The organism is Pyxidicoccus caerfyrddinensis (assembly GCF_010894405.1).
GTDB lineage: Bacteria > Myxococcota > Myxococcia > Myxococcales > Myxococcaceae > Myxococcus > Myxococcus caerfyrddinensis.
The window spans coordinates 227,829-342,631 of sequence record NZ_JAAIYA010000011.1; the positions used below are offsets into that span (position 1 = coordinate 227,829).

Genomic DNA, 114,803 nt, shown 5'->3' on the forward strand with positions numbered 1-114,803 from the left:
GGCGCGTCCATGCTGCTGCCGCTGCTGGAGGAGGCCCGTACGCGCGGAGATACGCGCATGGTGCTGGAGGTCATCGAACAGAACGCCCCCGCAGTGAAGCTCTACGAGCGCCTGGGCTTCCAGCGCGTGCGCCGGCTGGTGGGCTTCGTGGGGATGCCATCACCGGAGCCGGCCGCCCTGGAGGAGGTGGAGCCCCTGGCCTGCGCGCGACTGCTTCCCGACGACCTGCCCTGGCAGATGGCTCCGTCCACGGTGGCGGGGCTCGCGCTTCCCGCGCGGGCGTTCCGGCTCGGGCCGGCGGTGGCGGTGCTCGGGGATGTCTCCGCGCCCACGCTCGCGCTGCGTGCCATCGCCGTGGAGCCGGAAGCGCGGGGGAAGGGCTTCGGACGCAGGCTGCTCCGCGCGCTGGCGGCGGCGTGGCCGGGCAAGCCCATCGCGGCGAGCGCCATCGTCCCGGAAGGACTGTGCGACCGCTTCTTCCTCGGCGCGGGGTTCTCGCATCCGGCGCTCTCGCAGCTGGAGCTCGTCCATCGCCTCACGCCGTAGCGCGGGCACGACATCGTCCTGTTACGGTGCGCGGCCATGAACCTCATCGAACGACTGCAGGAGTCGATGCGCCAGGCCGCGAGGGAGCGCTACACCTGCGTCCCCGTCCCGCCCTTCACCGCCTACTTCCATCCGTTCGACGCGATGGTCTACCTGAACTACGTCATCCCCGACGGGCCGGTGACGGGAGACACGCGCGAAGCCCTGCGGAAGCTCCGCTCGGAGTTCGGGGCGCGTCAGCGCGTGCCCCGCTTCGAATACGTCGACGCACTCGCCCCCGAATTGGCCGGCATGCTGCGCGACGCCGGCTACCGCCAGGAGGCCGAGGCCCGGTTGATGGTCTGCACGCGCGACACCTATGTCCCGTTCAAGGGGCCGGAGGGGCTCTCGCTCACGGTGCTCTCGCCGGACTCGCCTCGCGAGGACGTCCGCGACTTCTGCGTCACCACGCGCCTGGGCTTCAACCCGGAGGAGACGGTGACGGTGAGCGACGAGGAGGTCTCGAAGACGCTCGCGGACCTGAAGGATGGCCGTGCGGTCCTCGCGAGGATGGACGGGCGCCCGGTGGCGGGCGGGCTGTTCTCCTCACCCCATGAGGGCACTTCCGAGCTCGCGGGCGTCGCGACGCTCCAGGAGTGGCGGGGGCGCGGCATCGGCGCGGCGCTCGTGTCGCGCGCGACCGAAGAGGCCTTCTCGCGAGGCGTGGAGGTGCTGTTCCTGAGCACCATCACCGAGGAGGCCGGCCGCCTCTACGAGCGCGTCGGCTTCCGGTTCCTCACGCGGATGCTGTTCTACGTCGACGCCGCGGCGCCCGCCCACGGCTGAGCCCCGCCCGAACGCCACCGCGTCCGTCCATGCCGCGGCGGCGTGCGCCCCTGGTCGCTCCGCACCCAGGGGGGCCTCCCTTCCGCCGCACGGCACGGTGCTGTCATTGTTCGCTCCAGTCCGGCGACACGGGAGAGCAACGACAATGGCGGGTTCGAGCTTCAAGGTGACGAGCAAGGTGCGCCTACGGCACATCCAGGCGCTGCGGGCCGCGGGTGCGGACGTCGAGGTCCACTTCGACGGCTCCCACCTGGCGGCGGTGAAGCCGCCGCACTTCGAGGTGGGCGTCATCATCGCCCGTGAGAGACTGGAGGACGTGGACTCGGGCATCGCCCAGATGTTCGGCTTCTTCACCCGGGAGGTGAACCTCACCAACCGCGTGAAGTATGAGGTCGCCAACTACGACGAAGACCTCATCGACCGCTCGAACTACGGCTATGCGATTCGGGCCGACCTCGACACGCTGGCCAATGGCGGCGTCGGCAACTTCATCCAGAACGTCCTCTGAGAAGTCCGGGAAGTCTCTCTTCCCGAGCAGGGCAGACAGGCGAGCGTTGAAAGGACCTGGGCGGCGGGCTCGTAAAGGAGCATGAAAGCCACCCGCCCGGTCGTTCTACAATCCGCTCCCGAATGCCCCCCCGTCCCCCCGGCCGCACCCTCCGCGTGTACCCCGATGCCGGCCGGCGCCAGGCAGCGCTGCGCGCCGGGGGGGATGCGAGCGGGCTGTCGGTGGGCGCCAACCTGCTCACCTGGGACGAGCTGCTGCACGCCCTGGGCGGCGCACGGGAGCTGAACCGGCGCCCCTGTCCGGCGATGGCCGCGCGCACCGTGGTGGCTTCACTGGGGCCCGCCCTGGGGCCCACGCCGTTCGGCGAGTACGTGCGCGAGCCCGCCTTCGCCCGCGCCGCGCTGGACGTGGTGCTGGACTTGAAGGCCGGCCGCCTCACCGCGCGCGAGCTGCAGGACGCGGTGGAGGTGCTGCCGCCGGACCGGCAGAAGCGGGGCCGGGTGCTCGCCCGCCTGTACCACCTGTACGAGCAGAAGATGGCGGAGCTGGGGCTGGCGGACCGCGAGGACGTGATGCGCGGTGCTCGCGAGGCCCTGGCCAGCGGAGCCTGGCCGGTGGGCTGGGAGGGCGTGGGCGCGCTCGTGCTGCACGGCATCTACGACGTACGCCCGTCCGGGCTGGAGCTGCTGCTGGCACTGGTGGCGGCGTGCGAGTCGCGGCGGGTGACGCTGCGGGTGGAGACGCCGGTGGGAGGCTCGCCCGCGGCGGACGCGGCGCTGGCGGCCCTCTTCCGCGCCTTCGAGAACCGCGGCGAGACGCTGCCGCACGTGGACCTCTTCAAGGCGGACGTCACCTTCGAGGGCCGGCCATTCATCGACCTGGGTCGGCACCTGTTCTCGCCGCGCTCCCCGCGCGACGTGTTGAAGGACACCGTGCCCGCCCTGCGCGTGTGGAGCGCGGCCACGGCCCGCGAGGAGGCGCGCCTCGTCGCCCGCGACGTGCGGCGGCTCATCGCGGAAGGGGCCTCGCCCGGGGACATCGCGATTGCCTGGCGCGAGCCGGGGCCGGAGGCCGGGTGGCTCGCGGAGTCGCTGGGCGAACTGGGTGTGCCGGTGCGCCTGCCCTGGGGCGAGCCGCTGGCCCTGGCCGGTCCGGTGCGGCTCGCGTTGGATTTGCCGATGCTGGTGGAGGACGGCTTCCCCGCCGAGCGCGTCGCGGAGTTGGTGGGCAGCCGCTACGCGCCCACGCTGTCGCGCGGAGGCCCGGACGCGCCCGCGAGCCTCTTCGCCCTCGCCGCCGTGCGTGACGACAAGCTGGGCGCGCTGCGCAACCGCGGTGCCTATGACGTGCGCCTGGAGGGGCTCGCCCGGCGGCTGCTCGCGCTCTACGGCGCGCAGAAGAAGGAGGCCGGCAGCCGCGTCCACACCGTGCAGGTGCTGCGCGAGCGCTGCATGTTGCTGATGGACTTCTGCCGCCGCATCCCCGAGGAGGGCACCGCCGGGGAGCTGCTCACCGCGTGGTGGCACGCAGTGGAGCGGCTGGGGCTGGTGGACACGGAAGGGCCGCTGGAGTCGCGCGAGGAAGGCGGCCTGGGCGCCCGGGCCGTGGACGCGCGGGCGCGGGACGAGGCCGCGCGCGAGGCACTGCGCCAGCGTGTGCAGGGGCTGTCGCGGATGATGAAGGCCGTGGGCGGCGGGCCGAAGCTGCGGCGGCGCACCTTCGGCCGGTGGCTGCGCGACGCCATGGCGGACGCGCACCTGCCGCCGCGAGGTCCACGGAGCGGCGCGGTGGAGGTGCTCGACGTGGCCGAGCTGCCGGGCCGCACCTTCCGTCACCTCTTCCTCGCGGGCATGACGGAGGGCCGCTTCCCCGGACGGGACGCGCCTTCTCCTCTGCTGGGGGACGCGGAGCGCTCGGCGCTCAATCAGCACCTGGGCCGCGACGTGTTCCGCCTCACCGGCGGCGAGTTCGAGGACCGCGCGGCATGGCGCCTCACCGAGGACCGGCTGCTGTTCGCCAGCGCGCTGGCCGTCGCGGAGGAGACGATGAGCCTGTCCTTCGCCATGGAGGCCGCGGGCGGGCAGGAACAGGTGCCGTCCGCGTTCCTGGAGGAGGTGCGCCGGCTCACCGCGCTGAAGTGGACGCCGCGCTCGTTGCCGCCCATTCCTCCGCTGGACGAGGTGCTCACCGAGGCCGAGCTGCGCCGCTGCGTCGCGCTGGAGGCGCTGGCCCAGCCGAAGCTGCGCGTCACCGAGCCGGACCCGGCGGCCCCGCTGCTCAAGCGCCAGTTCGAGAAGGAGCCCTGGTACACGGGCGCGCGCGAGCTGTCGCTGGTGGAGGTGGAGCGCCTGTTCTTCTTCGGCGACCCGAACCGGCAGCCGGGGCCGTACTCCGGCTCGGTGGATGTCAACACGATGCGCGAGTCACTGCGGGAGACGTTCCGCTTCGACCTCACGCGCCCGCTGTCCGCGTCCGCGCTGGCGCGCTTCGGCAACTGCGGCTTCCAGGGCTTCCTCACGTACGGGCTGAAGGTGTCGGAGCCCGACGCGCCGGGCGAGGAGTTCGACGCGCGCGGCCGCGGCACCTTCTGGCACCGCGTGGTGGAAGAGGTGTTCAAGTCGCTCAAGGAGCACGAACTGCTGGGCAAGGCGCCCGAGGACGTGCCGGAAGAGGTGCTGGACGCGGCGCTCAAGTCCGCCATCAAGCACTTCGAGAAGTTCCACCACGTGGGCCACCCCGCGCTCTGGAAGCTGGCGCACGAGCGCGCCCGCGCCATGGCCCGCCGCATCCTCGTGGACGAGCGGCGCGGGCTGCCCTTCGACAAGATGGTGCCGCAGGGCTTCGAGCTGCAGTTCGGCCCCGCCGCCGTGGACGACAAGTGGCGCAACGTCATCCTCCCGATTGGCGGCGACGCCATCGTCTTCGAGGGGAAGATAGACAGGCTCGACATGGCGGGCGGTGACGTGGGCGTCATCGACTACAAGTCCGGCCGGCTGGACAAGCGCGCGCTGAAGGAGAAGCTGCTCACGTCGGACTTCCAGCTCCCGCTGTACCTCTACGCGGCGCGGGAGAGCGGCCACAAGGAAGCGAAGCAGGCGGCGTGGTTCTCGCTGCGCACCGGCGCCACCATCCACCTCTCCGAGGTCGTCTCCGCGCAGGAGATGGACGAGCTGCTGTCCACGGACCCGGAGGTGCGCGCGCAGGTGGCGGAGAAGCAGGGCCTCAACCTGCCCAACGCGGTGGAGTCGCTCGTGAATACGCTGCGCGAGGGGCGCTTCGCCGCGCGGCCCCAGGACTGCGGCACGTGTGGCTTCCGCGCCGTGTGCCGGATTACCGAGCGCCGCATGACGGAGGAGGGCGGATGAGCGACACGCCGTCCCTCTTCGCGCTGGAGCGCAACCTGGCCCTGATGGCCGGCGCGGGCGCGGGCAAGACGTACAGCCTGGTGACGATGACGCTGCACCTGCTCGCGGGCGCGCGCGAGGTCGGCGCGGCGGTGCGCCCGTCGCGGCTGTGCATGCTCACGTTCACGGACAAGGCCGCCGCGGAGATGCGCTCGCGCGTGCGGCAGCGGCTGGACGGGCTGGCGCAGGGTGACACGCGGCAGGACCAGGAGACGGAGCTGCGCGCCTCGCTGGCACGGGTGGACAAGCCCTTCCCGCTGCCGGACGTGTGGCGGCAATTGCGTGAGGAGCTGGGCGGGGCCACGGTGGGCACCTTCCACTCGCTCTGCGGACAGTTGCTGCGCCGCGCGCCCCCGGCGGTGGGCATCGACCCGAACTTCGAGGTGCTGGACGAACTGGAGGCCACGGGCCTGGTGCAGGACGTGTGCGAGCGCGTGGTGCTGGATGCGCTGGAAAAGGGCGACGCGCAGGTGCGCGAGCTGTGCCAGGAGCAGGGCTTCTCCGGCTCGGGCTTCTCCGACGGACTGGTGGCCGCGCTGGTGTCCGTCTACCGCAAGCTGCGCGAGGAGGGACTGCGCGCCGCCACCGCCGCCGTGGGTGATGCGGCCGAGGCTCGCGTGGAGCTGGAGGAGTCCATCAAGAAGTGCCTGCAGCTCTGCTCCGAGGCGCAGGGGCTGGACGTGAAGGGCGAGTGGAGCCGGCTGCTCGGCGGGCTGGAGCGCGCGCTCAACGGGATGACGGTGGAGAACTTCGGCACGGGCGAGCGCTTCCCGTGGATGCGGGCCTGCTTCAAGGCGGACGGGCGCAATCACGCACGGCTGAGCAAGGGCGCCGCGGGCCCCATCCGCGAGGTGTACTGGCGCGTCTTCGGCAAGAGCGATGGCTCCGTGCCGCGCATCGACGACGCCTGGGCCGCGTGGCGCACCGCCCCCTTCGAGGCCACCTTCCGAGATTTGCTGACGCAGGTGGAAGAGCGCCACGACACGGAATTGTCCCGGCGCAACGTGTTCGACTTCACGTCGCTGCTCGTGAAGTCCCGTGACTTGCTGCGAGACTTCCCGGAGTTCCGCCGCCAGGTGCAGGAGCGCATCGGCGCGCTGCTGGTGGACGAGTTCCAGGACACCAACCGCCTCCAGTTGGAATTGGTGCTGCTGCTCGCGGAGCAGCGCGAGGGCGGGCCGCGCGAGCTGCCGAAGGACGCGAACCTGGCGACGGCGCTGCCGCTGGAGCCCGCCTTCCTCTGCGCGGTGGGAGACCGCAAGCAGTCCATCTACGAGTTCCGCGGCGCGGACGTCTCCGTCTTCTCCGTGTTGGCGAAGAAGATTGAAGACGAGGGCGGCACGCGCGGCTTCCTCCAGCAGAACCGCCGCTCGGTGCCGGGGCTCCTGTCCTTCTTCAACCGGACGTTCGCCGGCGTGCTCGTCGCCGCCGACGCGCAGGCGCCTCGCCCCTTCGAGGTGGTCTACGTCCCCGGGGAGGACGACCTGTCCCCGTTTCGTCCGTCCCTCACCGAGGCGCCGGTGGTGGAGCGGCTGCAACTGGAAGAGGCGGACACGGCGGGAGACTTGCGCTGGCTGGACGCGGACTCGGTGGCCCGGCGGCTGCGGTGCCTGCTGGCGCCCGGGGCTCCACCTACCGTGAAGAACGAGGACGGCGAGGGACTGCGACCGGCGCGGGGTGGCGACGTGGCCATGCTCTTCCGGACCTTCACGCACCTGGAGGTGTACCGGCAGGCGCTCATCCGCCACGGGGTGCCGCACCGGGTGCTGCGCGGGCGGGGCTTCTACGGCGCGCAGGAGGTGCTGGACCTGGCCTCGCTGCTGGCGCTGCTGGCGGACGCGGAGGACTCGCTTGGCTTCGCCGCGGTGCTGCGCTCGCCGCTGGTGGGCCTGTCGGACGCGTCGCTGTTTCTCATCGCGGGGGACCAGCCCCTGTCGCTGGCGTCACCACGACTGACGGATGCCAAGGTATTGGAATCCATTCCAGAGCGTGAGCGGCTGCGGCTGGAGCGCTTCCTGGGCGCGCTGCCCTCGCTGCGGCGCGAGCGGGACAGGCTGGGCGTGCGGGAGTTGCTGCTGTCCGCGCTGGACGTGACGGGCTACCGCGAGGCGCTGGCGGGCTCGCCCTACGCGGAGCAGGCGAGCGCCAACGTGGAGAAGCTGCTGGCGCTGGCCTCGCGGCGCGACGAGCGCGGCACGGGCGGGTGCGTGGCCTTCGCGCGCGAGCTGCGCATGCTGGCGGAGAACGACCCCACCGAGGCGCAGGCGGACCTGCTGGACGCGGGAGACCCGCGCGCGGTGCAGTTGCTCACCATCCACCGCGCCAAGGGCCTGGAGTGGCCCATCGTCGTGGTGCCGGCCCTCGGCGGGCGGCGGCGTACCTCCAGCGGCCGCGCGCACTTCGAGCGCTCGCACGGCATCTCCCTGCGCCCGTGGGTGCCGGACTCGCTGGACGATGACTACACGTCCACGCGCTTCGACGCGGTGAGGGCGGAGCTGAAGGCGCGCGAGGACGCCGAGTACCGCCGCCTCCTCTACGTGGCCCTCACCCGCGCCCGGGACATGCTGGTGCTGTCGGGCGGCGCGGAGCCGCGCGGGGGCAAGGACTCGTGGTGGCACCTCATCGACGCGCGCCTGGACGTCGACTCGGAGCTGCGCGGGCTGGTGGACGACTTGAACGTGGACTCGCTCCCGCCGCCCGCGGACCCCGAGCCGCCGGGCCCGGAGGCGATGGCGCTCGCCGGGGCCCGCGTGGAGGCCGCGCTGCTGCGGGTGCGCGGTGGGCTCGCGGAGGACGGCGAGGAGCCCGGAACCGCGGTGGCTTCCGTGGGCGCGGTGCAGGACTTCCTGGCCTGTCCCCGGCGCTTCCACTACCTGCACCGGCTGGGGCTTCGCGGCGCGGCATGGCCCTGGGAAGTCGCTCCCCGGGGCACTCCGCCGCTGGTGGAGCCCGACGGGTGGTTGCCCGCCGAGAGCCCGGAGGGGCTGACACTGCGCCTGCTGCGAAGCGTGGACCTGCGGCTCGCCGCGGCCCCCGACGTGGAGCCCGCCGAGCGGCGTGCCCACCTGGAGGCGCTGCTGCGGGACGCGGGCGCGCTCCCGGACGAGGAGGGCATGGAGGGCGTGCTGGGCGCGGTGGAGCGCTTCCTCGGCACGGACCTGGCCCGTCGCATGGCGACGTCGCCCGCGCAGTCCGTCCACCGGGGCCTGCCCTTCCACCTCGCGCTGGAAGGTGGGGCTGCCCTGGAGGGCGAGCTGGACATCCTCTGGGAGTCACCCGAGGGCGAGGCGGTGGTGCTGGCCCTCAAGTCCGGCGGACGACATCCGGTGGGCGCGGCGGCCTACACGCATGAGCTGGCGGCGCTGGACCTGGTCGCCCGGCGGATGGTGCGTGAAGGGGTGCCGGTGCGGGTGGGAGTGGTCTTCCTGGGGGAGCCTCGCCCGGAGCCGGAGTGGCTGTCCGGCGCGAAGGGGCTGGAGGCGGCCGCCAGGCGGCTGGCGGGGGCCGTCCAGGCGCTGGCCCGGGGGGAGGTCCAGGGCGACTGGCCCGGGCGGGAGAGGGCGGCCTGCCAGGCTCTTCATTGTGGCTTCTCGGAACACTGTCACCCGGGCCCCGGCGCGTGCTAAGCGGCGGGCACCATGCCGAACGTCGTCGTCATCGGAGCGCAGTGGGGAGATGAGGGTAAGGGCAAGGTCGTCGACCTGCTTACCGAGCACGCCCAGTTGGTCGTCCGTTTCCAGGGCGGCAACAACGCGGGCCATACGCTCGTGGTGGGTGGGCAGAAGACGGTGCTGCACCTGATTCCCTCGGGCATCCTCCACCCGGGCAAGACGTGTGTCATTGGCAACGGGGTGGTGGTGGACCCCGCGGTCCTCGTCGGGGAAATCGACGCGCTCAAGGCGCGCGGCTTCCTCAAGGAGGACTCGCAGCTCATCATCTCCGACAATGCCCACGTCATCTTCCCGTGGCACAAGCTGCTGGACAGCTTCCGCGAGAAGGCGCGCGGCGGCAGCGCCATCGGCACCACGGGCCGGGGCATCGGTCCGTCCTACGAGGACAAGGTCGCCCGCCGCGGCATCCGCGTGCGTGACTTGCTCAACGCGGAGCGGCTGAAGAAGCGGATTGAAGAGCGCCTCCCGCAGGCACTGGAAGAGCTGAGGGAGCTGTGCGCGAAGGCCGGAGACCCGGTGCCGCAGCTCGAGGTGCCGCAGGTGCTGGCGGAGTTCTCCGCCCTGGGCGAGCGGCTCAAGCCCTACGTGCACGACGCCTCGCTCTTCCTCTCCGAGCAGGTGCGCCGCGGCGCGCGCATCCTCTTCGAGGGCGCGCAGGGCACGCTGCTGGACGTGGACCACGGCACCTATCCCTTCGTCACCTCGTCCAACTGCGTGGCGGGCAACGCCGCGGTGGGCTCGGGCCTGGGGCCCACGGCCATCGACAAGGTGATGGGCATCAGTAAGGCGTACACCACCCGCGTGGGGGGCGGCCCGTTCCCCACCGAGCTGAACGACGCGCTGGGTGAGCAGCTGCGCAAGGTGGGTGACGAGTACGGCGCCACCACCGGCCGTCCCCGCCGCTGCGGCTGGCTGGACGGCGTGGTGCTCCGGTACGCCGCGCGCGTCAACGGTCTGTGGGGCATGGCCCTCACCAAGCTGGACGTGCTCAGCGGCCTCAAGACGCTGTGCATCTGCACCGCGTACGAGCTGGACGGCCAGAAGATCACCGAGCTGCCCGGCGACTACGAGGACCTCGCCCGCGTCAAGCCCATCTACGAGTCGCTGCCGGGCTGGGACGAGAAGATTGCCGGCGTGCGGACGTTTGATGAGCTGCCGGAGAACGCCAAGCGCTACGTGCGCCGGGTGGAAGAGGTCAGCGGCGTCCCCGTGGTGTGCGTCTCCGTGGGCGCCGACCGCGGCGAGACGGTGCTCCTCCAGAACCCGTTCCGGAGCTGACCTGGGGCGGGGTCCTGACGGGCCCCGCCCAAGGTGGGCTGACACGGGCCCGTCCGAGGTGGGCTGACAGGGGCCCGGGGTTTCTGCTACGGCATCCGGGTCGTCACCCCAGGGGGCCGTCATGGTTGTCGTGCGCAGGTTCGTCATCGCCATGTCCGCGATGTTGCTGCTGGGCGCCGCGGAGCCCTCCGCCCCGGCGCGCGCCGCCTTCGAGCGGGGCGAGGCGGCGCTGTCGGCCGGAAGGATGGACGAGGCGGGCGCGGCCTACCGCGAGGCGCTGGTCGCCACGCCCGGGTACGCCGCGGCGCTCAACGGGCTGGGCAGCGTGCTCTTCCGCAAGGGCCAGGTGGCCGAAGCCATCACCCGCTTCCGCGAGGCCACGCAGGCGGACCCCGACTTCAAGATGGCGTTCTTCAACCTGGGCTATGCCGCGCGCAAGGCGGGCGATGCCGCCACCGCGGCCCAGGCGTACGAGCGCTACACGCAGCTCGAGCCGAGCGACGCGGACGGCTACTACGGGCTCGGAGAGAGCTACCGGCAGCTCGGCCAGAAGGACAAGGCGGTTCCCGCGTACCAGGCGTACATCGCGCGGGAGAAGCGCCCCGGCGAGCAGGTCTGGGTGCGCAAGGCCCGTGAGTACCTCGCGGCCATGGGCGCGGAGCCGCTGCCGGCCAATGCGACGGTGCCGGCCGCTGCTGCCGCCTCCACGCAGTCCGCCGCGGCGACTCCGGCGGTGGACCTGCCGGCGCCATTTCCTGAGTCCCGGCCCGCGAGTGCCGCCCCGGTGGCCGAGCTGGAGCGCACGCCGAACCCGGCGCTCGCGGCGGCGCGCATCCGGGACGGGGATGCGCTGATGAAGGAGCGCCGCTACCGCGAGGCGGCCTTCGCCTTCCTGGACGCGACGCACGCGGACGCCGGCCATGTGGAGGCCCTCTTCAAGCTGGGCAATGCGATGGCGGTGCTCGGCTACTACGGGCAGGCGGTGGAGAAGTGGGAGCGCGCGGCGAAGCTCACCCAGGACGCCGCCATCCGCCAGAGCGCGCAGGACAACGTGGCCCGGGCGCGCGCGAAGATGGCGCAGGCGGGGGCTTCACCCCAGGCGGCCGGCCTGCCCCCGGGCTCCGGGCCCGTCGCGGACACGACGCGGGCGCAGGCCCGCCGCGCGTACGAGCAGGGCGTGCAGCGCATCGGCACCCGCGACTACAGCGGCGCGCTGACCAGCCTCACGCAGGCCATCCAGCTGGAGCCGATGCTGGCAGTCGCCTACACCGCGCGCGGCAGCGCGAACATCGGACTGCGGCGCTATGCGGAGGCCGCGGCGGACTACCAGTACGCGCTGGACCTGGAGCCCGGCGCGGCCTCACCGCTGTACGGACTGGCCGAGTCCTACCGGGCGCTGGGGCGCAACGCGGAGGCGCGGGCCCTCTATGAACGGTATGCGGCTTCGTCCGCAACCGACGTGCGGTCGCAGCTCCAGGAGGAATCCCGACAGAAGGCCGCGAAGCTGCGTTGACCGCTCGCCAGGGGGGCAAGGGGGCAGGTGGACCGTGTCAGCTCCAAGCATTATTTTGGAGGTATGACCGGGCGCGACGCGGATGTGGACCGAGGGCAGGTCTTCAGGCCCCGCAGGGTGCTGGCGGCCTCGATGGCCGTGGCGGGGCTACTCTGGGTGGGGGTGCTGCTGTACCTCTTCCGCTTCGACGAGGTACCGCTGAAGACCTTCCTCTCAGCGGGGTTCTTCGTCCTCTTCTTCGGCGTCTCGCTCACCTACTACGCGCGCACACGCATCGTCGTGGACTCGGGGGGCATCACCTACCGGGGCATGGTCCGAACGCGGCATTTCTCGTTCGCGGACATCCGCAAGCTGGACGTGCTGCCCGGCCCCGTGACGGTCTACGCCATCCGCGGCCAGTGGGGCTTCGTCCACTTCACCAGCTTCTTCCAGCACCACCAGCGGCTCGCCCGGATTCTCGTGGAGCGCGCCGGCCTGGCGCCGACCTGAGCGCTCAGCCGCTCCCCGCCAGCGCGTAGGTGACGACGAGTCCCGCGAGCGCCGCGAGCGCGCCGAGCCCGATGAGCCACCACTCGCCCCGCGCCTTCCTTGGCGGTGGATTCTGCGCCGCCGCGTCCGTGCCGGGGAGCGCCTGCGCCTCGGACTCCGCCGCGGTTGCTGGAGCAGGGGCTCCAGGCGCCTGCTCCACATTTGCCACGGGGGAGGGGACAGTTTCGGGCGGTGGTGCCGATGGAGGCGGCGGCTCCTCCACGGGCGCCTGGAAGCGCAGCAGCGAGCGTCCCAGCTCGATGACGTCTCCATCCGCCAGCGGGGCGCGTCCCTGGACGCGCTGGCCGTTGATGAAGACCCCGTTGGGGCTGTCCAGGTCCTCCAGCGTGAAGCCCCCCTCCCCGTGAAGGATGCGCGCATGGGTCCGGGACACGGCCCTGTCACGCAGGCGGAGGGCCACCTCGCTGCCCCGGCCCAGCTCCGTGCACGCCTCCGCGAGCGCATGCGTGCGGCCCACGTCCAGGCCCGTGAGGCAGGTGAGGGTGGCCGCGCGGGATGGGCCCGGTTCCTCCGCGCCGGTGAGCAGGCCCTTGAGCACGGCCACGGTGCCCACGCCGCGCTCCGCCGCTGCCTCCCGCAGCACCCGCAGGCACATCTCCTCCGGAAGGCCGAGCACCTCTCCGGGCATCACCAGCCGGGAGACGCCGGGAGGGACGAGGACGCCATTCACGGAGAACGTACGCGCCGCCTCCGCCATGAGCCGCTGCGCTTCGATGCGCAGGGTCAGCAGCCTCGGGGGCAGTCCGTCCAGCCGGATGTGGTCCTCGGAGCCGCCGCCCAGCAGGTGCTGCCCGTCGGACAGCTCGAACGGCGTGGTGGTGCCCAGGTGCTCGAATTCGAAGCGCATGGCCTGGCGCTGGAGCAACGGCCGGGCCGGGGTAACGCCCTCAGGTTCCGCACGGTTGCCCGACGGGGGCGTCCACGCCCGGCGAAGGCCGTCCATGCCCCGGGATGGCAGTCACCCGGGAGGGCAGGGCTCACGCCGCGTGGTCGATACCGGGAGCCGCTGCTTCCGCTACCGCGGCGGGCAGCCGCGTGCCCGGGTACACGGACACCTGCGAGCCATCCGCGACGAACGCCGAGCTGGGCTTCCCGCGCAGGAATGGCTCGAACCGCGCGCCGTAGAGCCCGCGCACGTCGCAGTCCAGCTCCGTGCTGTCCGCCTGCCACACGGACCAGCGCGGATGCTCCACGCGGTACTCCGCGCAACCCCCGTCCCGCTGCGGCGTGTAGCCCCAGTAGTGCTCGGTGATGAACTCCTCTTCCGAGCCCGGTGCGCTGGCCTGGGGCATGCCGCGCGTCCGCGCCGACAGGTGCTGCCAGCGTCCACCGGCCTTCCACGCGTATTCCAGCCGGCCCTGCGTGCCCTGCTCCGCGTCCCGCATCTCCACCGTGTGCCGCATGGGCAGCGCGACGTACGGCTCGTTGTAGAGGACGCGCGCCACCGTGGCGATGGCGAGCCGTGGGACGATTTCCTTCACGAACGCCACGCCGCGCCGCCAGCCCTCGGGGCCCCGGTGGCGCACGTAGAAGCGCAGGTTGACCTCGTCGAAGTTCTGGTGGAACGGCACGACCAGGCCGCGCACGCGCGTGTCCAGGAAGCGGAAGCCCACCATGCTGGCGAACGCCTTGCCCTGCCACGTGTCCAGCTCCGTCCCACGCGGCACGAGAGGCCGGAGCACGTCCGGGTCCACCTCGTAGTTGAGCATGACGAGATACCGCCACGTGGCCGTCAGGAAGGGGCGCATGGGCCATTCGTAACGCGCGCCGCGCTCGCCCGTCCAACCCGCCCGGAGGCGCTTGCGCCCGGGGCTGATGGGATGCAAAGCCCGGGCTGTTCCTTCCGCGTGGCCCCTACACCGGAGGCCTCCCACGTCAGCAGTCCGACCCAACCTCCGCGAAGCCCGCTAGGATGCCTGCCCTCGATGCGCTTCCCGTCCCGTGTCCTCGTCCCGCTCCTGACGCTCACGTGCCTCGCCGCCTGCCGCGACGAGCAGGCCGGCCCGCCCCAGCGCGCGCAGCGCCTGCCCGCGCCCACGCAGGCACGCGCCCTGGACGCCGCGCCCTCGGACCTCACCTTCCGCAGCGGCGCGACGTTCGCCGGCGGCACGGTGGTGTACCTGGGCTCGAAGGTGACGCCGCAGAACGCCGCGCCCGGCGAGCAGGTGCGCCTCGCCCACTACTTCCAGGCCACGCGACCGCCGCCGAAGGGCTTCGGCTTCTTCGTCCACGTGGTGGACACCGCCAGCGGGGGCATGCTCTTCAACGCCGACCACGAGGTGCAGGGCGGTGCCGCGCCGCTCGCGTCGTGGCCGGTGGGCAAGGTCATCGAGGACGTCCACTCCATTCCCATGCCCAACGTGCCCGCGCGCGTGATGCTCGGCTTCTGGCGCGACGACGAGCGTCTGCCCGTGGACGATGCGAGCGCCCAGGACGGCTCCCAGCGGATGCTGGGTCCGCAACTCGGCGGCGCCGCTCCCGAGCTGCCCGAGTACACCGTCGGCCGCGTGACGAAGGCGCCCACCATCGACGGGGTGCTCGACGACGCCGCGTGGAAGAACGCCCGGCCCGTGGTGCTGCGCGGCAGCTTCGACGGGCGTCCCGCGCAGCTGCGCACCGAGGCCCGCCTCGCCTACGACGACACCCACCTGTACGTGGCCTTCGACAGCGAGGACCCGGACATCTGGGGCACGCTGCGCAACCGCGATGACTCCATCTACGAGGAGGAGGTGGTGGAAATCTTCCTCGACGCCAACGCGGACGGGCGCACGTACAACGAGCTGCAGGTGTCCCCGCACAACGTCATCTTCGACGCCTACTTCCCCGCGCGCCGGCAGGGCATGGACCGCACCTGGGACTCGGGCATGAAGACGGCGGTGAAGGTGCGCGGCACGCTGGATGACCCGTCCGACAAGGACCAGGGCTGGTCGGTGGAGATGCAGATTCCCTTCGCGCGCCTGGCCGAGGTCCCCCATGTGCCGCCGCGGAAGGGCGACCGCTGGCGCTTCAACCTCTACCGGCTGGAGCATCACGGACGCCGCGCGGTGGAAGGGCAGGCCTTCTCACCGCTCTACATCGGTGACTTCCACGCGCTGCCGCGCTTCGGCTGGCTGACCTTCCAGTAGCGAAGGTGCCCGCGCTCAGGCGTGCGGGGTGATGTCCCAGTGGGCGTCCGCCACCGAACGCTCGGACGGGTCGCCCAGGAAGCGCAGGAAGCCGCGAAGCTCCAACGTGTCGACGAGCTCCTCGGCCTCGAGCTCCGAGAAGCTCTTCATGTGTACGAGCACGTCCCGCATGAGCGCCTTGCCGCGCAGATAGCCGACGGGCTCACCGGGGCCGAGCGTCTGCTTCAGCTCGGCGGTCAACTGCTGGAGATCGAGGTCCTCTGAAATCATCGCTCGAAGGGTGTTGATGCTCCTCCCCGACGGCAACCCTGTCCTCCTCTGGCGGAGGCTCGCGCGGCAGGAAGGAGACCAGCCGGACGTCCTGCCCATCGCTCTCCACGGTGACGGCGCCGTCCAGGTCTGTCCGCCAGCACTCACTGCCCATGGCCCGGTAGCGCGCCTCCACCTCCGGGTGCGGGAAGCCATAGCGGTTGCGCCGTCCCACGCAGAAGACGACATGCCGGGGCCGGGCCTTCGCGAGCAGGGCCTGCGTGGACGAGGTCCGCGAGCCATGGTGCGGCGCCTTCATCACCGTCACCGCGCCGACCTGCTCGAGCAGCGCGGCCTCTCCGTCCTCCTCCACGTCGCCCGCGAGCAGCACGGTGACGGCGCCATGCCGCACCCGCAGCACCACGCTCCGGTCATTCACGCCCTCCAGCAGCTCACGCTCCAGGGCCCCCGGAGGCCCGAGTACCTCCAGCGTCGCCTCGCCCAGGGGTAGCGAAGGGTGGCCGGCCTCCACCTCCTCCACGCGTGCGTCGCGCGCCACGGCCACCACCTGCCGTGACAGCGGACCGTCTCCATCTCCCGCGGGCATCCACAGCCGCTCGGTGGGCACCTGCGTCAACGCCGAGGCCAGGCCCAGCGCATGGTCCGGGTGCGGATGGGACAGCACCGCCAGGTCCAACCGGGAGATGCCCGCCTGTTTGAGGTAGGGCACGACGAAGCGCGCGCCGGTGTCCATGCCCCCGGGCACGCCGCCGCCGTCCACCAGCGCATGGTGTCCCCGGGAGCTGAGCACCACCGCGTCACCCTGGCCCACCGAGAGGAAGGTGACGCGCAGGCCCGGCTCCGGCAGGAGCTTCGGTGTCAGCACCGTCCCCACGAGCGCCACGGGCGCCAGCCACCCGCCCAGCCGCCACCGCCCCGTGCCGAGCGCCCACGTCAGCAGCCCCACCGCGTACAGCGTCGCCGCGAGCCCGCCCAGCGCGGGCACCTCCACCGCGGCCAGGGGCGCCGCGGCGAAGAGGCGGGTGATGGCCAGCAGCAGCTCGGACGCCCACGCGCCGGCCCACAGCACCGGCGTGGCGAGCACGGGCGCCACCACGAAGAGCGCGGCCCCGCCCGCGGCCAGTCCCGTGAGCAGTCCGCAAAGGGGAAGGGCGACGATGTTGGACACGAGCCCGGCCAGGCTCACGCGCCCGAAGGCCGCGGCCACCACGGGCAGCCCCGCCAGCGTGGCGGCGGCGCTCGCGCTCAAGGTCTGCGCCACCGCCTCGCGCGCCTGTCCCCACCATCGCCGCACCCGGCGGGGCTCACGCGGGTCCGGCGGGGCCAGGGGGAGGGCCTCGCGCAGCGGAGGTGACAGCAGCACCAGTCCCAGCACCGCGAGGAACGAGAGTCGCAGCGACAAATCCATCACGCTGGAGGGCGCCCACGCCACCAGCACCACCGCCGCGGCGGCCAGCCCATTGAGCCCATCCGCGCGCCGCCACAGGGCCAGCCCCAGCAGCACCACCGTGGCCATCACCGCCGAGCGCACCGCGGGCGGCTGGTTGCCGGTGAAGAGCACATAGGCCCAGACGAAGGGCACCGCCGCGGGCGCCGCCAATCGCCGCGCGTCCAGCTTCCGCCACCGGGCCCCGGCGCGCACCAGCCCGCGCCGCAATAGCGCGAGTGTCATCAGCGCCAGCGCCGCCACGTGCAGCCCGCTGACGCTCAACACATGCGCCAGTCCCGCGCGGGAGAACGCCTCCTCCCACGCGTCATCCAGTTCCGCGCGCTGTCCCGCCGCCAGCGTGAGGAACAGCGCCGCCGCGTCCTTCGACGGCGCCACCGCATGCACCGCCACCGCCAGCCGCGCGCGAGTCTCCTCCAGCGCGCTCCGCCAGCCCGGGGCAGGGGAAAGCACCAGCACGCGCCCCGCGTCCGCCCCCCCGGTGAAGGCCACGCCCTGCCGCCGCCGCGCGACGCCGAAGTCCTTCTCCCCCGGGTTGCCGGGCGGCGCATCCGGCGCGAGCCGCGTCTCCACCCGCACGCGCTGCCCCGGCAGCAGGGCCACGGGCGCACCGCGCAGCGACAGACTCACCCGGAAGCGCGCTGGCTCCAGCGGCCCGTCGGGAGCTCCAGCGCGAGCCACCGCCAGGCGCACCCGGCTGGCCCCGTCGAAGCGCTCCACGCGCTCCGCTTCGCCCTCCAGCACCACCGGGCTTCCGGGCGCGAGGCCCGCTGGCACGTCGACCCGCGCCTCCCAGCAGGCGAGGCCCGCTCCCGCGGCCCACAGTGCCCCGAGCACCGCGAGATGGGCACCAGGCAGGCGAGCGAGCGCCAGTCCGAGCGCTCCCAGCAAAACCGCGCAAACCAGAAATGGCAGCGGCTCCAGCGGTGTTGCTGGTGCGCAGAGGGCGCCAAGCGTGAGGCTTAGCGCGGGAAAGAAGAGAGGACGCGTTCCCAGGTCGCGCCACGCATGACGATCCAACGCCCGACCCCCACCCGCCACCGCCGTCACGTGGGCTCGCACACCTGGCGACACCGCGTACGAAAACCGACAACCTAGTCGGACGCGTAAGGGGTGGTCAAGGCGTTATCGTTGCCCGTGGATGTGGTTTGTGGTAGTAGTGCCCGGCTGAAAGGCCGGCATCGAGTCTTTCAAGGAGGCAGTTAGTGCAGACCAGCTTCAAGACTGGTGACAAGGCGGTTTATCCGGGCCAGGGCGTCGGTGAGGTCATGGGTATCGAGCACACCGAGGTGGCCGGTCAGCGCCAGTCCTTCTACGTGCTGCGCATCCTTGAGAACGGGATGCGGATCATGATCCCGATCAACAAGGTCGGATCTGTCGGCCTCCGGGAGATCATCAGCGAGGAGGACGTCAAGCAGGTCTACTCCATCCTCAAGGAGAAGGACATCTCGGTCGACTCCACGACGTGGAATCGTCGCTACCGGGAGTACATGGAGAAGATCAAGACGGGCTCCGTCTTCGAGATCGCCGAAGTACTGCGCGACCTCTACCTCCTGAAGGGTGACAAGGACCTCTCCTTCGGCGAGCGGAAGATGCTCGACACGGCGCGCTCGCTGCTCATCAAGGAGCTGTCGCTGGCCAAGGACTGCTCCGAGGAAGAGATCGAGTCGGACCTGAAGAAGATCTTCAACCTCGCCTGAGTCGCCGGGCCCGCGCCCGAGACTCCCCGCCCCGGGTTCCCTTGATGGGAGCTCGGGGCTTCGTCTTTCCATGACACGCCATGCCCACGCCATGAGCGAGCCGCTGTCCACATCGACGGAGCAGGACGAGAGAGACCGCCGCATCGCCGAGCTGGAGGCGAGGCTGTCGCGCCGCCGCGTGGGCGTGAAGCCGCTGGCGGCGGTGCTGGCCATCATCGTGGCCGGGGTGCTGCTGGCCATGCAGCGCCGGGACCTGGCGTACTTCTTCTCGCCGAGGGCGCCGCTGACGCTGGGCACGGAGGGCGCGTACCGGTACGAGGCGCTCGTCTCCAACCGCTACGCGCAGGTGCACGGCATCCCCACGGCGCGCGGCGCCTATGAGCGCGCCGACGGCGGCCTCTACGTGCTGGTGGGGCTGCGCGAGTCGCCCCTCGTCGTGCGCCGGGGCGCGCTGGACGGGGAGCAGTGGACGCAGGGACGGCCGCCGCCGCAGCCGGACCAGCGGCCCTTCGCCGTGCGAGGACGACTGCTGTCGGAAGAGGAGGCTCCGCGCTACCGCGAGGCGCTCGCCCTGCTGCGGAGCATGGGCGAGGTACAACCCCACGAAGGCCGGCTGTGGCTGCTCATCGAAGGGGAGCAGCCAGGGGCGGACCGGGGACTCGTGCTGGTGTCCCTGGCGCTCGTCGCCTTCATCGCCCTCAACGCGGTGCTGCTGGTCAAGGGACTGCGGCGGAGCTGAGCCGCGCGAGCAACTCGCGGGCCTCGCGGTGGTTGGCGTCGTACTTCAGCGCCTGCTCGAAGGCGGCGCGCGCCTCGTCCACCCGGCCCGCCTTCCCATGCGCGGTGCCCGCCTGCACGTGGAGGTCCGCCAGTCGCTTGCGCAGCTGCGGGCCATGCCGGCTCCGGCCCGACGCGAGCGCCTCGTCCACCGTCACCGCGGTGGTGAGGTGGGTGATGGCGGCCGGCAGGTCCCGCTTCGACAGCGCCTTGCGGGACTCGGCCTCGGCGTACTCGAAGCGCGCGAGCTGCGAATACAGGGCGTTGAGCTTCGCCGCCTTGGCCCGCTCGCGCGCCGCGGACACCTCTCCCGCTTCGTAGCGCTTCAGCACGGCCGCCTCCGCTGGTGAGCCCGTGCCAGCACGTCCCTTCGCACCTCCCGCTGCAACATCGTGGGCGGAAGGGCCTGTCGCCACCCCGCGCGCCACGTCCATGGCGCTGGGACCGGGGGACACCTCGATGTGCACCGCGGGCGTCCGGGCCTCGTCGCTGGCCGGACTGTCGGAATCCACGGGATGCGCTGCCGTTCCCTCCGCACCGGAGGCAGCGCTTCGAGGTGCCTCGCCAGTCGCCGCGGCCTGGGTCCCGGCTGCGGCGCTTCCCGGTGCCTCGCCGGCCGCCACCAGGGCCTCGGGCGTGCCGTTTCGCGGTGCCTCGCCGGACGCTGGAGCCTGCGCTCCGGACGCCTGCACGACGGGGCCCGCCGCCGGGGCTCCGGAGTGGGCGTCTGAGCCGCGCTTCGCCTGGAACTCCGTGCCCGTGGCCTCCGGCCGCCCCTCCATGGAGGCCAATTGCGTGACGGGCGTCGAGGGATTCGCGCCACCCCCGGCCGCGGGAGGAAGGTCCGCGTCGCTGCCTCCGAAGTTCACCGCGATGACGGTGACGAGCGCCGCCACGGCCGAGCCCACTGCCGCCGCGATGAGCGCGATGCCGAGGGTGCCGATGCCCTTCTTCTTGCCTCCGTCCGGGAGGGTGTTGGTGGCGGTGACGATGGGAACGCCCAGGGCGGGCGTGCCGCCCGGGCCGCGCAGCCGCAGCAGCGCGTTGCCCATGGAAATCTCGTCACCCGGCATCACTTCCACCTCGGAGGTGACTCGGTTCCTGTTGAGGAAGGTGCCGTTCTGGCTGCTGAGGTCTTTCAGGAAGAAGCGGTCCGCGCGCCGCGTGAGCTGCGCATGGCGCCGGCTGATGGACGGGTGCTGCAGGCGCAGCTCCGACGAGGACGAGCGCCCCATCACCAGCGGGCCCTGCTTCACGGGCACGAGCTGGCCGATGCCGGGCCCTCGCTCGACGTACAGGAAGGCGGGCGGATGGCCGGGGTCCGAGTACTCGTGCGCCCAGTCGAACCGTGGGGCCAGCTCCCGGTCATGGCTCTCGCGCCCGCTGCCCTGGCGGCGGCTGCGGCGCGAGCCGGCGGGATACTGGGGCACGCGCTGCGGGCGCGGGTCGTCAGCCCTCAGGGGGTCGACTTCGTCATCATCGAAGGGCAGCTCCACGTCGGAGTCCTTCGGCGCCTGCGTACCCGGCGGGCGGGGAGGGCGGGGCGGGCGCTTGGGATTGGGTGGAGCCATACGGCCATTCTCCCTGATTGGGGGCGGCGTGAAGCGTTGTCCGTTCCAAGCATCCGAAGTTTCCCGGCAGCAGTGAACGCTACTGCTCTCCGCTGCCCAAAACCCGCGAATCCCCGGTGAATGCTGGCCTGTGTGGGGACCGCGATCCTAGAGTGACGGCCACACCCACGACTACGGACACAGGAGGATTGCCGCACGTGACCCCGCCAGCCATCCGGCTCTTCAACACGATGACCATGCAGAAGGAGCTGCTGGAGCCCGCCACCCCTGGCGAGGTTGGGGTCTATGTGTGTGGTCCTACGACCTATAGTTACATCCACATCGGCAACGCGCGCACCTTCACCTCCTTCGACGTGGTGGTGCGGTACCTCCGCCACCGGGGGTTCAAGGTGCGCTACGTCCGCAACTACACCGACGTGGACGACAAGATCATCAAGGCCGCCGCGGAGACGGGCGAGACGGCGGTGGAACTGTCGAACCGCTACGTGGAGATCTTCCGCGAGGACGCGCGGGGCCTGCACCTGCTGGAGCCGGACGTCTCGCCGAAGGTGAGCGAGCACATCCCCGAAATCATCGGCATCATCCAGAAGCTCGTCGACAACGGCCACGCGTACGCGTCCCAGGGCGACGTGTACTTCTCGGTGAAGAGCGACCCGGACTACGCGAAGCTCTCCAAGCGTAACCTGGACGAGCTGTGCGTGGGCGAGCGCGTCCAGCCGGGCGAGCAGAAGCACGAGCCGCTGGACTTCGCGCTGTGGAAGGGCGACAAGCCGGGCGAGCCCGCGTGGGACAGTCCCTGGGGACCGGGCCGGCCGGGCTGGCACATCGAGTGCTCGGCGATGAGCGCGAAGTACCTGGGCGAGACGTTCGACATCCATGGCGGGGCGCTGGACCTCATCTTCCCCCACCACGAGAACGAGATTGCCCAGAGCGAGTCCGCCAACCGCAAGCCGTTCGCCAAGTACTGGATGCACTGCGGCTTCCTGGACCTCGAAGGCGCGAAGATGTCCAAGTCGCTGGGCAACGTGGTGCGCCTGCGCGACGCCCTGGCCAAGGTGGACGCGGAGGCCCTGCGCTTCTTCTTCCTCTCCACGCACTACCGCCACCCGCTGAACTTCGCCGACAAGGCGCTGGCGGATGCGGAAGCGCGCCTGGAGTACTTCTACGAGACGCTGCGCAAGGTGGACGACCGGGTGGCGGGCAAGGACTTCGGCAAGGGGCCGCTCCACGGCGAGCCGCACCGTTACTTCGCCGAGTTCGAGTCCGCCATGGACGACGACTTCAACAGCGCGGGGGCGCTCGGTGCGCTGTCCGGCCTCTTCGTGCTGATGAACGAACTGGTCGACAAGCCGCCGGTCAAGGACAAGGCGCTGATGGGGCGCACGCTCCAGGCCCTGCGCGAGGACGTGCGCCGGGTGTCCGGCATCCTCGGCATCTTCGAGGATGACGCGGGCCCGTGGCTGTTGCGCCGTCGCGACAGGGCCGTGCGCGAGCGCGGCATCGACGTGGCGGAAGTCGAGCGCCTGCTCGGCGAGCGGACCGCCGCCCGTGCCGCGAAGGACTTCGCGGCGGCGGACCGGGTGCGCGGCGCGCTGAAGGAGAAGGGCGTGGAAATCATGGACACGCCTGCTGGGACGACGTGGAAGGTGGCCCCGGCGCAGGGGTGACGCGGCTGCTGCATGGTCCCGGAGCTTCGTGTTAGGGCTCCGGGCACCATGAAGCACCTGGTGTCCCTGCTCCTCGCCCTCTGTGCCGTCCCCGCGCTCGCGCAGCGCATGCCGCTCGTCACTCCCGCGGAGAAGGCCGCTTCGGCGGTCATCGTCCCGGACGTGCTGCGCGCGCACGTGCGCTTCCTCTCCCACGACTTGCTCGAGGGCCGGGGCCCCGGCACCCGGGGCGACGCGCTGGCGCAGGCGTACATCGCCGCGCAGTTCGAGGCGTTGGGCCTTCAGCCGGCGGGCACGGATGGCTCGTACTTCCAGCAGTTCGACCTGGTGGGCATCACCAGCCACCCGAAGGGCCTGACGTTCCGCGCGCCGCAGGGCACGGCGGAGCTCGAGTTCCACGAGGACTTCATCGCCGTCTCCGGCGTGCAGGCGCCCGAGGCGAAGCTGGAGGACTCCGAGCTCGTCTTCGTGGGCTACGGCATCCAGGCCCCCGAGTACGAGTGGGACGACTTCAAGGGGATGGACCTGCGCGGCAAGACGCTGCTCATCCTCAACAACGACCCCGAGGACGACCCCAAGCTCTTCGCCGGTCGCACGCGGCTCTGGTACGGCCGCTGGGATTACAAGTACGAGCAGGCCGCCAAGGTGGGCGCGGCGGGCGCCATCATCATCCACACCACGCCCAGCGCGGGCTACCCGTGGCAGGTGGTGCAGTCGTCGTGGACGGGCGAGCAGTTCGAGTTGCCCGCCACCGCAGGCCCGCGCACGCAGATCAAGGCGTGGACCACCGAGGCCGCCACGCGCCGCGTGCTCCAGCTCGCCGGAAAGGACCTGGATGCGCTCCGGGCCGCCGCGCAGAAGCGGGACTTCCAGCCGGTGCCGCTGGGCATGCAGGTGTCCGCGCGCTTCACCAGCGAGGTGCGCCGCCGGCCCACCGCCAACGTGCTGGCGATGCTGCCCGGCAGCGACGCGAAGCTGGCCCGGGAGGTGGTGCTCTACAGCGCGCACCATGACCACCTGGGCATGAAGGAGGGCGGGAAGGCGGGCGAGGACACCATCTACAACGGCGCGCTCGACAACGCGGCCGGCGTGGCGGCGATGCTGTCGGTGGCGAAGGCCTTCCGCGAGCTGCCGCAGCCTCCGCGCCGCTCCATCCTCTTCGCCGCCGTGGCCGCGGAGGAGCAGGGCCTGCTGGGCTCGCAGTACCTCGCCGAGCATCCGCCCGTGCCGGCCGGCCGCGTCGCCGCCAACATCAACATCGACGGTGCCAACATCCACGGCCGCACCAAGGACCTCACCGTCATCGGCCTGGGCAAGTCCAGCCTGGACGCCACCATCACCGGTCTGGCGAAGACGCAGGGCCGGGTGGTGAAGGCGGACCAGTTGTCCGACCGCGGCTTCTTCTACCGCTCGGACCAGTTCAACTTCGCGAAGCAGGGCATCCCCGCCGCGTACTTCGGCAGCGGCATGGACTTCGTGGGGCGGCCGGAGGGCTGGGGCAAGCAGCAGCGCGAGGCGTGGGAGGCGAAGCACTACCACCAGCCCTCCGACGAGCTGCGCCCGGAGTGGGACCTCACCGGCGCGGTGGAGGACGTGCGCCTCTTCTTCCTCCTGGGCGCCAATGTGGCCCGGGCTCCGGACATGCCGCGCTGGAACAAGGGTGACGAGTTCGAGGCCGCCCGCCTGGAGTCCCTGGAGGCGTTGAAGGCGGGCGCCTTGAAGTAGGCACGCGCTCCGTCGTCCGACCGACGGGCAGGCACGAACCAGCGGCCTTCCCCTCCGTGGGGTGTTAAACCTCACGGCCATGCCGGACTTCCAGCTCGTCAGTGACCACAAGCCCGAGGGCGACCAGCCGCGGGCCATTGGAGAACTCACGGAGGGCGTCCTACGGGGCGACCGCTACCAGACCCTCCTGGGCGTCACGGGTTCGGGCAAGACCTTCACCATGGCGAACGTCATCGCCAACGTGAAGCGCCCGTCGCTGGTCATCGCGCACAACAAGACCCTGGCCGCCCAGCTCTACGGCGAGTTCAAGACGCTCTTCCCGAACAACGCCGTCGAGTACTTCGTCTCGTACTACGACTACTACCAGCCCGAGGCCTACGTCCCGTCGACGGACACCTTCATCGAGAAGGACTCGTCCATCAACGACAACATCGAGCGGATGCGCCACTCGGCCACCCACTCGCTGCGCACGCGCGACGACGTCATCATCGTCGCCTCCGTGTCCTGCATCTACGGCCTCGGCGCGGCCCGCAGCTACGTGGACCTGGCGGTGCGCGCCGGCGTCGGCGAGGAGATGGGCCGCGACACCTTCATGCGCCGGCTGGTGGAAGCCCAGTACGAGCGCAATGACCTCGACTTCCACCGCGGCACCTTCCGCGCGCGCGGCGACACCGTCGAGGTGTTCCCCGCATACGAGGAGGAGCGCGCCGTGCGCATCTCCTTCTTCGGCGACGAGGTGGAGAAGATCACCGAGTTCGACCCGCTGCGCGGCGTGACGATTGGCGCGCTGGACAAAATCGTCATCTTCCCCGCGAGCCACTACGTGGCCGGGGAGGAGGTGCGCAAGCGCGCCCTGACGACCATCCGCGACGAGCTGTCCGAGCAGCTCCAGGCCTTCAAGCGCGACGGCAAGCTGCTGGAGGCGCAGCGGCTGGAGCAGCGCACCATGTTCGACCTCGAGATGATCGAACAGGTCGGCTACTGCAGCGGCATCGAGAACTACTCGCGCCACTTCTCCGGCCGCGCCCCGGGTGAGCCGCCCCCGTGCCTCATCGACTACTTCCCGCGCAACCTGATGGTCTTCATCGACGAGAGCCACCAGACGGTGCCGCAGATTGGCGCCATGTACCGGGGAGACCGCGCGCGCAAGGAGACGCTGGTCAGCTTCGGCTTCCGCATGCCCAGCGCCCTCGACAACCGCCCGCTGAAGTTCGGCGAGTTCGAGGAGCTGGTGCCCCAGGTCCTCTTCGTCTCCGCGACGCCGTCCGAGTACGAGCTGCAGAAGTCCCACGGCGTGGTGGTGGAGCAGATCATCCGCCCCACCGGCCTGACGGACCCCGAGGTGGAGACGCGTCCCGTGGGCAACCAGGTGGACGACCTGCTGGAAGAGGTGCGCCTGCGCGTGGCCCGCAAGGAGCGCGTCCTGGTGACGACGCTCACCAAGCGCATGGCGGAGGACCTCACCGAGTACTACGCCGACGTGGGCGTGCGCGTGCGCTACCTGCACTCGGACATCGACGCGATTGAACGCATGGCCATCATCCGGGACTTGCGCAAAGGCGAGTTCGACGTGCTGGTGGGCATCAACCTGCTGCGCGAGGGCCTGGACATCCCCGAGGTGTCGCTGGTGGCCATCCTCGACGCGGACAAGGAGGGCTTCCTGCGCAGCCACGTGTCGCTCATCCAGACCATCGGCCGCGCGGCCCGTAACCTCCACGGCCGCGTCATCATGTATTCGGACAGCATCACCGACTCCATGAAGAAGGCGCTCGACGAGACGACGCGCCGCCGCGACATCCAGAGGAAGCATAACCAGGAGCACGGCATCACCCCGCGCTCCGTGAAGAGCAACATCACCGACCTGTCCGAGCACGGTGCCTACGACGCGGGGGACGCGGGCGCCCTGCCCATGGCCGCCGAGGGCGAGGACGACCTGCTCCAGCCCAAGGAGATCAAGCGGCTCATCGCGGAGTTCACCAAGGACATGCTCGCCGCCGCGGACGAGATGCAGTTCGAGAAGGCCGCCGAGTACCGCGACAGGGTGCAGCTCCTCAAGGACATGGACCTGGGGCTCAAGCCCGCCTCGCGCTCGCTGCTGAAGGCTCCCGCGAAGAAGGCGGAGGACGAGCCTGGGCGGGGCCGCGGCAAGGGCCGGGGGCGCGGAGGCGGTGGTTCGGGGGCGCGGGCACGGGGCCGTCGGTAGTCTTCGGGAGACCGCGCGAACATGGACGTGAAGCTTCAAGAGAAGCTGGACGCCCTTCCCACCGAGCCCGGCGTGTACCTGATGAAGGACCGCCGGGGGCAGATCATCTACGTGGGCAAGGCGGTGAACCTGCGCAGCCGCGTGCGCTCGTACTTCACGCGCACCGGGGACACGCGCGTCTTCGTGTCGCTGTTGGATCAGCTGCTGGGCGACCTGGAGACGGTGCTCGTCAACAACGAGAAGGAGGCGCTGCTCCTCGAGAACGAGCTGATCAAGAAGCACAAGCCGCGCTTCAACGTGCTGCTCAAGGACGACAAGCAGTTCATCTCCTTGAGGCTCGACAGGACGCAGGCGTACCCACGCCTGGAGGTGGTGCGCAAGTACGAGAAGGACGGCGCGCGCTACTTCGGCCCGTACTCCAGCGCGGGCGCCATCCGCGAGACGCTGCGCATCATCAACCGCTACTTCCGGCTGCGCACCTGCACGGACCACGTGCTGGCCAATCGCAAACGGCCCTGCCTGCTGTTTCAGATTGGCCGCTGCCCCGCGCCGTGCGTGCACCCCGTCCCCGAGGAGGACTACCGCCGCAGCGTGGACGAGGTGACGATGTTCCTCGAGGGCAAGGCCAGCGAGCTGGTGGAGGGCCTGCGCCTGCGCATGAAGCGCGCCTCCCAGGAGCTGAAGTTCGAGGAGGCCGCGCGCCTGAGAGACCAGCTGAACGCGATTGAGCGCAGCCTGGAGCGGCAGAAGGTGGCCACCACCGACTTCAAGGACCAGGACGTGTTCGCCCTCCACCGCGAGGGGGACCGCATCCTGTTCTACGTCCTCTGGGTGCGGCAGGGCCGCCTCAACGGCGGTCAGGCCTTCCCCTTCGGCAGCCAGGAGTTCCCCGACGCGGAGCTGCTCTCCTCGTTCGTCAACCTCTACTACGACCACGGCAGCTTCGTGCCGGAGGAGGTGCTGCTGCCGCTGGAGCCCGACGACGGCACCGAAGGGCTCGAGGCGCTGCTCACCGAGCGCAAGGGCGAGCGCGTCCGGCTGGTGGTGCCCAAGCGCGGCGAGAAGCACGACCTGGTGCTGATGGCGGTGAAGAACGCCGAGCAGGCCTTCCTCGAGCGCCGCCGCACCAAGGACGAGACGGACGGCGTGCTCTCCCGCCTCCAGCAGCGGCTGGGCCTGCGCAACTTCCCGCGCCGCATGGAGTGCTTCGACATCTCGCACTTCCAGGGCTCGGCGATTGTCGCCTCACAGGTGGCGGTGACGGACGGCGAGACGGACAAGTCGCGCTACCGCAAATACAAGATCAAGACGCTGGACAAGCAGGACGACTTCGCCAGCATGTACGAAGTGGTGACGCGCCGGCTCAAGCGGGGGCAGGAGGACAACGATCTGCCGGATCTGCTCGTCATCGACGGTGGCAAGGGCCAGCTCGCCAGCGCCCACGCGGCCATGAAGGACCTGGGCGTGGACACGGTGGACGTGGTGGGCCTCGCCAAGAGCCGCGATCTGGAGGTCTTCGACCGGGACGCGGAGAGCGCGAAGAGCCCCGAGCGCGTCTTCGTGGTGGGGCGTAAAGACCCCATCGTCCTCCAGCAGAACTCCGCGGAGATGTTCATGCTCACGCGAATGCGGGACGAGGCGCACCGCTTTGCAATCACCTTCCAGAAGCAGGTGCTGCGAAAGAGCCGGGTGCGCTCGGCGCTGGAGGACATTCCCGGGGTGGGGGAGGCGCGGCGGAAGATGTTGCTGCGCCACTTCGGTTCGCTCAAACGGGTGGGTGACGCCACCATCGAGGAATTGGCGGAGGTGGTGGGGCCCGCCGTGGCCGAGCGCGTCCACGCCGGCCTCCACGGGCATCCAGAGGAGGATGAGGAGGACCCGGTACGTCAGGCGTCCCTGGACGACGCCAGCGAACCGGTGAACGAAAAATCGCAGGGAGGGTCGCCACCCGGTGCGGCGTGATTAATTTCCGCTGCAGAACCGAGGGGGAAGCGCGCTGGAACCGCGAAGTTCCCGGGGTTTTTCATTGCGACTGGGCTCGGCGCTGATTTATAGCGGTTCACGATTCCGAGCATGTTTTAGAGAGGGCGAGGGACCGACATGAGGCTGTATCCGAAGGTGATCCCGATCATCTCGCGCGAGGGAATTCAGCAGCTCATGCAGGACGGGGACATCGAGGTGGAGCCGATGCGCGTGGCTGACGCCGAGATGGACCTGTCGGCCATCATGCGCGAGTACCTCGCCAACGAGGAACGTGTGAACCAGGCGACGCGTGAGGCGCTGGAGCGTCGCGGATATGACTACTCGAAGTTCAACCAGGTGAAGCGCGAGATGGCGGACGTTCGCGGCTTCAAGATGGGCGACGAGGGCATCGAGTACGTCATCAACCAGATGATTGAGTTCCTGCTCATCAGCCGGAACGTCGAAGAGGTATACGCCGCCGACAACGTGCTGCGTCAGAAGATCTTCGCGGTGATGAAGCGGCACCTGGACGTGGACGACGAAATCGACAAGGAGGCCCGCTCCCGGCTGAAGCACCTGCAGGAGGGCACCAGCGCCTTCGACATCGAGTACAACAAGACGGTCGAGCAGATCCGCCGCGCCCGGGGTCTCATCTAGCCTTCAGGAGAGGGGACTGTCGTTCCCCGCTCCGCTGCCTACCTTGTGAGACAAGGAGGCAGCGTCGATGGCGGGACCCTTCTTCTCCACGTTTCTACTGTCCGGTTTCCTGGCTGCCACGCCAGGCGGGTTCACGTTCGAGGGCCGAGAGGCCAGCGCGAGGACCGAGCAGCCGGACGGCTTCTTCATCCAAGGCCCACTGCCCTTCACCGACCTGGCCGAGAGCGGCACGGGTAGCGCCTCCCTGTCCGTGGAAGACAGGGTGTCCCTGCCCGGTGCCACGTACGGCGACAAGGGGCAGCTGTCGGCCACCTTCCGGCTGGGCGGGGTGGAGTACCGGGTGGAGCTGACCCGGCCCGGCTTCCCGCCTCCCCAGGTGAGGGGGCAGGCCGCCTCGGGCCCGCTTCCCCGCCCGCCGCCGCACGCCATTGGCGGCGGGGTGCTGCTGGACGTGCCGCTCTACGGCGACAGCGGGCTGGGCTGGGCGGCGATGACGCGCACGCATGCGGCGGCGGCCGTGTGGGGCGTGGGCAGCGTGTGGCGCAACGGGCAGCTCCTCACCGACGCGGCCTTCGTGCACGCGGCGGCGCTGGACGCGGGCACGTACGCGGATGACGACACGCACCGGCTGCTGCGGCAGGCGCGCTTCGGGGACTCGGAGCTGGTGGTGCTGGTGTGGAACCTGCCCGCGTCGCTGGAGCCGCGCGGCTTCATCCAGTTCGTACTCGAGGACGTGGCCATCTCCGTGGACGGCGCGTCCGTGCCCTCGCAGGCGGTGGTGGAGACCACGGGGAACCCGCCGGCGGACTGGGGCATGCTGACGCCCACGCCGCCCACCACCATTCTCGGCGCGCCGCTCACCGGCTCGCCCGAGCCTGCTCCCGCGCCCACGACGGGCGTGGGCGGGAGCGGCACCTCTTCGACGGACTTCGCCACGGCGCGCGGTGGCAGCCCGGAGACGACGCCCGGGGCCGCGACGGACGTAGGCGTGGCGGGTGGCGGCCGGGACATCGTCGCCACCGAGGGCGGCGGCATCGTGACGGTGGGCGGGGCCACCACCGGTACCGGGGGCTCGGGGACGGGCACCGAGGGCACCGGGTCGACGCTGGAAGGCGGCGCCATGGGCACGGGGACGGGCCTGGGGACGAGCGTGGCCGGTGGCGGGACGACGACGACGGGGGCGCCCCTGCCCAATGCGGAAAGCGGGGTGGTGGGCGGGCCGGTGACGGCGACGACTCCGGCGCCCGCGGAGGGCTCCGGCGCGCTGGGCGGGACGGGGCAGCCGTCGGTGGCGGGCGTGGCGGGTGGCGCGCTGGTGACGCCGCCCGGCTCCACGGTGGGGCCGTCGCTGCCGGGCTCTGAAGTCCCCGGGCTTCCGGTGACGCCGGACGTGACGAGCGGCACGTTCCCCGTTACGGGAGCGCCGAATCCGCCGGTGAACATCTCGGGCTCCCTGCCGGGCACGCCCGCGCCGGGCTCGCAGCCGGCCGCGGAAGGCGCGGTGGTGCCAGGGACGGCGCCGCCGGGGTCGGCGTCGGGCTTCGGCCCGGCGACGAGCGCCTTCACCACCGCACCGGGCGGGGTGTCCACGCTGGGCTTCTTCTCGGTGCAGTCGGTGACGCCCGGCACCTTCGACGCGTTCCTCGGGACGGCCCAGTCGAGCACGGGCATCATCGCGACGCCGCCGCCGCTGAACTCGGACACGGCGACGCCTCCGTCCGCGCTGCTGGGCTCACCCGCGCCGCTCACCGCCGGCCAGGCGCCGCCGCTGCTCGGGACGCCCGCGCCGCTCACCGCCGCCCCGGCCACGCCGCTTCCGGCCACGCCTGCGCCGGGCAACGTGACACCCGGTGCGAGCACCAGCACCGCGGCCCCGGCGGCACCCGCGGCGCCGGCGACCTCGCCCGGCGGGACGGGGGTTCCGCCCAGCATCTGACGGAAGGAGGGCCCGTGCCCTCGCGCGTGGCGGCCTCAGCGCAGGCGCGTGGGCACGTAGCCCTGGCGCTGCATGGCCGCGGCCTGGGACAGGCGCTTGCGGAGCTGGACGATGACGTGGTGCAGGTACTCCACCCGCTGGAGGACGCGGAGGTCCTCGCCCGCATCCAGCAGCGTCACCGGGGACAATTCCTCGGTGCGCAGCGTGTCCAACAGCTCGGTGAAGTGGGTGCCCACGTCCCCGAGCGCATCGAGCCCCTCGCGCAGGTCGTCCTCCAGCAGGTCCACGAGGACCTTCGCGTCCGTGCGGGCGGGGAGGGAATGGGCCAGGCGCTCCATGGCCGCGCGGACCGGGTCGGCGCGGCGCGGTTGCGCGGAGGCGGCGAGGGCGAGGGCCGGAGGGGGCATGCCCATGACGCTACAGGCCGGTAGCACCCCGTCAATTTTCCGGCCGCCCCCGCGCGCGTTCGTCAGAGCGAGCGGAGGAACGCCACCAGCGCCGCGCGGTCCACGGCGGACCGCACGCGGAAGCCCTCGCGCGACGTCTCCGCCTCGCCGCCGTGCCAGAGGATGGCCTCCTCCAGCGTGCGAGCCCGGCCGTCGTGCAGGAACGCCGCGTAGGGCAACACGGTTTGTGTCAGTCCCAGTCCCCACAGCGCGGGCGTGCGCCACTCCGCGCCCGAGGCCGCGCCGTCCGGCCGTCCATCCGCGAGCGCCGGGCCCAAATCGTGGAGCAGCAGGTCCGTGTACGGGTGGATGCGCTGGTGCTCCAATTCGGTCACCGCGTGCGTGCCCGTCTCCAGCATCTCGCGGTGGCACTGCTCGCAGCCCAGCGTCTTGAAGAGCCCCTCGCCGCGCCGCACCTCCGCGTCGTCCAGCGCCGTGCGTGCCGGCACACCCAGCGACTGGGCGTAGAAGACGGCCGCGTCCAGCGTGTCGCGCGAAATCTCGTGCGTGCCGTCCGGCTCGGGGAAGAGGGGATTGGTCACCCCCATGTCGTTGACGTACGCCTCGGCGGACTGCTGCGCGAGGTGCGGGCTGTTCGCCTTCCAACCGAAGCGTCCGGGCGCCAGCGCACGGGCCGCCACGTCCCAGACCTCGTTCAGCCGGCCGGAGACGCCGTCCCCGTTCCGGTCATCCGGGTCGGCGAGCGCCCGCAGCGTGGACACGTCCACCGCCTCCAGCAGGCCCAGTCCGAACACGGGCGGGGGCAGCCGCAGCGACGTCAGCAGGCGCTCGGGGAGGGTGGAGCCGTCCCTCGGGGAGATGCTCACCCGCGGCGCGCGCAGCGAGTACGCAGTTCCATCCGCGTAGTGCCCCTGCGTCTCCACCCATGCGAGCGCGACGGCGGCCTCGGGCTGCACACCGTAGTTGGCCTGGTCCTGCACCTGGAAGCCGAAGCCCGGCACCGGCACCGCGCCGTTGGGGTGGTCCGGCGTGCCGTCCGGGAGGCTCACGCGCACGAGCAGCTGCGTGCGCTGCGGGCCCGAGCCCATCACCGGCATGCCGCGCCCGTTGCGCAGGTGGCAGCCGTTGCAGGACGTGTTGTTGTAGGTGGGCCCCAACCCCGGATTGATGGGCGCGGGGCCTGGCACGAACACCGCCTCGAAGGCCGCGTCGCCCAACCGGTGCCGCTCCTGGTCCTCGGGCAGCAGGTTGGGCGCGGGCTGGGCGAAGGCCAGCGACGTGCGGTCATCGATGGTGGTCGCTCCTCCCGCGCGCGGCGGCTCGGACGGCGCTCCCGGCGCCTCCTCCCCGCAGCCCGTGGTCCACAGCAGCAGCGCTCCCAGCATCAATGGACGTCGCATGGCTTCCCCCCTTTACTCCCAACGGCCCTGCTTCAGCGAGTCACCAGCGGCAGCACTTCCGACTCGAAGGTGGCCTGGAGCTTGCGGATGGCGGCCTGCGCGGCCTCGATTTCGTCCGCGGACGCCGGGTTGGAAATGGAGTCGCGGAAGGGCTCGGGAACCCGGGCGAGCGCATCCTGGGCCGCGTCCAGCTCGGCGATGATGCGCTTGTCCAGCGCCGAGTCCGTCCCGACGACGGTCCGCAGCGAGTGCTGCGCCGTCGTCACCGAGTTCGCGAAGCCGCGGTACGCGTGCCGCACGCTGTCGAGGTTGTTGCTGAAGTCGCTCAGCGAGTTGTACGCGAACTGGCTCTCCACCAGGTTCGGGTCCTTCGCGTCGTACGGGTCGGCAATCTTCCCGTTGGCGACCTCGTCCAGGATGTTGATGATGCCGCCCACCATCTCCTGGGCCGCCGCCTGCGTGGACGGATACGCCGTGTTGCCGGACTGCCCCGCGTTGGCCAGCGTGTCCCGGTACGGCGGGCGGCCGTCGTAGCCCTTCGTCCACGCGTCCGACAGCGACGAGGAGATGGACTTCATCTCCGCGGTGATGGCGGTGAGGTACTCGAACTGGCGCGCGTTGAACTCGCTGGCCTTCTTCGCGCCGCCCTCGCCGAAGAGCAGGTACTCCACCGTGTGGAAGCCCTTCTGCGTCTCCTGCAGGTTGCGGACGTACTCGGGCGTCAGCGCGTCACCGCTGGCGAGCACCGCGTCCAGGTCCGTCCGGTTCACCGGCCAGCTGTCCAGCGCCGGGTCGAAGCCGTAGCTGTCCACCGGGCCGAAGAGGAACGCCTCGCTCTCCTCCCACGGCGCGCGCGCCGCGAACCACGCGTTCTTCGCCGTCTCCAGGCGCGCCTCGCTGGGGTCGGCCTGCAGGGCCCGGGCGGCCGCGTCCAGCGTGGCCAGGCGGGTGGCGAGGTCCTGGTAGGTGGGCACCACCACCTGGTCCACGAAGGTGCTGATGACCGCCGAGTCCACCGTCTCCGGCGTGGGGTTGGAGCAGCAGTCGTCGGTGTTGCAGGCGCCGAGCAGCAGCGCGCCGGACGCGAGCACGGGGGCCAGCGCGAGACGGAGGGTGAGGTGGAAGCGGGTCATGGGGTTCTTCCTTGCGGGGAGTGTCAGTAGGAGAAGCCGGTGGAGAAGCGCAGCGTGTTCTCCGGCCGGAACGTGGCGGCGCCGAGGCGGCGGTGGGCGAAGTCGAGCTTCGCGAAGGCAATGCCCGCGAGCGTGTAGGCCGTGCCCACCGTGTAGACGGTGCGGCGGAAGCGCGGGTTGTCGAACAGCTCGGAGCGCGGGTGGAACTCGGTGTCCGCGTAGTCCACGCGGACGAAGGGGAAGAGCTGGTGCGCGTCGTCCAGGCCCAGCGACGGCGCCACGTCGAAGCCCAGCTCGCCCCAGACGGCCAGCGCGTTGTCGGACACCGGGGTGCGCAGCACGCCCAGCAGGTTGGACAGGCGCGCGTTGCGCTGGGACACCTGCTCCGCGTTGTCCAGGTGGCCCCACAGCACCAGCGCCTTCGCGCGCCAGCGGCCCTTCTGCACGGACAGGTGCGCGTCGAGGATGAGCAGCGGCGCGGACACGTAGCCGCACGGCGCCACCGTGTTCTCGTCCGCGCCCTCGCACTGCTGGATGAGGTCCGGCTTGGGGCGGTTGCGCGTGGTGTTGCCGTAGTAACCGGATGCGCCGAAGCTGAAGCCCTCGAAACGCACGACGTCCGCGCGGCCCACCAGCGCCAGGTCCGACGCCCGTGCCACCTCGAAGCGGCGCTGGTGCCCGGCCACCACCCACAGCTGCGAGCTGAAGCCCGTGGAGTCCAGCCCGTTCACCAACTGCCCGGTGAGGCGCAGGCCCCAGGGCGCCTTCCACTGGAGCTGCACGCCCATCTCGTCCCAGGTGTTGGGGATGATGAGCGTCTCGGCCTCGTCACGCACCGTGGCCAGGTAGTCCGTGGGGCGGTAGTACTCACTCAGCGTGCCCACCGCGACGTAGAAGCGGCCCACGGTGAGCGACGCGTGGCGGCCCAGCTTCTTGGAGAGGTACAGCTCTTCGATGAGCACCTCGCCGCCCTTGTCCACCTCCAGCTCGTACTCGCCGAACTCCTCGTACTCCAACTCCACCGCGGCGCCGGTGCCCGCGTGCTCGAACTCCACCTCCGCCTCGGCCTCCAGCCCGTACTCGGGCAGGCCCGCCTCCATTGCCAGCACCAGCCGCGTGGTGTCGAACGCCAGCCGCGAGTCGCGCTGCGAGCCGCGCGCCCGGTTCTGGTTCTCACCGTAGTTGAAGTACGCGAACTGCAGATCCGCGTAGCCGCCCAGCTCCATGTCGAGCTTGGGGCGTTCTTCCTCTTCCTTCTCCTTCTCGGGGACGTCCTCGTCGGCCCGGGCGGGCACGGCGCAGAGGAGGAGGGGCGCGCACAGCAGCAGCGACAGCGAACGGGATGTACGAGCAGTCATCGGAGCGGCGCGCACCGTACGCCCACGATTTTGATTTTGCAAACCGTTATCATCTTCCGGAAAATGAAGAAGCCCGGGGCGTGGGGGCCCCGGGCTTCGGATGCGGCGGGAAGTCAGCCGGGATGCGTCAGCGGCTCACCACTTCATGTTCTCCTCGCCGCCGGCCTCCTGGCGCTTCTCGCCGGGGCGGGACACGGAGGTGAGGGTGGCGCGCACGGCGCCCAGGTCCAGGGTGCCCACGGCGGCCAGGGGCAGGCGGCGGGCGTCGTCGGAAATCCACACGTGCACCTCGCGCTTCTGCGAGGGCCTGTCGAGGCGGATGGCCATGCCCTGCATGTGCCAGGCGTAGAACTGGCCCAGCGGCGTCGTCACCTGCTCGCGCTTCACCACCGCGCCCTGCATGCGCCACAGCCGGCGCACGCCGTACACGTCGAAGCACACCTGGAGGTTCTCCTGCAGCGGCAGCTGGCGCAGCAGGTAGATGGAGCCGGCCACGTCCAGGCCGTCCTTGTCGTAGGTGTAGTTGAGCTGGCCCTTGGGGCGCTGTCCGACCTGGTAGTCCACCTTCACGGAGCGGTCCTTCGCGCCGAACGCCACCTCCACCTTGCGGCGCTGCTCGTTCTCCGTGGTGTCCTCGACGTAGCGCTTGGGGCGCAGCGTGCGCGGGTGGAGGTACGTGATGGCATTGCCGTGGACCCGGCGCACCTTGGAGAAGAAGGAGTTCGTCTGGGCCTCCACCTCCACCGGCAGGTGCCCGTCCTTCTGCTTCTGGACGCGCATCGTCATCTTCCCGGCCTGGGCGCCCATGGCGTCCAGGTCGAACTCGAGCACCTCGCCGGGCATGAAGGCCATGGGCGTGCGCAGCGCGGGCAGCGCCTGCGCGCAGGGCGCCACGGTGAGGGGGACCTTCTTGTCCTTGTCCGCCACTTCGGCCTTCTCGGCCTCGGGCTTGTCCGCGTCCGCGTCCGGCAGCTGGGCCCAGGCGGTGGCGGTGGACAGCGACAGCCAGGCCGCGAGGAGGGTGCGCATGGAGCTCATCCTTATCCTTCCACAGGGACTACGGGGTGCTGTCGGGCGTCTGACGGCCCGAGCGCTTCGCATATTCGGAATCCGCCCACCGCTTTCGCAGCCGGGCCGTGACTTCCTGACGGACCGCTTCCCATTCTCCCGCATCCCGGGTGATGTCCCAACCCGAGCGGGCCAGCCTCCGCGCGGCCGCTTGCGCGAAGTCACCATCCCCGAGCGCCGTCAGCAGCCGGAGGTACTCGTAGTCCTCCAGCCCGTCTCGCAGATGCTTGAGGCGCAAACTGATGACGGGCTGGTGGCCCGGTGTGCCGAGCCGGGCCGGTGTGCCCGGGTAGAAGAGGGTGCCGTCGCCGTTGCCGCCGAACTCGAAGACGTCCGTCCACACGTCTTTCTTCGTGTTGTAGGCAAACACGGTGTCGAAATAGAGCTCGCCGTCCACGCCGGAGGAGAAGGCCAGCACGCCCATGGCCCGGTTGAGCGGGGCGGGGTGGTCCACCATGTAGGAGGCCCAGCCGCTGTAGGCGGCGTCCACCGCCGCGTCCTCGGGCGGGCCGCCGTTGCAGCCGTGCGAGTTGCAGCTCTGGTACCACCACACCTTCGCGCTTTTGGGCAGGCGGCCTCGGAGCGTGCGGGCCTCCACCACGTTGCGGCACGTCTGCGGGCCGGGGCGCGGGTAGAAGCAGTTGAGGGTGGGCGTGAGGATGTCCGTCGCGCCGCGCAGCGCGTCATCCAGCGGGCTGGTGACGAGCACGGGGATGCCTCCGGCGGTGCGCACGCGCTTCGCCTGGGCGTGCACCAGCGGCACGTCCTCCGGCTTCGGCTCGTCCTTGGCGTAGAAGAAGAGCTGCGCCGGCCAGCCCTTCTTCCGGAAGTGATCGACGAAGGTGCGGTAGTACGCCGCCTTCTCCGCGTCCGTGCTGGCCTGCTTGTTGTCGCGCACCTCGGCGGTGGTGAAGCGCGCCCCCGAGGGCAGCAGGCTGCCGTCGAGGAACGGCCCCATCTCCGCGTCGTACGCGCGCCAGTCCACCACCGGCTTGCCACCGTCGAAGCGCACCGGCGGCGGCGACATGCTCATGCCGTGCGCGCTCACCCGGTGCTCCAGCAGGGCGCGGCCGTAGGCGCGCAAGAGCTCCCGTGCCTCGGGGGACTCCGGCGACACGCCGTGCCCGCGGGCGATGCTGTACAGCGACACACCGAAGCTGGTGGGCAGGGACGGCGTGGCCGGCAGCGCGAAGGGCTGCACCTCCACCGTGAAGGGCACTGGCGCGGGAGACTCGCCCTCCGTCTTCACGCGCAGCTCGCCCTTGTACGTGCCCGGCGCCTGCTTCTCCGGCGCGCACACCTCCACGTAGAGGACGGTGGGCAGCTTCGCGTCGGCCGCTTGAATCGGCGCCTCCACGGGCACCAGCGCGTCCGGCCACGGGCCCGTCTTGCCCTCTCCGTTGGACGGCGTCTTCACGTCCACGAAGACCTGGCGCCACACGGCGGCCTTCAGCGCGGCGCCGGGCCCCGTGAGCGACAGCGCCGCCACCTTCGGGCGCGCCGCGTGCGCGGGCAGCACCACCTGCGTGGCCTCGCACTCGCCGCGGGCCACGCTGAGCCGGGCGTCGCGGCGTCCCTGCACCGCTTCACCCGGACGAACCTTCACCAGGGGCGACACCACCCGCGCCCCCGAAGCGGCCCCTGCCGCCACGTCCGCAGACGCGGCCATCGCCGCCATCACTGCCCACGCCCATGCCCCGCCCATCCGTCCCCTTCGCCTCTCCCGTCGGGCGCTACCCGTCGTTCCCGGCCCGGGCCAGCTCCATGATGCGGCCCGGCTTGTAGTCGGTGATTTCCGCCACCATCGTCCCCAGCGCGAACTCCGCCTCCACGCGCACCGGCACGTGGTTGGGGTCGGTGGTGAGGTACACGAACATGTCCCGCTTCGACGTCAGGCTGCCGCCGAACTCCGCCTGCACGCGCAGCTTGAAGACCTCCCTGGGTCCCAGCTCGGTGTTCATCATCTCGCGCGCTTCCACCTTCGCGCGCATCGTGAAGGTCTTGCTGCCCGTGAAGACGGGGTAGGCGTAGTCCCTGCCCACCTCCAGCTCGCGGTTGCGCAGCGCGAAGGTGGCACCCGTGACGTCCATCGTGCCCAGCTCCAGCTCCCGCGTGGACTCGCGCGGCTGCTCGCCCTCCTTCTGCTTCACCACCAGGGCGCCCTTGCCGTCCGCCTGCATCTTGATGCGCTGGCGGCGGCGCTTGCCGTTCTCGTCCGCGTGCAAGTCACTGCCCAGTACGCGCTGAACGCCGGCCTGCCAGTACGAGACGAACTTGTCCTTGATGGGCCACACGCCGATGACGTCCTGCGAGCGCGCCAGGGCGATGATGGGCCACACTTCCTCGCCGAACTGCTTCATGGGCGCGCCCACCGTCACCTGCGCGGTGCCCGCCGTCACGCCGAGGTACTTCACGCGATACTGGGATTGCTCACCGGGGCCGAAGGCCGGATTGGCGGAAGTGTCCTGGGCCATGGCCGTCACCGACCACACCAGGCCCGCCAGCACCGCCGCGAAACCCCAATTGGACTGCGCACGCATCGAGTGAGCTCCCTCGCTTGGAAGTTAAGTAGCCTGGACCCTGTCCGCCAGACCCGCCCCCAACCGTCCCCGCCGTGCCGCATTTCCACTGACGTGCCTGCAGACCAGGCATTCAACGGGTGCTTGCCCGCTCCACAGGGGGTCTGCGGAAACCTCACGGGGGGCACACTCTCTCATGCCCGGCCCACGGGGCGCCTCTTCCGCCCCCGAGCCCGGTCGCCCTCCATGCGGCTTACGGTGTCCACCCGCCGACACCGCTCTGGTAGCCTTGGCGCAAGACGGCGCCCCTCGCGGCGCCCGAGCGCCAGGAGGCACCATGGCCAACACCTACGACTTCGACGATGACGACAAGGACCTGAAGGCGACCGCCGGCGGCAAGTTCAAGGAGTTCGACTGTCCGGACTGCAACGCCAACAACCCCGTGCACGACACGTTCGGCGATCAGGACGAGGTGCGCTGCAACTACTGCGGCACCGAGTACCGCGTCACCGTCAGCGGCGAGGGCCGGGTGAAGTTCAAGGAGGTGTGACGCCGGGCGCCCTCCGGCGTCAGGACCGCTCGCCGAAGATGGCGGTGCCCACGCGGACCACGCTGGCCCCCTCCTGGATGGCCAGCTCGAAGTCGTGCGTGGTGCCCATGGACAGGCCGGGCAGGCCATGCGTCCGCGCCAGCTCGCGCAGCGCCTGGAAGTAGCCACGCGCCCGCGCCTCGTCGTCCGTGGGAGGCGGCAGCGACATCAGCCCCACCAGCTGGAGTCCGGGCAGGGCGCGCGCCTCCGCGAGGAACGTGCCCAGTGCCGCGGGCTCGAGGCCGCTCTTGGTGGCCTCGCCGCCCACGTTGACCTCCACGTAGCAGGGCAGGGGCGGCGCACCCTCGCGCCGCTTGGACAGCTCGCGCGCCACCTCCAGCCGGTCCAACGCATGGAAGGAGCTGGCCACGCGCGCCACGTACTTCACCTTGTTGGTCTGCAAGGGGCCAATGGCGTGCCACCGCAGGCCCTCCAGGTCCGCCAGCTCCGCGGCCTTGTCCCGCAGCTCCTGCGCGTAGTTCTCCCCGAAGTCGCGCTGGCCCGCCGCGTACGCCTCGCGGATGAGCGCCGCCGGCTTCAGCTTGGACACGGCCACCAGCGTCACCGACTCCACCGGCCGTCCGGCGCGCGCGCAGGCCGCCGCCACCCGCTCGCGCACCGCCGCCAGCCGCTGCGCCACGCTGTCGCTCACGGCGCGGCCCTCCACGGCAGCGGCACCCCGGCGCGCTCCAGCAGCGCCAGGGTCTCGCCCAGCGGCAGGCCGATGACGTTGGTGGGGCTGCCGTCCACCGCCGCCACGAGGAAGCCGCCCTTGCCCTGGACGGCGTAGGCGCCCGCCTTGTCCAGCGGCTCGCCGGTGCCCGCGTACCAGGCAATCTCCCCCGGGGTGAGGGCCCGGAAGGTCACGCGGGTGCGCACGACGAGCCCCTCCGCATGCCGGCCGGCCAGCGCCACGCCGGTGTGCACCTCGTGGGTGCGGCCGGAGAGGCGGCCGAGCATGGCCTTCGCCTCCTCGGCGTCCCGGGGCTTGCCCAGCAGCTCGGGGCCCAGCACCACGGTGGTGTCCGCGGCCAGCACCCAGGCGCCGGGGTGGCGGGCGGCCACCGCCCCGGCCTTCTCCCGGGCCAGACGCAGCACGTAGGGCTCGGGGGCCTCCCCCGGGCGGGGGGTCTCGTCGATGTCCGCCGCTGACACGGTGAAACTGAGCCCCAGTTGTGACAGCAGCTCGCGGCGCCGGGGCGAGGCAGAGGCCAGGATCAGCAACGTTTGCTCCGCGTTCGAGTGCATGTTACGGCTCGGGTCGGCCTTACCAGACTTGCGCCTCGGAGTGGACTCTACGGATGAAGCCCGCAGACCTCCTGTCGGCCATGAAGCGGACGGTGGAGCAACTGGCCGCTTTCAACGAGATGGCCAAGGCGCTGACCTCCACGCTGGAGCTGCGCGAGGTGCTCGCGCTCGTCATGCAGAAGGTCAGCAGCCTGCTGCTGCCCCGCAACTGGTCCCTCATCCTCCAGGACGAGCGCAGCGGGAAGCTCTACTTCGAAATCGCGGTGGGCGACGGCGCCGAGGTCCTCAAGGGCCTCCAGCTCAACCCCGGCGAGGGCATCGCCGGCGCCGTCTTCAGCTCCGGCGTCGCCCGGCTCGTCCATGACGTGGGGGGAGACCCCAGCTTCGCCCCCCGCTTCGACGAGGCCTCGGCCTTCCACACCCGCTCCATCCTCGCGGTGCCGCTGCTCGCCCGCGGCCGGGTGCTGGGCATCATCGAGCTCGTCAACGGCCCCACGGACCCGCCCTTCACCAACGAGGACCTCACCACCCTCACCGCCATCGCGGACTACGCCGCCATCGCGATTGAGAACGCGCGCAACTTCCGCCGGGTGCAGGAGCTGACGATTACCGACGAGCACACCGGCTGCTACAACGCCCGGCACCTGCGCGCGCTGCTGGACCACGAGGTGAAGCGCGCCGCGCGCTTCCGTCATCCGCTGTCGCTCGTCTTCCTGGACCTGGACCACTTCAAGAGCATCAACGACAGCCACGGCCACCTGATGGGCAGCGCCGCCCTCAAGGAGGTGGGCGACATGCTCATCTCCCTGGGCCGGCAGAACGTGGACTCCGTCTTCCGCTACGGCGGCGACGAGTTCGCCATGCTGCTGGTGGAGACGGATCTGGACGGCGCCACCCTCATCGGCCAGCGCATCTGCGAGGCCTTCCGCGGGCGCCCCTTCCTCCAGGAGCACGGCCTGGACGCGCGCCTCACCGCCAGCGTCGGCGTGGCCAGCTTCCCGGACCACGCCATGTCCGCCCTGGACCTCATCCGCGCCGCGGACTTCGCCATGTACGCGGCCAAGGCCCGCGGCCGCGACGGCATCTGCATCGCCGTGCCCACCACCCCGGACACCGGCTCCTCGGACTTCCCCGCGCGCTGAAAAAGGCAGAGGGCCGGGGAGGGGAGCACCCTCCGGCCGGCCCTCGTGTGGGCTTCGACGTGTGACGGGGACGAGCGCTAGCCCGCGCCCACCACGGAGTCGATGGCCTCGGTGTTCGTCACCACCGTGCCCGTCTTCTTCAGGGACTTGAGGAAGGACTCGGTCAGCTCGATCTGCTTGGCCTGCTGGGCCTGGGTGCGCAGCTCGTCCTTGCGCTTGTCGAAGCCGGCGGTGTCCGGCTTCTGGCGCTCCACCACCTGCGTCACCACGAAGCCCTCGCCCACCGGGAAGACCTGGTCCAGCGGCTGCGGGGCGCTGACCGCGAACACGGCCTTCACCAGCTCGGGCGCGGGGCCCAGGTGCGGCACGGCCTCACCCTCGGCCGTGAAGCTGTCCGTCTCCACCGCCTCCGGACGCGTCTCCGTCTCGAAGCGCAGCAGGGCCGGCTGCTCCTTCTCCGAAGGGAAGAGCTCCTTCAGCGTCTTGCCGCCCTTGACGGAGGCCAGCGCCTTCTCCGCCTCGGCGCGGGCCTGCTCCTTCGCGCGGTCCTGCTTGTAGAGCGTGGTGGCAATCTCGTCCGAGACGTCCTCCAGCTTCTTGTCCTGGGCCGCCTGCTTCTCCTCCACCTTCACCAGGTGCACGCCGAACTTCGTCTCCACCGGCTGCGTCACCTCGCCCGCCTTCAGCGCGAAGGCCGCGTCGGCCAGCGCCGGCTCCCAGCTGCCGCGCTCCACCCAGCCGAGGTCTCCACCGCGCGCCTTGCTGCCCGGGTCCTCGCTGCTCTCCTTCGCCACGGCGGCGAAGTCCTTGCCGCCTTCAATCTCCTTGCGCAGCGCCTCGGCCTTCGCCTTGGCCTGGGCCTTCTGCTCGGCGGTGGCGTCCGGGGCCAGCTTCACCAGCACCTGGCGGGCGTGGATGCGCTCGGGCTGCTGGTACACGAAGCGGTTGGCCTCGAAGTAGTCCTTGATCTCCTTCTCGTGCGCCTTCTTCCACTCCGCCAGCTGGGCGGGCGTGGGGGCGGGCACCTTCTCCGCGAACATGGTGGGCAGGAAGCGCGCGAAGACGACCTTGGCCTGGTTGCCCTGCTTCTCGTAGCGGGCGCGGACCTCGTCGTCCGACACCACCGCGTTGGCGCGCACCACGTCCAGCATCTTCTGGGCGCCCAGCTGGCGGCGCAGCTCGGTCTCGAAGTCCGGCGCCGTCTTCCGGTAGAAGTCGCGCAGCACCTGCTTGTAGCGCTCCATGTCGAACACGCCGTCCTTCTGGAAGTCCGGGTTCTGATGGATGAGCTTGCGCAGCTCGTCGTCGGAGGCGGTGATGCCGTGGCGCTCGGCCGCCTGGGCGAGCAGCTCGGTGTTCACCAGGCGGTCGAGCACCTGGGTGTGCATGCCGAACTGGCGGGCAACCGATTCCGGGATGGGGCTGCCCTGCGAGCGCAGGAAGTTCATCTGCCGGGCCCATGCGGTCGCGAAGTCGCGCATGGGGATTTCCTTGCCGTTCACCGTGGCCACCGAGCCGGGGGCCGTCGTCGCCGCGCCGGTGCCACCGAAGCCGCTACTGCCCGGCCCGAACGACAGCGTGAACACCACCGCGATGCCGATGATGAACACCAGGGAGAAGACCTTCCGGGGATTCAGACCGTCCATTGTCGTCACTTCAGGGGCAAACGCGCCGAGAAAAGCCGTGCGGAAGGACTCGCGACGCGGTGTTGTTGGTAGCCCGGCCGGTGGGTGGTGGAGCTTCAATCACCCCCGACGCAAGGCCTTGACTGCCTAGGACAACGCACCGGAAAATGCAAGCGATTTAGAGAGTTTAGCCCACCCCCGACCCCGCCAGTTCCACCCTCCCACCCAGGGATTACTGCCCCTTGCTGTCGCTCCTCAAGCGGTACCGCCGCCCCCTCACCGTGGGCGTCCTGCTGCTCTACCCGCTGCTCGCCTTCCTGCTGGGCGGGCGGAAGGGCAGGGACCCCAATCCCATCGACAGGGCGGTCATCGCCGTGTCCTCACCCGTGCAGCAGGTGCTCACCACCTCCATCGAGGGTTCGGTGGCGGCGGTGCGCGGGTACCTGGACCTGCGCGGGGTGCGGCAGGAGAATGACGCGCTGCGGTTGGAGAACCTCCAGTTGCGCGCGGCCGTGCAGTCGCTCGGTGAGTCCCGCGCGGAGAACGAGCGGCTGCGCAAGCTGCTCGGCTACGCGGAGGCGGAGTCCGGGCCGGAGATTCCGGCGCGGGTGGTGGGGGTCAATCCGGTGGCGAAGCTCCTGTCGGTGCGCATCAGCAGCGGTGAGAAGGACGGCGTGTTCCGCGGCATGTCCGTGGTGACGCCGGACGGAATCGTGGGGCAGGTCATCCGCGCCACGGGCGGCTATGCGGACGTGGCGCTGGTGACGGACCCGCAGAGCCGGGTGGCGGTGCGGGTGCAGCGCTCGCGGGCGCGGGGCACGGCGTCGGGCACGGGCGCGGGTCCGCTCAAGCTGGAGAACATGCTGCGCACCGAGGACGTCGAAGACGGCGACCTCATCATCACCGCGGGCACGGACGGCATCTATCCTCCGGGCGTGGTGGTGGGCAAGGTGACGAACCTGGAGAAGAAGGAGCACGGCATGTTCCAGGGCGCGGACATCGTCCCGGCGGTGGATACGAGCAAGCTGGAAGAGGTGTTGGTGGTGGGCAGTCCCTACAGCGCCATGGCGCCGGGCAGCACCGCGGAGGGCGCGTCGAAATGAAGTTCCTGGTGACGGTGGGCCTCGCGCTGGCGTTGCTCACGTTGGAGTCGGTGGTGGTGAAGCAGGCGGGCCTGGTGCTCGGCCGCATTGACGTCACCGTGGTGCTGGTGGCGTTCCTGGCCCTGCGCGCCACGCTGCTGGAGGGGGCCTTCTCCGCGTTCGCGGTGGGCTACCTGTTGGACCTCATGAGCGGCCAGCCCACGGGCCTGTTCACGTTCCTCGCCGTGTTCACCTTCCTGGTGGGCCGGCTGGTCGCCACGTTCGTGGACGTGCGCGGCGCCATGTCCTTCGCCCTGTTCGCCATGGGCGCGGACGTGGGGCACTCGCTGTTGTCCACCTTCTTCACGTGGCTGACGGTAAAGGACGGCGGCACGTCCTCGCTGTCGGGGCTGCCGCTCCAGGTGGTGCTGACGGGGGCCGCGGCGCTGGCGCTCTTTCCCCTGCTGCGCCGCTTCGAGGCGAGCCAGGAACGTCAGACGGGGTTGCTGCGGTGACACCTCCCACGCTGGGCAATACGACACCGGGCCGCGAGCTGAAGCGGCGCTTCCTGTGGCTGGGCCTCGCCATGTCCGTGGGCCTGGCCATGTTGTCCATCCAGCTCTACCGGCTGCAGATCATCCGGGGCGAGGAGTACTCCGCCAAGAGCGTGGCCAACTTCGTGAAGGAGGTGCGGCTGCGCGCCGACCGCGGCGTCATCAAGGACGCGCGCGGCACCATCCTCGTGGACAGCCGTCCGTCCTTCGACGCCTTCGTCACGCCCGCCTTCTGCCCGGACTGCTTCGAGCAGGTGATTCCGCGCCTCGCGGAGCTGCTCCAGTGGGACGCCGACCAGCGCAAGAAGGTGGAGGACACGGTGCGCATGGGGCGCCGCAATGCGCCCTTCCAGCCGGTGCCGGTGCGCGTGGACCTCACGCGTGACGAGTACGACCGGCTCGCCGCCCGCCGCGACATCCTCGACGGTGTCGAAGTGGCGCCCGTCCCGCACCGCTTCTACCGGACCAACACGGTGCTGTCGCACGTGCTGGGCTACATGAATGAAATCACCCAGGAGGAGCTGGAGCGGCTCGGCGCCGACGGCGCGAAGTACGCCCTGGGGGACTACATCGGCCGGCGCGGGCTGGAGCGCTACTTCGAGCAGCGGCTGCGCGGCACGGACGGCGTGCGCAAGGAAGTGGTGAACGCGCGCGGCCAGACGATTGAAGAGCTCAACATCAAGCTGGGCGACAACGCCGTGGTGCCGCCCCTCGCGGGCAGCAACCTGGTGCTCTCCATCGACATGCGCCTCCAAGAAGAGGCGGAGCGGGCCTTCCCGGGCGTGACGGGCGCGGTGGTGGCCATCGACGTCAACACCGGCTTCATCAAGGCGCTGGTGTCCCGGCCGGGCTTCGACCCCAACCTGCTCACCGGCCGCGTGACGCCGGCGCAGATGGCGCTGCTGTCCAGGGACCCCCTGGAGCCGATGATCAACCGCGTGGCGGCCGAGCACTACAGCCCGGGCTCCACGTTCAAGGTCGTCACCCAGCTGGCCGCGTACAAGTCGGGCGTCTTCCGCCCGGAGACGTCGGTGATGTGCCCCGGCGGCTACCGGCTGGGCGCGCGCGTGTGGCGCTGCCACAAGGACAGCGGCCACGGGCACATGGACGGCTACAACGCGATGAAGACGTCCTGCGACACCTGGTTCTACAAGGTGGCGGACACCATCGGCCTGGACCCGATTGGAGAGATGGGCAAGTCGCTGGGCCTGGGCTCCCCCACGGGCATCGACGTGGTGGCCGAGGTGCCGGGCATCATGCCGACCAGCGCGTACCACGACAAGGCGTCACCCGGCGGCTACACCAAGGGCATGGCGCTCAACAGCGCCATCGGCCAGGGCGACGACAACGTGACGCCGCTGCAGCTCGCGCTCGTGTACGCGGCCATCGCCAACGGCGGCACGCTGTTCAAGCCGCAGCTGGTGCAGCGGCTGGAGAACCTGGACGGCGAAGTCGTGGAGGAGTTCAAGCCCGAGGTGGTTCGCCGGGTGGACATCCCGGCCGCGCACCGGAAGGCCGTGATTGAGGGTCTGGTGAAGGTGGCCCAGGAGGCGGGCGGTACCGCGTACCGCGCGCGCATGGCGGGCATCCGGGACAAGGACATGCAGGTGGCGGCCAAGACGGGCACCGCACAGGTGGCCCGGCTGGGAACGGTGCGCGTGAAGACGCAGCAGATGAGCTTCTTCGAGCGAGACCACGCCTGGTTCGCGGGCTTCGCCCCGGCGGACAAGCCCGAGCTGGCGATTGTCGTGCTCAACGAGCACGGCGGCCACGGCGGCGCGGACGCGGCGCCCACGGCCATGGCCGTCATCCAGAAGTACTTCGATTTGAAGAAGCAGGACGCGACGGCGCCGCCGCCGCGTCCCAACCAGCCCTACACGCCGTCCCTGTCGCGCGCGCCGAGTTCCGACGAGGCGGCGCTGACGCGGGGCGTACTGCCACCGGCGAACCTGCCGGGTGACGACGAGGACGTGACACGTGCAACTCCGGATTGAGCGGCGGATGGTGCCCCACATCCCCTGGGGCCTCATCATCTGCGTGCTGGGGGTGTGCCTGCTGGGCATCTGGAACCTGGCCTCGGCCTCGCGCCCGCCGCTCGCGCCCGTCTGGTCCAGCCAGGCGCTGTACCTGGGACTGGGCATGCTGGCGGTGCTGGTGGTGTGCCTGGTGGACTACCGCTGGATTCAGCGCATGGCGCTGCCCATCTACGTCGCCAACATCGTGGCGCTGCTCGCCCTGCGCGTCATCGGCCACACCGCCAAGGGCGCCGAGAGCTGGTTCGTCATCGGTCCGTTCCGCCTGCAGCCGGCGGAGTTCATGAAGATTGGCGTGGTGCTGATGCTGGCCAAGGTCTACCACGACGACTTCCGGCCCAACGAGCCGTCCTATGGACTGGTGCGGCTGTGGAAGCCGCTCGTCGTGGTGGGCGTGCCCTTCGTGCTGGTGCTGGTGCAGCCGGACCTGGGCACCGCGCTGATGATTGGCCTGTCCTCGCTCACCGTCATCCTGTTCGGGAAGGTGCGCTGGTACCTGGTGGCCACGCTGATGGCGGGCATCCTCGCGGGCGCCATCATCATCTGGAACGACTACATCCGCGAGGTGCCGGAGCCGCGGCCCACCATCGTCCGGCACTACCTGAAGAAGCACCAGAGCCAGCGCATCTCCGGGTGGTTGGACCCGGAGGCGGACCTGCGCGGCAGCGGCTACCATGCGGCGCAGTCGAAAATCGCGGTGGGCTCGGGCGGCGTCTCCGGCAAGGGCTGGCGCGAGGGCACCCAGACGGGCCTGCGCTTCCTGCCCGAGCAGCACACGGACTTCATCTTCTCCGTGTGGGCGGAGGAGCACGGCTTCGTGATGTGCGCGTTGCTCCTGGTACTCTATGGCGCCATCTTCATCTTCGGCCTGGGGGTGGGCTTCAGCGCCCGGGACAGGTTCGGCGCCTTCGTCGCGGTGGGCGTGGTGGCCATGCTGTTCTGGCAGGTGTTCGAGAACATCGGCATGGTGATTGGCATGCTCCCGGTGACGGGTATCACCCTCCCGCTGATGAGCTACGGAGGCTCCTCCATGCTGTCCGTCATGCTCAGCATCGGCCTGCTGGTGAACATCAGCATGCGCCGTCACATGTTCTGAGCCTTGCAGCCGCGTCTCACCCGGCCGGTGTGTGGCCCGCCTGAAATTCAACTTCCAGGCGGGAAGGCGGTAGCGTTCGGGGCAGGTGGAGGTCGCGCATGCAGAGGAAGGTCGCCCAGAAGGGCAGTGTGACGGTTCGCGCGCCGGTGTCCGAGGCGCCGGAAGTGGTGAAGGACCCGCGCCCTGTGGGAGGCGCCCTGGAGGCGCGCCGGCCGGCCGCGCCCATCATCGAGATGAACCAGGGTGAAGCCGAGCACCGGCAGTTCCCCCGCGCGCAACTGGCCACGCGCTTCGAGGTGTGGGTGGACGGTGACGGCGGGCGGCGCTTCGCCGCGAGCTTCACGTCCGTCAACGTCAGCGTCAGCGGGGCCTTCCTGGGGAGCACCTTCTACCTGCCGCTGGGCACGGTGCTGGGCGTGAGCTTCTCGCTGGAGCCGGGGGCCGCGCCGGTGCAGGCGCGTGCGGAAATCGTCCGCGAGGAGCGCTCCAGCGGGCCCGAGGGCCGCAGCGGCTTCGGCATCCGCTTCATCGACTTCAGCGGGCAGACGGAGGTGGCGCTGGCACGCCTCTTCGTGGGCATGCGCCTGCGCGCCTTCGCGGAGGAATACCTGAAGTCACAGCGGGCCCGCTCACTGCCCAACGAGCTGGAGCGCGTGGTGGACGTCCTGGCCGCCTGGGAATTGCTCAAGGCCACCACTTCCGCCGCGGATCCCTGGCAGGGCGGGTAGTGCCTGGCTTGTCACTTCGGTGAGCATGGAAAGTGACAGTGATACAGGTATTGCCGTCTGGAATACCCTGGCGCACGCGAGGGGTGTGGGGAGCGCCGGGGGCGTGACACATGCGGCTCGCCCAGGGCCGTGGGCGTGAACCGCGAGCGTCATGAATCAGGCCTGCTTGCCGCCCGACAGCTGCTTGCGACGCTCCGCCTGGTAGTGCGCCGAGCACAGCCCCTTCGAGCGCTGCTCACGCGTACATCCATCCACGATGCAGCGGCGGTCCGCCGACACCATGTTTCCGCCCGCCAGCACCTTGGGCGGACGGCCGCGGCGGCGGCTCGCCGTCATCGTGTTGTGACTTGCGCCATTGCCACCCAGTGACGGCATGCCCGTGTTCAGCGCACGCAGCATTCCCCGTCCGATGGCGTCTCCCAGGGCCTCCGCCCAGCCCACCATGGCTGGCGTCAGGGGGACGGTGGACAATTCTTTGCGAGGACGTGCCATGAATACTCCAAGTGAAAACAGTTGGTGAAGACAAACACTGCTATGTGCCTATTTGGCGGTTGAAGTCATCGCTGTCAATACAACCTTGGAGGGTCTGTCGTGACTCGTAAACGTTTTCAGAAAATTGATGACAAGACTGAACACGGATACGTATTTCCCGTAAGTCCTCGGGGGACGGTGTCACTGGGCGCGGTGGACCTGGGCGTCTCGGTGGAGGACGACGAGTCGTATGAGAAAGCGCTAAAAGTGCTCCAGGAGCGCGCGTTCGAGCTGCAGATCCAGACGTACCTGGCGAAGCGGCGGGCGGTGCTCGTCTTCGAGGGCTGGGACGCCTCGGGCAAGGGCGGCGTCATCCGCCGGCTGACGTCGCTGATGGACCCGCGCGGCTACAAGGTGTGGCCCATCGGCGCGCCGTCGGAGGAGGAGAAGCGGCACCACTACCTGTGGCGCTTCTGGGCGAGGACGCCGGGCGCGGGCGAGGTCTGCGTGTTCGACCGGAGCTGGTACGGCCGGGTGCTGGTGGAGCGGGTGGAAGGCTTCGCCCGGCCGGCCGAGTGGCGGCGCGCCTACGCTGAAATCAATGCCTTCGAGCGCATGCTCACCGACGACGGTGTGCTCATGGCGAAGTTCTTCGTCCACATCGACAAGCAGACGCAGCTCCAGCGCTTCCGCGCGCGGGAGAAGGACCCGAGCAAGCGCTACAAGCTGGGCCCGGACGACTGGCGCAACCGCTCGAAGTGGAAGAAGTACGAGGGCGCCATCCAGGACATGCTGGACCACACCCACCGGCCGGACGCGCCGTGGCACGTGGTGCCCGGCAACGACAAGCGCTACGCGCGGCTGGAGGTGCTGCGCCGCTGCGTGGAATTGCTGGAGGCTTGAGGAGTGGGGCGGCACGCGGGCGGGCAGGGGCCCTCCCGCGCGCACTGGCTCCGGACGACGACTACAGCGCCTTCTTGAGCGCATCCTCGATGCGGGCCTTGGGCACCGCGCCGACGATCTGCTCCACCACCTTGCCGCCCTTGAAGATGAGGAGCGTGGGGATGGAGCGGATGCCGTACTGCTGCGGGGTGTCCTGGTTCTCGTCGATGTTGAGCTTGGTGAACTTCACCTGGTCCTTGTACTGCGTGGCCAGGGAGTCGATGGCCGGGGCAATGGCCCGGCACGGCGCGCACCATGTGGCCCAGAAGTCCACCAGCACGGGCTGCTGGGATTCCAGCACCTGTTGCGTGAAGTCACCGTCCCCGACGTTCGTCACATTGTCGCCAGCCATGATGTCTCCTTCGGGCCCACTTCCGGCCATTCGGCGCGTCGTCTAGTACGCGTCCGGTGGCCCTGCAAGAACGGGCGGGGCATCAGCCCATCTGGCCGGACAGATGCGGATGGAACGGGGGCGTTTCAACCGGATTCCCCGAACGGCCCCCCGCGCCAGGGGAGGGTGGTGTAAGCTGGCGGGCGTGACGAAGCTCTTCCTGCCCCAGGCCCAGCTCGAGGAGTGGGCACTGGCGGACAAAGCAGACCTGCGCGAGGGCAAGCTGGTGGTGATGGCGGAGGGAGGTGTGTCCTTCCCCGTCACCCCCGCGGTGCACTTCGTCCAGCTCGTGTCGGGCGAGGACAGCCAGGGGCTGGTGGCCAGGGTGAAGACCGAGGAGCAGCTCGCCCGCCTGGGGGCCGAGCAGATGGCCGACTCGGTGCTGGTGGGGGACAACGCCTACGAGGTCGTCCCGGGGTATGTCACGGAGGTCGCCTCGGCGCCCCGTCCGGAAGGAGGAGCGAAGAAGCCCGACTCCGAGGCGGACCTGCTGGCCGCCTTCATCCTCAACAAGATGGGCTGATTCGGCCCATCTTCCGACACGAGAAGCCGGGCTGAATCGTCCGGCTTCGGTGGTTAAGAGCCTGTGCCCATGAGCCATACGCTCGTCTCACTCGCCTGCCACGCCTACGGCATCGCCGCCGTGGTCTACCTCGCCTACCTGGTGCGCCAGAAAGAGGTGCTGGCCACCATCGGTCGCGTGCTGGTGGGCGGCGGGCTGGCGCTGCACGGCGTGGCCCTCTTCGAGCTGCTCGGCGTCCAGGAGGGCCGGCCGGTGGGACTGGCCCAGGGCTTCTCCGCGCTCGCCTTCCTGCTGCTCGCCATCTTCCTGGCGCTGGACGTGCGCTACAAGCGGCCCGTCATCGGCGCGTTCCTCACGCCGCTCGCGGTGACGGTGTTGATACCGGGCCTGTTGTTACATGGCGGCCAGTCGCCGCTGCCGCCGGGAGTCCGCCAGCCGCTCTTGCCGCTGCACATCACCCTCGCGCTGCTGGGGCTGGCGGCGTTCGCCGTCGCCGCGGGCGTGGGCGTCATGTACATCCTCATGGAGCGGCAGGTGAAGGCGAAGCGCTTCGGGCTGCTCTTCTCGCGCCTGCCCTCGCTGGAGTTCCTGGACACCCTCAACCGGCGGCTCGTGGTGTGGGGCTTCATCGCGCTGTCGGTGACGCTGGCTACCGGGGCCTTCTTCGTCACCTCCACGCCGGAGCTGGGCTGGCATTGGGACGGCAAGTCGATTGCGACGGTGGTGGCGTGGGGCGTCTTCGCGGCGCTGGTGAATGCGCGCATCTTCGCGGGGTGGCGCGGGCGCCGGGTGGCGCTGCTCACCATGGCTGGCTTCTGCCTGGTGCTGGTGTCCTTCCTGTCCTCCTATGACCTGGCGGCGCCGACGGCCGCGGCCATGAGGTTGCCCTGAGTATGGAGCTCATCTGCATCGGCCTGTCCCACCGGACGGCGCCCCTGGCGGTTCGTGAGCGGCTGGCCCTGTCCGAGTCCCGGCAGCTGGAGGTCGTCCAACGGCTGGCCCATGCGCCCGTGGAGGCCCTCTGGGTGTCCACCTGCAACCGCGTGGAGGTGTACCTCTCCGCGCCGGACGCAGCGCTCGCGCGCCAGCGCGTGGTGGCGGAGCTGCAGTCGCTGGGCGGCCCGGAGGCGCTGGATCACTTGTACGAGCACCGCGGGGAGAACGCGCTGGTGCACCTGTTCCGCGTCGCCGGCAGCCTGGACTCCATGGTGCTGGGCGAGGCCCAGATTCTCGGCCAGGTGAAGGACGCCTTCGAGCGCGGCCAGGGCGCGGGCGCGGTGCGGGGCGAGCTGACGCGCGCGTGCGCGGCGGCCTTCAGTTGCGCCAAGCGCGTGCGCACGGAGACGGCCATCGGCCGCGCGTCCACGTCCATGGCGGCCGCGGCGGTGCAGCTGGCGAGCAAGGTGTTCGACGGCCTGGGCGGCAAGACGGTGCTGGTGGTGGGGGCGGGGGAGATGGGCGAACTGGCCGCGCGCCATCTGAAGGGGGCGGGCGCCACGAAGCTGTTCATCACCAACCGCACCCTGGCCCGCGCGGAAGCGCTGGCGGTGGAGGTGGGCGGCACGGCGCGGCCCTTCGAGGAGCTGTTCGCGCTGCTCGCCGCCGCGGACGTGGTGGTGTGCAGCACGGCGTCGCCGGTGCCCATCTTCACGAAGGAGAACGTCGGCGCGGTGGGCAGGGCGCGCAGGGGCCGGCCGCTGTTCATGGTGGACCTGGCGGTGCCGCGCGACATCGACCCGGCCGTGGGCCAGCTGGACTGGGTGCACGCGTACGACGTGGACGACATCCAGAAGTTCGTCGCGGACAACGCCGCGGCGCGCGCCGAGGAGGCGCAGAAGGCGGGCGTGTTGGTGGCACAGGAGGTGGCCCGTTTCGTCAAGGAGCGCGCCCTGCGCGAGGGCACGCCGGTGCTGGCCCGCCTGCGCCAGCGCGCGGAGGCCATTGGCCGCGCCGAGGTGGAGCGCACGCTGAGTGCGCTCGGCGACGGTCTCAACGACAAGCAACGCAAGAGCATCGAGGCCATGGGGCGCGCCATCGTCAACAAGCTGCTGCATGAGCCCACCTCGCGCCTGCGCGCCGTGGGCCCGGAGGGCGAGGGCAACCGGCTGGCCGGCGCCGCCGCCGAGCTGTTCGGACTGCTGGAGGGAGAGGAGCCCGCCGACGCGGCCGCTCCCGCCTCGCTCCCCACCGCCCAGGCCGCCGCCACGGGGGCCAAGTGATGAAGACCGTGAGAATCGCCACCCGTCAGAGTCCGCTGGCGCTCTGGCAGGCCCGCCACGTGGGCGCACTGCTGAAGGTGCGTCACCCCGGGCTCGAGGTGTCCCTGGTGGAGATGACCACCGAGGGCGACCGCTTCCTGGGCGCGCCGCTGTCCGCCGTCGGCGGCAAGGGGCTGTTCGTGAAGGAAATCGAGCAGGCCCTGCTCGATGGCCGCGCGGACCTGGCCGTGCACAGCTTGAAGGACATGACGTCCGTGCTGCCCGACGGGCTAATGCTCGCCGCGGTGCCGGTGCGCGAGGACCCGCGCGACGCCTTCTGTGGCCTGGGCGGGCTGACGCTGGACACGCTGCCCCAGGGCGCGCGCGTGGGCACGTCGTCGCTGCGCCGCAGCTGCATCCTGCGCTCGGGGCGGCCGGATCTGGACATCGTCAGCCTGCGCGGCAACGTGCAGACGCGCCTGGCGAAGACGAAGGAGCTGGGGCTTTCCGGCGCGGTGCTTGCGTACGCGGGGCTGAAGCGGCTGGGCCTGGAGGGCGTCGTCACCCAGGTGCTGCCCACCGAGGTGAGCCTGCCCGCGGTGGGGCAGGGCGTGCTCGCCATTCAGTGCCGCACGGATGACGCGCGCGTGCGTGAGCTGCTCTCACCGCTGGAGGACGCCACCACGCGCATCGCGGTGACGGCCGAGCGGGCGCTGCTGGCGAAGCTGGAGGGTGGCTGCACCGTGCCGCTGGCCGGGCATGCCACCGTGTCCGGCGGCAGCGTGCACCTGCGCGGGCTGGTGGGCCGGCCGGACGGCACCCACGTGGTGCGCGGCGAGGTGCGCGGCCCGGTGGAGCGCGCCGGGGAGCTGGGCGAGTCCCTGGCGGACGACCTGCTCTCGCGTGGGGCGGCGGACATCCTGCGTGATTTCGCTCGCCGCGCGGAGGCCCGGGAGTCCTAGACTGACGCGCGCGTGGAACGGCGACTGGAAGGCATCCGAGTGTTGGTGACGCGCCCGCGTGAGCGGGCCGAGGAGCTGTGCTTCCTCCTCGAGGACGAGGGCGCTGAGGTGCTCAGCGTGCCCCTGCTGGAGCTGCGGCCGCCGGAGGACCCGCGCCCGCTGGCGTCCGCGGCGGAGCAGATTCAGCGCTACCGCTGGGTGGTGTTCGCCAGCCCGTCCTCGGTGGCGGCGCTGATGGAGGCGCTGCGTGAGGCCGGCACGATGGACCGGCTGCGCCGCGTGAAGGTGGCCGCCGTGGGCCCCCGCACCGCCCGCACCGCGGAGGGCTTCGGCCTGGACGTGGCGGCCGAGCCGGAGGAGGGCACCGGCGAGGCGCTCTTCCAGGCCATCAAGGAAGGGCTCCAGCCAGGCGACGAGGTGTTGCTGCCCGCCGCCGAGGAGGGCCGGCGCGAGCTGGAGGACGGACTGCGGGAGATGGGCGTGCTCGTCACCCGCGTGACGGCCTACCGCTCCACGCCTGCGCCGCTGCCGCCCGAGGCCCTGACGCTACTGGAGGAGGCGCCGCTGGACGTGGCGCTCTTTGCCTCGCCGCGCACAGCGGAGGTCTTTCTGGAGGAGGTGGGCCGCGACAAGCTGGGCGCCGCGCGCGTGGTGGCGATTGGCCCCACCACGGCCGCCGCCCTGGAGCGCCTGGGCGTGCCCCCGGCCGCCGTCGCGGAGCGCCCCACGATGGAGGCGCTGGTGGATGCCGCCGTCCGTGCGGTTCGCGGCTAGGCTGCTCTCCCCGCGGCGCGCACTCCGGTCCGGAGGGGTGATGTACTGCCGCGGGTGAAGAAGGAGACGGGCTTGGCACAGGCACCGAGTGGCGCGAGCGGCATCCCCTCGAGGGGACGCGATGACTTCACCACGCTCTTCGTGCTGGAGGCGCTGGTGGCCCAGGGGCTGCTGTCGCCCCAGCAGGCACAGGAGGTGCTCGCCCGCGAGCCCGCCGCGCGCGCCCGCGTCCTCAAGGCGCAGGGAGGCAACGGCAAGGAGGCCGCGCGCTACGACGTGTCGCCGGTGGAGGTGGTGGCCATCTTCCAGGTGCCGCTGGCCAACGGCCGCGGCGTGATGGACGAGGACCGTGTCACCGAGGTCGCCGCGCGCGCCGCGGGCATCACCTACCGGAAGATTGACCCGCTGAAGCTGGACATGGCCATGGCCACGCGCACCGTGTCCCGGCCCTATGCGCAGAAGCACGTGCTGCTGCCGCTGGAGCGCACCGAGCAGGGCCGGCTGATGGTGGCCGTGGCCAACCCGTTCGACCGCGAGCTCTTCGAGAACCTCCAGCGCCTCACCGGGATGCCGGTGGAGCCGGTGCTGTGCGCCAAGTCGGACATCCTCAAGTCCATTGCCCACATCTACGGCTTCAACAAGACGCTGGCGCGCGCCGCCGACGACTTCGGCGCCACCGTGGGCGCGCAGGTCTCCAACTTCGAGCAGCTCGTGTCGCTCAGCGGCACGCAGGAGCTGGAGGCATCCGACAAGCCCGTGGTGCAGGCGGTGGACTACCTCCTGCGCTACGCCTTCGACAACCGCGCCTCGGACATCCACCTGGAGCCGAAGCGAGCCACCAGCCTGGTGCGGCTGCGCATCGACGGTGTGCTGCACCCCGTGTACACGCTGCCGTCGCAGGTGCACGCGCCCATCGTCTCGCGCGTGAAGATGCTGGCGCGCATCGACATCTCCGAGAAGCGCAAGCCGCAGGACGGCCGCATCAAGACGGAGCGCGACGGCCGCGAGGTGGAGCTTCGCGTCTCCACGCTGCCCACCGCCTTCGGCGAGAAGGTGGTCATCCGCATCTTCGACCCGGAGACGCTGGTGCAGGACATCGCCCAGCTGGGCTTCGAGCAGGACGAGAAGGGCGCCTTCGAGTCGTGGATTGACAGGCCCCACGGCCTCATCCTCGTCACCGGCCCCACGGGCAGCGGCAAGACGACGACGCTCTACTCCGCGCTCAAGGCGCTGGCCGGCTCGGACGTCAACGTCGTCACGATTGAAGACCCCATCGAAATGGTGTGGGACGCCTTCAACCAGGTGCAGGTGCAGCCCAAGGCGGGGCTCGACTTCGCCGGAGCGCTGCGCCACATCCTGCGCCAGGACCCGGACGTCATCATGGTGGGCGAGATTCGAGACCCGGAGACGGCGGAGAACGCGATTCAAGCCGCGCTCACCGGACACCTCGTGCTCTCCACGCTGCACACCAACGACGCGCTGGGCGCGGTGGCGCGCATGCGCGATCTGGGCGTGCCCTCCTTCCTCCTCGCGCAGAGCCTGCTGGGCGTCATGGCCCAGCGCCTCTTGCGGCGGGTGTGCAGCCACTGCGCGGAGGAGTCGACGCTCACCCCGGACGAATTGCTGGCGCTCCAGGCGCCGCTGCCGCTGCTGCCCGGAGGGGTGCGGCTGCTCAAGGGCGCCGGCTGCGTGCGCTGCCGGGGCACCGGCTTCGTGGGCCGCACCGGCGTCTTCGAAATCGTCACCTGCGGCGGTGAGCTGAGAGACCTCGTCTCCCGCGAGGCGCCCTACGACAAGCTGGTGGAGGCGGCCCGCCGCTCCGGCATGCGCACCCTGCGCGAGGCCGCCGTGCGCAAGCTGGCCCAGGGCCTCACCGCCTTCGACGAGGTGGTGCGGATGACGTCCGTCTGAGTCAGCGCCCGCGAGCTCCGGACATGACACGGCCCGGCTCCCCGCGAGAGGGAGTCGGGCCGTGGTGTTTCACGACGACTTCCGGCCGAGGCTAGAAGCGCGCCTGCAGCAGGGTGTTGAAGCCCAGCGCGTGCGGGTCCTCGAACGTGGGCTGGGCCACGCCGGTGATGTCGTCCCGGAACGTGGTCCGGTTGTTGTCGTACGTGTAGTAGAGCTCTCCCACCGCGGCGACCGAGTCGGAGAGGTCCCAGCGGAAGGTGGCCTTGGCCGAGTAGATGGGCTCCGCCTTGCAGACGGAGTTCGACTGGCCGCACGTCTCGGGGAGGATGCTCAGCTGATTCACGTCACGCACCACCACGGTGCGCGTGCTGATGAGGTTCTCCGGCGGGTTGTTGCCGCCCAGCAGCGGGGTGGGGCTGCGGAACGAGGCCGGCTGCTGCACGCCGACGATGAAGCCCGGCGTGAAGTGCAGCGCGGGGAAGTGGTAGTCCGCGCCCACCGCCAGGAAGATCTCCGGGTTCAGCTTCGTGCCCTCGGGGAAGTCCTGGAACGGGGGGAAGCCCGGCACGTCGAACTGGATGTACGAGAGGCTGCGGTACAGGCCCAGCACACTGACGCGCAGGAAGTCGAGCTTCGCGCGCCCCTGGAGCGCCAGCGCGGTGGCGCCCTGGGGCTGCGTGGCGCCGAACTCGTCCGGCTTCTCCAGCGTCTGCGAGAGGTAGCTGCCCTCGAGCGACACGGAGTAGGACAGGCCGCCCGGGTACGCCTCCGGCGCGAAGAAGCGCTGGTAGATGTCCGGGTCGTTCTTGTAGAGCCGGAAGTCCACGCTCGTGCCCACCGGCACGCCCACGTGGTAGACGACCTGGCCGGACACGCCCGCGGCATTCACCGGCGCCTCCACACCCAGCGTCGCGAGACCGGGCACGAGGCCCTTCTGGAAGTAGCCCACGCCGGCCTCGACGCGCAGCGTGTCCAGGATGTCCCAACCCGCGCCGGCGAGCGCGCCGTAGAGCGTCTCCTCCTCGAGGATGAGCTCGTTCTGCACGAGCGCCGTCTTGCCGCCGACGTACGCGTACCAGTTGTCGCGCGTAATCTGGAGCTTGGCGCCCGGCACGCCGTTGGCCGTGGAGCGGGTGGTGAACACGCCGCTGCCGCCCCAGGAGATGCGGTAGGCGTAGCCCAGGCGGAAGCGGTCCGCGGACACCGGGAAGCCGACGAGGGAGATGCCCTCCTTCTCGCTCCAGCCCGGCGGCTGGTAGTTGAGCCGGATGTAGCTGGAGTTGTCGCGGATGTCGACGCCACCCGCAGGGCGCTCCAGCACCAGCAGCGTCAGCGCCGCCTCCGTGGTGAGCCCCTCGAAGAACGCTGGCGCGCGCTTGTAGAGCACCACGTTCGACAGCGACTCGAAGCCGGAGAACTTGGTGTTGAAGTTGTCGTAGAACTGGGTGTTCTGGTTGCCCGCGCCAAAGCGTGCATTCGGGCTGTTGGGCGTCGTTTCACCCGAGCCCGCCAGCACGTTGTCGTCCGCGAAGACGAACGACAGGCGCGTGTCAACGAAATCACCGGCCCAGGCGGGCACACTCAGGGATAGCAGCCCGGTCAGGGCCAGCGTCTGCAGCGTTTTCAATGTCCCTCTCCACGAAGCGGCCCGGGGGGAGCCGCTCCTCCCCGCGCCCGGCTTTCACCAGGGCGCGAACTTCGTCAAACGACTACGGATTGGCGCAAGGCTTGATGGGCTTCGGGCACTGCATGTCCGGGCCCGGGTAGCAGCAGAGGTCGTCCTGGTCTCGCGGCAGCACCATCCACCGCGGCCGCGCGGCGCTCACCTGTCGCAGGTGACCGACGATGTCGAAGGTGGCCGCGTGCAGGAAGCGGCACTGCTGCGCGCGGTTCGCGTCCGGGTCGTCCTCGCGGCAGTTCACCACGAGGTCCGGAACCGCGTCCTTCGTCACCAGGTTGATGCGGGTGTTCGCGTTCGTGCCCACCTGGCACGTCACGGCGCCGGTGGACTCGTCCTGCGCGCTGGCCCACATGACGAACTGGGTGTCCGACAGCGTCTGCGTGAGCAGGGTGCGCGCCGCCAGCGGCGTATTCTGGGTGTCGGGCAGGATGCCGCCGCCGAAGCGCAGGAGCGCGGCCTTGTCACACCAGATGTGGACCTTGCGGCCCGGGGTGAGCTCCTTGGTGCTGGCCCACGTGGTGGTGTCCGGATTGCCGTCCACCTGCGCGGTGACGCGCTCGATGCGTCCCGGCACGGAGCCGTCCAGGCCCGCCTCGGGCGCACCGGAGGGATTCATCTCCACCACGAACTGGCCGAAGGTGTCGTACGTGTTCTTCTCGCTGCAGATCTTCCCGGCGAACGGGCCCATGCCCAGGGTGCAGTTGATGTTGCACTGGCGCTCCGGCAGGTCCGGATCCGCCGGGTTGTCCGTGCCACCGCAGGAGCCCCAGGTGCCCGCGCGCGTGTCCGGGCAGAAGAAGGGCACCGTGCCGTTGCCGTTGGCGTCGCAGCTGTGGATGACCTCGGGGAAGCGCACGCGGCGGATCTTCACCAGCGAGGACTCCAGGCCCTCCATCTTGTAGTTGCCGTAGCTGTAACCGCACAGCGGGTCGGTGATGTACAGCGAGGCGCTGTAGCCGCACAGCCGGCCGTTGATCTCCACCGGCGGGGCCAGGTTCAGGTACTTGTTCCACTCGCTCTGCGGCAGCAGGCGGACGCGCTCGCGCACCGTCCACGACGGGAAGGTGAGCTGCGTGGTGGCGGTGAACTCCTGCACCGAGCCGGCGACCGTCCAGAGCAGGTCGCCCGGGTCCAACCCCTCGGGGAAGGAGTAGTTGTAGATGTAGAGCGAGTTGAAGCGGCCCGGGAAGTAGCCGCTCGGCTCGGCCGTCTGGGTGTTGGCGCCCTGGATGGTGCCTTCCTTCACGCGGCAGGCCGTCAGGTCCGTCACGAAGAAGCCGCCCGGGTCCAGGCCCGTCACCAGCAGCGTCACCGGCTGGCCGTTGTTCGGGTCACCCACCTCGGGGCAGTTCTGGCGCAGCACGGCCCCGGACTCGGGGGCGCGGCCGATGCGCATGTACGTGCCGTTGTACGCGGTGAGCTGGTCGCCGTTCTGGGGCGTCTGCACCGTGGACAGGGTGGGCTCCTCGAACAGGAGCGACTTGGACAGGCCCGTGGCGTAGCTGCGCGTCGCCGGCTCCTGCGGCAGATCACCCGCGGCCACCTCGCCCTCGGCGTAGTCCACCTCGGGCGGCTCGTCCTCCACCCACACGTGCAGCTCGCCGTACAGCTGCGAGGCGCGCACGGTGCCGGTGCCCTTGCCGTTGGTGAGGTTCGCCCAGCGGTAGGTGTACGCGCCGGTGAGGTTGCCCGGGACGACGCGGAAGGACACCGGGCCGTTGAAGGACTCCAGCGGCTGGCCCTTCACGTCGATGGCGGTGATGTCCAGGTCGATGTCCACCGCGCTGCGCGGGATGATGTAGCGGCAGTCCGCGGTGCCACGGACCTCCGCGGGCACCTGCGCCTGAGAGCCGTAGCGGGTGGCGCACTCGTTCACCACCGTCAGCGCCGCGCGAGGCGTGGTGTTGGCGACGTAGAGGCCCTTGACCTGCACATCGAAGGTGCCGACGCCCTGGGGCTGCACGGCGTCCTCGGTGTAGCAGCCGGCCAGGGCGAAGGCCGACAGGAGCATGAGTCTCTTCATCACTTCACCCTCCGGCCGATCCGGCCGTCTTCCACCGCGTCCGCGACGGACATGGACGTGGGGTTCTCACAGAAGGAGCGCAGCTCCGGCGTCACGGTGCCGCAGATGGGGTTGCCGCCCGCCAGCACGTCGCGGCAGCTGCAGCGGCCCGTGTAGGGGCCCGCCGGTACCTGGCACTGCGCCTGGATGGTGTCCGGCGTCAGGTCCGCCACGCCGCAGCGCGTGGCCGCGTCCGCGGGGAAGGAGAGCAGGTCCTGGCACTTGCAGCTGCCCACCGTGCGGTCCAGCGCGGTCTTGAAGTCCTTCGCCGCGCGGCAGAAGCCGAGCACCTGCTCGGCCACCGTCCACTGGCCGTTGATGAGGGTGCCGCAGCGGGCGCCCGACTTGGACGTCGGCTTGCCGTCGAGGATGTCCTCGCAGGTGCAGAAGCCCTGCATGTAGCCGATGAGCGAGTCGCGCAGGGAGATGCCCGTTTCGATGCGCGTGGTGTTGCGCTTGAGCACGTTGAAGCCCGAGCCGCCCTTGGCGATGTAGTCGTTGACGGCGATCTTGTACGTGCCGTTGGGGTCCAGCGCCTTGCTGTTGATCTGGATGTCCGTGCCCGGGTTGGCGTAGCACCGGCCCTCTCCGGCGGCGGAAGACTCATCCTCGAGGCACTGCCAGGCGGCATGACCCGTGCGGTTCTCCGTGGGGCAGTCCGTGGCGTTCTTCGCCGTCTCGCAGGGGATGCGCAGGTCGTTCAGCTGCACCTGGGCGCAGTCCATGGTGAAGCGCGCGCCGGAAATCTGTGCCTGGCTGACGCAGCCGCGCTCGGCGGAGCGCTCGGCCACGAAGTTGAACATCTCCTGCATCTCGTTGCCGGAGAGGTACATGATGTTGATGGTGTTCTCGAAGGGGAACACGTTGAACATCGACTCCTGCGTCACCACGCCGGCATAGAGGTTGTCGCGGATGCCCAGCGAGTTGGTGAGCGCCATCTCCGCCTCGACGCGGCGGCGCTTGCGCATGGAGTCCGCGGCCACGTTGCCCAGCGGCGAGTCACCGCCCGAGGAGTTGTTGCGGCGCTGCACGTCGCGCGGGGCGTAGGAGAAGATGTTGGTCAGCTGCAGCTTGAAGTCCATGCCCAGGATGTAGGGCTGGAGCAGCTGCGTCGTGTCCCGGTCCTCCTGGTTGCGGCACGCCTGGATCGCGGCGCGCACGTCCGGGTTCTGGATGAACTGACCCTCCGTCCAGAAGATGCTCGAGTCGTACCGGTAGCGGCGCATGGCGTCGTTGCACCAGAGCGCGTCCAGCGGGAAGACGCGGTAGTCCTGGCTGAGCACCTCGGCGCCCTCACCCTGGCCGGCGACCTCCGGCATCTTCACCACCAGCTCCAGCCGGCCCACGTACTTGGAGAAGGCGCCCGAGTGCGCGAGCACCACCTTGCGGCCGCTGGGGTCCACGAGCAGCTGCGGCGGGTTGAGCACCACGTGCAGGTGGCCGCCCAGCACCACGTCCACGCCGGACACGCCGGGGATGAGCACGCGCACCACCGACTTCTCGTCACCCTCGGGGCCGAACCACTCCAGCACCTGCCACGGGCTCTTGGCGCGCTGGATGAAGGACTTCGCGCGGCCGTACTCGTAATAGGCCTCGTAGCCCTGGATGACGTCCTGGTCCTCGGTGAGGCCCAGGTGGCTGACGATGACGACGAGGTCCGTCACCGGGCGCAGCAGCTCCACGTAGGCGCGCACCACCTCGTTCTGCTCCAGCGGGGTGACCTGCAGGCTGTTGCCACCCTCGACGATGGAGTTGAGCGAGGAGATGTTGGCCATGCCGATGACACCGACCCGCACGCCCTTGACGTTGCGGATGGTGTACGGCTCGGTCTCGAGCCCCGCCTGGTTGCTGCCCACCGCGCGCCAGTCGTTCCACATGTAGTTGGCGGCCAGCAGCGGGAAGGTCGCGTTGTCCCGCGCGCGCTGGACGAAGTTGAGCGCGCCCGCGTCGAACTCGTGGTTGCCCACCACCGCCGCGTCCAGGCGGGTCTGCGAGAGGAACTTGAATTCCACCTCGCCGGTGTTGATGTTGAAGATGGGCGCGCCCTGGAAGCAGTCACCCGAGTCCAGGTGGATGACCCGGTCGCCCTTCTCCCGCTCGCGCTTGAGGAGCGCCGCCATGCGCGTCGCGCCACCGAAGGGACCGGCCTCCGGGATGAGTCCCAGGTCCTGGTCCGTCTTCAGCGGGGCGAAGTCATAGGGGATGAGGCGCGAGTGGATGTCGGAGGTATGCAGGAGAGTGAGACGCACCTCCTGCCCCGCGAGGTTGTAATCCTGGCCTTCCACCACCGGCATACACGAAGCCGTAGCCAGGGCACAGGAGAGGCCGAGCAGGACGCGACGCATCAAGAGAGATTCCGTGTTTCAGGGGGAGGACAACGCTAAAGCCGGCGCACCGTACGGGATCATGCTCTGTCCGGCAAGCAACGCAGGCATCACATTCCTTCTCCATCACCATCGCGGTCCTACTCCCCAGGAGAGCAGGCAGACATGAAGCCCGGTCATTCCAGTGTGACTGACATCGAGATCATCGAGGATTTCTCGTCCACGGCGCGCTGCGACGAGGGCTTCTTGCGAGTGCGGCGGCTGCGCTGCCGCAACCGGCGCGCGGACGGCTCGTCGTCTTCCGTGTACCGGGTGGACGTGGTGGACCGGCCCCGGCTGGACGCCGTCGCGGTGCTCGTCTTCCGACGCGGCGCGTCGGGTGCTCCCGAGGCCTCCGGGGCCGCCGGGTCGCCCGGTTCCATCGAAGTGCTGACGCGGATGAACCTGCGGCCCGCGGCGTACTTCCGGAAGGACAACCGGGGGGCCATGACGGTGCCGGACCCGGCGGCGGGGTACCTGCGCGTGGAGGAGATCGTCGCGGGGCTGTTGGAGCCGGAGGACAAGGGCGAGGAGGGCCTGAGGCGGCGCGCGGCGGAGGAGGTGCGCGAGGAGGCGGGCTACGCGGTGAAGCCCGAGGACATCCACCTGCTGGGCGGCGCCTTCTTCCTCGCGCCGGGCATCCTCTCGGAGAAGGTGTTCCCCGCGGCCGTGGACGTGACGGGCCTGGAGCCGGTGGATCCGGAGGGGGACGGCACGCCGCTGGAGGAGGGCACGCAGCTGCACTGGCGGCCGCTCACGGAGGTGCTGGAGGCGTGCCGGCGCGGTGACATCCCGGATGCGAAGACGGAGGTGGCGCTGACGCGGCTGCTTGCCCGCCAGGCCTGAGACGCGGGGCGTGCGGCGACGAAACGCGGCGCCGGGTTCCTCCGGGCCGCGGACCGGGGTAGGGTGCGCGGCGTCGAGTCACCCACTGCCGAGGTCGCTGCATGTCGTCGCTGCCCCCCTGGCTGGCCCAGCTGCTGCCCATCCTCATCCTGCTGGGGGCCATCGCCCTCGTCCTGGCGCGCCTGCCCAAGGTGGAGCTGGGGCACACGGACGCGTTCCGGCGCCGCCGCTTCTACAACTGGTTCCCGCTGGGGATGACGTACGCGTTCCTCTACATGGGGCGCTACAACGTCAACGTGGCCACCAGCGCGCTGGGCAGCCGCACCACCAACGCGGACTTCGGCACCATCTTCTTCTGGGGCACGCTGGTCTACGGCTTCGCCTTCCTCCTCAACGGCCCGCTGACGGACCGGCTCGGGGGACGGAAGACCATCCTGATGTCGGCGGCCGGCTCTTCGGTGGCCAACGTCGCCATGGGCGCGGTGGTGTACGCGGTGGTGACGCAGGACTGGCAGCCGCCCGGCGGCCTCGTCGCGACGCTGTCGTTCCTCTACGCCGTCAACATGTACTTCCAGAGCTTCGGCGCGGTCTCCATCGTCAAGGTGAACGCGTCCTGGTTCCACGTGCGCGAGCGCGGCCAGCTGGGCGGCGTCTTCGGCATCCTCATCTCGCTGGGCGTCTACTTCGCCTACGACTGGAGCCGGCTCGTCGTGCAGGCGGCGCCGGTGTACTGGGTGTTCTTCGTGCCCGCCGCCATCCTCGCGGCCTTCCTGGTGCTGGACTTCTTCGTCATCCGTGACACGCCCGGCCAGACGGGTCATCCGGACTTCGACACCGCGGACGCGTCCTCCGGGGACACCGGCGCTCCGCTGGGCGTGTGGCCCGTCTTCAAGCGGATGATGAGCAACCCCACCATCATCGTCATCCTCTGCATCGAGTTCTGCAGCGGCTTCATGCGCAACGCCATCATGCAGTGGTACCCCAAGTTCGCGAAGGCCACCGGCATCGGTGAGGCCTTCGTGGCGGCCAACTGGGGCATGCTGCTGTGCGTGGCCGGCATCACCGGCGGCATGTTCGCCGGCGTCATCAGCGACCGCGTCTTCGACTCGCGCCGCGGCCCCGTCTCCGCGGTGCTCTACGCGGGCATGTCCCTGGGCGCGGTGGCCACCCTGTTCCTCCTGGACAGCGTGGCCCTGGGGTGGACGGTCATCTTCATGTCCCTGTGCGTCATCGGCGTGCACGGCATGCTGTCCGGCACGGCCAGCATGGACTTCGGCGGCAAGAAGAACGCGGGCCTCGCCGTGGGCATCATCGACGGCGCCGTGTACGCGGGCACCGCCCTCCAGTCGATTCTGCTGGGCTCCATCCTCCCCGCGGGCGACCTGGCGAAGACTCCGGGCAACTGGGGCAACTGGCCGCTGGCCATGCTCCCGCTGTCGTTCCTGGGACTGGTGCTGGCCAGCCGGGTGTGGAACGCCAAGCCCCAGCCGAAGGGGGCCTCGCTGCCCACCGCGGCGCCCATTCCGTCGCCTTCCGACGCCGCCCCGGCCTCGCGGACCGGCACCGGAGGGTAACTCGTTCGTGCTTCAACGGACGTGTCACGCCCGGGTCACTCCCGCGTGACAGGGAGGTAACGTAGAGTGCGGGTGTGTCCCAGGCACCCGCATCCTTGCAGAGCCGCTTCGAGGTCCATGACCGGAAGCAGTTCGAGATAAAGCTCGAGTACCAGCCCACCGGCACGGAGGAGACGCGCTACGTCGTCGAGGCGTACCTCTTCCTGCCCGGCAGCCTCAACATCGACGCGGAGACATACCCGCGCGCCGACTTCTACGCGGACATCCACAACTACGTGCGCTTCAAGACGCCGGTGATGGCGGTGGAGGAGCTGCTGTCGTCGGATGCCTCGCCGCTGGTGCGGCTGGAGGCATGGCTGCGCACGGGCATGGGCACCGAGAGCGACGTCGTCTACCAGGCGAAGCTGCTGTCGTGCGTGCTGCGCGGGGCGCTGCGCCGCTTCGCCATTGGCGTGGAGTCGCGCTGCGAGGGCACGGGCGGGCTGCCGGCGGACGCCTGCGCGATGCTGGAGGCGGACATCCTCGCCATGCAGTCCGGCGTCACGCGGGTGCTGGAGCGCTTCCGCGCGTGGCTGCGCTCGGCGGGAGAGTTGCGGCTGCAGGAGCGCCCGCGGGCGGCGCTGCGGCTGGTGGACGAGTACGTCAGCCTGCTCGTGGAGGGCGGCTTCCGGCGCTCGGTGGCGGACATGAAGGCGCTGCCGCGCGCGGAGCCGTGGGTGGGGCTGCGCAAGGGGCTGATGGAGGCGGTGCTGCGCGAGGAGGCCTACCGGAAGGAGCACCGGCTGCGCAGCGTGCTGAGCCCCACGGGGGACAACGAGGAGTACATCCAGCGGTTGGGCTTCCTGAAGAAGTTCTGCATGAACGTGCTCTTCCTGTCCTCGAAGCGGAAGCAGAAGCGGCAGGGCTTCGAGGAGATGCTCTTCGCGTTCGCTGCGGGCGTGGCGATGACGTTCGCCACCGCGGTGGCCTTCTGGGCGCAGGCGCGCTTCGCGCAGGCGAGCCTCAACTTCTTCCTCATCCTCGTCGTCGGCTACATGGTGAAGGACCGCATCAAGGAAGGCCTGCGGAAGATGCTCAGCCGCGTGGCGGCCACGCACCTGGCGGACCGGACGGCGGACCTGGTGGACCCCGTCACCGGGCGCGCGATTGGGACGTGCGAGGAGCGGGTGGACTACGGCCCGTCCCTGAAGGTACCGCCGGCCGTGTCCGCGCTGCGCCACCGCGACGACTTCCTCACCGCGTCCCAGGGCGAGCTGTCCGAGACGGTCATCCGCTACCGCAAGCACATCGACCTGGACGCGCGCCTGATGCCGCGCACGGAGCGGGGCCTGACGGGTGTCACAGACATCCTCCGGCTCAACGTGGAGCGCTTCCTGCGCGACATGGACGAGCCGGAATTGGCGCTGGAGTACGTGGACCTGGCGGACCTGTCCGTGGGGCACATCCGCGGCGCCAAGCGCTACCCGGTGGACGTGGTGTTCCGCTTCACGGTGGAAGAAGAAGAAACGGACCGGCGCGAGGAGACGACGCAGTTCGTCCGGCTGGTGCTGGACCGCAACGGAATCCAGCGCATGCAGCGCTTCCCGGAGCCCTCGGCTCCTGGGACGCCCTCCGGCACCGTGCCCTGGCAGTCGGCCGCCTGAGCGGCACGGTTTCGGCGGCGCCCTCGCGCGGGCGCGGGTAATGTCCCCCGCGCTCATGGCCTACGACGACTTCAAGAAACGCATCCGCGACGACTGGCGGGACACCCTGCGGGGTATCCTGACGCGCGCCCGCTCGCTCGGTCCCCGGGCGGTGCTGGCGTTCGACCTGGACTCCACCCTCTTCGACAACCGGCCCCGGCAGGCCCGCATCCTCCGCGAGTTCGGCGCCACTCGCTCGCTCTCCGCCCTGGCCGTCTGCGCGCCCCACCACTGGGTGACGGGCTGGGACATGCGCGAGGCCATGCGGGCCTGCGGCCTGGAGGACGCCCAGGTGGAGGCCCACTTCCCGGAGGCCCGCCGCTTCTGGGTGGAGCGCTTCTTCACCAGCGACTACTGCGCTGACGACGTGGCGATTGAAGGCGCGGCCGCCTTCACCCACGCCGTGGTGGCGACGGGCGCGCTGCTCGTCTACGTCACCGGCCGGCACGAGGGCATGCGCCACGGCTCTGTCTCCTGCATGCGCCAGCACGGGCTGGCCATTCCGGACGAGCAGCAGGTCCACCTCTTCATGAAGCCCACGCTCCAGGAGGACGACGACGCCTTCAAGCGGGAGGCCCACGCGAAGCTGGGCCGGCTGGGCAGCGTGGTGGCCGCCTTCGACAACGAGCCCACCCACGCCAATGACTACCGGCGCAAGTTCCCCGAGGCCACCGTCATCCATCTGGCCACGGACCATTCAGGCCGTCCGGTGGAGTTGTTGGAGGGCGTCGTCTCCGTCCCGCACTTCGCACTCGATTCGTGACGCACCGCGCCTGAAAGACAGGCGTGGCACAGAACGGTTTGTAGCGCTTTGAAGTCCCCCTGCCGCGCGCTATGAGGCGCTCGGCGTCCGCCGTCCCGCAAGACTCGGGGACGGCCTGCATGGAGGCACCCGCGGTGGCCAGCCCGTACTCGAAGGAACAGCTGTTGACGATGTACCGGAAGATGTACCTCATCCGTCGCTTCGAGGAGCGCGCGGGTCAGCAGTACACGCTGGGGAAGATCGCCGGCTTCTGCCACCTCTACATCGGCCAGGAGGCCGTGGCGGTGGGCCCCATCGAAGCCATCCGTCCTGACGACTACATGCTGAGCGCGTACCGCGACCACGGCCAGCCGCTGGCCCGCGGCGCCGACGCGGGCATGGTGATGGCGGAGCTGTTCGGCCGCGGCACCGGCTACAGCAAGGGCAAGGGCGGCTCGATGCACATCTTCGACATCGAGCACCACTTCTATGGCGGCTACGGCATCGTCGGCGGGCAGATTCCGCTCGCCGCGGGCATGGCCTTCGCCAGCCGCTACCGCAACGAGGACCGCGTCACGGTCTGCTACTTCGGCGACGCGGCGGCCAACCAGGGCGCCTTCCACGAGACGCTCAACATGGCGTCCAAGTGGAAGCTGCCGGTCATCTACATCTGCGAGAACAACCGCTACGGCATGGGCACGGCCATCTCCCGCACCTCCGCGGTGCCGGAAATCTACAAGCGCGCCAGCGCCTACGACATGCGCGGCGAGCCGGTGGACGGCATGGACTGCCTGAAGATGTACGAGGCGGTGAAGGACGCCGCCGCGTGGTGCCGCGCGGGCAAGGGCCCGGTGCTGCTGGAGGCCAACACCTACCGCTTCCGCGGCCACTCCATGGCGGACCCCGCCACCTACCGCAGCAAGACGGAGGTGGAGGAGGAGCGCACCAAGAACGACCCCATCCCCAAGCTGCGCGCGTACGCCCTCAAGAACAAGCTGGGCGCCGACGCCGACTTCGAGGCGATTGAAGAGGACGTGAAGGCGCAGGTGGACGCGGCGGTGAAGTTCGCGGACGAGTCCCCGGAGCCCAGCGTCGAAGAGCTGTGGCGGGACACCATCGTGGACGAGGGCGAGCAGGACGTGCGCCCCCGCGAGCGCGTGCTGGGCGTGAAGGTGACGAACTGGCCGAAGTACCCGAGCGGCCAGGAGCTGAAGGTGACGTGGGACCTCGAGCCCCGCGAGCAGGCCGAGCAGGCTGACAAGAAGGCGGGCCTGAGCCGCTAACGCGCCAAGAGCCCCTCCACCCAACCCTTTTTCGATTCCCTTCGGAGCTGACGATGCCCGAGTTGATGTACCGCGAGGCGCTGAACCAGGCGCTCGCCGAGGAGATGGAGCGCGACGCCAACGTCTTCCTGATTGGCGAGGAGGTGGGCCGCTACAACGGCGCCTTCAAGGTGTCGCAGGGCCTGCTGGACAAGTTCGGGAGCGCGCGCATCATCGACGCGCCCATCTCCGAGCTGGGCTTCACCGGCATGAGCGTGGGCGCCGCCATGGTGGGCCTGCGCCCCGTGGTGGAGATGATGACCTGGAACTTCGCCATTCTGGCGATGGACCAGATCGTCAACAACGCGGCCAAGCTGCGGCACATGTCCGGCGGCCAGCTGCGCTGCCCGATTGTCTTCCGCGGCCCCGGTGGCGCCGGCGGCCGGCTGTCCAGCCAGCACAGCCAGGCGCTCGAGGCCAACTACGCGCACTTCCCGGGCCTGAAGGTGATTGCCCCGGCGACGCCCGCGGACGCCAAGGGCATGCTCAAGGCGGCCATCCGGGACGAGAACCCGGTCATCATGTTCGAGGGCGAGCGCCTGTACGCCCTCAAGGGTGAGGTGCCCGAGGGCGAGCACGTGGTGCCGCTGGGCAAGGCGGACGTCAAGCGCGAGGGCACGGACGTCACCATCATCACCTGGAGCCGCATGTATTACTTCTGCATGGAGGCGGCCGAGCAGCTGGCGCAGGAGGGCATCTCCGCGGAGGTGCTGGACCTGCGCACGCTCCGGCCGCTGGACGAGGAGGCCATCCTCGCCAGCGTGCGCAAGACGAACCGGGTGATCATCGTCGAGGAGGGCTGGGCGCTGGCGGGCGTGGGCGCCTCGGTGGTGGACATCATCCAGTCGAAGGCGTTCGACGACCTGGACGCGCCGGTGGAGCGCGTGACGGGTCTCGACGTGAACATGTCCTACGCGGCGAATCTCGAGAACGCGACCCAGCCGGACGCGACCAAGATCATCGCCGCGGTGAAGAAGGTGCTGTACCGCGAGGGAGCCTGAACGCGTATGGCCACACCCATCCAGATGCCCAGCCTTTCCCCCACGATGAAGGAGGGAAAGATCGTCAAGTGGCTCAAGAAGGTGGGCGACAAGGTCTCCTCCGGCGAGGCTGTCGCCGAGGTGGAGACGGACAAGTCCAACCTCGAGATTGAAGCCTTCGACGACGGCTACCTCCTGCAGATTGTCGTCGGCGAGAACCAGTCGGCCGCCGTGGGCGCGCCCATCGCCTTCCTCGGCGCCAAGGGCGAGAAGGTGGAGGCCGGCAAGGCCGCCGCCGCTCCCGCCGCGAAGCCCGTGGAGGCCCCGGTCGCCGCGAAGGCTCCGGCCGCCCAGCCTCCTGCCCCACCGCCCGCCGCCAGTGGTGGTGCGAATCGCATCCCCGTGGTGATGCCGAGCCTCTCCCCGACGATGAAGGAGGGGAAGATCGTCAAGTGGATGAAGAAGGTGGGCGACAAGGTCTCCTCCGGCGACGCCATCGCCGAGCTGGAGACGGACAAGTCCAACCTCGAAATCGAGGCCTACGACGACGGCACGCTGGCCGAAATCGTCGTGGGTGAGAACCAGATGGCCGCCGTGGGCGCGCCCATCGCGTACCTCACCGGCAAGGGCGCCAAGGCGGCCCCGGCTGCTCCGGCCCCGAAGCCGGCGGCGACCGCGGCTCCGTCCGCTCCAGCGCCCGCCGCGCCCCAGGCTCCGGCCGGGGGCCCGGTGGCGCCGCCGCGCCGCGAGGAGCCGGCCCCGGCCGGTGGACGGCGCCTGCGCGCCAGCCCCCTGGCGAAGAAGATTGCCCGCGAGCGCGGCCTGGACATCAACCAGGTGCACGGCTCCGGTCCCTCGGGTCGCATCGTGAAGCGCGACATCGAGGAGGCGCTGGCGAAGGGCGTGGCGGCTCCGGCGGCCGCGGCGAAGAAGGCCCCGGCGCCCGGCGCGCGTCCGGCGGCGGGTGTCCGGCCCGAGCCGACCGTGGTGCCCCTCACGTCCATGCGCAAGGTCATCGCGCAGCGGATGTCGGAGGTGAAGCCCGGCGTCCCGCACTTCTACCTCACCATCGAGGTGGACATGGACGCCGCGGTGAAGGTCCGCGAAGAGGCGAAGGCGATGGAGCTCAAGGTCTCCGTCAACGACCTCATCGTGAAGGCCGTGGCCATGGCGGTGCGCCGCTACCCGAAGATCAACGTGTCGCTCCAGGGCGACCAGGTGGTCCAGTTCAACACCGTGGACGTGGGCATCGCCGTGGCGCTGGAGGAGGGGCTCATCACGCCCATCCTCCGCGACGCGGACCAGAAGGGCCTGCAGGCCATTGCCACCGAGGTGCGTGAGCTGGCCGAGCGCGCCCGCAAGCGCGCCCTCAAGCCGGACGAGTACACGGGCGGCTCCATCACCGTCAGCAACCTGGGCATGTACGGCATCGACCAGTTCGTCGCCGTCATCAACCCGCCGCAGGCCTCCATCCTCGCGGTGGGCGCGGTGGCCGACAAGGCGGTGGTCATCAACGGGCAGCTCGCGGTGCGCAAGATGATGACGGCCACGCTGTCGTGTGACCACCGCGTCATCGACGGCGCCATCGGCGCGGAGTTCCTGCGCGAGCTGCGCGGCCTCCTGGAGCACCCCACGCGGCTGCTCTTCTAGGTCGCGACCCGCCCCGTGCTCCCTCGCCAGGGCGCACGGGGCCGGGGCAGGGCCGGCGCGCTACTCGCGCGTCGGCTCCTTCGTGCCCTCCATCTCCTCCTCGAGCTTGCGCTGGGCGTCCGTCACGCTCGCCTGCTGCTCGCGCGGGGTACCGGTGGGCAGGTCATGCTCCTCGCCCCGCGAGCGGCCCTCGATTCCGGGCCATGGCTCCGGCCGCGTGGCCTGCACATGCTCGATGTGCTCGGCGTAGCCCTTCTCGCCGCCCGCATTGCGCTTGTTCTCGTCCGGCTTGTCCTTCTTCGCCATGGCGCTGTCCTCCCGCGTTGAGTGACTCCGACGTGCCTCGTGGCGGTAACGGTGGGACGCCTCGGGCGGGCTGACCACCCGCGAGCAGGCGGAATGGCTCGCTTCCCCGCCTGCTGGACAGGCATGGAAAAAAGCCCGGCAGCCGAGCGCGTTCGCTGCTTAACTTCGCTTCAATGAACGACGACATGACACGCGAACGGCTTGCCCAGGGTGTGTCGGAGTTGGAGGCACGCGTGGGACAGCCGCTGCCACTTGCTCGAGCGCTGCACGAGGCCCTCCTCGGCGCGGTGTTCCCGCTCACCGCCGAGGAGCTGGCCCTGGTGGCGCGGGAGAACGAGGCCCCGCCCATGGTGCTCTCGCTGCTGGGAGGTCTTCCTCGCGGCCGCTTCGACTCCGCGGACGCGGTGGCCGTGGCGCTGGAGGGCGCGCTGTCCGGCGACGAGGCCTCCGACTCGCAGCCCCCCGTCACGCCCACGCGCTGATCGCGTGCACCCCACCGCGCGGCGCGCGAAGTGAGGCGGACAGGCTCGCAATCCCCGCGATTGCCGCCGCCTTCACTGTCACTGCAGGTTTTCCTCGGGAAGCCTCCCGCGAGGGAAGAGGGCCTGGGGGGATGCGACGCGTCAGGGTCTCCCCGTATGCTGCCTGGTGCGCGCCGCACCCGGAGAACGCAAGTGGGAGGAGGCGCTATCCTAGGCCCTACCAGCCTGGCCCCCTTCGGGAACCCCGGCCAGGAGGAGCGTCATGAACCCGTCTGAACTCCCCGCGGTGCTGTACGTCGATGACGACGCTCTGAACCTGCGGGTCTTCGACGCGAACTTCGGGCAGCGCTTCCGCATCTTCCGCAGCTCCTCGCCCAACGAAGCGCTGGCGCTGCTGGAGCAGCGGCGCGGCGAGATTGGCGTCATCCTCTCCGACCAGCGCATGCCGGGCATGACGGGCGTGGAATTGCTGGAGCGTGCGCGCACCATTGCGCCCGACGCCAAGCGCATGCTCGTCACGGCGTACGCGGACATGCAGGCCGTCATCGACGCGGTGAACCGCGGCCAGGTGACGCGCTACTTCGTCAAGCCGTGGGACCGCGCGGAGCTGCAGTCCGCGCTGGACGACGCGCTGAAGATTGCCCGGCTGGAGCTGCGCATCCGCGAGGTGGAAGGACGGATGCTGAAGTCCGAGCGCCTGGCCACGCTGGGACAGGTGACGGCGGGCATCGCCCACGAGCTGATGGGCCCGGTGGGCTACCTCTCGCAGAACGTGGTGTCGCTGCAGCGAGACCTCGCGAGCGTCATCCAGTACGTGTCGAAGCACCTGCAGGTGGACCCGAACGCGCAGGTGGCGGAGACGGTGGAGGACCTGCCCGCGCTCATCAAGGACCTGGCGGACGGTGCCGAGCACCTGCGGCAGGTGGCGCTGGGCCTGCGCGCGCAGGCGCGCGGCGAGGACCACGAGGCGACGGCGGACGTGGCCGAAGTCGTGTCCTTCGCGGTGAAGCTGGCGCGCGCGGAGGTGCGGGACAAGGCGCGGCTGACGAGCAACGGCGAGCCGGTGCGCGTCACCTTCGGGCCGGTGAAGCTGTGCCAGGTGTGCTCAACCTCATCGTCAACGCGTCGCAGGCCATGACGGGCACGGGCCGACAGGGCCGCATCGAGGTGCGGTGGTCGGCGCGCCCCGAGGAGGTGGTGCTCACCGTGGCGGACAACGGCTGCGGCATTCCCCTCGAGCTGCAGGAGCGCGTCTTCCAGCCGCTCTTCACCACCAAGCCGGTGGGCATCGGCACCGGGCTGGGGCTGTCCATCTGCAAGGAGCTGGTGACGCAGTTCGGCGGCAACCTGCGCCTGTCCTCCACGCCGGGCGAGGGGACGGAAATCGAAATCACCCTCCGGCGAGCCCAGCACCCCTGAGCCCGAAGGCGTTGCTCAGCATGCGCCACACGCGGTGCAGCGTCTCGCCCTCGGCGGGACGCACGCCTTCCACCAGGACCGCGCGGCGCGGCGCTTCGTCCTCCAGCGCGTACTCCACCACCAGCGCGTAGCGCGGGCCGGGCCGCTCCACCATGTGCACGGCCTTCACCGCGTCGAAGGGCACCAGCTCCGCGCGCGTGGCTCCGGGCGTCCACGCCAGGTGCTCCACGCGCAGCGACTCCGAGCGGAAGTGCAGCACGAAGCGCCGCCGGCCCAGCCGCGACTCCAGCCGCAGCGCCAGGCCCACCAGCCCCGCCGCGGCCAGGGCCAGCGCCGCCGCCGGCAGCGTGCCGCCCTCCAGCCCGACGAGCACCGCCGCGCCCACGGTGCACCCCAGTGCCACCCCCACGCACAGGCCCGGCAGGATGCGCCTGTCCCACGGGGGAGGCAGTGACTCGCCCACCAGGCGGCCGCCGTCGTAGCGCAGCCTCACGTCGCCCAGCAGGGCGGGCACCCGGTTGTCCAGCAACGCGTCCTCGAAGCTCGCCACACAAGCAGCATAGCGGGCCTCGAAGGCGAGCCTCGAAGTTGGCGCAGAGCTGTGAGAATCTCCGCGGATATGGATCTCCCGTTCGAAACCGGGGACGGCGAGGGTGGCGAGGGGGGAACACTCGCCTCGACGGTGTTGGTGGTGGACGACGAGCCTGTCGTCCTGGACATCTGCGCGCGCCTGCTGGAGCGCGAGCCTGACCTGGCGGTGACGCTGGCCCAGAGCGCCGAGGAGGCGCTGCCGCTGCTGGCGCAGCAGCGCTTCGACGTGCTGGTGACGGACAAGAACCTGCCCGGCCTGGGCGGGGTGGAGCTCATCGCCGAGGCGCGGCGCCTGCAGCCCTCGCTGGAGGCGCTGATGATTACCGCCTACGCCAGCTCCGAGTCCGTCATCGCCGCCTTCGCGGCCGGCGCCAGCGACTACATCCTCAAGCCCTTCGATGACCTGCGCGTGCTGCGCGCCAAGGTGCGTGCCGCCCTGGAGCGCGGCAGCTCCGGCGTGCGCGTGCGCGAGCAGTCGCGAGAGGTGGCCCGCGAGGCCGCCGTGCTGCTGGCCGCCGGGCAGGACGCGCCCGAGCCCGCCCACGAGGCGCTGGAGGAGGAGCTGCGCGCCTACGAGGAGTCCGTGCGCGTGGGCCTCAACGGCCGGGTGGCGGTGGTGGGCAGCACCGAGGCGGTGGCCGTGCTGAGGGAGCACGGCTTCGAGACGCTGGAGCTCGCGCCCTACGCGCCCGAGTTGCAGAGCGTGGACGTCGTCATCGTGGAGACGGGCGACCCGCAGTGGCGCACGCTGGCCGAGCGGCTCCAGCGCCGGCCTCCAGACGTGCTGCTGCTGGCCAGCCCCCAGGCCGACCTGGGAGACCTGCTGGAGGCGATTACGCTCCGCATGGACCTGGTGGGCTTCGGCAGCACCCACGGCGCCAGCGCGCTGCCGGAAAAGGTGCGGATGCTGCTCCTGCGCCGGGGTGTCGAGCGGGCACAGGACCGGCTCGCCTCCGCGCTCGCGGCCTTCCGCCAGAGCATCCCCACGCCGCCTGCCTGAAGCCCGGGGCGGGCCCGTGTGGCCCACTCCCGCGGCGGCGCTCCCAGTTGGGGGCGCCGCATCGCCGTGGCCCGCAAAGCAAAACGCCCACCTTCTTTTCAGAAGGTGGGCGTCTTAGTGACCCTGCCGGGATTCGAACCCGAGTTTGAGCCGTGAGAGGGCTCCGTCCTAACCACTAGACGACAGGGCCAGACACTGTTTCAACCGGTGCTAACTGCTGGTGCTTCCTACATTTTCCGTCTGCCCTCGTCAACCATTCCTTCGTGCTGCTGGTTGCTTCGGACCGCCGGGTTCTGCGAGCTGGGGAACTAGGATTCGAACCTAGATAAGCAGAGTCAGAGTCTGCTGTCCTGCCGTTAGACGATTCCCCAAGGACCCAACTGCGGCGCTTCTCTACCAACACCGCCTCTCGACTGCAACAACTTAGAGGCGGTGGTTGCTGCTGCCTGCCTGCTGCTACTTCTTCTTCGCCGGCTTCGGATTCTCCGGCTTCTTCACCGTCCTGGCCGCCTGCTGCGTCGGGACGATGTAGATGCGAACCTCGTCGTTCGCCTCGTAAATGTTCAAGCCCGCGAAGTTCTTCCCCGAGGGATTGACGATGTGGACCGCCTTCACGCCCGGCTGGTTGACGATCTGCCGGCGAGGGTAGTTCGAGGTCGAATACACGCTCTTGTAGTAGTCGACCGTCGCCTCGAAATCCCTCGGCGCCCGGTAGCGGTTCTCGCCGACCTTCTGCGAGCCGTCCGGGAGCTGCGCGCCGCTGACCACCTCGGCGCCCGCCGCGGTTGCCCAGAGGGCGAACAGCGCCGTCCCGAGCGGGCGCGCCTTATAGAAATGGCGTTTCAGGCTGTCAAGCGCTCGCATCATGGACATGGGCCGAAGATAGGTTCCGCTTCCGTAGACGTCCACCGATTCCAGGTCCTGACGTTCAGCCGCGAGCGAGCGCCGCGTCGATGCGCCGCAGGGCCTCGTCACGGCCCACCAGGAGCAGCGTCTCGCCGATGCCAGGGCTGGTGGTGTTGCCGGTGACGGCCACGCGGATGGGCTGCGCAATCTTCCCCATGCCCACGCTCGCGGCCTCGCTCACCGTCTTCACCACGCCGTCCAGCGCCTCCACCTTCCACTCGGGCAGGGCGACGAGCGCCTCGCGCGCCTTGCGCAGCAGGTTCAGCGAGTCGCCGGCGAGGTGCTTGGCCGCGGCCTTCTCGTCCAGGGTGATGCCGGAACGGAAGTAGACGTTGGCCGCCGTGGTGGCCATCTCCTCGAGCGTGTTGGAGCGCTCGCGCAGGGCGCGCACCAGCGGCTCCAGGCGCGCGTCGCCCTTCACGTGGACGCCCTTGGCCTCGAGGAACGGCAGGAGCCGCTCGGCGATGACGGACTCCGGCAGCAGCTTCATCCACTGCTGGTTGAGCCACAGCAGCTTCTCCGGGTTCCACACGCCGGAGGTGGTGCCCACGTCGGAGAAGTCGAACCACTGGAGCATCTGCTCGCGGGAGATGACCTCGTCGTTGCCGTGGCTCCAGCCCAGGCGGATGACGAAGTTGAGCAGCGCCTCCGGGAGGATGCCGTTGCGCTTGTGCAGCATCACATCCGCTTCCGGGTGCTTGCGCTTGGACAGCTTCTCGCGGTCCGGCCCGAGGATGAGCGGCAGGTGGGCGAAGTCCGGCGGCTGCCAGCCCAGCGCCTTGTAGAGCATCAGCTGCGGGAAGGTGGAGTTGACGTGCTCCTGCCCGCGCGCGACCAGCGTGATGTCCATCAGGTGGTCATCGATGACGCAGCCGTAGTTGTAGAGGGGGATGCCGTCCGCGCGCATCATGACCCAGTCGTCCAGGTCCGAGTACGGCTTGGTGATGACGCCCAGCGCCTTGTCGTCGAAGGAGACGCTGCCCTCGCCCGACGGCATCTTGAAGCGGAGGACCGCGTCCTCCGCGCGCTTGCCCGCCGGCGGGGCCTTCAGCTCGCGGCAGGTGCCCGGGTACTTGAAGGCGCCGCCCGTCTTCTCCGCGGCCTGGCGCTGCACGTCCAGCTCCTCGCGGGTGCAGTAGCAGCGGTACGCCTTGCCGTCGGCGATGAGCTTGTCCGCGTGCTCGCGGTAGGTGTCCAGCCGCTGCATCTGGAAGTAGGGCGCGTAGGGGCCCTCCTTGCCCGGGCCCTCGTCCCACTCCAGGCCCAGCCAGTTGAGGCCGTCGAGGATGGCCTGCACCGACTCGGGCGTGGAGCGGCCCTGGTCCGTGTCCTCGACGCGCAGGATGAAGGTGCCGCCCTGGCGCCGGGCCTGGAGGTAGTTCATCAGCGCCGTGCGGGCACCGCCGATGTGGAGGTAGCCGGTAGGCGAGGGAGCGAAGCGGACGCGAGGGGCGGAAGGCATACGGGCGCGCGGATTAGCAGGAGGAGGGTGGGGGGTCAACGCGCACGGCCGTTTCGGAAGCCGTACGACCCAAAGCCACTGGGGTAAGCTGCGCGGCCAGGGAGAACACGAATGTCGATTCGTCAGGTATTTCGCACGTTGCTGCTGGCGGCCTTCCTGGGCGCCGTTCCGGCGAGCGCCACCACCCAGCTCAAGGTGGAGCTGTCCGAGCTCGCACAGGGCGCGGACGCCGTCGTCCACGGCGTCGTCCGGCGGGTGGAGAGCCGCTGGAGCGGCGACAAGATGCGCATCGTCACCGACGTGGAAATCCAGGTGACGGAGTCCCTCAAGGGGCAGCCGGGCGGCACGGTGCTCGTCACCCAGCCCGGTGGCCGCGTGGGCGACGTGGGGCAGGTGGTGCACGGCCTGGCCTCCTTCACCGCGGGCGAGGAGGTGGTGGTGTTCCTGGAGAAGCGCGGCGCGCGCGCCTTCCGCGTGTCCTCGATGGCCCAGGGCAAGTACCAGGTGAAGCGCGACGCCGACGGGAAGGCGGCCCTCGCGGTGCCGGAGCCCTCGGAAGCGCTGCTGCTGGACCCCGTCACCCGCAAGCCCACCGCGAGCGCGCTCCAGCCGCTGTCACTGGAGGCGCTCAAGGCCGCCGTGCGCACCGCGCTCGAGTCCGCGCCGAAGGGACAGACGCCGTGATTTCGCTCGCGCCCCTGATGGTGGCCCTGGCGCTGGGCCAGACGGACCCGTACGTGCGCAGCCGCGTGGACGCGGGCGACACGAACACCCAGTGCCTCTACTGGACAGCCACGCGCGTCACCTGGCAGCAGAGCAGCTACGGCAACCCGGCCACGCAAGGGGAGACGGAGTTCGATGCGATGCGCCGCTCCTTCCAGAGCTGGCAGAACATCTTCACCCAGTGCGGCAACCTCGTCCTGGAAGAGGGCCCCCGCGTCGCGGACCGCGAGGTCGGCTACAAGCGCGAGGGGGACAACCGCAACCTGGTGCTCTTCCGCGACAGGGACTGCAACACGGTGGTGTCCGCGACGGACGCGTGCTGGGACGACGACACCTGCGCCAACAAGTTCGACTGCTGGGAGGATGACGACAACACCATCGCCATCACCCTCACCACGTACGACGAGCGCTCGGGCATCATCTACGACTCGGACATCTCCTTCAACGCGGCGCGCTTCGCCTTCACCACCGCGGACGGCACCGCCTGCTTCCCGCCGGTGACGACCAACTGCGTGGCCACGGACGTGCAGAACACGGCCACGCACGAGATTGGCCACTTCATCGGGCTGGACCACACCCGCGCGACGGGCTCCACCATGAACCCGAGCGCTCCGCCGGGCGAGGTGTCCAAGCGCACCATCGACACCGGCTCGCACGACTTCGTCTGCGCGGTGTACCCCAAGGGCCAGGCGAGCCAGGCGTGCCTCCACCCCGCGGCCGAGCAGGAGCTGGGGCCCAAGGCGAGCACCGGCTGCGCCGCCACCGGCCCGAGCGCGCTGCTGCCCGCGCTGGCCGCGTGGGCGCTGTGGCTGGTGCGCCGCCGCCGCGATGAGGTGTCCCGGTGAGCAGGGCGCTCCTGGTGCTCACGGCCGCGCTGCTCGGGGCCGCTCCCGCGCTGGCGCAGGACGAGGATGTACCCTTCCGGCGCACCGTGGTACCGGGGCGGCCGCTGTGCCTGCTGTGGCCGGGGCGCGACTACGTCTACCACCTGGACGCGGCCGGCAGCGCGCGCACGCCGGGCGACACCGAGGTGGCCGCCATCGAGGCCTCCTTCGAGTCCTGGCGCACGTTGTCGAAGACGTGCAGCGACTACAGCTTCCGCCGCGGCCAGGACTGGAGCCTGCCGGTGAAGGTGGGCTACGACCAGGAGCAACCGTTCAACAACTACAACATCGTTACCTTTCGCGAGACGGCGTGCCCGGACGTGGTCCCCGCGGAGGACCCGTGCTGGGAAGAGGAGACGTGCGGCAACGTCTACGAGTGCTGGGAGCACGGCGAGGGCACCATCGGCCTCACCACCTCCACCTTCAGCTTCCGTGACGGGCGCGTGCTGGACGCGGACATCGAGCTGAACGGCTCGCAGCCCGGCGGCCGCGTGGGCTTCCTCTTCACCACGGTGGACGCCCCGGTCTGCGACTTCGAGCCGGCGACGGACTGCGTGGCGACGGACCTGCAGAACACGATGACGCATGAGATTGGCCACGTGGTGGGGCTGGACCACGTCTTCGCGCCGGGCTCCACCATGGAGGCCACCGCGCCGCCGGGGGAGACGGGCAAGCGCGTCATCGACCCCGGCTCCGGCGCCGGCTTCTGCTCCATCTACCCGCGCGGCCTGCCGCCCAACCAGTGCTTCTTCCGTCCGGGGGCGGGCATCACGGTGCAGGCCGACGGCCGCGGCACCGGCTGCGCGGCGGCGCCCGGTCCGCTGGCGCTGGGCGCGGTGCTGGCCACCCTGGCGCTCGTGCGGCGCAGGGCGGCCAGGCAGCCGGGGGCGCGGGACGGCGCCGCGGCCCCGCGCGGACGGGGTTAGAGGTCCACAGCGTGGCCGTCGCCTTCTTCGACCTGGACAAGACGCTCATCGCGGCCAACTCCGGCTCGCTGTGGGTGCGCCGCGAGCTGGAGTTGGGGCACATCACCCGGCTGCAGGCGCTGCGCGCCAGCCTGTGGATAGCCCGCTACCACCTGGGCTTCGTCTCCATGCAGGACGCGGTGGCGCGCGCCATCGCCCAGCTCGCGGGCTCGCTGGCGGAGCCCATCCGCGAGCGCACCGCCGTCTTCTACGAGGAGCAGGTGCGCCCCCTCTACCGGCCGGGCGCGCGGGTGGCGCTGGAGGAGCACCGCCAGGCGGGAGACCGACTGGTGCTGCTCACGTCGTCCTCGGGCTACCTGTCGGAACTGGTGGCGCGGGAGCTGGGGCTGGACGCGGTGCTGTGCAACCGCTTCGAGGTGGATGGCGAGGGGCGGCACACCGGCCGGCCGCTGGGCGTCATCTGCTTCGGCGCGGGCAAGCGCACCGTGGCAGAGGCCTATGCGCGCGAGGCCGGCGTGGCGCTGTCCACGTGCGCCTTCTACACGGACTCGTACTCGGACCTGCCGGTGATGGAGGTGGTGGGGCGGCCGGTGGCCGTGCACCCGGACCACCGGCTCAAGCGCGAGGCCCGAAGGCGCGGCTGGCCGGTGGTGAGCTGGGGCGTGCCCGCGGGAGGCGCCCCGGCCGCACCGCCCGCGCCGCCGGTGGTCCCCTCCACGGGGCCCTGACGTCAGCGCGGGGAGACGCCGCCGGGGATTGAAGGCCGGCGGCGGGGACGGCTCTCAGCGCCTGGGCGCCACCAGGTTCATGCTGAAGGTGTAGTCCACGTTCACCGGGTGGCCCTGGTAGAGGATGGGCTTGTAGGTGCGCGACTGGAGCGCCTCCAGCACCGCCGTCTCCATGTACTTCACCGGCTTGAGGATGCGGCAGTTCTGCACGCGGCCCTTCTGGGTGATGGTGCAGCGGACGATCATCGAGCCCTGGGACTTCGAGGCCATCGCCTCGCGCGTGTAGATGATGTCCTTCGTCTGGTCGAGCAGCTCCGGGCGGGCCATGTCGTCGTTGTAGGGCAGCACGTCGCCGCGCGCGGAGGCCAGGGCCGCCGTGGGCAGCACCGGCACCGCCAGGCCACCGGACACCGCCTTGGCCGGCGTGGCCGCTGCTGCGGCGCCCACCGCGCCAGCCGGGGCGGGCTCGGGAGGCGGCGGGGCAGAGGGAGCCAGCATCACCGGGGCGGACATGCCGCCGGGCGTGGCCACCGGCTCCGCGGCCTCCACCTCGTCCGTGGCGGAGGAGGCCGAGGCCACCTCCACGTTGCCGCCGCGGCCAGCACCACCGCCGCGCCGCTTCTGCAGCTTCTGGGACAGCACCACCTCGCCGGAGCCGCCCGCGACGACGGTCTCCATCTGGTAGCCCTCCAGCGCGAAGGTGAGCTCCACCGTGACGGAGCCGTCCTGGCCCGGGGGAATCTCCAGGGTGAAGGGCGTCGTGCCCCGCTCCTTGCCCCGGTAGAAGACGCGCGCGCCGCTCGGCTGGCTCATCAGCTTGAAGCGCACCTTGCCGTTGCCGGGCGTCGCGGCCGGCTCCTGTGCGGCGGCGGCGACGGGCGCGGCCGGGGCGGCGGGCGCCTGGGCCACCGGCTCCGGCTTCGGCTCGTCACCCTTGCCCTTCATCAGGAAGAGCACCGCGCCACCGGCGATGAGGCCCGCCACCACGATGCCGACCAGGCCTCCCGTCAGCAGCGTGCGCTGCCGGGCGCGCTTCACCTCGCGGGGCACCTCCACGCTGATGTCCACCGCGATCGTGTCGCCGGAGGACTCCTGCGTGTTGCCCGAGCTGGCGAACAGCGCCGGGGACGGGTAGGGGCCCGTCGTCGTCGCGCCACCCGGGCGCTTGAAGATGCCGCTGTTGCCGCCCGCGGCCATGCTGCCGTCGCGCAGCCCCTCCAGCACCTCGTCCATCGTCTGGAAGCGCTTCGCCGGGTCCTTCTCCAAGCAGCGGCGTACCACCGCCTCGATTTCCGGCGGCACGTTGAGGTCCGGGCGCACCTGCTGGAAGGTGGGCGGGGCCTCTTTGTAGTGGGCGAAGATGAGCTCGATGTGGTCTCTCGCGATGAACGGCGGGCGGCCCATCAGCATCTGGAAGAGGACGATGCCCAGCGAGTACACGTCGCTGCGCGCGTCGGTGACGTTGCGCGCCTGCTCGGGCGCCATGTACTGCGGCGAGCCGAGGAAGGTGCCGTTCTGGGTGATCTCCGGGGAGATCTGCCCCTCCTGCGGCGCGGCCACCGACTTCACGAGGCCGAAGTCCAGCACCTTCACCAGGTCCTGATCCGACTCGTTCAGGAGCATGATGTTGGCGGGCTTCAAGTCCCGGTGGACGATGCCCAGGCTGTGCGCCTCGCGCAGCGAGCGGCAGATCTGCTGCGCCACGGAGATGGCGCGCTGCCACGTCAGCGGCCCCGCCTGGCCGAGCACCTGGGCCAGCGTGCGGCCGTCCAGGTACTCCATGGCGATGTAGTAGATGCCGTCGTCCGTCTGCCCGTAGTCGATGACGGTGACGGTGTTGGGGTGGCGCAGCTTGGAGGTGAGCGAGGCCTCGCGCAGGAAGCGCTTCTGGAACCCCGGGTCCTTGCTGCTCTGGAAGGTGGGGTTGAGCACCTTGAGCGCCACCACGCGCTCCAGCGGAGCCTGCAGGGCGCGGTACACCTTGCCCATTCCTCCGACGCCCAGTGGCTCCAGGATGCTGAAGCGGCCGTTGAGGGTCCGTCCGATGAGCGGATCAGCGCCCGTGCCAGCAGGTGCCTCGGGGTTCGACGCGTCGCCCTTGATCATTCGTAGCCCCTGACAGCAAGCAACATGGATTCTCCAGGAGTGTGGCGAGTCGGCATCAAACCACAAATTCCCGGAGAGACGCAGCCCTGGGATGTCCTCTTGAGCACGTCTGGTTGCTCTCGAAGGCGTGCCCAACCCTGGAGGGCGGTGTGGGCGGATGGAGGGCGCGGCCCCCTTTGACGCTTCTTCGCCCTCCGGACTAGCGTGATGCGTCCGGCGCTTCAGGGCTGAAGCAGGCCGGAAGCGCTGATGTCCGACACCCCCAATCATCCCGTGAATGCGCAGGTGCGCCGGCTCTCGGTGCAGGAGCGACTGAGCGAGCTGGAGGCCGAGCAGGCCCGGCTGCGCCGTGAGCTCGTGTCGCTCGCGGGCGAGCTGCGCCTGCCGGGCATGTACCTCACCATCGACGCGGCGAGCACCAGCGCGCTGCTGGCCGCGGACTCGGTGCAGGAGGTGGTGCGGCTGGTGGAGATGGAGCCGCTGCCGGGCGCGCCGCCGCACATCGCGGGGACGTTCGTCTACCGGGGCAGCCCGGCGGTGGTGGTGGACCTGGCCGCGCTCATGGGCGTGCGCCGCGTGCCGGACCTGGACGCTCACCTGGTCATCTGCAAGGGCGCGCGCACGGTGGCGGTGCTGGTGGACCGGGTGAGGGACCTGGTGGAGTCGCCCGTGCTGGTGGACGGGTCGCCCGACGGGACGGAGGCCCTGCCCTGGGATGCGACGGGACTGATGGCGGGGCTGTGCCGCACGCCGGAGGGCGTTCGCCCGCTGCTGCGCACCTCGGCGGTGCTGGTGGGGTCGGAGGGGTTGTGAGCGAGGCGGTGCTCGACGATGCGACGCTCGTCCGCGTCGAGGAGGTGCTCCGGGCGGCCTGTGGCCTGACGCTGGCACGCAGCCTGCGCCGCTCGCTGGAGACGGCGCTGACGCGGGCCTCCGAGGCGCGCGGGCTGGCGCCGGACGACTTCCTGCGAAACCTCCTGCTGCGCGAGTCCGCGGCGGTGGAGAGCTTCATCGAGCACGCCGTCATCGGCGAGACGTACTTCTTCCGTCACCCGGAGCAGCTGCGCGCCCTGGCGCGGCTGGCGCAGGCGCACGCCGGCCCCTTCTTCCACGTGTGGAGCGCGGGCTGCGCGAGCGGCGAGGAGCCCTACAGCATCGCCATGGCGCTGCTGGCGTCGGGCATGCCGGAGGGGCGCTTCCGCGTGCTGGCCACCGACGTGTCGGGCCGGGCACTGCAGCGTGCGCGCGAGGGCGCCTACGGGCCGTGGTCGCTGCGCCGCATCGAGCCGGAGCTGGAGAAGCGCTTCCTGGTGGCGCGGGACGAGCAGCTCTCCGTGGTGCCGCTGGTGCGGCGCACCGTGGACTTCCGGCGCCACAACCTCGCGGTGGACGTGCCGCCCGCGCAGGGGTTCGCCGCCATCTTCTGCCGCAACGTCCTCATCTACTTCCCGCCGGAGCTGGTGCGCGACGTGCTGGTGCGCTTCATCGAGGCGCTCGCCCCGGGCGGGATGCTCTTCGTGTCGCCCGCCGAGGTGCCCCTCACCAACGGCCTGGGCCTGGAGACGGTGGACGCCGAGGGCAGCGTGGCGCTGCGCGTGCCGACGGCGGGTGTGACGCGCCCCGCGCCGGCCGTCGCCCGACTGGAGCGCCCGCGTCCCGTGCCCGTGCCGCCGCGGCGGATCATCTCCGCGCTGCCGCTGCCCATGCCGGAGCCCGTGCCCCCGCCGCCCGTCGCGCGCGTGGAGGCACCCGCCTCGGCGGATCCGCTGGCGCGCGCGCTGGACGCCGCCCGCACGGGCCGCTTCGAGGAGGCCGAGGCGCTGGCGCGCGAGGCGGCGAAGGGGCTGGTGCCCGAGGCGTACCTGCTGCTGGCGATGGTGGCGGAGGGGCGGGGCGACTTGAACGGGGCGGTGGAGGCGGTGCGCAAGGCGCTGTACCTGGAGCCGCAGCTGGCGCTCGGGCACGCGACGCTGGTGGCGCTGTACGGGCGGTTGGACCGGCGCGAGGACGCGGAGCGCGCGAGGCAGAACGCCCTGCGCGCGCTGGACGGCCTGGACGACGAGCAGCCGCTGCGCGGGGTGGAGACGATGACCGCCGGAGGCCTGCGACAGGCCCTGGTGCCGAGGACGCAGGCCGGATGGCAGGGCGCGCGCTGAAGTGGCTCGCGCCCGCGTGTAGGTGGGAGGCAACGTGGACGTCAAAGGGACGAAGCTGACACTGCCGGGACAGGCCGCGGTGGGACGGCTCAGCCTGAGGGTCAAGATCCTCGCCGTCACCGGGGTGACGGGGCTGCTGGTGGCTGGCATCCTCATCCTGGCGTTCTGGGTGCAGATGGGCGCCGCGCAGCGCGAGGACCTGTCCCGCCGCTCCCACATGGTGAGCGCGGAGCTGGCGAAGACGCTCACGCCCATGCTGGTGACGAGCTCCGACCCGGGGAAGCTCCAGGCCTCGGCGCACGGGGTGCTGCGCCACGTGCCGGACGTGGCCTACGTGCTGGTGCGCGACGCGCGGGGAGAGCTGGTGGCCGAGGTCGCCGCCGAGCGCTTCGCGGGCGAGGACACGGCGGCGCCCGAGGGCGACGAGCCGGTGGACCGCCGGCTGAGCGTCAACGGGCAGAACGTGGTGGAGTCCACGACGCCCATCCTCGCGCCGTCCGCCACGGCGGGCGCCGCGCCCCAGCGGGTGGGCACGGTGCAGGTGGCGCTCCACGAGGAGGCGCTGGCCGACGCGCTGCGCGACACCACGCGCTTCACGGTGGTGCTCGGCGTGCTCATCCTCGCGGGCTGCCTCGTGGGGGCCTGGCTGATGTCGGGGCTGCTCATCGTGCCGCTGGACCGGCTGGCGCACGCGGCCGCCGGCATCGCCGCGGGCAACCTGCGCCAGGAGGTCGACACCCGGGGCCGGGACGAGATTGGCGACGTGGCGCGCAGCTTCGCGGTCATGGCGGACGCGCTCTTGCACCTGCTCCAGGATCTACGCGGCGCCGCGTCGGAGATGGAGCGCGAGGCTACGGGCGTGCTGGCCACCTCCACCCAGCAGTCGGCCATGGCGCACCAGCAGGCCTCCGCCATCAACGAGACCAGCACCACGGTGGCGGAGATTGCCCAGACGTCCAAGCAGGCCACCGCGTACGCGGACTCGGTCATCTCCCAGACGCAGAAATCGGAGTCGCTCAGCGCGGAGGGCCAGAAGGTCGTCGCGGAGAGCGTGTCCGGCATGGAGAAGCTGGGCGACCAGGTGAAGGCCATCGCCCTGTCGATTACGGACCTGAGCGAGCGCACGCTGCAGATTGGCGACATCATCAGCACGGTGAAGGACGTGGCCGAGCAGTCGAACCTGCTGGCGCTCAACGCCTCCATCGAAGCGGCCAAGGCGGGCGAGCACGGCCGCGGCTTCGCGGTGGTGGCCACGGAGATGCGCACGCTGGCGGAGCAGTCGCGCATCGCCGCGGACCAGGTGCGCGGGCTGCTCAACGAGGTGCAGAAGGGCACCCGCGCGGCCGTCAGCGCCACCGAGGAGGGCAGCCGGCGCGCACAGGCGGCCATGGAGCTGGCGCGCGGCGCGGGCAACACCATCCTCGGCCTGTCGGAGGTCATCCGGGAGTCCTCGGGCGCGGCGCGCCAGATTGCCGGCAACACGCGCCAGCAGACCATTGGCGTGGAGCAGATCTCCGCGGCCATGGGGGAGCTGACCTCCGCCATGGGTGATGCGGTGGAGCAGACCCGGCGCATCGAGCAGGTGGCAGGCAACCTGACGAATCTTTCCAGGCGGTTCTCGGACCTGGTGGGTAGGTACCAGTTATGACGAATACGGTGGCGGCAGGACGGCGGGCCATGAAGGTGCTCATCGTCGAGGACACGAAGACCATCACCAACCTGCTCCAGGTGTACCTGATGGGGTGGGGCCTGGAGTTCTTCGACGCGCCCAACGGCGCGCTGGGGCTCACGCGGGCGAGGGACTTGAAGCCGGACCTCATCATCTCCGACGTGCAGATGCCGGAGATGGACGGGTTCGCGCTCTGCGCGGCGGTGCGGGCGGACCCGAACCTCCACGGCACGCCCTTCATGATGCTCACCTCGCTGAAGGACGACGCGAGCCGGCAGAAGGGCAAGCTGGTGGGCGCCAGCGCGTTCCTCAACAAGCCGGTGTCCGTGGATGACCTGCGCTCGAAGGTGCGCGACATCCTGAAGCTGCCCGCCACCCGGTACTAGGCCCATGCCCGGCGACGACGCGAAGGTGGAGATCGACTATTCCGCGCTGCGGCGGCAGCTCGACGAGGCGAACGCCCTGCTCGAGGGCACGCAGAAGGTCAGCCCGGAGCGGCGGCGCGAGGTGCTCGGCGCGCGGGCCCGGGCCCTGGCCGAGTCGCGCCACGAGGAGCGCCAGGAGGTGCTCTCCGTGCTGGCCTTCCAGGTGGGCGGCGAGCGCTATGCGGTGCGCATCGAGCACGTGGACCACGTGCTGGAGGCGCGCGGAATCGCCTCGCTGCCGGGGGCGCCGAGGCACGTGCTGGGCGCGCTGGTGAGCCGCTCGCGCGTGGTGCCGGTGCTGGACCTGCGCCAGTTGCTGGGGCTGGAGGGCGGCGGCATGTCGGACCTGGGCAAGGTGGTGGTGGTGGAGCTGGGCGAGGAGAGCTTCGGGCTGGCGGCGGAAGGTGTGGAGGGACGCAAGGAGCTGCCGAGGACGGAGCTGTCGCAGCCGCCGCCGGGGCCCTTCCTGTTCCTCACGCAAGACCGGTTGACGGTGCTGGACCTGGAGCAGCTCGGGGGGCCCTCGGGCGCGCTGCCAGAGGGGGAATAGAGGCGCGCCATGGACGCACAGCTCTTGCGCAGCATCTGGCCGGTGTTCTCCGCGGAGACTCGCGAGCAGATCCAGGCCATCGGGTCGAAGGTGCTGGGCCTGGAGGGCCCCGCGCAGGAGCGTGAGCCGGACCTGCTGCCGTCCCTCAAGCGCCTGGTGCACAGCCTCAAGGGCTCTGCGGCCAGCCTGGGGCTGGACGACATCGAGCAGGTCGTGCACGCCATCGAGGACGGGCTCTCCACCTTCAAGCCGGAGGAGCGGCTGCCGCGCGACGCGGTGGAGTCCATGCTGCGCGGCCTGTCCGCGATTGAAACCGCCATGGGCCGTGGCGACGCGGGCCAGTCTCCCGTGGTGGACGGGCTGGGCGCGCTGCTGTCGGCGCTGGGCCGCGAGGGCTCGGTGCCGGCGCCCGCGGGTGGCGCGAGCAGCGGCGTGGCGAAGGGGCTGGACGCGCTGGAGTCGCTGGAGGCGGCGCTGGGCGCGCTGTGCTCGCCGGACGTGCCGGACCGCGCGGGGGTGGTGCGTACGGCGGTGGAGCGCGCTCGCGCGCTGAGGCACACGGCCGAGGAGACCGGGGCGGAGAAGGTGGCCTCGCTGGCGGAGGCCGCGGCGCTGGCCTTCACGCGCATGGAGCCCGGTGGCGACGCCGCGGGCATGGCCGCGTCCGACGTGGCGGGCACGCTGGTGGACCTGCGGGCCGCGCTGGAGGCTTCGGGCGGCGCGGGCGCGGTGGAGCGCGCCGTGGAGGCGCTGCGCTCGGTGCCGGCGCCGTCGTCGTCGTCGGAGGGCTCGGGCGTGCAGGCGACGGCCGGGGCCTCGCAGGCGGCGAGCGGCGCGGCGGACCGCTCGGTGCGCGTGTCGGTGAAGACGCTGGAGTCGCTCGCGCTGCAGGTGGAGCTCCTGATGGCGGGCCGGGCGCAGCAGACCCGGCGTGGCGAGGCGCACCGCGTGCTGATGGACGGCATGCACGAGGTGCTGCTGCACCTGGAGCGCGCGTCGTCGCAGCTCACCCTGTCGGGCGGCGGGCCGGCGCTGGAGCCGCTGCGCTCGGGCGTGACGCTGATGCGGGGCCTGCAGAAGCGCCTGCTGGAGCTGACGAAGGAGTCGCACCGCGACGGCGAGCAGCTCTCGCTGGTGGTGCAGGTGGCGCGCGACGACCTGCGGGACTTGCGCATGGTGCCGTCGTCGACGGTGCTGGAGCCGCTGCGGCGCACTGTGCGCGAGGTGTCCGCGCGGCTGAACAAGGAAGTGTCGCTGGACCTGGTGGGCGGGGACGTGCGGTTGGACCGGCGCATCCTCGACGCGCTGAAGGACCCGCTGCTGCACCTGGTGCGCAACGCCATCGACCACGGGCTCGAGTCCACGACGGATCGCCGCGCGGCGGGCAAGTCGGAGACGGGGCGGCTGTCGGTGCGGGTGGAGCCCCGGGGCACGCGCATCGCGGTGGTGGTGGAGGATGACGGCTCCGGCCTGTCTCCGGAGCGGGTGCGGGCCACGGCGGTGCGCCGGGGGCTGCTCACCGTGGAGGCCGCGGAGAAGTTGACGGACGCGCAGGCGGCGCGGCTGGTGTTCCAGCCCGGCTTCTCCACGCGCGAGCAGGTGACGGCCACCTCCGGACGGGGCGTGGGGCTGGACGTGGTGCAGGCCACCGCGCAGCGGTTGCAGGGCTCGGTGGACGTGGACTTCACGGCGGGGAAGGGGACGCGCTTCACGGTGGACCTGCCGCTGACGCTGGCCGCGGCGCTGGGGCTGCTGGTGCGCACGGGCACGACGGTGTCCGCGATTCCCTCCGACAGCGTGAAGCGCGTGCTGCGCCTGACGCCCCAGGACGTGGGCACGGTGGCGGGCCGCGTGGTGGCGCGCGTGGACGGCGAGCAGCTCACCTTCCTGCCGCTCGCGGAGTCCATCGGCCTGCCGCGGCTGCCCATGGCGCTGGACACGGGGAAGCTGCAGACGGCGGCGCTCTTGTCCGTGGGCGACGACAAGGTGCTGTTCGCCATCGACGAGGTGGTGGGCCAGCAGGAAATCGTCGTCCGCTCTCTCGGGCGGCACGTGCAGGGCGTGCGGCACCTGGCGGGCGCGGCGGTGCTGGACGACGGCCGTGTGGTGCCGGTGCTCAACGCGACGGAATTGGTGCGGGCGGCCCGGCCGGAGACGCGCTCCTCGCCGACGGCGCAGGCGACGCGGCCTCGCATCCTGGTGTGCGACGACGCGCTCACCACGCGCTTCGCCATGAAGTCGCTGCTCGAAATCGCCGGCTATCCGGTGGTGACGGCGGCGGATGGCGAGGAGGCGTGGGGCGTGCTGGAGCGCTCGCCCTGCCAGCTCGTGGTGAGTGACTGGCAGATGCCCCGGCTGGACGGCGTGGGGCTCGCCCGGCGCATGAAGGCGCACCCGACGCTGCACCGCACGCCCATCATCCTCGTCACCTCGCTCGACAGCCCGGAGGACCGGGCCGCGGGCCTGGAGGCGGGCGCGGATGGCTACCTCGTCAAGCGCGAGGTGGAGCGCGGGAAGCTGCTGGAGCTGGTGCGGCAGTTGCTGCCCGCGTCCTGAGGTGCCTCACCCGCCGTGCGCCGCGAGCGACGCGGGCACGGTGTCGTCCGCGGGCAGGTGCACCACCAGACTGCCTTCGTCCTCCGTTGGCAGTGCCAGCCCGCCCCGCAGTCGCTGTGCGAGGTGCCGCAGCACGGCCGCCGTCTTCTCCGGCAGCGCCCTGCCTCCGCGCACGTCCACGCGCAGCCGCCACATGCCCAGGTCTTCCGCGGGCTCCACGCGCACCGTCACCTCCGCGCCGGACGCCGCCACGGCACGCGCGAGCGTGCGCACCAGCAAATCCACCGAGGCCCTCGGGCCCTTCAGCGCCACGGGCCGGTCCGGCAGCGTCATCGTCACGTCCGCCGTGCGGCCTCCTCGCGCCGACGAGAGGAAGGCGGAGCGGAGGAGCGGGCGCAGGTCTTCCACGCCCTCGTCCACCACCTTCGCCAGGCGCCGCTCGATGAGGGCGCCCTGGTCGTTCGCCACGCGCTGCATCCGGTCCAGGTAGCGCTGCATGGCTGGTGTCAGCGGGCCCGCGGTGCCCTTCACCATCATGTCCACGTAGCCCTTCATCACCATCAGCGGCGTGCGTAGATCGTGCGACGCCCGGGAGCGTCGCTGCTCCGCGTGCGACACCGCGCGCTCCAGCCGCTGCTTCGCTTCCAGCAGCCGCGCCTGTCGCGCTCCCGCGTCCACCTCCCGCGCGTGCGCCGCCATCAATGAGCCCCCGAAGTGCGCGAGCCGGGCAAGCATCTCCTGGTCCGTGGCGCCGAGAGGCTCGGGCCACACCACCAGCGCCTGCCGCCGCGCCGTCGTGGCACACGGCCTCGCGGGGGCGGCACGGCCGGCCCTCGCGACACACGTGCGCCCATCATAGAGAGCCGCCCCGGAAGCGCCGGTCAGCCGCAGTGCCTCGCGCACCAGGGCATCCAGCCCCGCGCGCGTGCCACACCGCAGCGCCCGCTCGGCTACCGCCGCGAGCACCCTCTCCACCCTTGCGTCGGGGTTGTCCCCAACGCGCCGCCCCATCCAAGCACCCGCCAGCACGCGCCAAGGTATGGGCACGGCGCGGCCGGGACGCAACACTGCCCACCCTGAGAAGCGGAAGGGCGTGGATCGGAAATCCTTTACCCTCGCTGCACCCCGTTCCTCCCGCTTTTTTACTGCCCCGCGGGGCAGGGTGATCGCGCAAACCCCTTCAACTCCTCGGAAGTACCCACTGGCCGGGCGTTTGCTAACAGGCATCGCGACGGGCGGCGGAAGGGACGGATGGGGACTCTCGACTACTACGCGGCGATCGCACGACTGGCCCCGGCAGGGCTTGCGCGGAGCGCGGTGCGGCGGGTTCAAGGCGTGGCCAGGCAGGCGCTGTATCGCCGGCGAGAGCGCGCCGACGAGGTCCAGCTCCTCCAGGCCTTCGGCGCGACGAGCGCCGACGAGCTGGCGGACCTGGCCCTCAGCCAGCGCTCCTCACGCATCTGGTGCGAAGTCTCTCATCGGGCCTCGGTGCTCGAGGCGCTCGCCGCGCTGCCCGGTGCCACCGAGCGTGCCCGGGCCCACGCGCACGCCGCGCTCCGTCAGGAGTGGAACCTCTTCGGCACGCGCGTGTCCTTTGGTGAGGGCCGTCCGGTGGACTGGTCCCTGGACCCCATCAGCGGCCACCGCTACCCGGTGGAGCCGGTGGAGCGGATGCCGCTGCACTCGACGGGTAAGGACCCGAAGTACCCGTGGGTGATGGGCCGGCTCGACAGCGCGGTGGCGCTGGCGCAGGGGTATTGGATTTCGACGACGCGCGAGGAGCGCTCGCGCTTCGCCGCCGCCTTCGTGGCGCAGACTTTGGACTTCCTGCAGGCCAACCCCGTGGGCATGGGCGTCCACTGGACGTGTGCCATGGAGATTGCCCTGCGAGCGGCCAACCTCGCGCAGGCGCTGGCCATGTTCTCCGACGCACCCGAGGTGCGCCGGCCCGAGTTCCTGGTGCCCGTGCTGGGCGCGCTTGCCGAGCACACCGCCTGGGTGGAAGCCCACCTCGAGGACAAGGGCGCGGTGCCCAACAACCACCTGGTCTCCAACTACGTGGGACTGCTGGTGGTGGGGCTGCTCTTCCCGGAGCTGCCGGGCGCGCCGCAGCAGGTGGCGCTCGCGGTGGGTGGGCTGAGAGACCAGATGGTGGCGCAGGTGCACTTCGAGGGCACGTCCTTCGAGGGCTCCATTCCCTACCACCGGCTCTCGGTGGAGTTGTTCGCCCTGGCGTACCTCGCGGCGCGAGGCGCGGGCGTGCCGCTGGGGCCGGCGTACGACTCGCGGCTGCGCCGCATGTTCCACGCCGTGCGTGCGTGGTGCTCGGAGCAGGGGCTGGCGCCGCAGCTGGGTGACAACGACTCCGGCCGCGTCTTCCCGCTGCGTGAGCGCGAGGACAACGAGCACGGCTACCTGGTGGGCCTGGGCGCGGTACTCTTCGGCGATGCGGGCCTGGGCGGTGGCGAGCTTCCCGACGAGGCGGCGTGGCTGCTGGGCCGTGCGGGCGTGGAGCGCTTCCGCGCGCTTCCTGCCGCGCCCGCGCCGGTGTCGGTAAGTTTTCCGGAAGGTGGTTTTCACATCTTGCGCGGCGCGGGTGCCGTTATCACTGTCTGCGCGGGCAAGCAGGGGCAGGGCGGAGTCGGGGGCCACAGCCACAACGACAAACTTTCTTTCGAGCTCCACCTCGACGGGCGTCCCGTCATCGTGGATCCGGGCACGGGCACGTACACGCGAGACCCGGCCACGCGGAACTGGTTCCGCGGCACTTCGGCGCACAACACGGTGCAGGTGGATGGCGCGGAGCAGTCCACCCTCGACCCGGCGCGGCTGTTCGCGCTGCCGGAAGAGGCCCGGGCTCGCGTGGTGGCCTTCCTTCCCGGGGGCACCGTGGACAGGCTGCTGGTCCGCCACGACGGCTACCGCATGCTGCCGGCGCCGGTGGGCATCGAGCGCACGTTCCGGCTCGACAGGTTTGAGCGCGCGTTGTCGGGGCGCGACAGGTTCATCGGCATGGGCCGGCACGATGTGGTGGGCCGGTTCCACCTGCCGGACGAGCAGGCGCGGATGGTGGCGCCGGATGTGCAGGTGTTGGCCCGAGCGCGCCGTGTGGCGGAAGGGCCGGTCGAGTTCGAGTCGCTCGCGGTGGAGCTGGGCCCGGAAGGGGCGCCCCACGCGTGGGTGATGGTGGAGAAGGGCCTGGCGCTGAAGCTGGCGCCGTCGCGGTACTCGCCAGGGTATGGCCGGGTGGTGTCGGCGCTGGCGGTGGAGTTCCGGGGGCAGGTGACTCCTCCGGTGTGGCTGAGATGGGTGGTTGTCTTCAGGTGAGTGTTGGGTCGGGGCGTGACCGTCACTGACGGCACGTCGCATCAGGAGAGGTGAGGACGATGAGGGTGATGGTTGGCAGCCCGCTGCTGGATCGCATCAAGGCGCGGGACGCGAGGGTCGGGGTCGTGGGTCTGGGTTACGTCGGTCTTCCGCTGGGCATGGCTTTCGCCGAGGCGGGCTTCCCGGTGATGGGGCTCGATATCGACAAGCGAAAGATCGACAAGATCGAGAAGGGTGAGAGCTACATCAAGCACATCCCCAGCGCACCGCTGGCGGAGCTGAGCAAGTCGGGCAAGCTGAAGGCGACGTCGGACTTCGCGAAGGCGAAGGACATGGATTGCGTCATCATCTGCGTCCCGACGCCGCTCACGGCCTCCCGTGAGCCGGACATGAGCTACATCATCCAGACGGGTGAGGCCCTGGCGCCGTACGTGCGCCGCGGTCAGCTCTTCATCCTCGAGTCCACCACCTACCCTGGTACGACCGAGGAAGTGCTCAAGCCCCTGCTCGAGAAGAACGGCCTCAAGGCGGGCGTGGACTTCTACCTGGCCTTCAGCCCCGAGCGTGAGGACCCGGGCAACAAGAACTTCAACACCAAGACGATTCCGAAGATCGTCGGCGGCTACTCTCCCGAGTGCGCCGAGGTGGCCTGCGCCCTCTACGGCAGCGCGCTGAAGGAAGTGGTGCCGGTCTCCTCCACCCGCGTGGCGGAGCTGTCCAAGCTGCTGGAGAACATCTTCCGCTGCGTCAACATCGCCATGGTCAACGAGATGAAGATGCTCTGCGACCGAATGAACGTGGACGTGTGGGAGGTCATCCAGGCCGCCAGCACCAAGCCCTTCGGCTTCATGCCCTTCTTCCCGGGCCCCGGCCTCGGTGGGCACTGCATCCCCATCGACCCGTTCTACCTGACGTGGAAGGCGCGCGAGTTCGAGTTCCACACCAAGTTCATCGAGCTGGCCGGCGAGGTGAACTGGCAGATGCCCTACTACGTGGTGCAGCGCACCATGGAGGCGCTCAACAACAACAAGAGGACGCTCAACGGCGCCAGGGTCCTCTGCATCGGCGCGGCGTACAAGAAGGACATCGACGACATGCGCGAGAGCCCGTCTCTGCGCGTCATGACGCTGCTCAAGGAGAAGGGCGCGGAGCTCGAGTACCACGACCCGTACGTCCCCGAGCTCCACAAGGGCCACGGCTTCAACATGGAGATGAAGTCGGTGCCGCTGAACACCGACAACCTCGGCCAGTACGACGCGGTCCTCATCCTCACGGACCACTCGAACATCGACTACAGCGCGGTGGTGGCGAACTCGAACATCGTCATCGACACGCGCAACGCGACGAAGAACGTCAGCAAGGGCCGCGAGAAGGTGACGAAGGCCTGAGCTTCTGACGAGGAGTTGCCCGGATACCGACCCTCCGGGCAAGGGTCCTCGCCTGTCGGACGTCGGGAGGGGCGTCTGGAGGCGAGGACCTGCTCGTGTTGTGTCAGGGGTTGGATAGAGTGGGGAGGTGCGAACCTTCTTTCGTCCCGTACTCCCCCTGCTGGCGGCCTCGGCGGTATTGATGGCGGCGGCGCCCGCGCCGGACGCCCGCGTGACGCTGCTCGACGCCATGGCGAGCGAGCTGGCGCGCAACCAGCAGCAGCTGAAGATGCAGAGCCATGAGCCGCCGTACTTCATGAGCTACCAGCTCAAGGACTACGAGCAGACCGCCGTGGCGGCGCGCTATGGCGCCATCTTCATGGACGACAGCTACCGCGAGCGGAAGCTGTACGTCGACGTGCGGGTGGGCAGCTACGACTTCGACAGCTCCGTGCCGGAGGGCTTCGAGTTCAGCTTCTCCACCAAGGGCACCAGCTACATCGCACGCAAGGAAGGGCCGCTGGATGACTCGCCGCTGGCGCTGCGCACCGCGCTGTGGCTCATCACCGACGAGAAGTACAAGTCGGCGCTCTTCCAGTACCTGAAGAAGAAGGGCGAGGACGTCTACTCGGTGGAGGACCCGAAGCGGCCTCCGTCCTTCACGAAGGAGAAGCCGAGCACGCTCGTGCAGCCAGCCGTGCCCGCCCCGTTCAACCGGGAGCGCTGGGTGAAGCTGTCGCGCGAGGTGTCCGGCCTGTTCAACGCCCACCCGGAGCTGTTCGACTCGGAGGTGCGTGTCACCGCGGACAAGGTGACGCGGCTGTTCGTGTCCACCGAGGGCAGCCGCATCATCTCCGAGGAGGTGCTGTACGGCCTGCACGTCTCGGCGGTGACGCGGGCTCCGGACGGGCAGCTGCTGGACGACTCGCGCGACTTCTACTCGCCCTCGGAGGCGGGGCTTCCTGAAGACGCGAAGGTTCGCGAGGCGGCGGGGAAGGTCATCGAGGAGCTGCTCGCGCTGCGCGCGGCGCCGGCCATCGACCCGTACACGGGCCCGGCCATCCTCGCGCCCGAAGCCTCTGGCGTGCTCTTCCACGAGGCGGTGGGGCACCGGCTGGAGGGCGACAGGCAGGACGGGGACAACGAGGGCAAGACGTTCAAGGGCCAGGTGGGCAAGGCGGTGCTGCCCACGTTCCTCTCCATCCACGACGACCCGTCGCTGAAGGTGCTCAACGGGGAGCCGCTCAACGGCTACTACCAGTTCGACGAAGAGGGCGTGAAGGGGCAGCGCGTGACGCTGGTGGAGAAGGGCGTGCTGCGCAACTACCTCCTGGGGCGCCGGCCCGCGGAAGGGTTCCTCCAGTCCAACGGGCACGGGCGCAGCCAGGGCACGCTGAAGCCCGTGGCGCGCATGGCGAACCTCATCGTGGACAGCACCAAGGCGGTGAGCGACGCGGAGCTGAAGCGGCTGCTCATCAACGAGGCGAAGCGGCAGGGCAAGCCGTATGGCCTCATCATCCGCGACATCACCGGGGGCAACACCAACACGTCCAACTACGGCTACCAGGCCTTCAAGGGCGTGCCGCGCATGGTGTACCGGGTGGACGTGAAGACGGGGCAGGAGTCGCTGGTGCGCGGCGTGGAAATCGTCGGCACGCCGCTGTCGGCGGTGAACCGCATCCTCGCGTCCGGGCAGAAGCAGGGCATCTTCAACGGCTTCTGCGGCGCGGAGAGCGGCAACGTGCCGGTGTCCACCGTGGCGCCCGCGATTCTCCTCCAGGAGATGGAGCTGCAGCGCGCGATGGAGGGCAAGGACCGCCCGCCCATCCTCTCCAGCCCCGCGGCCCTGAAGGACCCGGCGATGCAGAAGGCCACGCCGTAGTCCCATGCGCGGGCGTGGCCGCTGCTCCGGTGAAGGGGTCGTCCTACACCGGGCTCGCGGTGTGCCCGCACCTGCGCTCGGGGGCACTTGTGTGCGCCCTCGCGACTGCGTCTCATTCCGATGATGGGTTCCGCCCGCTTCCTCGCGCTGCTCGTGCTCACCGTGGCCTTCGCCGCGCGCGCCCAGCCTGCGTCCTCCGCACCGGCCTCGCTGGAGCTGAGTCATGAGGACCGGCTGGGGTCGGAAGGGGGCTTCGAGCTGCGCTCGCTGGAGTACGTGCTGGATGGCCAGCCTCTGGCGGCGCCGTTGGACGGGAGCCGGTCCTCGCTCGCGCCCGGCATGCGCCAGCTGGACGTGCGCGTGGTGTACGAGGGGCGCTCGCCGGTCTTCTCGTACGTGGACGGCTACCGCTTCGTGATGCGGGGGCGCGTCACGCTGGACGCGCGGCCCGGGGAGGTGGTGCGAATCACCTCCACCGCCTTCGCGCGCGAGGGCGTCACGGTGCAGTGGCAGCAGCGCCCGGCCTTCGTGCTCGCGGGCCAGCCGCAGGAGGCCGTGGTGGGAATCGAGTACGGGCCGGTGGAGAACCTGCCGCTCGCGGAGGCCGCCGCACTGCGCGCGGTGGACGAGGTGCTCGCCGAGGCCCGGCGCCGCGTGCCCGAGTCTTCGGCCCGCGCGGAGGTCTCCGCCTCGTGCGCGATGGAGCCCGTCTTCTTCCGCTACTTCGACACGCGGCTCAGTCCCGAGGCGGAAGCCGTGCTGCGGCGCTCGGCGGAGTGTCTGCTCCAGCAGCCGGCGTTGCGCGTGCGCCTGCAAGGGCACGCCGACGCGAGCGGGCCCGAGTCCGTCAACGCGTCGCTGGGCCAGGGGCGCGCGCAGTCCGTGGCTGCCTATCTCCTGTCGCTCGGCGTGGAGAACGCGCGGCTGGTGCTGGAGTCGCAGGGAGACGCGCGGCCGCCATGCACCGAGCACACGCCCGAGTGCTTCGCGAAGAGCCGCCGCGTGGAGCTGGTCGCGGAGCCTTCGGGTCCCTGAGCTGGCTTCAGTTCTGGAAGCGCACGCCGGAGGCGGCGAGCAGGCCGTGGACGTGCGCGGGCTGGAAGGGCTTGGTGAGCAGCGGGTTGCCCACCTGCTCGACGAAGCGCTGCGTGTCGGGGGTGAAGGCGCCACCGGTGATGAAGGCGATGCGCTCGTGCAGGCCCGGCCAGGACTCACGGACGGCCTGGTACACGTCGATGCCGGTCAGCTCCGGCATCATCAAGTCACAGAGGATGACGTCGAAGGCGCGGTCGGTGCGCAGCCACTCCAGGGCCTCGCGGCCATTGGCGGCGGTGATGAGCTCGTGCCCTCGCAGCATCCGCCGCAGCAGGTCCAGCACGCGCGGTTCGTCGTCCACCGCCAGCACGCGCCGGCCGCTGCAGGGCGGCACCCGTTCCTCGGCGGCGTCCTTCGCCGGGGCGAGCTCCAGGCGCGGCAGGCGCACCTCCACCGTGGTGCCCTGGCCGGGCTCGCTGCTCACCATCATCCCGCCGCCCAGCGCGTTGACGATGTCGCGGCAGATGGCCAGCCCCAGGCCCATGCCGCCGCCCATGCGGCGCGTGGTGAAGAAGGGGTCGAAGATGCGGGGAAGCACCTCCGGAGGAATGCCGCGGCCCGTGTCGGTGATGGCGAGCACCACCCCGCCCACCGCGCTGCGCAGTGAAACCGTGAGGCGGTGCTCCGAGTAGCGCCCCTCGGGAATGGCCTGCGCCGAGTTGAGCACGAGGTTGAGCACCACCTGGCCCAGCTTCGTCGTGGTGCCGCGCACGTGGGGCAGCTCCGCGTCGTACTCGCGCACCACCTGCGCGCGGTGGCGGAGCTGGTTGGCGGCCATGCGCAGGGTGCTCTCGACGACGGCCTTGAGGTCCACCGCCTCTTCGTCGCCGGTGTCCCCGCGCGAGAAGGCCCCGAGGTCCGCGACGATGCGCCGGATGCGCCGCGCGCCCTCCAGGGCCTCGTCCAGCACCTGGTGGCACTCGTCCCCCGTGCCGTCCGAGGTCTGGGGGCAGGGCAGCTGCTGCTTCAGGAACTCCAGGTTGCCCGTCGTGTACGCGAGCGGGTTGTTGATTTCGTGCGCGAGCCCCGCGGCGATGATGCCCAGCGAGCGGGCACGCTGCTCCCCCTCCTTCTCCTGGAGCAGCAGGGTGTCGCGCCGCTTGCGCTCCATCGCCGTCACCAGCGCGCTGCCCGTCAGCCCCAGCAGGTGCAGCTCCTCCGGCGTCCAGTTGCGGGGCGCTCCCACCGAGTCGAAGCCCATCCACCCGACGAGCCGGCCCCCCAGCGACAGGGGTGCGTTGACGTAGGCGCGCACGCGCCGCGCGGCGAAGGAGCCACGCTCGGCGGCGGCCTCGGGAGGGAGCATGGCCGGGTCCGAAACCGTCACCGTCCGGCCCTCCTGGAACTGCCGCATCGTCCACGCGAAGTCGGCGGTGGAGCTGCCGCGCATGGACTCCAGACCAAAGGCCTCCGTCCCCGGCGCGCACCACTCGTACGCGTCCGTCACCAGGGCCGCGTCCTCGGACAGCAGGCCCACGTAGCAGCGCTGCGCTCGCACGTGCTGGCCGAGCAACTCGAGCGCGGCGCGGATGCCCGACTCCATCTCCTCGGGCGGAAGGTTGAGCAGCCGGTGGGAGGTGTCGGCGATCAGCGCGCTGCGCTCCAGCAGCAGCCCCAGCTCGCCGCGCATCTGCCGGAGCGCACTCACCTCCCGCCGCAGCGCGAGGTGGGCCTCCTCTCCCACGCCGGAGGCATCCGGTGCGCACAGGCGCTCCAGGACGGCCTCCGACTGCTGGAGGCGCTCCAGCAGCGTCCGCGGTTCAGAGACCTCGCCGGACGCTTCCTGCCGTGCGCCTTGCTGCTCGACCATGAACTCACCCCTCGGGTCCGGGCGGCACTTCCCCAAGTGTCTCCTGGATTCCAACGCGGTGAGAATAATGTCACCAACTTGTTCCCTGCATCCAGTGTGCACTTTTAAAAAGTGCAAGTGGCCGACAGCACTGGGGCTCAGGGCGCGGTGGGAGGCGGGGCGGAGGGGCCCGGGCGCAGGGGGGCGAGCTTCCGGCCGCCCTTGAAGCCGCGCCAACGCACGTAGTTCCGGAAATCCTGGAGGAAGACCTCGGGCTTCAGGCCCACGGCCTCGGCGAAGGCGGTGGAGAAGTCGGGGCCGCGGCTCATGGCGTGGAGGACGCCGCGCACGGTGGGCTCGCCGTAGCGGCGCACCAGGAAGGTGAAGGCGTGGTGGGCGGCGGCGTACACGATGTCGCTCTCGCCCTGGTACAGCGTGTCCGCCTGGGACAGCGGGTCCGCGGTGGGGTGGGTGCGCCAGTAGCGCTCCAAATCATCCAGGCTGGGGACGCGGTAGCCCTGCTCGGCGGTGTACGAGGCCATGCCCTCGCGGAACCAGAGGGGGATGCCCTTGCGCGTCCAGCCCAGCCTGTCCGACGCCACCTGGTACATGAGGCTGTGGGTGAGCTCGTGCAGCAGCAACTCGTCCACCTGGGACTGGCTGGCGCCGAGCAGCGTCCAGGTGCTGGGGCTCTGGAGCTCTATCTGCTCGTAGCGGGCCCAGGCGCGGAGGAAGTCGTAGCCGGAGCGGTTGGCGGCGCGCTCGAGGGCGGCGTGGTTGGGGTGGACGACGATGGTGACGGAGTCGTCGAAGCTGCCCCAGCGGGCCAGCTTCGGGAGGGCGCGCTCCACGGCGAGCCGCACCTGGCTGGCGGCGGTGGTGTCCTTCTCGCGGTACTCGACTTCGATGCGGGCGCCGGCGGTGGGCGTCTTCATGGCCACGCCGCCCTCCGTCTGCGTGGAAGGGGCCTCGGCGGGCACGCTGGTGCTGCGGGTGCTGGCGCAGCCCGTGAGCCAGCCGGCGACGAGCAGCGCCGCCACCCGGCCGGGACTCCACCCGCTCTGCGACCTTCCCCGCTTCACGTGTCTCACTCCGCCCCGAGCCAGCGCAGCACCGCGCGCCCCACGTCGGCCACGGTGGAGAAGGCCTCCACCTCCGGCTCGGGAGGCCCGAAGTAGAGCACGGGCACGAGGTGGAGGGTGTGGCCTCGCGTGGAGAGGTCCTCCACATTGCCGTGGTCACTACAGACGAGCACGCGAGCGTCCGCCGGGCGGGTGGCCACCACGGCCCGGGCGAAGGCGTCGAAGGTGTCCAGCGCGGACAGTGCGGCTGTCAGGTCCTGGGCATGTCCGGCCTCGTCCGCGAGGTAGTGCTCGAAGTACGTGAAGTCCGCGCCGGAGGCGACGTGCCAGAAGACGTGGGCGGCCTCCTCAGGCGTGCGCTCGGGCACGGACAGTCCGTGGGCGCGGGCGGCGGTGCCGGTGATGTCGGGCGTGAGGCCGTCCCCGGCACGCGCGTCGTCCAGTGTCCGCAAGGGAACGCCGCCCGCGGTGAAGGCCAGCTTGGCGGCCGACGGCTTCACCTTGCGCCGCGCTTCAGGGGCGATGGTGAACTCGGGCGGCGAGGTGCTCTCGCGGCGGGGCACGCCCATCGCGTCCAGGTACGGGGCGGGGTAGGCGTTGGCGAAGGTGGCGGTGCGGCCGGCGGCGCCCAGGCGCTTCACGATGGAGCGGTCCGCCATCAGCCCGCGCAGGGGGGCGTTGGGGTAGCCGAGGATGTGCTGGCCGAGCAGGGCGGGGGCGGGGTCTCCGGTGAGGATGGCCGTCTGGTTGGAGGCCGACTGGGGCCGGCCGGCCACGCCGAAGGTGGTGTCCACGGGGATGTAGCGGCCGCCCTCGGGGAGCAAGGGGCCCGGGGCGTCCTGGAAGCAGGAAAGCAGGTGCTCCCTGTGGGCAAGCGGGTTGATGGCCGGGTCCTTCCGGCCGATGCCCACGCCATCGATGAACAGGACCGCGACGCGCACGGCTGTCGACTGTATCCTCGAATCTGACAGCATGGCCCTCCACGGCGACCTCTTCAGCTATCCGCTTCCCGAGTTCCTTCAATGGTTGGACGGCTCCCGCAAGACGGGAACGCTCCAGCTCTCCTGGGAGGCCGGCGAGCGGAAGCTCTTCGTGCTCTCCGGGCAGGTCAGCGCCACGGCCTCCGAGGGACTGCGGGGGAGGGTGGCGCGGCTTTTGACGCTGGGGAAGCTGGCGTCGGGGACGAAGGTGCTGGCGGCCTTCGACGAATTGACGCGCAACCCGGACGTGGATGCGGCGTTCGACTCGCATGGCCTGCAGGCGCGGTGGATTCGCGATTTGGGCCGCGAGGAGTTGTTCGCGGCGATGACGGACCTGACCATCGCGGCGCGGGGCACGTTCCACTGGACGGAGGACGCGGACCGCTCGGGCGAGGACTGGGTGCCGTCGGACATGAGCATCCGCGAGCTGCTCTTCGAGTCGCTGCGCTGGGTGGATGAGCAGCCGGACGTGGACAAGGCGCTGCCGATTGACGCGTTGAGCGTGAAGGCGCTGTCGCCGCCGAGCGCGAGCCAGCCGCTGATGCACAGGCTGATTCTGGGGCTGTGCTCGTCACCGCAGAACCTGGGGCGGCTGCGGCTGTCGATGGGCGTGTCGCGCTCGTCGGTGACGCGGCGGGTGTACGAGCTGCTGCGGGCGAAGCTGGTGGAGGTGGACGGGGCGCCGCAGGTGGAGGCGGACCCGGTGGCGGAGATGCTGGAGAAGGGCGCGGTGCTGATGCGCGAGGGCCAGTTCGACGCGGCGGGCATCGTCTGCGCGTCCCTGCTGGCCAGCGACCCCGCGGACCGGCGCGTGCGCGAGTTCGCCCGGCTGGTGCAGCGCGAGCACGTGGCGGCGCTCTACACGGACATGCCTCCGCTCGTCGTCCCGGTGCTGGTGCATGACCCGCAGGGCTTCTCCATGCTCAAGCCGGAGGAGCGGCAGATTGTCGGGCTCGTGAGCGGGACGTGGGACGTGTCCACGCTCGTGCTGGCGAGCCCCGCGCGCGAGCTGGAGACGCTCAAGACGCTGGCGAAGCTGCTGCGGATGGGGCTGTTGCGGCTCACGTATCCGCGCTGAGACTTCAGCGCGGAGGCTTGCTACTCCGCGTTCGGCAGCCCCACCGCATTGAGCCGCACGAACACCTGCATCAGCACGTAGAGGGCGAAGGCGGCGTCGTCCACGCGGATGTGCTGCTGCGTGGCCATGCCCTGGAAGCGGAGCAGGTCCGCCCCGTCCACGCGGAGCAGGAAGGCCTGCTGTGCCAGCGGACCCTCACCGGCGTAGGCCAGCGCGCGACGGATGGCGTCCGTGCACGCGGTGACGCACGTCGTGTAGTCGCCCGACATGAACGCGGCCTCGGCGGCGCGGGCATGGTCGAACATGTCCCCGGACGCGAGCGCGCTCGCTGCGCCCAGGAGCTTCGGGCCCACCTGGGGCGCGACGACGGACGCCGGCTCGATTCGCGGCGCCACCACGGCCACCGGCGCCACGCGCGGCACCGGCGTCGGGGCCAGGGCGGGCGCGGGGCCTCCACCGAAGGCCATCGCCGGGTGCTGCTGACCGGGGTGCTGAGGCTGCCCCGGGGGCTGTGGCTGCTGCCGGTTCTGCAGGTGCTGCGTGAGCTGCGCCTCCAGACCCGCGGGCTGCTGCCCGCCCGTAGGAGTCGTGGGGCGCGGCGGCGGGACGATGCGCTTGGAGCGCAGGTCCTTGATGACCAGCCGCGTAATCGCCTTCAGCGTGTCCAGCACCCCGCGCCCGTTGGCGGCCGCGGTCTCGAACTCGGGCACGCCGCGCGGGTTGAGCTCCTTGCGGAGCTCTTCCACCGGCAGCACGCCCTCCAGGTCCCGCTTGTTCCACTGCATCACCAGCGGGAAGCGGTCCAGGCGGATGCCGTGCTCGAAGAGGTTCTCCTCCAGGTTGGCGAGGGACTCGCGGTTGGCGTCCATCGCCTCCGGCTGCGAGTCCGCCACGAACACCACGCCGTCGGCGCCCTGGAGCACCAGCTTGCGGGTGGCGTTGTAGAAGACCTGGCCCGGCACGGTGTAGAGCGCGAGCCGCACGGAGCAGTCGCCCACGCGCTCCACCTTCACGGGGAGGAAGTCGAAGAAGAGGGTCCGGTCGCCTTCCGTGGCGATGGACATCATCTCGCCACGGTGCGCGGGGCGGACCGTCTCGTAGATCTTCCGCAAGGTGGTCGTCTTCCCCGACAGGCCAGGCCCGTAGAAGACAATCTTCGCGGCCACCTCGCGGGCCATCAGGTTCACGCTGCTCACGGTGTCAGCTTACCTAGAACGACTCGACGCCTCGCGCCAGTTGCGGACGGAACATTCGCCGCCGTCCCCACCAGATGCTCGGCCGCCAGGAGGGCGAAGAGGGCCGCCTCCTTCGCTCCTTCCGGGAAACCGAGAGCCTCCAGCGTGTGGACGGGCAGGGGGGCGAGCCGGGCGCGCAGCCGCTCCATCAGCGCCGGATTCCGCGTTCCTCCCCCCGAGGCGTACATCGCCTCCATCCCGGGGAAGCGCGGGAGGAGCCACGTCTCGCAGGCCCGGGCGACACTCTCCACCGTGAGCTCCAGCGCCGTGGCCATCAAGTCGTAGGGCCGCTCCGAGTGCCGCGCCCACAGTTGGTCCACCAGCACCGCGCCGAAGCTCTCGCGTCCGGCGCTCCGGGGCGGGGGCAGGGCCAGGAAGGGGTGCGCCAACAACTCCGCGAGCACCTCCGGCATCACCCGGCCCTGCCGTGACAGGGTGCCGTCCAGGTCGCAGGTCAGCCGCCCCTGTGTGACAAGCCGGGCCAGCCCGTCCAGCACCATGTTGCCGGGGCCGGTGTCGAAGGCGATGGTGTCCTCGAGCCGCGCGCCGACGACGCTGACGTTGCCGATGCCGCCGAGGTTGAGGAGGGCGCGCGGCGCGTCCCGGCCGCGGAAGACGGCCCAGTCCAGGTAGGGCACCAGCGGCGCGCCATGGCCTCCGGCGGCGACGTCGCGCGTGCGGAAGTCGCTGATGACGGGCACGCCGGTGCGCTCGGCGATGACGGCGGGCTCGCCAATCTGCAGGGTGGAGGGCGTGCTGTCCGCGCCCGGTGGCACGTGCGCCATCGTCTGGCCGTGCGAGCCGATGGCGGCCACCTGCTCCGGCGACACCCCGGCGCGCGCCATCACCTGCCGGGCGGCGTCCGCGAAGTGCTCGGCCAGCTCGAAGTTGAGCCGGCTCAGCGAGCCCGCGTCCTGTGGCCCGAGCACCCGCGCCACCAGCTCACGAGGGAAGGGCACGGACACATGGGCCAGCAGCCTCAGCCGCACGTCCTCACCCGTCCCCGTCACCTCGCACAGCGCCGCTTCCACGGCGTCCACGCTGGTGCCGGACAGCAGGCCCACGCAGAGGCGGGGCTGGCGCGCGTCGGAGAGGGGTGGGGGCAGGCGCATACCGGGAGTGTAAGCCCCGGGGCCCACGCTCCGCTCCTCACCGGGGCTTCCGGGGCTTCGAGCCCCTCCGCCTGCCCGGCGACAGGGCACGCAGGCCCTCCGTCTGGAGCCGCTGCCGGGCCGCCTGGGCGTCCAGCCCGGTGAAGTGCATGGCCAGCGCCAGCTTCACCTCGCCGCCGGCGGCTCGCAGCAGCTTCGAGGCCTGCGCCGCGGGCAGGTCCGTCAACTCCGCCACCATGCGCGCCGCGCGGGTGCGCAGCTTCGCGTTGGCGGGGCGCAGGTCCACCATGCGCCCCCGGTACACCTTGCCCAGGGAGACGAAGGCCGCCGTCGTCACCGCGTTGAGGATCAGCTTCGTCGCCGTGCCGGCCTTCAGCCGTGTGGAGCCCGCCACCAATTCCGGCCCCGTGCGCGCCAGCACCACCGTGTCCGCGTCGTTTGCCTTGGGGCCGGGAGGGTTGCAGCACACCAGCACCGTCCGGGCGCCGCGTCGCTTCGCCTCGCGCAGCGCGCCCAGGACGTACGGCGTGGAGGCACTCGCGGAGATGCCGCACACCACGTCCTTCGGGCCCGCCCGGAAGGCGCGCACCGCGGTGGCTCCGGCCTCGAGGTCATCCTCGGCGCCCTCCACGGCGTGCGTCAGCGCCCGGCGGCCACCGGCGATGGCGGCGCGCACCTGGGACGGAGGGACTCCGAAGGTGGGTGGGCACTCGCTCGCGTCCAGCACGCCGAGCCGCCCGCTGGTACCGGCCCCGACGTAGAGGAGCCGGCCGCCTGTCCGCAACGCATCCGCGACGGCCCGTGCCGCTTCCGAGATGGCGGGAAGCGCGGCACGAACCGCACGGACGGCGGTCAGGTCTTCGTCATGCAACCGGCGGACGACCGACCTGATGGAAAGCAGATCCAGGTCGTCCGCGCGGGGATGAAGCCGCTCGGTGGGGGGCAGTGACGGCCGTGAAGCGCGAGTCGTGCCCACCCTCGAACGCCCAGGCCTCAGGCGGCCTTGGTCACCTTGCCCGCCTTGATGCAGCGGGTGCACGCCAGCACGCGCGTCGTGGTCCCCTCGACGTTGGCCCGGACCTTCTGGAGGTTCGGGAGGGTGCGCTTCTTGGTCTTGTTGTTCGCGTGGCTGACGTTGTTACCCACCAGCGGACGCTTCCCACAGATGTCACACTTCCACGCCATGACTTCTAACTCCTTGAAAACTGGGGCGTCGGACGCCTGCCATTAAAAGAGCGGCGGAACCTGCCAGAAGCCGCGCAGGAAATCCAGCCCATACCGCCGGAGGATCAGCCCTTGAGCGGATCCTTCTTCTTCAACATGTCCTGAACCATCCGCGCCGCCCGGATACCAGCGAGAAGTTCGCCCTCCAGTCCGAGACCGGGCAGCACCTCGCGCCCGGCGAGCAGGATGTTCTTCGCCGGCGTGCGCTGGCTCAAACCCGTGACGCCCAGGAAGGCTTCCGACTCGAAGCTGTAGAGCGGGTGGGGCATGAGCCGGCTGCCGCGCACTCCTCCGGCATCCAGGTAGGGCGCCGAGCGCAGCAGGCGATGCTGCGCGGTGAAGGGCATCAGCGCGTCCAGGTGCTCGTCGATGCGGTTGGCGACGCCCTGGAGGTGCTCCTCGCCCAGGTCGCGGTATGAGGCGGGGACGAAGGCGCCCACGCACACCACGCGCAGCCCTTCCGCCTCCTTGCCCTCCTTGCCGCCGGGGCCCGGAGCGGTGCGCGCCTGGTGCACCTGTACCAGCAGCGGGCCCAGCTCCTGATCTCCAGTGTCCACCAGGGCCAGCTCGCCCAGGCCACGCGGCAGGGCCGACTCCGGCACCACCCAGTTCACGGTGAAGAGGAGCGACTTCGTGGCGGACTGGTCCAGGTGCTCCAGCAGGCCGCGGTTGTGCTTCTTGTCCGTCACCAGCCGCCGCAGCGCGCCGGCATCCGTGGCCGCGACGAGGCACGCGGCCCGGTACACGGTGTCCGAGCGCAACAGCTTCATGCCCGCGAACTTGCTGCCGTCGAAGGTGAGCTCCTCGACGATGAAGCCCGCCGGGCTGTCGCGGCCGAGTACGTCGCCGCCCAGCTCCATGACGCGCCGGGTGAGCAGCTCGCGCATGCCCTCGCGGCCGCCGTTGAAGGAGGAGGGGGACGACAGCACCTGGGAGAGGGGGCGCGAGCGGGCCAGCGGCGACTCGGGGGTCTCCAGGTGGCTGACGAAGGGCAGCAGGCCGCGCACCAGCTTCTGCGCGGGGGAGTCCCCGGCCAGGCGGGGCGCGGCGTCCAGGCCGGGGTGGGCCTTGATGAGCTTGTTCAGGCCCCACTTCTCGAAGAAGCCGTCCGGGGGGAGGGCGGGGACTTCCTTGAAGAAGGCGTCGGTGGACTCGTGCTGGGCGGCGGCGCCGGCCAGGGCGCCCAGGAGCGCCTCGCCCTCTTCGCCCAGCTCGCGCGTGGCCTCCGCCTTGCGGCGGGCGGGGTCGGCGTGCAGGTCCATGCGGTTCTTCGGGAGCAGCAGCTGCAGCTCCGGGGCATGGGGCCGCAGCGAGCGCTGCACGGTGGCGGTGAGGCCCAGCTCGGTGAGGGCCTCCTCCACCACGGGCATCGTCTTCAGCGGGGGCGTGACGAAGGGGGCGTAGGGGAGCACGTAGCCTTCGTGCTCGTAGCCTGGGCCCATGCCGTCATGCTCCACCAGCAGGACGCGGTGGTTGCGCTTCGCGAGCAGCGCGGCCGCGAGCGCACCGCCCAGCTGACTGCCGAGCACGATGACGTCATACACGTGCCGGGACGGGCCCGAAGGAAGCTTGAGTTTGGCTGAGGACGTCGCCATGGGCGCGCAACACTACACAACGCGCCCGCCGCTGGCGCCCTTTTGGCGCATGGAGCCGCACCGGTGCGGTCGGACCCCGGGCGCGTGTGCACTGTACCTACCAGGGCGCACGGGCTGCCCAGAGGGGCCGGCGCCTATCGTCCCCGGACGCGCCCCACGGCCCAGGCGGCCCCGCCCCAGAGCACGTAGAGCGCGCACGCGATGACGAGGGCGAACTTGAGCGCGGCGCAGACTCCGGCGACGACGGTCAGGGACGCGCTGGGAAGCTGGCTGACGGGGACGTCGAGGATGCGCAGGAGGCAGAGGTTCTCCACGACGTCGAACAGCCCCGCCACCCAGGGCATCAGCGCGAGCCCCAGTCCCAGCCGCTGGAGCCGGCCGCTGCTGCCACGCGCGACGAGCAGCACCAGCCCCATCAGCAGCGCCGCGTAGGCCGGGATGAACGCGAAGTCGAGGACCACCGAGTCCCACGCGGCCGAGTGCTTCACCGGGCCCCAGGCGTCGAGCAGCGCCCGGGCCCGCTCGGGCGTCCAGATGAACTCGAGGGCGATGATGTCACCGCCCCGGACCGACATCTGCCCGCCGATGAGGAGGCCGCCGAGGCCCGCCGCCACCGTCAGGGCCAGCAGGATGGGCTTCGGCGGGGACACCAGCAGCCGTCGGAGGAAGCTCATGCGCGTGTGCCTTTTCGCGAGGCGTCCGTGGGCGGGAGCCTCGCCGAGCCCGTGAGCTTGGACGGGGCGGCGCGGACGACGCAATGTTTCAGGCGGGGTTGGCTTCAGCGGGCGCTGAAGAGCCGCGCCTCTACCTCGGGAGGCAGCGTCATGAAGTCCGGAACGGTCCACCCGGCACCGGCCTCGCGGAGCTGCTCGGCGGGGGCCGCGGTGGTGACGCCCACCACCGTCATGCCCGCGTCCCTCGCGGACATGACGCCGAGCACCGCGTCCTCGAACGCGAGGCACTCACCGGGCTCCACGCCCAGCGCCTTCGCTGCGGCGAGGAAGATGTCGGGTGACGGCTTGCCACGCGTCACCTCCTCGGCGCCCACCACGCGGTTGAACAGCGGCCGGATGCCGAGCCCATCCAGCACCAGCTCCCGATTCCCCTGAGGCGCGGCGGTGGCGATGGCTGCGGGGATGCGGGCCTCGCTCAGCCGGGTGATGAACGCCTCCGCGCCCCGGTGCAGCCTCAGGTGGGGCCGGTAGAGGGTGCGGTAGTGGTTCTCCTTCTCCTCGGCGAGTTGGTGCATCTCCTCCGGGGCCAGGGGCCGACCCAGCAGCGCGGGGAGGATCTCCTCGTTCTTCTTGCCCGCGAAGTGCATCTGGAAGTCGTCGGCCGTCAGCGACAGCCCGAGCTTCCGGGCGAGCGCCACCCAGGCCTGGTTGTGGAACACCATGTTGTCGACGAGCGTGCCGTCCATGTCGAAGACGACCGCGCGCAGGGGAGCCATGGAGGAAGTCATGGTGTCCCCCATAGCGCTTCCGACCGCGCGGTGGGCCACGGAATCCGCGCACGGCGGGCGTCCGCCTGATATCCCCTCCGAGCATGAGTGATGACGTGCTCCTGGAGACGCGGGGGGCGGTGGGCGTGGTGACGCTGAACCGTCTGAAGGCCCTGAACGCGCTGGACCTGGGGATGTGCCGTGCGCTGCACCCCCGGCTCGATGCCTGGGCGGCGGACCCGGCCATCAAGGCGGTGGTCATCCGGGGCGCGGGAGGCCGGGCCTTCTGCGCGGGAGGCGACGTGCGCGCGGTCGCCGCCTCGCTGGGCACCGCGACAGGCGGAGAGCAGGAGCGCCTCTCGCGGGAGTTCTTCCGCGCCGAGTACGCGCTGAATCACCGCATCCACCACTTCGGCAAGCCGTTCATCGCGCTGGTGGACGGCATCTGCATGGGCGGCGGGCTCGGGCTGTCCATCCACGGCGCGTACCGCGTCGTCACCGAGAAGCTGGTGCTGGCCATGCCCGAGACGGCGATTGGCCTGTTTCCCGACGTGGGCGGAGGCTGGTTCCTCCCGCGCTTCCCGGGCGAGTCGGGCACGTACCTGGGGCTCACGGGCGCGCGGGTCAGCGCGGCGGATGCCCTGTGGCTCGGCTACGCGACGCACCATGTGGAGTCCGTGCGGCTGGACGCGGTGCTGGAGGCGCTGGTCGGCGCGGAGTGGGGCATCGGCCCGGCAAGCGCGGTGGTGGAGCGCGTGCTCGCGGGCTTCCACGCGGACCCCGGGACGTCGGCACTCGCAGTGCAGCACGCCGGCATCGACCGGTGCTTCGCGGCCGAGCGGGTGGACGACATCCTGCAAGCGCTCGAGCTGGAGGGCACACCGTGGGCCCAGGAGACCTGGGCCACGCTGATGCGCATGTGCCCCATGAGCCTCAAGGTGACGCTGCACCTGCTGCGCATGGGCCGCACGCGCGACTACGACGAGATGGTGACGGTGGAGTACCGGCTGAGCCAGTCGATGACGGCCCGCGCGGACTTCCGTGAGGGCATCCGCGCGGTGCTGGTGGACAAGGACAACAAGCCGCGCTGGCAGCCGGCCACCCTGTCCGAGGTGACCGACGCGGACGTGGAGGCGTGCTTCGCGCCGCTGGACGGGGACGACTGGGCGCCCCGCGCGTGATGCGTCGGGCCCTCAGCCCAGGGAGGCCATGACCCGTCGCTGCGAGAGCTGCACGCGGCGGCGGATGGTCTGGATGCACTCGACGGCCTCTTCCACGCTGGGGGCCTCGGCCGTCGGGGCATTGAAGCGCACGCCGCTGGTGATGATGGTGACGCGCACGGCCGTGTCCGCCCGGACCCGGTAGGTGATGCGCATGTAATGGTTGTTCAAGTCGGCCCGGTACTCACCCCAGAGGGACAGAGCCTCGTCCCGGACATGAAAGTCATCGAGCACGATGACCACGTCTGGTTTGTGTTCGAGTGTGAATTGTCTCAGCCCACGTTTCCATTCCTGGTGCCAGGCGAGCACGTCCTCCCGGGTGGACAGCGTCCATTGAACAATCGCGATGACGATGTCGTTCACCGGGTCGTATCTGAAATCAATCATTTACGGCTCCCCACGGCGAGCCCTATTGCGCCGGGCTGTAGTGTTGAAGCCTGTCTGTGATTCAGGAACGAAGCAAGGAGTCCACCCTGCTCGGTGTCTGGGAATGTCTCGGATTGTGAGAACGGTGGGGCCCTGACGGCCGAGCCGTCGGGAGGATGTCTGTCAATGGAGTGGAAGGAGGGGGCGCCGTCCGGGAGTGGACGTCGCGGCCGCCCGCGGGCTGTGGGGAATCAGAGGTCTTCGTCGCTGAGGACGGTGATTCCTTCGGAGCGCAGCAGTGCGGCGGTGATGCCTTCACCGTCGCGCAGGACTCCGGCCTCGTACACGCGTTGGGTACCGCACGAAGGGCTCTTCTCCTTCAGCAGGGCCACCGTCGCGCCGAACTTCCGCGCCGCCTCCAGCGCCAGCCGCGCGCCGCGCAGGAAGGCGTCCGTCCGGTCCACGCCGGCCTCGCGCTCCAGCGCCCGCGCGCGGCCCGCCCAGACGTCCACGCCCGTGCCGCCGCTCAACTCCACCGGAGCACGCGGTATCGGCAGCCCCCCGCCCACCTCCGGGCATACCGGGACGATTTCCTTGTCCTCCAGGGCCGCCAGCACCCGCTCCGAGCGCTTGGAGCGCCCGTCGAAGCGGCAGGCCTCGCCAATCAGGCACGCGCTCACCAGCACCACGCGGGCCTCGCGCAGCGCGGCGACGCGCTCCTCACGCGACACGGCCTCCGTCATGACCGGGGCGCTCCCGGGCTGCGCAGCGACGACTCTCCCACCGTGGTCTGTGCATCCACGCGGGTGCGCGCCCCGTCCAGCGCCACCTTGCCCGTCACCGCCAGCCCCACGGCCAGCGGATAGAGCCGGTGCTCCTCGGTGAGGATGCGCGCGCTCAGACTCTTCTCGTCATCCTCCGGCAGCACCGGCACGGCGGCCTGCGCGATGATGGGGCCGGTGTCCGTGCCCGCGTCCACGAAGTGCACGGTGCAGCCGGCGATCTTCACGCCGCGCTCCAGCGCCTGCCGCTGCGCATGCAGCCCGGGGAAGGACGGCAGCAGGGAAGGGTGGATGTTCAGCACCCGCCCCGCGTAGTGGCCCAGGAAGTCCGCGCTCAAGAGGCGCATGAACCCCGCCAGGCACACCCACTCCACGCCCGCGTCTCGCAGCGCCGCGAGCAGCGCCTTCTCGAAGTCCGCCTTCGACGCGTGCGCCTTGTGGTCCACGACCACCGCGGGCACGCCGGCCTTGCGCGCCCGCTCCAGCGCGAAGGCGGTGGGCACGTTGGACACCACGCAGGCCACCTCGGCCGGGAAGCCCTCCTGCGCGCACGCGTCCAGCAACGCCTGCAGGTTGCTCCCGCTGCCGCTGACGAGGACTCCCAGCCGCGCCCGCGGGGCGCTCATGGCTCGATGACCGCCGTGGCCTCGCCCTCACCGGCCTCCACGCGGCCCACCTCGGTGGCCTCCACGCCGCGCGCCTTCAGCACGCTCAGCGCCTGCGCCACGTCCTCCTTCGCCACCACGACGATGAGGCCCAGGCCCATGTTGAACGTGTTGAACATCTCGTCCCGGGCCACTGCGCCGCGCTTCGCGATGAGGTCGAAGATGGGCGGCTTCGTCCACGCCTTCTCGCTCAGCACCGCGCGCGTGCCATCCGGCAGGCACCGGGGCAGGTTGCCCGGAATGCCGCTGCCGGTGATGTGGGCCATGCCCTTCACCTTCACCGCCTGCAGCAGCGCCAGCGCGTCCTTCACGTAGATGCGCGTGGGCTCCAGCAGCGCGTCGCCGAGCGGCCTGTCGAGTCCCTCGGGCGTCGAGTCCAGGGACAGCTTCGCGTCGTCCAGCAGCACCTTGCGCGCCAGCGAGTAGCCGTTGCTGTGCAGGCCGGAGGAGGTGAGGCCGATGAGCGCGTCACCGGGCTTCACGCTCTTGCCGTCGATGATGGCCGAGCGCTCCACCACGCCGACGCAGAAGCCCGCCAGGTCGTACTCGCCCCGCGCGTAGAAGCCCGGCATCTCCGCCGTCTCGCCGCCCAAGAGCGTGCACCCGGCCTGCTCGCAGCCCTGGGCAATGCCCTTCACCACCTCGGCGGCCGCGTCCACCTCCAGGCGGCCGGTGGCGAAGTAGTCGAGGAAGAACAGGGGCTCGGCGCCGCAGGTGAGGATGTCGTTCACCGACATGGCGACGAGGTCGATGCCCACCGTGCCGTGGCGCCCCGCGGAGAAGGCCACCTTCAGCTTGGTGCCCACCCCGTCCGTGCCGGCCACCAGCACCGGCTCCTTGTACTTGCCTGGCGGCAGGGCGAACAGGCCACCGAAGCCACCCACCCCGGCCACCACCTCGGGGCGCATGGTGCGCGCGGCATAGGGTTTGATTCGCTCGACGAACGCGTCGCCGGCCTCGATGTCTACTCCGGACTGCTTGTAGGTCGTTCCCACGGGCGGCCTTCTACCCGGCCGGGGCGCCGGTGTCTCGGGCCTCGAAGCGGGGGTGTCGTCTTTGAGGCTACGATGCCCTCCGGGATGACCTCCTTCCTCTCGCGCCGCCGCTTCGAGCTGCTCGCCCTGGCGCTCGCCGCCGCCTCCTGCGCCCTCCACGTGTGGGTGGAGCGCACGCCTGTCGTGGGGCTCGCGGCGGGAAGTGATGAAGACGCCCCGCTGCTCATCCGGGGCATCCACCTGCTGGAGGGCAAGGCCACCGACCTCCAGTTCCTCCTGCGAGGCACGC

97 protein-coding genes, 2 tRNA genes and 1 pseudogene (2 of these 100 cut by a window edge) are annotated in these 114,803 nt (G+C 70.7%); 58 read left to right on the plus strand and 42 right to left on the minus strand.

Features of this window, described 5'->3' with window-relative positions; all coding sequences use genetic code 11:
* The 8 genes from G4D86_RS26800 to G4D86_RS26835 all read left to right on the plus strand — a co-directional run.
* On the plus strand, positions 1-546 hold the 3' portion of the coding sequence (locus G4D86_RS26800; protein ID WP_163996882.1) for a GNAT family N-acetyltransferase. The gene continues 264 nt to the left of window position 1, outside the view; 546 of the gene's 810 nt are visible here — the last part of the coding sequence; its start codon lies off the left edge, out of view; it ends in the stop codon at positions 544-546.
* Between the two features lie 36 nt (positions 547-582).
* Positions 583-1,371: a GNAT family N-acetyltransferase gene (locus G4D86_RS26805; RefSeq protein ID WP_163996883.1), complete on the plus strand. Its 789-nt coding sequence runs from the start codon at positions 583-585 to the stop codon at positions 1,369-1,371.
* Positions 1,372-1,516: 145 nt separating this feature from the next.
* Positions 1,517-1,879, plus strand: coding sequence for a hypothetical protein (locus tag G4D86_RS26810; protein ID WP_163996884.1), 363 nt, complete (start codon positions 1,517-1,519; stop codon positions 1,877-1,879).
* Between the two features lie 122 nt (positions 1,880-2,001).
* Complete coding sequence (locus G4D86_RS26815; protein WP_163996885.1) at positions 2,002-5,244, plus strand: PD-(D/E)XK nuclease family protein; 3,243 nt, start codon at positions 2,002-2,004, stop codon at positions 5,242-5,244.
* Positions 5,241-8,909, plus strand: coding sequence for a UvrD-helicase domain-containing protein (locus G4D86_RS26820; protein ID WP_163996886.1), 3,669 nt, complete (start codon positions 5,241-5,243; stop codon positions 8,907-8,909). The genes G4D86_RS26815 and G4D86_RS26820 overlap by 4 nt, the downstream gene beginning before the upstream one ends.
* A 12-nt stretch (positions 8,910-8,921) precedes the next feature.
* Positions 8,922-10,232 (plus strand): adenylosuccinate synthase, encoded by a 1,311-nt coding sequence (locus tag G4D86_RS26825; RefSeq protein WP_163996887.1) that lies wholly within the window; start codon positions 8,922-8,924, stop codon positions 10,230-10,232.
* 121 nt (positions 10,233-10,353) lie between these two features.
* A complete protein-coding gene (locus tag G4D86_RS26830; RefSeq protein WP_163996888.1) occupies positions 10,354-11,745 on the plus strand; it encodes a tetratricopeptide repeat protein in 1,392 nt (463 codons plus the stop codon).
* A 63-nt stretch (positions 11,746-11,808) separates the two neighbouring features.
* On the plus strand, positions 11,809-12,234 hold the full coding sequence (locus G4D86_RS26835; RefSeq protein WP_163996889.1) for a PH domain-containing protein: 426 nt from the start codon (positions 11,809-11,811) through the stop codon (positions 12,232-12,234).
* A gap of 4 nt (positions 12,235-12,238) precedes the next feature.
* Here G4D86_RS26835 and G4D86_RS26840 read toward each other — a convergent pair whose 3' ends face one another.
* Both G4D86_RS26840 and G4D86_RS26845 read right to left on the minus strand, forming a co-directional pair.
* Entirely contained in the window at positions 12,239-13,141 is a 903-nt protein-coding gene (locus G4D86_RS26840; RefSeq protein ID WP_163996890.1) for an FHA domain-containing protein, read from the minus strand.
* A gap of 130 nt (positions 13,142-13,271) precedes the next feature.
* On the minus strand, positions 13,272-14,042 hold the full coding sequence (locus G4D86_RS26845) for a YqjF family protein (RefSeq protein ID WP_163996891.1): 771 nt from the start codon (positions 14,040-14,042) through the stop codon (positions 13,272-13,274).
* A gap of 177 nt (positions 14,043-14,219) precedes the next feature.
* Here G4D86_RS26845 and G4D86_RS26850 point away from each other — a divergent pair, with 177 nt between their 5' ends.
* Positions 14,220-15,419, plus strand: coding sequence for a carbohydrate-binding family 9-like protein (locus G4D86_RS26850; RefSeq protein ID WP_163996892.1), 1,200 nt, complete (start codon positions 14,220-14,222; stop codon positions 15,417-15,419).
* 15 nt (positions 15,420-15,434) lie between these two features.
* Here the strand turns inward: G4D86_RS26850 and G4D86_RS26855 are convergent, their stop codons facing one another.
* Both G4D86_RS26855 and G4D86_RS26860 read right to left on the minus strand, forming a co-directional pair.
* Positions 15,435-15,689: a hypothetical protein gene (locus G4D86_RS26855; protein WP_163996893.1), complete on the minus strand. Its 255-nt coding sequence runs from the start codon at positions 15,687-15,689 to the stop codon at positions 15,435-15,437.
* Positions 15,622-18,156: a DNA internalization-related competence protein ComEC/Rec2 gene (locus G4D86_RS26860; protein WP_163996894.1), complete on the minus strand. Its 2,535-nt coding sequence runs from the start codon at positions 18,154-18,156 to the stop codon at positions 15,622-15,624. The genes G4D86_RS26855 and G4D86_RS26860 overlap by 68 nt, the downstream gene beginning before the upstream one ends.
* Positions 18,157-18,341: 185 nt before the next feature.
* Between G4D86_RS26860 and G4D86_RS26865 the strand changes: the two genes are divergently transcribed.
* Positions 18,342-18,836 (plus strand): CarD family transcriptional regulator, encoded by a 495-nt coding sequence (locus G4D86_RS26865; protein WP_013939202.1) that lies wholly within the window; start codon positions 18,342-18,344, stop codon positions 18,834-18,836.
* Between the two features lie 70 nt (positions 18,837-18,906).
* Positions 18,907-19,575 (plus strand): hypothetical protein, encoded by a 669-nt coding sequence (locus G4D86_RS26870; protein ID WP_240360489.1) that lies wholly within the window; start codon positions 18,907-18,909, stop codon positions 19,573-19,575.
* Here G4D86_RS26870 and G4D86_RS26875 read toward each other — a convergent pair.
* Positions 19,553-21,184: an FHA domain-containing protein gene (locus G4D86_RS26875; protein WP_163996895.1), complete on the minus strand. Its 1,632-nt coding sequence runs from the start codon at positions 21,182-21,184 to the stop codon at positions 19,553-19,555. The genes G4D86_RS26870 and G4D86_RS26875 overlap by 23 nt on opposite strands.
* 197 nt (positions 21,185-21,381) lie before the next feature.
* On the opposite strand from G4D86_RS26875, the gene cysS reads away from it, so the two are divergent.
* The 6 genes from cysS (at position 21,382) to G4D86_RS52225 (ending at position 31,334) form a co-directional block, all read left to right on the plus strand.
* Positions 21,382-22,851, plus strand: a complete 1,470-nt coding sequence (gene cysS, locus G4D86_RS26880; RefSeq protein ID WP_163996896.1) for a cysteine--tRNA ligase — start codon at positions 21,382-21,384, stop codon at positions 22,849-22,851.
* 48 nt (positions 22,852-22,899) lie between these two features.
* Complete coding sequence (locus tag G4D86_RS26885) at positions 22,900-24,576, plus strand: M28 family metallopeptidase (RefSeq protein WP_163996897.1); 1,677 nt, start codon at positions 22,900-22,902, stop codon at positions 24,574-24,576.
* A gap of 79 nt (positions 24,577-24,655) precedes the next feature.
* On the plus strand, positions 24,656-26,779 hold the full coding sequence (uvrB, locus tag G4D86_RS26890; RefSeq protein WP_163996898.1) for an excinuclease ABC subunit UvrB: 2,124 nt from the start codon (positions 24,656-24,658) through the stop codon (positions 26,777-26,779).
* Positions 26,780-26,800: 21 nt separating this feature from the next.
* Positions 26,801-28,741, plus strand: a complete 1,941-nt coding sequence (gene uvrC, locus G4D86_RS26895) for an excinuclease ABC subunit UvrC (RefSeq protein WP_163996899.1) — start codon at positions 26,801-26,803, stop codon at positions 28,739-28,741.
* A gap of 138 nt (positions 28,742-28,879) precedes the next feature.
* Positions 28,880-29,398 (plus strand): DUF507 family protein, encoded by a 519-nt coding sequence (locus G4D86_RS26900; protein ID WP_163996900.1) that lies wholly within the window; start codon positions 28,880-28,882, stop codon positions 29,396-29,398.
* Between the two features lie 67 nt (positions 29,399-29,465).
* Entirely contained in the window at positions 29,466-31,334 is a 1,869-nt protein-coding gene (locus G4D86_RS52225) for a hypothetical protein (RefSeq protein WP_205519750.1), read from the plus strand.
* Positions 31,335-31,369: 35 nt separating this feature from the next.
* On the opposite strand, the gene G4D86_RS26910 is transcribed toward G4D86_RS52225, so the two are convergent.
* From G4D86_RS26910 to G4D86_RS26940, 7 genes are all read right to left on the minus strand, one after another.
* A complete protein-coding gene (locus G4D86_RS26910; RefSeq protein ID WP_205519751.1) occupies positions 31,370-31,741 on the minus strand; it encodes a hypothetical protein in 372 nt (123 codons plus the stop codon).
* Positions 31,742-31,803: 62 nt separating this feature from the next.
* The gene (locus G4D86_RS26915) at positions 31,804-33,141 is read right to left on the minus strand and encodes a di-heme oxidoreductase family protein (RefSeq protein WP_163996902.1); all 1,338 of its coding nucleotides are present in this window, start codon (positions 33,139-33,141) and stop codon (positions 31,804-31,806) included.
* A gap of 32 nt (positions 33,142-33,173) precedes the next feature.
* A complete protein-coding gene (locus tag G4D86_RS26920) occupies positions 33,174-34,274 on the minus strand; it encodes an imelysin family protein (protein WP_163996903.1) in 1,101 nt (366 codons plus the stop codon).
* Positions 34,275-34,297: 23 nt separating this feature from the next.
* Positions 34,298-35,632 (minus strand): hypothetical protein, encoded by a 1,335-nt coding sequence (locus G4D86_RS26925; protein WP_163996904.1) that lies wholly within the window; start codon positions 35,630-35,632, stop codon positions 34,298-34,300.
* Positions 35,633-35,767: 135 nt separating this feature from the next.
* A complete protein-coding gene (locus G4D86_RS26930; protein WP_163996905.1) occupies positions 35,768-36,670 on the minus strand; it encodes a DUF3108 domain-containing protein in 903 nt (300 codons plus the stop codon).
* 19 nt (positions 36,671-36,689) lie between these two features.
* Positions 36,690-38,405, minus strand: a complete 1,716-nt coding sequence (locus G4D86_RS26935) for a DUF4091 domain-containing protein (RefSeq protein WP_163996906.1) — start codon at positions 38,403-38,405, stop codon at positions 36,690-36,692.
* A 28-nt stretch (positions 38,406-38,433) separates the two neighbouring features.
* Positions 38,434-39,240 carry a DUF3108 domain-containing protein gene (locus tag G4D86_RS26940; RefSeq protein ID WP_163996907.1) on the minus strand — a complete coding sequence of 269 codons (807 nt, stop codon included), beginning with the start codon at positions 39,238-39,240 and terminating at the stop codon, positions 38,434-38,436.
* A gap of 316 nt (positions 39,241-39,556) precedes the next feature.
* Between G4D86_RS26940 and G4D86_RS26945 the strand changes: the two genes are divergently transcribed.
* Positions 39,557-39,769: a hypothetical protein gene (locus G4D86_RS26945; RefSeq protein ID WP_163996908.1), complete on the plus strand. Its 213-nt coding sequence runs from the start codon at positions 39,557-39,559 to the stop codon at positions 39,767-39,769.
* Positions 39,770-39,788: 19 nt separating this feature from the next.
* On the opposite strand, the gene G4D86_RS26950 is transcribed toward G4D86_RS26945, so the two are convergent.
* Positions 39,789-40,460, minus strand: coding sequence for a YggS family pyridoxal phosphate-dependent enzyme (locus G4D86_RS26950; protein WP_163996909.1), 672 nt, complete (start codon positions 40,458-40,460; stop codon positions 39,789-39,791).
* Complete coding sequence (locus tag G4D86_RS26955) at positions 40,457-41,056, minus strand: Maf family protein (protein WP_163996910.1); 600 nt, start codon at positions 41,054-41,056, stop codon at positions 40,457-40,459. The genes G4D86_RS26950 and G4D86_RS26955 overlap by 4 nt, the downstream gene beginning before the upstream one ends.
* A 53-nt stretch (positions 41,057-41,109) precedes the next feature.
* Between G4D86_RS26955 and G4D86_RS26960 the strand changes: the two genes are divergently transcribed.
* Positions 41,110-42,198 (plus strand): GGDEF domain-containing protein, encoded by a 1,089-nt coding sequence (locus G4D86_RS26960; RefSeq protein WP_163996911.1) that lies wholly within the window; start codon positions 41,110-41,112, stop codon positions 42,196-42,198.
* 77 nt (positions 42,199-42,275) lie between these two features.
* On the opposite strand, the gene G4D86_RS26965 is transcribed toward G4D86_RS26960, so the two are convergent.
* Positions 42,276-43,844, minus strand: a complete 1,569-nt coding sequence (locus tag G4D86_RS26965) for a peptidylprolyl isomerase (protein WP_205519752.1) — start codon at positions 43,842-43,844, stop codon at positions 42,276-42,278.
* Positions 43,845-44,065: 221 nt separating this feature from the next.
* On the opposite strand from G4D86_RS26965, the gene mreC reads away from it, so the two are divergent.
* The 5 genes from mreC to G4D86_RS26990 all read left to right on the plus strand — a co-directional run bounded on the left by mreC (position 44,066) and on the right by G4D86_RS26990 (position 49,316).
* Positions 44,066-44,926, plus strand: a complete 861-nt coding sequence (gene mreC, locus G4D86_RS26970) for a rod shape-determining protein MreC (RefSeq protein ID WP_163996913.1) — start codon at positions 44,066-44,068, stop codon at positions 44,924-44,926.
* A complete protein-coding gene (locus G4D86_RS26975; RefSeq protein ID WP_163996914.1) occupies positions 44,923-45,420 on the plus strand; it encodes a hypothetical protein in 498 nt (165 codons plus the stop codon). Before mreC ends, G4D86_RS26975 begins: the two co-directional genes overlap by 4 nt.
* Positions 45,417-47,453 carry a penicillin-binding protein 2 gene (mrdA, locus tag G4D86_RS26980; protein WP_163996915.1) on the plus strand — a complete coding sequence of 679 codons (2,037 nt, stop codon included), beginning with the start codon at positions 45,417-45,419 and terminating at the stop codon, positions 47,451-47,453. The genes G4D86_RS26975 and mrdA overlap by 4 nt, the downstream gene beginning before the upstream one ends.
* Positions 47,454-47,460: 7 nt before the next feature.
* Positions 47,461-48,588, plus strand: coding sequence for a rod shape-determining protein RodA (rodA, locus tag G4D86_RS26985; RefSeq protein WP_205519764.1), 1,128 nt, complete (start codon positions 47,461-47,463; stop codon positions 48,586-48,588).
* A gap of 98 nt (positions 48,589-48,686) precedes the next feature.
* Positions 48,687-49,316 (plus strand): PilZ domain-containing protein, encoded by a 630-nt coding sequence (locus G4D86_RS26990; protein WP_163996917.1) that lies wholly within the window; start codon positions 48,687-48,689, stop codon positions 49,314-49,316.
* A 156-nt stretch (positions 49,317-49,472) separates the two neighbouring features.
* On the opposite strand, the gene G4D86_RS26995 is transcribed toward G4D86_RS26990, so the two are convergent.
* Entirely contained in the window at positions 49,473-49,808 is a 336-nt protein-coding gene (locus tag G4D86_RS26995; RefSeq protein WP_163996918.1) for a hypothetical protein, read from the minus strand.
* Positions 49,809-49,985: 177 nt separating this feature from the next.
* Between G4D86_RS26995 and G4D86_RS27000 the strand changes: the two genes are divergently transcribed.
* Positions 49,986-50,690: a polyphosphate kinase 2 family protein gene (locus G4D86_RS27000; protein ID WP_163996919.1), complete on the plus strand. Its 705-nt coding sequence runs from the start codon at positions 49,986-49,988 to the stop codon at positions 50,688-50,690.
* 61 nt (positions 50,691-50,751) lie between these two features.
* On the opposite strand, the gene trxA is transcribed toward G4D86_RS27000, so the two are convergent.
* The gene (gene trxA / locus G4D86_RS27005; RefSeq protein WP_163996920.1) at positions 50,752-51,081 is read right to left on the minus strand and encodes a thioredoxin; all 330 of its coding nucleotides are present in this window, start codon (positions 51,079-51,081) and stop codon (positions 50,752-50,754) included.
* A gap of 103 nt (positions 51,082-51,184) precedes the next feature.
* Here trxA and G4D86_RS27010 point away from each other — a divergent pair, with 103 nt between their 5' ends.
* The 6 genes from G4D86_RS27010 to G4D86_RS27035 all read left to right on the plus strand — a co-directional run bounded on the left by G4D86_RS27010 (position 51,185) and on the right by G4D86_RS27035 (position 57,488).
* A complete protein-coding gene (locus G4D86_RS27010) occupies positions 51,185-51,643 on the plus strand; it encodes a hypothetical protein (RefSeq protein WP_163996921.1) in 459 nt (152 codons plus the stop codon).
* A gap of 69 nt (positions 51,644-51,712) precedes the next feature.
* The gene (locus tag G4D86_RS27015) at positions 51,713-52,534 is read left to right on the plus strand and encodes a cytochrome C assembly family protein (RefSeq protein WP_163996922.1); all 822 of its coding nucleotides are present in this window, start codon (positions 51,713-51,715) and stop codon (positions 52,532-52,534) included.
* A gap of 2 nt (positions 52,535-52,536) precedes the next feature.
* Entirely contained in the window at positions 52,537-53,862 is a 1,326-nt protein-coding gene (hemA, locus tag G4D86_RS27020) for a glutamyl-tRNA reductase (protein ID WP_163996923.1), read from the plus strand.
* The gene (hemC, locus tag G4D86_RS27025; protein ID WP_163996924.1) at positions 53,859-54,803 is read left to right on the plus strand and encodes a hydroxymethylbilane synthase; all 945 of its coding nucleotides are present in this window, start codon (positions 53,859-53,861) and stop codon (positions 54,801-54,803) included. Before hemA ends, hemC begins: the two co-directional genes overlap by 4 nt.
* Positions 54,804-54,845: 42 nt before the next feature.
* Complete coding sequence (locus G4D86_RS27030; protein WP_240360504.1) at positions 54,846-55,577, plus strand: uroporphyrinogen-III synthase; 732 nt, start codon at positions 54,846-54,848, stop codon at positions 55,575-55,577.
* Positions 55,578-55,649: 72 nt separating this feature from the next.
* A complete protein-coding gene (locus G4D86_RS27035) occupies positions 55,650-57,488 on the plus strand; it encodes a GspE/PulE family protein (protein WP_163996926.1) in 1,839 nt (612 codons plus the stop codon).
* A 91-nt stretch (positions 57,489-57,579) separates the two neighbouring features.
* On the opposite strand, the gene G4D86_RS27040 is transcribed toward G4D86_RS27035, so the two are convergent.
* The 3 genes from G4D86_RS27040 to G4D86_RS27050 form a co-directional block, all read right to left on the minus strand.
* Positions 57,580-59,115 (minus strand): hypothetical protein, encoded by a 1,536-nt coding sequence (locus G4D86_RS27040; protein ID WP_163996927.1) that lies wholly within the window; start codon positions 59,113-59,115, stop codon positions 57,580-57,582.
* Between the two features lie 82 nt (positions 59,116-59,197).
* The gene (locus G4D86_RS27045) at positions 59,198-61,192 is read right to left on the minus strand and encodes a single stranded DNA-binding domain-containing protein (RefSeq protein ID WP_163996928.1); all 1,995 of its coding nucleotides are present in this window, start codon (positions 61,190-61,192) and stop codon (positions 59,198-59,200) included.
* A complete protein-coding gene (locus G4D86_RS27050) occupies positions 61,192-63,576 on the minus strand; it encodes a bifunctional metallophosphatase/5'-nucleotidase (protein WP_163997041.1) in 2,385 nt (794 codons plus the stop codon). The genes G4D86_RS27045 and G4D86_RS27050 overlap by 1 nt, the downstream gene beginning before the upstream one ends.
* A 144-nt stretch (positions 63,577-63,720) precedes the next feature.
* Here G4D86_RS27050 and G4D86_RS27055 point away from each other — a divergent pair, with 144 nt between their 5' ends.
* The 7 genes from G4D86_RS27055 (at position 63,721) to G4D86_RS27085 (ending at position 72,390) form a co-directional block, all read left to right on the plus strand.
* Positions 63,721-64,440, plus strand: a complete 720-nt coding sequence (locus tag G4D86_RS27055) for an NUDIX hydrolase (RefSeq protein WP_163996929.1) — start codon at positions 63,721-63,723, stop codon at positions 64,438-64,440.
* Between the two features lie 101 nt (positions 64,441-64,541).
* A complete protein-coding gene (locus tag G4D86_RS27060; protein WP_163996930.1) occupies positions 64,542-66,014 on the plus strand; it encodes an MFS transporter in 1,473 nt (490 codons plus the stop codon).
* Between the two features lie 74 nt (positions 66,015-66,088).
* A complete protein-coding gene (locus G4D86_RS27065; protein ID WP_163996931.1) occupies positions 66,089-67,657 on the plus strand; it encodes a hypothetical protein in 1,569 nt (522 codons plus the stop codon).
* A gap of 40 nt (positions 67,658-67,697) precedes the next feature.
* Positions 67,698-68,459: an HAD family hydrolase gene (locus tag G4D86_RS27070; protein ID WP_240360491.1), complete on the plus strand. Its 762-nt coding sequence runs from the start codon at positions 67,698-67,700 to the stop codon at positions 68,457-68,459.
* A gap of 134 nt (positions 68,460-68,593) precedes the next feature.
* Positions 68,594-69,721, plus strand: a complete 1,128-nt coding sequence (gene pdhA / locus G4D86_RS27075; RefSeq protein WP_163997043.1) for a pyruvate dehydrogenase (acetyl-transferring) E1 component subunit alpha — start codon at positions 68,594-68,596, stop codon at positions 69,719-69,721.
* A gap of 47 nt (positions 69,722-69,768) precedes the next feature.
* Entirely contained in the window at positions 69,769-70,761 is a 993-nt protein-coding gene (locus G4D86_RS27080; RefSeq protein WP_275899151.1) for a pyruvate dehydrogenase complex E1 component subunit beta, read from the plus strand.
* Between the two features lie 6 nt (positions 70,762-70,767).
* Entirely contained in the window at positions 70,768-72,390 is a 1,623-nt protein-coding gene (locus tag G4D86_RS27085) for a pyruvate dehydrogenase complex dihydrolipoamide acetyltransferase (protein ID WP_163996933.1), read from the plus strand.
* A gap of 60 nt (positions 72,391-72,450) precedes the next feature.
* Here G4D86_RS27085 and G4D86_RS27090 read toward each other — a convergent pair whose 3' ends face one another.
* On the minus strand, positions 72,451-72,696 hold the full coding sequence (locus tag G4D86_RS27090; RefSeq protein WP_163996934.1) for a hypothetical protein: 246 nt from the start codon (positions 72,694-72,696) through the stop codon (positions 72,451-72,453).
* A gap of 185 nt (positions 72,697-72,881) precedes the next feature.
* Between G4D86_RS27090 and G4D86_RS27095 the strand changes: the two genes are divergently transcribed.
* Both G4D86_RS27095 and G4D86_RS27100 read left to right on the plus strand, forming a co-directional pair.
* Complete coding sequence (locus G4D86_RS27095; RefSeq protein WP_163996935.1) at positions 72,882-73,178, plus strand: DUF2795 domain-containing protein; 297 nt, start codon at positions 72,882-72,884, stop codon at positions 73,176-73,178.
* A 262-nt stretch (positions 73,179-73,440) separates the two neighbouring features.
* Positions 73,441-74,597 (plus strand): annotated as a pseudogene (locus tag G4D86_RS27100) (sensor histidine kinase).
* Here G4D86_RS27100 and G4D86_RS27105 read toward each other — a convergent pair.
* Positions 74,569-75,147, minus strand: coding sequence for a hypothetical protein (locus G4D86_RS27105; RefSeq protein ID WP_163996936.1), 579 nt, complete (start codon positions 75,145-75,147; stop codon positions 74,569-74,571). The pseudogene G4D86_RS27100 and the gene G4D86_RS27105 overlap by 29 nt on opposite strands.
* A gap of 69 nt (positions 75,148-75,216) precedes the next feature.
* Between G4D86_RS27105 and G4D86_RS27110 the strand changes: the two genes are divergently transcribed.
* Complete coding sequence (locus G4D86_RS27110) at positions 75,217-76,188, plus strand: response regulator (protein ID WP_205519753.1); 972 nt, start codon at positions 75,217-75,219, stop codon at positions 76,186-76,188.
* A gap of 118 nt (positions 76,189-76,306) precedes the next feature.
* Here the strand turns inward: G4D86_RS27110 and G4D86_RS27115 are convergent.
* The 4 genes from G4D86_RS27115 to gltX all read right to left on the minus strand — a co-directional run bounded on the left by G4D86_RS27115 (position 76,307) and on the right by gltX (position 78,556).
* A tRNA-Glu gene (locus G4D86_RS27115) sits at positions 76,307-76,378 on the minus strand.
* Positions 76,379-76,488: 110 nt separating this feature from the next.
* Positions 76,489-76,559 (minus strand) — tRNA-Gln (locus G4D86_RS27120).
* An 85-nt stretch (positions 76,560-76,644) separates the two neighbouring features.
* Positions 76,645-77,055 (minus strand): hypothetical protein, encoded by a 411-nt coding sequence (locus G4D86_RS27125; RefSeq protein ID WP_163997044.1) that lies wholly within the window; start codon positions 77,053-77,055, stop codon positions 76,645-76,647.
* Between the two features lie 61 nt (positions 77,056-77,116).
* Positions 77,117-78,556, minus strand: coding sequence for a glutamate--tRNA ligase (gene gltX / locus G4D86_RS27130; RefSeq protein WP_163996938.1), 1,440 nt, complete (start codon positions 78,554-78,556; stop codon positions 77,117-77,119).
* Positions 78,557-78,667: 111 nt separating this feature from the next.
* On the opposite strand from gltX, the gene G4D86_RS27135 reads away from it, so the two are divergent.
* Genes G4D86_RS27135 through G4D86_RS27150 form a run of 4 tightly spaced genes read left to right on the plus strand, consistent with a single transcriptional unit; the run spans position 78,668 to position 81,817 of the window.
* Positions 78,668-79,240: a hypothetical protein gene (locus tag G4D86_RS27135; protein WP_163996939.1), complete on the plus strand. Its 573-nt coding sequence runs from the start codon at positions 78,668-78,670 to the stop codon at positions 79,238-79,240.
* Entirely contained in the window at positions 79,237-80,124 is an 888-nt protein-coding gene (locus G4D86_RS27140; protein ID WP_163996940.1) for a myxosortase-dependent metalloprotease, MXAN_2677/MXAN_2678 family, read from the plus strand. The genes G4D86_RS27135 and G4D86_RS27140 overlap by 4 nt, the downstream gene beginning before the upstream one ends.
* On the plus strand, positions 80,121-81,089 hold the full coding sequence (locus G4D86_RS27145) for a myxosortase-dependent metalloprotease, MXAN_2677/MXAN_2678 family (protein ID WP_163996941.1): 969 nt from the start codon (positions 80,121-80,123) through the stop codon (positions 81,087-81,089). Before G4D86_RS27140 ends, G4D86_RS27145 begins: the two co-directional genes overlap by 4 nt.
* An 11-nt stretch (positions 81,090-81,100) precedes the next feature.
* On the plus strand, positions 81,101-81,817 hold the full coding sequence (locus G4D86_RS27150) for an HAD family hydrolase (RefSeq protein ID WP_163996942.1): 717 nt from the start codon (positions 81,101-81,103) through the stop codon (positions 81,815-81,817).
* Positions 81,818-81,871: 54 nt separating this feature from the next.
* On the opposite strand, the gene G4D86_RS27155 is transcribed toward G4D86_RS27150, so the two are convergent.
* Positions 81,872-83,923, minus strand: coding sequence for a TonB family protein (locus G4D86_RS27155; protein ID WP_163996943.1), 2,052 nt, complete (start codon positions 83,921-83,923; stop codon positions 81,872-81,874).
* A 249-nt stretch (positions 83,924-84,172) separates the two neighbouring features.
* Here G4D86_RS27155 and G4D86_RS27160 point away from each other — a divergent pair, with 249 nt between their 5' ends.
* The 6 genes from G4D86_RS27160 to G4D86_RS27185 are packed head-to-tail and all read left to right on the plus strand — an operon-like array spanning position 84,173 to position 91,279.
* The gene (locus G4D86_RS27160) at positions 84,173-84,736 is read left to right on the plus strand and encodes a chemotaxis protein CheW (protein ID WP_163996944.1); all 564 of its coding nucleotides are present in this window, start codon (positions 84,173-84,175) and stop codon (positions 84,734-84,736) included.
* A complete protein-coding gene (locus G4D86_RS27165) occupies positions 84,733-86,079 on the plus strand; it encodes a CheR family methyltransferase (RefSeq protein ID WP_163996945.1) in 1,347 nt (448 codons plus the stop codon). Before G4D86_RS27160 ends, G4D86_RS27165 begins: the two co-directional genes overlap by 4 nt.
* Positions 86,080-86,113: 34 nt before the next feature.
* Positions 86,114-87,727, plus strand: coding sequence for a methyl-accepting chemotaxis protein (locus G4D86_RS27170; RefSeq protein WP_240360492.1), 1,614 nt, complete (start codon positions 86,114-86,116; stop codon positions 87,725-87,727).
* Positions 87,728-87,756: 29 nt separating this feature from the next.
* Positions 87,757-88,134, plus strand: coding sequence for a response regulator (locus tag G4D86_RS27175; protein ID WP_163996947.1), 378 nt, complete (start codon positions 87,757-87,759; stop codon positions 88,132-88,134).
* Between the two features lie 4 nt (positions 88,135-88,138).
* On the plus strand, positions 88,139-88,723 hold the full coding sequence (locus G4D86_RS27180) for a chemotaxis protein CheW (RefSeq protein ID WP_163996948.1): 585 nt from the start codon (positions 88,139-88,141) through the stop codon (positions 88,721-88,723).
* Between the two features lie 9 nt (positions 88,724-88,732).
* On the plus strand, positions 88,733-91,279 hold the full coding sequence (locus tag G4D86_RS27185; protein WP_163996949.1) for a hybrid sensor histidine kinase/response regulator: 2,547 nt from the start codon (positions 88,733-88,735) through the stop codon (positions 91,277-91,279).
* A gap of 6 nt (positions 91,280-91,285) precedes the next feature.
* Here G4D86_RS27185 and G4D86_RS27190 read toward each other — a convergent pair whose 3' ends face one another.
* Entirely contained in the window at positions 91,286-92,290 is a 1,005-nt protein-coding gene (locus G4D86_RS27190) for a sensor histidine kinase (protein ID WP_205519754.1), read from the minus strand.
* A 240-nt stretch (positions 92,291-92,530) separates the two neighbouring features.
* Here G4D86_RS27190 and G4D86_RS27195 point away from each other — a divergent pair, with 240 nt between their 5' ends.
* The 4 genes from G4D86_RS27195 to G4D86_RS27210 all read left to right on the plus strand — a co-directional run bounded on the left by G4D86_RS27195 (position 92,531) and on the right by G4D86_RS27210 (position 98,890).
* Positions 92,531-94,606 carry an alginate lyase family protein gene (locus tag G4D86_RS27195; RefSeq protein ID WP_205519755.1) on the plus strand — a complete coding sequence of 692 codons (2,076 nt, stop codon included), beginning with the start codon at positions 92,531-92,533 and terminating at the stop codon, positions 94,604-94,606.
* 68 nt (positions 94,607-94,674) lie between these two features.
* Positions 94,675-95,994 carry a nucleotide sugar dehydrogenase gene (locus tag G4D86_RS27200; protein WP_163997047.1) on the plus strand — a complete coding sequence of 440 codons (1,320 nt, stop codon included), beginning with the start codon at positions 94,675-94,677 and terminating at the stop codon, positions 95,992-95,994.
* A gap of 181 nt (positions 95,995-96,175) precedes the next feature.
* Positions 96,176-97,855 (plus strand): TldD/PmbA family protein, encoded by a 1,680-nt coding sequence (locus G4D86_RS27205; protein WP_163997048.1) that lies wholly within the window; start codon positions 96,176-96,178, stop codon positions 97,853-97,855.
* Positions 97,856-97,975: 120 nt separating this feature from the next.
* Positions 97,976-98,890 (plus strand): OmpA family protein, encoded by a 915-nt coding sequence (locus G4D86_RS27210; protein ID WP_163996950.1) that lies wholly within the window; start codon positions 97,976-97,978, stop codon positions 98,888-98,890.
* A 7-nt stretch (positions 98,891-98,897) separates the two neighbouring features.
* Here G4D86_RS27210 and G4D86_RS27215 read toward each other — a convergent pair whose 3' ends face one another.
* The 3 genes from G4D86_RS27215 to G4D86_RS27225 all read right to left on the minus strand — a co-directional run bounded on the left by G4D86_RS27215 (position 98,898) and on the right by G4D86_RS27225 (position 102,762).
* On the minus strand, positions 98,898-100,760 hold the full coding sequence (locus tag G4D86_RS27215) for a hybrid sensor histidine kinase/response regulator (protein WP_163996951.1): 1,863 nt from the start codon (positions 100,758-100,760) through the stop codon (positions 98,898-98,900).
* Between the two features lie 137 nt (positions 100,761-100,897).
* Positions 100,898-101,821, minus strand: coding sequence for a hypothetical protein (locus G4D86_RS27220; protein WP_240360493.1), 924 nt, complete (start codon positions 101,819-101,821; stop codon positions 100,898-100,900).
* 5 nt (positions 101,822-101,826) lie between these two features.
* The gene (locus G4D86_RS27225) at positions 101,827-102,762 is read right to left on the minus strand and encodes a metalloenzyme (RefSeq protein WP_163996952.1); all 936 of its coding nucleotides are present in this window, start codon (positions 102,760-102,762) and stop codon (positions 101,827-101,829) included.
* 31 nt (positions 102,763-102,793) lie between these two features.
* Here G4D86_RS27225 and G4D86_RS27230 point away from each other — a divergent pair, with 31 nt between their 5' ends.
* Entirely contained in the window at positions 102,794-103,879 is a 1,086-nt protein-coding gene (locus G4D86_RS27230; RefSeq protein WP_163996953.1) for a DUF4388 domain-containing protein, read from the plus strand.
* 20 nt (positions 103,880-103,899) lie between these two features.
* Here the strand turns inward: G4D86_RS27230 and G4D86_RS27235 are convergent, their stop codons facing one another.
* The 7 genes from G4D86_RS27235 to G4D86_RS27265 form a co-directional block, all read right to left on the minus strand.
* Positions 103,900-105,075, minus strand: coding sequence for a GTP-binding protein (locus tag G4D86_RS27235; protein ID WP_163996954.1), 1,176 nt, complete (start codon positions 105,073-105,075; stop codon positions 103,900-103,902).
* Positions 105,072-106,226, minus strand: coding sequence for an anhydro-N-acetylmuramic acid kinase (locus G4D86_RS27240; RefSeq protein ID WP_163996955.1), 1,155 nt, complete (start codon positions 106,224-106,226; stop codon positions 105,072-105,074). Before G4D86_RS27240 ends, G4D86_RS27235 begins: the two co-directional genes overlap by 4 nt.
* Positions 106,227-106,263: 37 nt before the next feature.
* Positions 106,264-107,202 carry an N-acetylmuramic acid 6-phosphate etherase gene (gene murQ / locus G4D86_RS27245; RefSeq protein WP_163996956.1) on the minus strand — a complete coding sequence of 313 codons (939 nt, stop codon included), beginning with the start codon at positions 107,200-107,202 and terminating at the stop codon, positions 106,264-106,266.
* Between the two features lie 17 nt (positions 107,203-107,219).
* A complete protein-coding gene (gene rpmB, locus G4D86_RS27250; RefSeq protein WP_163996957.1) occupies positions 107,220-107,411 on the minus strand; it encodes a 50S ribosomal protein L28 in 192 nt (63 codons plus the stop codon).
* A gap of 104 nt (positions 107,412-107,515) precedes the next feature.
* The gene (locus G4D86_RS27255; RefSeq protein WP_163996958.1) at positions 107,516-109,045 is read right to left on the minus strand and encodes an NAD(P)-binding protein; all 1,530 of its coding nucleotides are present in this window, start codon (positions 109,043-109,045) and stop codon (positions 107,516-107,518) included.
* Positions 109,046-109,179: 134 nt separating this feature from the next.
* Complete coding sequence (locus G4D86_RS27260; RefSeq protein WP_163996959.1) at positions 109,180-109,719, minus strand: hypothetical protein; 540 nt, start codon at positions 109,717-109,719, stop codon at positions 109,180-109,182.
* Positions 109,720-109,823: 104 nt separating this feature from the next.
* Positions 109,824-110,507 carry an HAD family hydrolase gene (locus G4D86_RS27265; protein WP_163996960.1) on the minus strand — a complete coding sequence of 228 codons (684 nt, stop codon included), beginning with the start codon at positions 110,505-110,507 and terminating at the stop codon, positions 109,824-109,826.
* A gap of 83 nt (positions 110,508-110,590) precedes the next feature.
* Between G4D86_RS27265 and G4D86_RS27270 the strand changes: the two genes are divergently transcribed.
* On the plus strand, positions 110,591-111,667 hold the full coding sequence (locus G4D86_RS27270; RefSeq protein ID WP_163996961.1) for an enoyl-CoA hydratase/isomerase family protein: 1,077 nt from the start codon (positions 110,591-110,593) through the stop codon (positions 111,665-111,667).
* A gap of 12 nt (positions 111,668-111,679) precedes the next feature.
* Here G4D86_RS27270 and G4D86_RS27275 read toward each other — a convergent pair whose 3' ends face one another.
* The 4 genes from G4D86_RS27275 to purM form a co-directional block, all read right to left on the minus strand.
* Positions 111,680-112,093, minus strand: coding sequence for a hypothetical protein (locus tag G4D86_RS27275; protein WP_163996962.1), 414 nt, complete (start codon positions 112,091-112,093; stop codon positions 111,680-111,682).
* A gap of 230 nt (positions 112,094-112,323) precedes the next feature.
* Positions 112,324-112,815 carry a 2-thiouracil desulfurase family protein gene (locus tag G4D86_RS27280; protein ID WP_163996963.1) on the minus strand — a complete coding sequence of 164 codons (492 nt, stop codon included), beginning with the start codon at positions 112,813-112,815 and terminating at the stop codon, positions 112,324-112,326.
* Positions 112,812-113,480 carry a phosphoribosylglycinamide formyltransferase gene (purN, locus tag G4D86_RS27285; RefSeq protein WP_163996964.1) on the minus strand — a complete coding sequence of 223 codons (669 nt, stop codon included), beginning with the start codon at positions 113,478-113,480 and terminating at the stop codon, positions 112,812-112,814. Before purN ends, G4D86_RS27280 begins: the two co-directional genes overlap by 4 nt.
* Positions 113,477-114,514 carry a phosphoribosylformylglycinamidine cyclo-ligase gene (purM, locus tag G4D86_RS27290; RefSeq protein WP_163996965.1) on the minus strand — a complete coding sequence of 346 codons (1,038 nt, stop codon included), beginning with the start codon at positions 114,512-114,514 and terminating at the stop codon, positions 113,477-113,479. The genes purN and purM overlap by 4 nt, the downstream gene beginning before the upstream one ends.
* 84 nt (positions 114,515-114,598) lie before the next feature.
* Here purM and G4D86_RS27295 point away from each other — a divergent pair, with 84 nt between their 5' ends.
* Positions 114,599-114,803, plus strand: the beginning of a protein-coding gene (locus G4D86_RS27295; RefSeq protein ID WP_163996966.1) for a CHASE2 domain-containing protein. Its footprint extends 2,162 nt past the window's final position; the window shows 205 of its 2,367 coding nt (coding positions 1-205); its start codon is at positions 114,599-114,601; its stop codon lies off the right edge, out of view.

Coding starts and splice junctions, on each gene's coding strand:
- G4D86_RS26805 (WP_163996883.1), top strand. CDS start 583: ATGAACCTCATCGAACGACTGCAGGAGTCGATGCGCCAGGCCGCGAGG.
- G4D86_RS26810 (WP_163996884.1), top strand. CDS start 1,517: ATGGCGGGTTCGAGCTTCAAGGTGACGAGCAAGGTGCGCCTACGGCAC.
- G4D86_RS26815 (WP_163996885.1), top strand. CDS start 2,002: ATGCCCCCCCGTCCCCCCGGCCGCACCCTCCGCGTGTACCCCGATGCC.
- G4D86_RS26820 (WP_163996886.1), top strand. CDS start 5,241: ATGAGCGACACGCCGTCCCTCTTCGCGCTGGAGCGCAACCTGGCCCTG.
- G4D86_RS26825 (WP_163996887.1), top strand. CDS start 8,922: ATGCCGAACGTCGTCGTCATCGGAGCGCAGTGGGGAGATGAGGGTAAG.
- G4D86_RS26830 (WP_163996888.1), top strand. CDS start 10,354: ATGGTTGTCGTGCGCAGGTTCGTCATCGCCATGTCCGCGATGTTGCTG.
- G4D86_RS26835 (WP_163996889.1), top strand. CDS start 11,809: ATGACCGGGCGCGACGCGGATGTGGACCGAGGGCAGGTCTTCAGGCCC.
- G4D86_RS26840 (WP_163996890.1), bottom strand. CDS start 13,141: ATGCGCTTCGAATTCGAGCACCTGGGCACCACCACGCCGTTCGAGCTG.
- G4D86_RS26845 (WP_163996891.1), bottom strand. CDS start 14,042: ATGCGCCCCTTCCTGACGGCCACGTGGCGGTATCTCGTCATGCTCAAC.
- G4D86_RS26850 (WP_163996892.1), top strand. CDS start 14,220: ATGCGCTTCCCGTCCCGTGTCCTCGTCCCGCTCCTGACGCTCACGTGC.
- G4D86_RS26855 (WP_163996893.1), bottom strand. CDS start 15,689: ATGATTTCAGAGGACCTCGATCTCCAGCAGTTGACCGCCGAGCTGAAG.
- G4D86_RS26870 (WP_240360489.1), top strand. CDS start 18,907: ATGACACGCCATGCCCACGCCATGAGCGAGCCGCTGTCCACATCGACG.
- G4D86_RS26875 (WP_163996895.1), bottom strand. CDS start 21,184: ATGGCTCCACCCAATCCCAAGCGCCCGCCCCGCCCTCCCCGCCCGCCG.
- G4D86_RS26885 (WP_163996897.1), top strand. CDS start 22,900: ATGAAGCACCTGGTGTCCCTGCTCCTCGCCCTCTGTGCCGTCCCCGCG.
- uvrB (WP_163996898.1), top strand. CDS start 24,656: ATGCCGGACTTCCAGCTCGTCAGTGACCACAAGCCCGAGGGCGACCAG.
- uvrC (WP_163996899.1), top strand. CDS start 26,801: ATGGACGTGAAGCTTCAAGAGAAGCTGGACGCCCTTCCCACCGAGCCC.
- G4D86_RS26900 (WP_163996900.1), top strand. CDS start 28,880: ATGAGGCTGTATCCGAAGGTGATCCCGATCATCTCGCGCGAGGGAATT.
- G4D86_RS52225 (WP_205519750.1), top strand. CDS start 29,466: ATGGCGGGACCCTTCTTCTCCACGTTTCTACTGTCCGGTTTCCTGGCT.
- G4D86_RS26910 (WP_205519751.1), bottom strand. CDS start 31,741: ATGCCCCCTCCGGCCCTCGCCCTCGCCGCCTCCGCGCAACCGCGCCGC.
- G4D86_RS26915 (WP_163996902.1), bottom strand. CDS start 33,141: ATGCGACGTCCATTGATGCTGGGAGCGCTGCTGCTGTGGACCACGGGC.
- G4D86_RS26920 (WP_163996903.1), bottom strand. CDS start 34,274: ATGACCCGCTTCCACCTCACCCTCCGTCTCGCGCTGGCCCCCGTGCTC.
- G4D86_RS26925 (WP_163996904.1), bottom strand. CDS start 35,632: ATGACTGCTCGTACATCCCGTTCGCTGTCGCTGCTGCTGTGCGCGCCC.
- G4D86_RS26930 (WP_163996905.1), bottom strand. CDS start 36,670: ATGAGCTCCATGCGCACCCTCCTCGCGGCCTGGCTGTCGCTGTCCACC.
- G4D86_RS26935 (WP_163996906.1), bottom strand. CDS start 38,405: ATGGGCGGGGCATGGGCGTGGGCAGTGATGGCGGCGATGGCCGCGTCT.
- G4D86_RS26940 (WP_163996907.1), bottom strand. CDS start 39,240: ATGCGTGCGCAGTCCAATTGGGGTTTCGCGGCGGTGCTGGCGGGCCTG.
- G4D86_RS26945 (WP_163996908.1), top strand. CDS start 39,557: ATGGCCAACACCTACGACTTCGACGATGACGACAAGGACCTGAAGGCG.
- G4D86_RS26955 (WP_163996910.1), bottom strand. CDS start 41,056: ATGCACTCGAACGCGGAGCAAACGTTGCTGATCCTGGCCTCTGCCTCG.
- G4D86_RS26960 (WP_163996911.1), top strand. CDS start 41,110: ATGAAGCCCGCAGACCTCCTGTCGGCCATGAAGCGGACGGTGGAGCAA.
- G4D86_RS26965 (WP_205519752.1), bottom strand. CDS start 43,844: ATGGACGGTCTGAATCCCCGGAAGGTCTTCTCCCTGGTGTTCATCATC.
- G4D86_RS26975 (WP_163996914.1), top strand. CDS start 44,923: ATGAAGTTCCTGGTGACGGTGGGCCTCGCGCTGGCGTTGCTCACGTTG.
- rodA (WP_205519764.1), top strand. CDS start 47,461: ATGGTGCCCCACATCCCCTGGGGCCTCATCATCTGCGTGCTGGGGGTG.
- G4D86_RS26990 (WP_163996917.1), top strand. CDS start 48,687: ATGCAGAGGAAGGTCGCCCAGAAGGGCAGTGTGACGGTTCGCGCGCCG.
- G4D86_RS26995 (WP_163996918.1), bottom strand. CDS start 49,808: ATGGCACGTCCTCGCAAAGAATTGTCCACCGTCCCCCTGACGCCAGCC.
- trxA (WP_163996920.1), bottom strand. CDS start 51,081: ATGGCTGGCGACAATGTGACGAACGTCGGGGACGGTGACTTCACGCAA.
- G4D86_RS27010 (WP_163996921.1), top strand. CDS start 51,185: ATGCGGATGGAACGGGGGCGTTTCAACCGGATTCCCCGAACGGCCCCC.
- G4D86_RS27015 (WP_163996922.1), top strand. CDS start 51,713: ATGAGCCATACGCTCGTCTCACTCGCCTGCCACGCCTACGGCATCGCC.
- hemA (WP_163996923.1), top strand. CDS start 52,537: ATGGAGCTCATCTGCATCGGCCTGTCCCACCGGACGGCGCCCCTGGCG.
- G4D86_RS27045 (WP_163996928.1), bottom strand. CDS start 61,192: ATGAAGAGACTCATGCTCCTGTCGGCCTTCGCCCTGGCCGGCTGCTAC.
- G4D86_RS27050 (WP_163997041.1), bottom strand. CDS start 63,576: ATGCGTCGCGTCCTGCTCGGCCTCTCCTGTGCCCTGGCTACGGCTTCG.
- G4D86_RS27055 (WP_163996929.1), top strand. CDS start 63,721: ATGAAGCCCGGTCATTCCAGTGTGACTGACATCGAGATCATCGAGGAT.
- G4D86_RS27060 (WP_163996930.1), top strand. CDS start 64,542: ATGTCGTCGCTGCCCCCCTGGCTGGCCCAGCTGCTGCCCATCCTCATC.
- G4D86_RS27070 (WP_240360491.1), top strand. CDS start 67,698: ATGTCCCCCGCGCTCATGGCCTACGACGACTTCAAGAAACGCATCCGC.
- G4D86_RS27085 (WP_163996933.1), top strand. CDS start 70,768: ATGGCCACACCCATCCAGATGCCCAGCCTTTCCCCCACGATGAAGGAG.
- G4D86_RS27090 (WP_163996934.1), bottom strand. CDS start 72,696: ATGGCGAAGAAGGACAAGCCGGACGAGAACAAGCGCAATGCGGGCGGC.
- G4D86_RS27095 (WP_163996935.1), top strand. CDS start 72,882: ATGACACGCGAACGGCTTGCCCAGGGTGTGTCGGAGTTGGAGGCACGC.
- G4D86_RS27110 (WP_205519753.1), top strand. CDS start 75,217: ATGGATCTCCCGTTCGAAACCGGGGACGGCGAGGGTGGCGAGGGGGGA.
- G4D86_RS27125 (WP_163997044.1), bottom strand. CDS start 77,055: ATGATGCGAGCGCTTGACAGCCTGAAACGCCATTTCTATAAGGCGCGC.
- gltX (WP_163996938.1), bottom strand. CDS start 78,556: ATGCCTTCCGCCCCTCGCGTCCGCTTCGCTCCCTCGCCTACCGGCTAC.
- G4D86_RS27135 (WP_163996939.1), top strand. CDS start 78,668: ATGTCGATTCGTCAGGTATTTCGCACGTTGCTGCTGGCGGCCTTCCTG.
- G4D86_RS27155 (WP_163996943.1), bottom strand. CDS start 83,923: ATGATCAAGGGCGACGCGTCGAACCCCGAGGCACCTGCTGGCACGGGC.
- G4D86_RS27160 (WP_163996944.1), top strand. CDS start 84,173: ATGTCCGACACCCCCAATCATCCCGTGAATGCGCAGGTGCGCCGGCTC.
- G4D86_RS27175 (WP_163996947.1), top strand. CDS start 87,757: ATGAAGGTGCTCATCGTCGAGGACACGAAGACCATCACCAACCTGCTC.
- G4D86_RS27180 (WP_163996948.1), top strand. CDS start 88,139: ATGCCCGGCGACGACGCGAAGGTGGAGATCGACTATTCCGCGCTGCGG.
- G4D86_RS27185 (WP_163996949.1), top strand. CDS start 88,733: ATGGACGCACAGCTCTTGCGCAGCATCTGGCCGGTGTTCTCCGCGGAG.
- G4D86_RS27190 (WP_205519754.1), bottom strand. CDS start 92,290: ATGGGGCGGCGCGTTGGGGACAACCCCGACGCAAGGGTGGAGAGGGTG.
- G4D86_RS27195 (WP_205519755.1), top strand. CDS start 92,531: ATGGGGACTCTCGACTACTACGCGGCGATCGCACGACTGGCCCCGGCA.
- G4D86_RS27200 (WP_163997047.1), top strand. CDS start 94,675: ATGGTTGGCAGCCCGCTGCTGGATCGCATCAAGGCGCGGGACGCGAGG.
- G4D86_RS27205 (WP_163997048.1), top strand. CDS start 96,176: ATGGCGGCGGCGCCCGCGCCGGACGCCCGCGTGACGCTGCTCGACGCC.
- G4D86_RS27210 (WP_163996950.1), top strand. CDS start 97,976: ATGATGGGTTCCGCCCGCTTCCTCGCGCTGCTCGTGCTCACCGTGGCC.
- G4D86_RS27215 (WP_163996951.1), bottom strand. CDS start 100,760: ATGGTCGAGCAGCAAGGCGCACGGCAGGAAGCGTCCGGCGAGGTCTCT.
- G4D86_RS27230 (WP_163996953.1), top strand. CDS start 102,794: ATGGCCCTCCACGGCGACCTCTTCAGCTATCCGCTTCCCGAGTTCCTT.
- G4D86_RS27240 (WP_163996955.1), bottom strand. CDS start 106,226: ATGCGCCTGCCCCCACCCCTCTCCGACGCGCGCCAGCCCCGCCTCTGC.
- rpmB (WP_163996957.1), bottom strand. CDS start 107,411: ATGGCGTGGAAGTGTGACATCTGTGGGAAGCGTCCGCTGGTGGGTAAC.
- G4D86_RS27255 (WP_163996958.1), bottom strand. CDS start 109,045: ATGGCGACGTCCTCAGCCAAACTCAAGCTTCCTTCGGGCCCGTCCCGG.
- G4D86_RS27260 (WP_163996959.1), bottom strand. CDS start 109,719: ATGAGCTTCCTCCGACGGCTGCTGGTGTCCCCGCCGAAGCCCATCCTG.
- G4D86_RS27265 (WP_163996960.1), bottom strand. CDS start 110,507: ATGACTTCCTCCATGGCTCCCCTGCGCGCGGTCGTCTTCGACATGGAC.
- G4D86_RS27270 (WP_163996961.1), top strand. CDS start 110,591: ATGAGTGATGACGTGCTCCTGGAGACGCGGGGGGCGGTGGGCGTGGTG.
- G4D86_RS27275 (WP_163996962.1), bottom strand. CDS start 112,093: ATGATTGATTTCAGATACGACCCGGTGAACGACATCGTCATCGCGATT.
- G4D86_RS27280 (WP_163996963.1), bottom strand. CDS start 112,815: ATGACGGAGGCCGTGTCGCGTGAGGAGCGCGTCGCCGCGCTGCGCGAG.
- purN (WP_163996964.1), bottom strand. CDS start 113,480: ATGAGCGCCCCGCGGGCGCGGCTGGGAGTCCTCGTCAGCGGCAGCGGG.